Raw genomic sequence first — 89,011 nt, 5'->3', positions numbered from 1 at the left:
CTCATCCACGCTCTCCTCACGGAGCCTGAATCAGATCGCGCCTCTCACATCAATGGGTCCTGACCCTAAGCTAGACCGCCTACGTCCCAAAAACCCGAACGGCGCTAAAGACGAGCTTCCCCTTGCCGCCACTGCCTAAAACCTTTGCAAATTGGCAAGCTCCTTCCGAAGCCGGCACAGATGATGCCAGCTTAATCATCAGGCAGGCTTGCGTTCAGTTCCAACCGCATGGCTACCTAGCACCAAGGCCTATCTCAACTCGACCAGTTCTTTATTCCGATAAATGGCATTCTCGGAATAAAGGATCTGGGCACAATATCGCGGAATTGCTATGCGCGCTTGGTGCACACACCCGGTGCGACCCAAGCTGGAGCAATTGCGCATGAGCGACGACCTCGACGACACCGCGCTGACGCGGATCTCGTCGACACCGTTGATCCCGTTGTTGTTGGACGAAGAGATTGAAGCCGCACGGGCCTACGTTGCCGCAGCGCGTGCGCCAGCGACGCGGCGTGCGTATGAATCGGATTGGCGCATCTTTCTCGCGTGGTGTGCGGCGCACGCGATTGATCCGCTGCCGGCCGCGCCTGGCGCAGTGGCGATCTTCCTGTCAGGCGAGGCGCAGGACGGCGCACGGCCATCGACGATCGGGCGGCGTCTGGCGGCAATCGGCTACATGCATGCGCAGGCGGGGTTGGATCCACCGCAGCAACAGGCGGGTGCGATCGCGATCCGCAATGTTGTGGCCGGGATCCGGCGCACCCATGGCGTCAAGAAAGTGCAGAAGCGTGCCGCGGACGGCGACATGCTACGCGATATGTTGCGTGCCTGTGATGGTGACAGCATACGCGATGTGCGCGACCGGGCGCTGCTCGCGATCGGCATGGCTGCGGCGTTGCGGCGATCCGAACTGGTCGCTCTGGATATCGACGACGTCGCGATCACGCCTGATGGGTTGTTGATCACGATCCGCAAATCGAAGACCGACCAGGAAGGCGAAGGCGCGACGATCGCGGTGCCCGAGGGCCGTCGGATCCGACCAAAGGCGTTGCTGTTGGCGTGGATCGCCTGTGCTGGGTTCGGCGATGGCCCTGTATTCCGCAAGCTGACCCCCCAAGGGCGGATCACGGCCAAGCCGATGAGCGATCGCGGCGTGGCGCTGGTCGTCAAGGCGCGGGCCGCAGCCGCTGGCTATGATCCGGCGCACGTTGCAGGGCACTCACTGCGTGCCGGCTTTTTAACCGAGGCGGCGCGGCAAGGAGCGACGGTGTTCAAGATGAAGGAAGTCAGCCGGCACAAGTCGCTCGAGATCCTGTCCGACTATGTCCGTAACCACGAACTGTTCCGCGATCATGCCGGCGAACGCTTTTTATAGCGGCCAAGCGGGATCGGTCAGGCCTTATATATGCGACGCACAGTGCCCGGTTTCCCATAGCGGGAAAATACGTTGATTCCCACTACGGGAAACGCTAGCTCGACGGTATGAGGATCATTGCCAGGAACCGGCTGATCGCGTTCTGGGCAAGGCACCCGACTACCGAAGCCTCTTTGCGGCATTGGTATGAGGTCGCCAGCGCGGCGTCGTGGAAAAGTCCCCTAGATGTCGTCGCGGACTTTTCGAAAGCCAAGTCGCTCGACGGGGGGCGGGTTCGGTTCGAGGTTGCCGGCGGGGACTACCGCATGGTGGTGGCGTTCGACTGGAGGCGGTCGATCGCCTTCATCAAGTTCGCCGGGACGCATGCGGACTACGACAAGATCGATGCCCTGACGGTAAGCCTGTTTTGATCATGCATATTGGAGATGGTGCGATGCATATCCGTCCTATCCGGACCGACGAGGATCACGAAACGGCGCTGCGCGAGATCGAGGCTCTGTGGGGCGCGGAAGACGGCACGGAGGCGGGCGATCGGCTCGACGTGCTGGCAACCTTGGTCGAGACGTATGAAAGCCGGCGCTGGCCGATCGAACCGCTCGATCCGGTGCGCGCACTCGAGGCGGCGATGGAAATGAACGGTTACACCCGTGCCGAACTCGCCGCGCTGATCGGGCAGTCGCGCGCGACGGAGATATTGGCGCGGCATCGTGCCCTCACCCTCCCCATGATCCGCAAGATCGCCGGAGCGTGGCACGTCCCTGAAAAGGTGCTTGTGCAGGAATATGCGTTGGCGAAGGGGTAGAACATGGCATATTTCCCTAGATGCATCATGTCGCTGGCGTGCCTGATCGCTGTTGACCGGCTGCGATCAGACATCATCACCCCCATCTGCAAAAGCGAAGGCTGCTCAGGATCCAATCGCGATAGACATTGATCAGATTGAAGCGCGGGTACGAATTGCAGCCGCCATCAAGCGTATCGATGAATTGGAACGACAGGTCAGTGAGTTGCAAGCTACTCCGGAAAAGCTTGATCTCGATCTTTTAACCCGTCGTGTAGCAGCTTTGGAAGCTATGGGCTCTGGCGGCGCGTCTAGCCCGAAACCAAGCGAGTCTCGACAGGATAAACCACGTAAGGTTTCAAAAATACGCTCGACTGAACTGGAATCCAAGTCACGTGCGGTACAACCGACGAAACCCAAGCGTTCAATCGCGTCAAATAAGCTTGGCTGAACATAATAAATAAAATGGGCCGGGGTTGCCGGCCCATTTTACTCAGTTGCTGTCGGAGTTGTCGTCTTCGTGGTCGACGATAAGGTACGTTACACCCGCGATGATGCCGATACCGATAACGATCGGAACGATGCTCGAATCCTGAAGACCGGCCAGCTTGCTGGACTTCGACGTAGGCGTACCTGCGCGAACCGAAGAGAGCGAGAGCGACCCGGCAGGAGTTGCTGCGGCAGGGGCGGCGCTTGCTGCAACCGGCAGGGCGGTGAGGGCGAAAGCCGATGCGGCAAGGGTCAGTTTCTTAATCATAGGTCACTCCAGGTATCAGCCAGTTCGGCTGCTCCGGCCAAACGATCACAATCATCAAGGGTTGCTGCGACAGTACGGATTAAGGGCGTGCGTTATCGGAATCCGTCTGAATCCGGACTTCCAAGACATTCGATCGCTTATGTATTCGAGCAATCGGAGCAGATACGATTCTCGAACAATCTCGTGAAGTTATAGTACGTCAGTTCATTCGTTCTGCCGGCTATCTTTTTGTTTGCATAGTCTGCGTCGCTTCAACATTTTTGGGATGCGTTGCAAAGGGTGAAGTACGTACCAGAGGCGTGAGCGATTGGTACTCTCCTCGTCGGAGGCGGAGAACAGCAGCCGTATCGTCCAGCCGACGAGATCGCCGGCATTCGAGGTGACGAGCAGCTTGCCGGTCATCTCCGCCCACGTTCGGATGGTGGCCGGGAGGGTCTGGTAGCTGCGGCTGGCCGATCCGCACTCGGTCGCCAACGCCGGCACGACCACCCGCGTCCATCTGGTGATCGATGCGATCGTCGACCCGTGGCTCGAAGACCTGCTGGATCGGAGCAAGACCGTTGCATAAGGCTGCGCGCAACGTCCGTACTCCACACGATCGGGAGAGTAGTATGACCGGAATGACCACCGCCTGGGCGGCATGGACGCAATTTCATGCAGGCCATGGCTTCGCGATCGAGCATTTCCTGAACCCACCCGCGCCGGAGGCCGATCTCGCTGCGATCGAGACCGAGACGGGCTATCGCCTGCCCGATGATCTGCGCGCGTTGTGGCGCCGTGCGAATGGCCAGCCGGACAGCTATCGTATCGCGTCTCCAACCCCTGGTACCGTAATCAGCCCGGTCTTCGGTTCGTACGACTTCATGGCCTGTGCGACCGCGCTGGCGGCGTATCGCGACTGGACCGAAGTCCTCGAGGAGCAGGGCGATACGATGAACGACGGGATCACCCGGCGGGAGGGCGATCCCGTGCAGGCGGCGTATTGGATACCTGGCTGGCTGCCCTTCGCGATCGATGGAGGAGGCAATTTCTATGCGGTCGACATGGCACCGGACGAAGGCGGGACCTACGGGCAGGTCATCCTGATGGGTCCCGATGAGGACGAGCGGCGTGTCCTGGGGACCGGGATCGCCGCCTGGCTGACCGAAACCGTGCAGCATGCCCCTCCGCTCGACGACGAGGCCGAACCGCCGCTGGCCCATTTCGACATGGAATATCGCACGCCGCAATCGACGGTATGACGGGTCATAGGTGCATGGCTGGACCGCGTTGACGGCGACCGGTATGCCTTGGGCATGCGAATCGCGGGTCCGCCGGGATCGCCGGAGAAGGGCATGTCGTCGCTCCGCCGCAAGCTGCTTACCGCGTCGGGCATGACCCGTACCGATTGGGGCTGATCTTCGAGGCTAGTGCGGCGCTGCTGGTCGCACGGTTGCACAGCCTGTTGCCGTTCAGGGTCCTTGCCCGCCAGCTGGGTGGCATCCCCTCGCACCGCATAGCCGAGCGGGCGCCCCTGCCCCGCCCGCCCCTGCCCCGCCCACCCCGCAAGCTAAGGCGGACGTGATCTTCGCGATCTGCTGGGCGATCGGTGCGGTCGCGCCGTGGCTTCCATTCCGGACGCTGTGCCTCCAGCAGGCGATCGCCGCACGCGCGATGCTGGAACGTCGCGGGATCGACAGCGTCCTGCATCTCGGCGTGCGCGATCCGACCGGCACGGCACTCGAGGCGCACGCCTGGCCCGATGCCGGCGGGCTAAACGTCACCGGTTATCCGGTCAATCCGGCACTGACCAAGGTCGCGCGGTTCGTCTGAAACCCGGGCGCCTATGCTGGCGCACGGGTTTCGGGGAATGCTCAGCGCGCGGTCTTCACGTAGCGGTCATACCAGGCGATCGCGCGTTGGCGGACGTCCGCAGACTGGTCCGGCCCCGCCACGCAGTGCCCGGCGTCGGGGTAGATCACCAGGCTCACCGGCACGTTGCGATCCTTCAGCGCATGCCACCATTCGATCGACTGGGTCGGTGGGACCTCGATATCGCGCTCGCCGACATAGATGAAGGTCGGCGTCTTCGCGCGTTTGGCCTGGTAGATCGCCGACACGTCCTCATAGGCCTTCATGTCGTCGTACATCGACTTGCCGAAGAACGGCAGCATCCACTGGTCGATGCCGTTGGTGCCGTAATAGCTCACCCAGTTCGACAGACCGGCGCCCGCGACGATGCCCTTGAAGCGATCGGTCTGCGTATTCGCCCACATCGCCATGAAACCGCCATAGCTGCACCCGCCGAGGCCCAGACGTTTGTCGTCGATCGGCGCGATCCGCTCGACCGCGTCGATGCCGGCGAGGATGTCGCGCAGGTCGCCACCCCCGAAATCGCGCTTGTTGGCGGCGGTGAAAGCTTCGCCCTGCCCGTAGCTGCCGCGCGGATTGGGAAGAAAGACGTAATAGCCCGCCTTGAGCAGCGCGGCGTTCAACGAGCTCTCGGATAGATAGCCGGGCGTCGACGCCGCGGACGGCCCACCGTGGACGAGCGTGATCATCGGTGCCCTGCCCGCTGATGGGCCCGTGGGCGCAGTTCGCGGTGCGAGCAGCCAGCCCTGCACGTCGTATCCCTCGTTCTTCCAGCTGATGCTGCGCGCCGTCACGAGCGCGGGGGCCGCGTCGTTGTCGTGCGTGAGCTGACGCACCGCCCCGATCGGTCCCGCATAGATCGCGGGGGCATGCTCGTAATCCTGCACCACGGCCGCGGCGATGCGGCCATCGGCCGAGAATACCGCGCGACCGTCTCCTGCGCTGACGCTTGCCGGCTTGGCGAAACCGGGCACGACCGGCTGACCGGGCGNGGTCCAGTCGATCGTGGTCACGGTCGACTTCGCGCCCGCGGTGATATTGCGCGGGCTGCCGCCCGCCAGCGGCACGGTGAAGACGTCGCCGCCAATCGAGCCGAAATCGCTCATCAGCCCGCCGATATAGGCCACCGTCCGCCCATCGGGCGACACGCGCGGCTGGTTGAGCTGCGTCGCCGGCTTGGCGATCGAGCGCACCGCGCCGGTCCGCGCATCGATCGCGTCGAGCGTCGCCACCCACCAATTGTTGTCGCCATTGCCGAGCGCGGTCGTCGCAACGAACCCGCTACCGTCCGGCGTCCAGGCATATTCGTAGACATAGCGCCCTGCCGGCGACAGCGGCGTCACCGCCGTGGCTGGCTTCGCAATGTCGAACACCGCGAGGCGCTGCTCGTCGCTCTTCTCGCCGATCTCGCCGATCATCCGCACGCCGGCCTGCGTCGCGCCCGATTCCTTGGCGGCGCCCAGCGTGACCAGCAGCGCGATCCGCTTGCCGTCGGGGGAGACCCGCGGCGTCTGCGCGATGCCGGCGATCGTGGCGACGGTGCGCGTCGTCCTGGCATCGGCATAGGTCAGCCGCACGGTGCTCGCGGTGCCGTCACGCACCAGAAAGACCAGGTCGCCGCTCGGCGTGAAGGTCAGCCCCGAATAGCTGCACGTCGCGCAGGGATCGATCGTCCGCAGCACCCGCCCGTCGGCGACGCTGCGGATCGTCACCACGCCCCGCGCACCGCTGTTCTCGACCGTCGCGATCCGGTCGCCCCCAGGCGAAAGCGCGAGGGCGCCATATTGGTGAAGCGACTGGGCCGATGTCGGCGCCGCGGATGCAACGAGGAGAGCGGCAGCAAAGGTCAGGCGCATCGAAAGCTCCAATTAAGCGGCAATACCCATGACGCTTAACGTGTTGCCCAGTCGTCGCAAGCCAAGGCGAGGAATTGCAATCGTGAGACGGGCGTCGGGCCCGTCGATGTATTCCGAACTAGGGTTAGGGCCCATTGATGTAACAGGTACGATCCGAATCAGGCTCCGTGAGGAGACCTAGGATGAGCGACTGGTACTGGCTGACGGAGGAGCAGATGGCGCTAGACAATTGGACTAGGTGGATACGTCTAGTCCGGGCGCGATGAAATGGGCCGAGAAAAGGCCATGACCGCAGCACTCGATTCCCTTGGTTGGCATTGACAAATTTTGCCAGGCAATTTTTCGTCTGCCCGAGCCTCATTCGCGCGCAAAAGCCTTTGCTTCAGCTAGCATTTTTAATCGGGCACGTTATTAGCAAAGGCATCCAATTCCGTGCCATTTTGCCCGTCGAAACCGGTCGGGGCAACGCGGCGTATCCGCTGTTGGATAAGGCAGTATGCCGAACCCGCCGTTCCGGCATACTGCCGAAAAGTGCAACCGTCGTGCGTGCATGCGCGTCGACGCTCGGTTCGGCACGCTCCCTTACGCCACCATGCGCAATCCTGTTCTAATTGCATTGAAACTGATCTAATGCGCCAGCGACGGCCTATCGGGTAGTGTTTCGTGGGCTAATGGATTTTTGAAAGTCGATCGGTTGAGTATCGAACACTCGCAAGGCACGCCTGTCATGGCGCCCTCTCTGATACGCAAGGCCTGGCAACCCCGTGCAACGACGCTGCGAATGCGCATGGTGCTGGGGCTGTTGACGCTTGATATCGCGTGCATCGGCCTGAGCTTCGGGCTGGCGGCGTTCCTTCGGGATCGCGTTCTCGGCGCGTCGAACTGGTCTTTCATCCTGGTCGTTATGTTGCCGACCTACGTGATCGCGGCAGCCAATGCGCATGCCTACGCTCCAGCCAATACGCAGGATCCCTTCAGGGCGATAGCCAAGGGGTTGCAGGGGTTCCTGCTAGCGATCTGCGTCGTGATCTTCGCCGCCTTCACGATGAAGGCGACGGATACCTTTCCCCGGTTTATTGTGTCGGTCGGTTCGATTTTCACGATCGCGACGATTTCGATCGGTCGCTACCTCTTCACGCGGCATTTGAATGCCATCATCGGCGGAACGCCCTTCAGCGTCGTACTGTTGCGCGATGGCAACGCGCCGATCCCGGCCGGAAGCTTTTCTGTCATCATGGCGATGGACGGCATCTTCGATCCGGAAAGCCATGATCCGATCATGTACGATCGCTTGGCGACATCGCTCGCGCATGCCGACCGGGTCATTGTCGCCTGTACTGCAGAGCGGCGCATCGCTTGGGCCCACGCGTTGAAGGGGGCCAATATTCAGGGCGAGATATTCGTCCCCGAACTCGAGATACTAGCCCCACTAGGCATTGCCAGCTATGGAAACACCCCAACCCTGATCATCGCCAACGGCCCACTGGGATTGGTCGATCGCTGCGTGAAACGCGGCTTTGATATCGTGTTGGCGGGAGCTGCGCTCCTCATACTGCTGCCACTGTTCGTGATCGTCGCACTGCTGGTCAAGCGCGACTCCCCTGGCCCCATATTTTTCACCCAGACTCGGATTGGCCGGAGCAACCAGATGTTCCGGATGAAGAAATTTCGCAGCATGTACGTCGATGGCAGCGACGGCGCCGGCCATCGGTCGACCGGACGCGACGACGATCGGGTAACCAAAGTCGGCCGCTTCATCCGCAGGACCAGCATCGACGAACTACCTCAGATCCTGAACGTACTGAGCGGCGACATGAGTATCGTCGGGCCCCGGCCTCATGCGTTGGGCTCGCGTGCGGCTGACAAGCTGTTTTGGGAGGTCGACCAACGGTACTGGCACCGGCATGCGACCAAGCCCGGCCTTACCGGCCTAGCGCAGGTTCGAGGCTATCGCGGCGCGACGCTGGTGGAGGCTGATCTCGAAAACCGCCTACACGCGGATCTGGAATATCTCGAAAGCTGGTCAATTTGGCGCGACCTAAAGATCATCGTGATGACGTTCCGCGTGCTCCTCCACCGCAACGCATTCTAAGGCGGCCAAGGTTTGGTACGCCCTCGCCGCTAGGCGCAGGAATAGTCCGAGGCAAAGGGCGGTCAGTGGTCAACGGTTACCCGTTCGCGACTGATAGTCACCCTACCACCGGTCCGCCCAACGTCCATCGATCATAAGGACGCCTGATCGGCCGGATTCAAATCGACCAGGATCAGGTAATGCGTCGCCCATGACGGTACCCTGAAATCGGTGCGCCGTTGCCCGGCACCACCATGACATATCGGTCTGTGGGAGGCGTGACGACAAAGTCTCCGGACGACACGAACTTGCGCATGATCGGAATGCCGTACTGCTGCTCCATGCCGTCGAGGATCCCGAACCCGCCCTGCGCCATAATTAGTTAGACAAGCGCGTCCATACCCTGTTGCTCGGCGGAACACGGCCTGAACTCGAGATGCTCGCCCACTTGGCATTGCGAGCTATGGCGACGCACCGACCCTGATAATTGCCAACGGCCCGCCCGGATTGGTCGATCGCTGCGTCAAGCGTGCCTTCGACATCACGCTGGCAGGTGCTGCGCTACTTGTCCTGCTGCCGCTGTTCATCGTTATCGCCATTCTGGTGAAGCGCGACTCGACAGGCCCGATATTGTTTACGAAGACGTGGATTGGCCGGAGCAACCAGCTGTTCCGGATAAAGAAATTCCGCAGTATGTACGTAGAGGGCAGCGACGGTGCGGGACATCGATCGACCAGCCGCGACGATGACCGCGTCACTTGGGTCGGCCGGTTCATCCGCAGAACCAGCATCGACGAGCTTCCTCAAATTTTGAATGTTCTGAGTGGCGACATGAGCATCGTGGGGCCGCGACCGCATGCGCTGAGATCGCGCGCGGCCGATAAGCTGTTCTGGGAAGTCGAGCAGCGATACTGGCACCGCAATGCTGCCAAGCCAGGCCTTACCGGCTTGGCGCAAATGCGCGGTATCGCGGCGCAACGCTGGTCGAGGCCGATTTGGAAAGCAGGTTGCAGGCGAACTTCGAATTCCTCGAAAACTGGTCGATCTGGCGCGACCTGAAGATCATCGTGCTGACGTTCCACGTCCTGCTTCATCGGAACGCTTACTAAGACAGGGCTTCTCCCTGTTGACGTATCTATCTGCCGGCTCGCGATCAGAATGGCGCAAAGACTTACAATCGCGCGCTCTTAACGGCCGATGTGGATCGATCCACCTTCCGAACGGTGGGTCATAGCTGGCCCCGTCCATTCGGAGAGGCAAACGCTCAACCGTAGCTTGGCCCTTCCGCAACCGCGTTAAGGATCGCTCGGCCATAATTAGTCTTCCTGAACCTCTCGCCGGCTTCGCGCGCCTGATCGGCGGTGATGAAGCCCTGGAGGAACGCGATCTCCTCTAGGCAGGCGACCTGGATCCCCTGGCGGTGCTGAATCGTCCGCACAAACTCCGAGGCCTCGAGCAGGCTGTCATGTGTACCCGTATCGAGCCACGCATAGCCGCGGCCCATTTGTTCGACGAACAGGTCGCCGGCGTCCATGTAGAGCCGGTTGAGATCGGTGATCTCGAGTTCGCCGCGGGCCGACGGCTTCAGGTCGCGCGCGAGCTGCACGACGCGGTTGTCGTAGAAATACAGGCCGGTAACCGCGTGGTTCGACTTGGGCTTCCCGGGCTTTTCCTCGAGACTGATCGCCTTGCCGCCTTTGCCGAACTCGACCACGCCGTAGCGCTCGGGATCCTCGACGCGGTAGGAAAACACCGTTGCGCCGCTTTTTCGCTCGACTGCGCTGGCCAGCAGGTCGGTCAGATGGGCGCCGAAGAAGATGTTGTCGCCGAGCACCAGCGCGACATTGTCCTCGCCGATGAAATCCGCGCCGATCGTGAACGCCTGGGCAAGGCCCTCGGGCTTGGGCTGTTCGGCATAGGCGATGGTCAGGCCGAGCGCCGACCCGTCACCGAACAGGTTTTTGTAATTGCCGATATATTCGGGGCTGGAGATGATCAGGACGTCGCGGATGCCGGCGAGCATCAGGACCGACAGCGGGTAATAGATCATCGGCTTATCGTAGACCGGCAGCAGCTGCTTGTTGACCGCCAACGTTGCCGGATGGAGGCGCGTACCCGAACCGCCTGCGAGAATGATGCCCTTCACGCGCGTGTCTCCTTGTTGGACGCCCCGAGCAGTTCGTCGAGGATGTTGCCGAGCGCGGTCTGCCACGCTGGCGGATGGATGCCGTAGTCGCGGGCGATCGCGTCGTGGCTGAGGAGCGAGTTGGCCGGCCGCGTCGCCGGTGTCGGGTATTCGGCGGTAGTGATGCCCTGCACCTCGGCGCTGGCTCCGCCCCGCGCGGCGCTCTGTGCGAAGATTTCGCGGGCGAAGCCTGCCCAAGTGACCGCGCCGGCATTGCTAAAGTGATAGGTGCCAATCGGGGCTGCGGGATCCTCGACGAGACGCATCGTGATCTTCGCAAGCGCGGCTGCGAGGTCGGTGGCCGACGTCGGGCTGCCGTGCTGATCGTCGACCACCCGCAAAGTGGGGTTGGTCGCACCGACGCGGAGCATCGTCTTGATGAAGTTGTTGCCGTGGGCGCTGACCACCCACGCGGTGCGGACGATGGCGTGGCGTGCACCTGAGGTGCGAACCGCGAGTTCGCCGCCTAGTTTAGAGGCGCCGTACACGCCGAGCGGGGCGACAGGATCGGTCACCTCCCACGCGCCATCGCGGGCACCGTCGAAGACATAGTCCGTGGAGACCTGGACGATCGGGATACCGGCCTTGGCGCAGCCTTCCGCAAACGCCGCGGGTGCCATCGCGTTGACAGCCCAGGCGTTCACGATGTCGCTCTCGGCCTTATCGACGGCGGTATAGGCACCGGCCGAGATCACGGCTGCCCAGGGTTTCGACACGACCATCGCCGCAATCGCTGCGGTATCGCGCAGATCGAGCTCGTCGATGTCGATCGCAGTGACTGCCCAGCCCTCGGGCCACGCATACCGCTTCAGCTCGGTGCCGAGCTGGCCGTTACTGCCGGTGACGAGGATTCGCTTTACGTCGCTCATACGGAAAGCCCCCGGCGCTGGTCGGCCTTGTCCTCGGCGACGATGGCCTCCCACCAGCACTGGTTGTCGAGATACCAGGCAACGGTCCTCTCGATACCCGTCTCGAACGTCTCGGCCGGCTCCCAGCCGAGCTCGTTCTTGATCCGGCTCGCGTCGATCGCATAGCGCTTGTCGTGGCCGGGCCGGTCGGCGACATAGGTGATCTGCGTCGCGTAGGACTGGCCATCGGCGCGCGGGCGGAGACGATCGAGGATCGCGCAGACGGTCTTCACGACCTCGAGGTTCTGCTTCTCGTTGTTCCCGCCGACATTGTAGGTCCGGCCGGGCTCGCCCTTTTCGAACACTGCGTGCAGCGCGCGGACGTGATCCTCGACGAACAGCCAGTCGCGGACCTGATCGCCCTTGCCGTAGACCGGCAAGTCGGCACCGGCGAGCGCCTTGACGATCATCAGCGGAATCAGCTTTTCGGGAAAGTGATACGGCCCGTAATTGTTCGAACAGTTGGTGATCAGCACCGGCAGCCCGAAGGTGTGCCCCCACGCGCTGACGAGGTGGTCGGAGCCTGCCTTGGAGGCCGAGTAAGGCGACCGCGGATCGTACGGAGTCTCTTCGGTGAAGAGCCCGGTGTCGCCGAGCGAACCGTAGACTTCGTCGGTCGAGATATGATGGAAGCGGAACGCCGCCTTCGCGTCGTCATCGAGCCCGAGCCAGTAGGCGCGCGCCTCGCTCAACATCGTGAAGGTGCCGACGACGTTGGTCTGGACGAACGCGCCCGGCCCGTCGATCGAGCGGTCGACATGGCTTTCAGCGGCCAGATGCGTGACGATCTCCGGCTTGAACTCGGCGATCGCGGCCTTGACGGCGTCTGCATCACAGATGTCACCCTGAATGAAGCGGTATCGGTTCGAGTTCGCCACGTGCTCGACCGTCGACAGCGTGCCGGCATAGGTCAGCTTATCGAAGTTCAGGACCTCATGGTCGGTGTTCTCGATCAAGTGACGAACGAGGGCCGAGCCGATGAAGCCGGCCCCACCGGTGACGAAAATACGCATGGATCTGTCCTTTAGGCGAGTGGCGCCAGCGGGCGGCCGTCGTAGGAAAAGGGGCTGTCGAAGCTGGCGAGCAACGGCTGCACCGCATCTTTGGCCGAAAGTTCGGGATCGGCGCCGGCTGGCATCAGCCAATCGATATCGATCGTGGGATCGTCCCAGCGGATGCCGCCATCATTGGCGGGCGCGTAGGTGTCCGAGCATTTGTACGTGACCTCGCAATTGTCCTCGAGCGTCACAAAGCCGTGCGCGAAGCCGATCGGGATGAACAGCTGGTAGCCGTTCTCCGCCGACAGCTCGGCCCCGACCCACTGCCCGTAGGTCGGCGAACCCTTGCGGATGTCGACCGCGACATCGAAGATCGTGCCGCGAATACAGCGCACCAGCTTGTCCTGCCCATGTGGCGGCGTCTGGAAATGCAGCCCCCGCAGGGTGTGTTTCGGCACCGACAGCGAGTGATTGTCCTGCACGAAGCGACAATCGATGCCGAGCTTGGCGAACGCCGGCTCCGAATAGACTTCGGTGAACCACCCACGACTGTCGCCGAAGCGCTTGGGCTGGATCAGCTGTACGGGAGATAAGATTTCTGTCATGCCATGCCCGGTATAACGATTGTTCGACAACGACAATTGCGTAGTTCGTGCAAATCTATCGGGGCTCGTCGGGAATGCGATTTTTTCCGTTGCCTCCACTCCGGTCGCAATCGATCAGATTGACAATGAGCCCGATTTCTCTAGGAGGCCCGGCCACTCCCGCTGGCTTATCTGCGCCCTTTATCTCGGATTTTATGGTGACAAAGGTTGCTATCGTACACGACTGGCTGACGTTGAAAGGTGGCGCTGAAGCGTGTCTGCAGGCCTTTCTCGCGCTGTACCCACAGGCAGACCTATTCTGCATCGTAGATTATCTGCCTGAGAAGGAGCGCGGTTTCCTTACCGGCCACAAAATTACGACTAGTTTCATTCAACGAATGTGGGGGGCGGAGAAGCATTATCGCTCCTATCTGGCGCTGATGCCACTTGCGATTGAACAACTCGATGTTACGCAATATGACTTGGTTCTCAGCAGTTCGGCGGCAGTCGCCAAGGGCGTCATTACAGGCCCTGACCAAGTACATGTCGCCTATGTTCATAGCCCGATCCGTTATGCATGGGATCTTCAGCACCAATATATGCAAACAGCAGGACTGACCAAAGGATTTAAAAGCGCAGTCGCTCGTGCAATGCTGCACTATATTCGACTCTGGGACACTCGGACTGCCAGTGGCGTGGACTATTTTGTTGCCAACTCTGCCTTTATCGCACGTCGAATTCGTAAAGTGTATGGACGCAACTCCACGGTCATCTACCCCCCAGTCGACATCGATCGTTTTATCATTGAGCCCGAAAAGGACGATTATTACGTCACTATCTCGCGCATGGTGCCTTACAAGCAAATCCCCCTGATCGTCGAGGCGTTCGCTGCAATGCCACATCGTCGCTTGGTCGTGATCGGTGATGGGCCTGAGATGGCGGCAGTGCGTGAGGCAGCGGCTCCCAATATAACAATACTTGGCAAGCAACCCGATTCAGTCGTGACCACACATCTTCAGCGGGCGAAAGCGTTTGTATTCGCGGCCGAAGAAGATTTCGGTATCGCCCCGGTCGAAGCGCAATCGTGCGGTACGCCGGTCATAGCCTACGGCAAGGGTGGTGCGTTGGAAACCATTCGCGGCGAGGATGGGCCCGGCCAAACTGGGGTGTTTTTTGGCGAACAAAGTGTCTCTGCCATCATTGATGCGGTCAACCGTCTCGACGAGCGCAGTGCTTTCATTACGCCGCAAGCCTGTCGCGCAAATGCCGAACGCTTCGGCGTGGCGCGCTTTCGTACCGAAATCGCCAAATTCGTAGAAGCGGCGCTCAAACGACATTACCTCCTGCTGACATCGGACGCATCAGGACGACAGCTATACGACGCCACCGCCATAGGCCTGGCATCCGCGCGCCAAGGGCGTTGATCTCTAGCCGCCCTGTAGCAGGAAAGGTTTGTCTCGCATGAGCAAACGCCTCGATCATATTGACGGTCTGCACGGGATAGCGGCGATGCTCGTGGTAGTTGGGCATTGGGCGGAAATGATCGCACAGAGACCCGTGCCTTCTGAGTTCTCCATTAGTCTGAAAGCGATATTTCTTGAATATTTCAGCAGCGGCAGAACCGGGGTGTCCACCCTGTCTGCCTGGAAATGTCCATGATGCTGTGGCCGAGCTTCGCACGATGGCAAATAGCCTTTACCGTTCTGACGCCACTCTATATATCTTGCAGCATCCTCCTTTCATCCGTGGTGTATTATCTGGTTGAGCGGCCAGCGATTAAGGCCGGACGGCGCATGATCGGCTTGCTGCCCCCCGCACGAACGCCGCGGCGTCTTGTCAAAACAATAGCCGTTACGGATAAAACAGGATGATTCAGTCAACTGCGCCCCGGGCCAATCCTACGCGGAAGCGGGTCAAAGCAAAGCGTCAGCCGGTATCGTTTACACTGATCATAACAGCTGGTTATTTTCTGCTGCTAGCGATGCTTGGCGGCGGAGTGGTCGAATGGTCGCCAGCCTATATGACGCTGTCTGCCGCAACACTCATTGCAGCCTTTACTATCGCGTGGGTAGATGGAGGTCGAGCACTCTGCGATGTGCCACTGCTTGGTCGATTAGCGTTGGCCGGGATCGTCCTGTTACCTTTGTTGCAACTCGTCCCCTTACCCCCGGCGTTGTGGCACGCAGCCCCGGGCCAGGAAGTACGGATCCAGACGCTCGGGCTGGTGGGGCTTGCGGATACTTGGCAGGTGCTCTCGCTCTCGCCCTTTGACACCGCAACGGCCGCGCTAATGGCAGCCGGATTCGTCGTGTCGATGGCAGCGGTGATGCGGCTGGACGATGCAGGGTTCGTACGACTGCTGGACATTGCGGTAGGCGTCGTTGCCGTTGGTATGTTACTAGGCGTGCTGCAAGTCCTTAGCGATGGGCAGTTTCCGCGATTCCATGCGGTCAACACAGGTGCCACGTTGCTCGGTTTCTACGCAAACAAGAACCACATGGGGCTCATTATCGCCTGCATGATTGTTCTGTTTGGCCTTGTCGTCGGACGGCGCTATCTTGTGGCACGCGCACGCGGGCCGGTGATTGGTATTATCAGCCTGTTCGCCTTCATCTGCATTATTCCGACCAACAGCCGGGCAGGACTAGCGTTTGGCGCGATTGCGCTGCTCGTCGTTTTCGCCGACCTGACAAAGAGAGTCCCGTCACGCTACCGTATTGCAGCGCTCGTCGGAACGGGATTGCTCGCCGTATTGCTCATGTCCAGTACGAACGTCCAACTCGCGATGCAGCGCTTCAACGATGTAGACGACGACCTGCGCTGGCGCATACTCGAATGGTCCAAGCCACTTGCGGAACGTTATTATCTGTTGGGTGCAGGGGGTGGGACATTCGTGCCGATCTTCAACGCCAACGAACATCTGAGTTGGGTCAAGCCGACCTATGTTAACGCCGCTCACAATGATTATATGCAACTGGTGATCGAGTTCGGGATTCCCGGTCTCGTCGTTCTGGCGCTTTTGGCCCTGTCGGTACTGCAATGTATCCGCCCGATGCTATCGCTGCCACGCCACTCGCCTCATCGATGGGAAATGCGGTTCGGGATGATAGTGATCGCCATGTTCGCGATACACAGCCTGATCGACTATCCGCTTCGACGACCGGCAGGCTGGGCGTTCTTCGTATTGGCGCTGGCGGCTCTCTATCGTGGCCGCGCGTCGCAGGATAATGTGAGCTTGAAGTAGCAGTGCCCCTGCTGCTAGAGCGGCGCTTTAATTCCTACACTCTCGAGCATCTACCGTACCGCTGTTGAAGGGCTACACGTTTGCGTCTTATGTTCCTTTTGGTTGCTGCGCTCAGCGCAACGACCGCTGGCTGTGCCGGAAACTCAAACATCCCGGTCGGACAGACGACGTTGCCGACCGCTGTGCCGGGTGGAAATTTTATTTCTCCCGCAACTTTGCAGGAATATGCGCTCGGGCCGCTTGATGTGATCACCGTCAACGTGTTTCGCGAGCCGGATTTGACCGCATCTGAAGTCCCGATATCTCTCGGCGGCAACGTGACGCTGCCCTTGCTGGGTGAGGTGCCGGTAGTCGGCAAGACCACCCAGCAAGTGGCAGACCTGATCCGGGCCCGGCTCAATGCGCGCTATCTGCGAGATGCCAAGGTGTCGGTGTCAGTGGTGAGGACTGCCAACTACACGATCACCATCGACGGCGAAGTCAACAAGCCTGGCGTGTACCAGATCCCAACCGCCAATCTGACATTGCAGCGCGCAATTGCGCTGGGCGAAGGTCCGGCAGAATATGCGAAGCTGGATGAAGTCATCGTCATACGCGAAATCGACGGTCGCCGTTATGCGGCACGCTTCGACCTGCGGTCGATCCGCAGTGCGGAAGTACCGGATCCCAGGCTGCAGCAGTCCGACATCGTGATCGTAGGTTATTCACGCGCTGCTTCGCTGTTCCGCACGCTGATCCAGGTTCTGCCCGGCGCAGCTGGTATCTTTGTCGCGCTTCGGCAGTGAACGAGGCTAGTACAAGCATGCAATTTCCATTTTCCGCCACACCCACGCCGGTAGCATCAGCCAACGGCGCCGCTGTTCCACTTGCAACCGAAACGCAATCGTCAGGATCGTTGCGTGAAATCTGGGCCGCGCTGTATCGTTCGCGATTCTGGGTCATCGGGATTTTCGTCGGCTGCATACTGCTCGCGATTGCTGCGTCGCTACTCACGACCCGACTATATACTGCGACGGCAATGGTTGAGGTGCGCCAAGAAGCCGAAAAGGTTCTGGGTACCGAGCAAGACCGCGAAGGAGGTGCTTCGCGGCTTGATACTGATCGCTTCCTTCAGACCCAGCTTGATATCGTTCGCAGCCGTACCATCACCGATACCGTCGCGCAGAGTGCGGGTCTCTATAGAGGTACGACGTTCCTTGATGCGATGCATGTCACGCCGGAGAACGACGATGATCAGTCATCTGCTGGTCGCGACGCACGCCGTGAGCAGGTTCTGCGGGTCCTCCGCAAGAACATGTCCGTAAAATACAGCGGCACCACAAGAATTGCTGTCCTATCGTTCACCAGCCCCGATCCGCGCCTATCCGCCAAAATCGCCAACGCCTATGTGGAAGCGTTTATTCGTGGAAATCTTGCGCGGAAGGCAGGCAGTTCGGTCTACGCACTTGATTTCTTACGTGGACAGTTGCGCGAAGCACAAGAGCGGCTCGCCCGTTCCGAACAGGCGGTGGTTGATTACGCGCGGCGAACCCGGATCGTCGATGCTGGTGATGCTGCCGGATCAGGTGCGAGCGGCGAAAATGGCCGCCCCCAGTCGCTCATCACAGCGCAACTTGTTCAACTGAACCAAGCCTATTCGACGGCGATCGCAGACCGGATACAGGCAGAGCAGAAGTGGAGCCAGGTTTCCCGGCTGCCGGTGATTAATATTTCAGAAGTGCTGGCCAATCCTGCCATTCAAGCGCTCCTCGAACGCCGCGCCCAATTAGAGGCACAGTACAAGCAGCAGCTTTCTACACGGCAGGCTGACTATCCAGGCGTTTCGGAAGCACGCGCGCAGGTTCAGGAGACCACGCGTCAAATCAATACGCTGGCCGGTAACATCCGCGCCGGCATCAAGAACCAATACGATGTGGCGAACGCACGGGAACGCCAACTGAGCAATGAGATCGACAAGCTCAAGAGCGACACTCTGTCCGAGCAGAATCAAGGTATCGAACTGTCGATCCTGCGCCGCGAAGCGGATACCAACCGTCAGCAATATGAAGCGCTTCTACGACGCTTTAATGCTTTGAATGCCGAATCCGGCGTGCAGACGAATAATCTGTCAGTTATCGATCAAGCATCTATACCGGATCGTCCATCCTGGCCAATACTGCCACTTAACATTGCGGTCAGCTTGATCATGGCGATGGCACTCTCGGCATTCTTCGTCTTCTTGCGAGAACAGCTTTTCTATCGCTTGCGTACCCCCGACGAAATCACACACGCACTCGACCTCCAACTGCTCGGCGTCGTTCCTTCAGCCGACAGCGCGAAGGAAGATCTTAGTGACGTCAAATCAACACAAAGCGAAGCCTATGCCTCGGTTCGGACTAGCCTCTCGCTGTTGTCTCGCGACGGCGCTCCGCGCAGCATAATGGTCACCAGCTCGCAGCAAGGCGAGGGGAAATCGACTGCTTCCTATGCATTGGCGCTAGCTTTTGCCCGGCTCGGCAAGCGCGTATTGCTGGTGGACGTCGACCTACGGAGACCCAACGTTCACCGTTTCTTCGGCGTCAAAAACACCGTAGGCTTGAGCAACTATCTCAGCGGCCAAATATCTGTCGATCAATTGATCCGTTCTACCGATCAGTCTCAATTAGATATCGTCGTTGCTGGAGACATTCCCCCTAATCCGGCGGAATTGTTGAACAGTACCCGCATTGTCGATCTGTTTACCGATTTGCTCACCCGCTATGACATCGTCCTGCTTGATTCCGCGCCGGTGCTAGGATTGGCGGATGCGGTCGTTCTCTCCAACATAGTAGAGGCCACGGTCTTCGTCATCCAATCCGCTAAGAACTCACCACAGACCGTTCAAAATGCCGTGAAGCGCTTGCGCCAAGGCGGTGGGAGTATCGTTGGCGCAATTCTGGTTAAGTTCGATCCGGGCAGATCTGGTTACGGCACAAATACCGATTATGGATATTCTTATGAATATTCGGCGCGGGATGACTAAAGTTCAGCTTCACAAGAGGGTGTCCGCTACGCTCATTGCCGTTGTCCTTTTGTCGGTCGCCGGCTATCTTATAAAAAGTTCGGCTGCGATCGAAACGGTTAGGGCAGCGCAATCATCGGCATCACTCTATGCGGCGATTAATACGCCGACCGACGTTGCACCTGTCAAAGCGCTTTCGGAGACGGTAATACGTCAGGCAGTGGCTGCTCGCCCCCTGAACCCCGGCTTTGTCAACGTCGCAATGGTGCACGACGTCGTCACTCATGGCGAAGCCGCGGCTGATCGGTGGATCACCCCACTGTCGCGCCTGGGTTGGCGAAACACCGCTGCGTTGCAGAACCGTTTATTCGTCGCCGCAGTGCGATCCGATACAAAGCAGGTCCTCGACCTCTGCGACGCTTTAATGCGTAGACTGCAAATACAAGATACGCTGATACCACTGCTCAATACGGTCGAACTCGATCCAATGTTGCGAAAGGAGTTTGTCAAACGCCTTGCCAATGCGCCCGGTTGGCGGCCATTATATTTCTATGCCTCGTCCGGTCTTAAAAAGCCGGATCAGTTACGCGCACGCTATAGCATTCTGCAGATGCTGCGACAGCAAGGCGTGCAGGTCGACGCGACGCTGGTACGCTCCAGCGTGCAGGCAATGATTGACAACGGCATGCCTGAGCTTGGCTTTGCCCTATGGCGGCAGGTCCAATCCGGTGTCACAACACCTCTGAATGATTCCGGCTTCTTGCAGGCGAGCGCCGGAAAAACTGGAGATTCCCCCTTTGGTTGGGAAACCGCAACCGGAGACGGGTTTGACGTCGATACCTATCGCGAGGGTGCAAAGGCAGTTCTAGCGGTACAATGGAATGGTCGTGGCGTTCCGATGCTTGCTTGGCAGCGTACGTCAGCCCTTGCCGGCAGCTACGCCCTCGATGTCGATGTTTCTCCAGAAAAGATACGCGATCTCAATGCGTTTCGCTTCAGGTTGCTATGCGGCAAGGTGGCCACTGAACTGCAGCAGGATCCGCAGCGTTCCACGCGGTTTATCACGAGAGAAAAGGTTTCTTGCAGCTTTCCTGTTTTCGAAGTCTCGGGTGACATTGCTGCGCAAAACGCACCGCGAAGCGTGGAGTTTCGCCGTTTTACGCTAACCCGCATGGCCAGTGCCGAGGCACGACCGACATGAACGCCACGCCCATGCCTTCGCATTCTTCTAACGTTGTCCAGTCGCAGGCCGCGATAGATTCCTACGCTTGGATACCGCAAGGACGACTGATTGACCCCTATTTCAAACTACTACTTCTAGTAGCACCAATTCAGAGTATTCTCGTCACCCCAGTACAAGGCACGACCCCCGCCTTTGTCGTTATTGGCGGGGGGCTAGTTATATTGGCGGGAACTGGACGACGATACGGCAGGCTATGGTCAATGTTGCTGGCCTTCACTTTGCTCTATAGCATTTATATGGCGCTGAGTATGTCTGGCTACCTTATCGATCAACCCGACCTGAGCCAGCTAAACGTCGTTCGTGATGTATTTATTGTTGGATCCCTTCGTCAGACACATCTTACCCAGGGCATGTATTTGCTTGGACCAGTCCTTTTCTGTTATTTGACTTATAGTTTCTATCAGGAGGCCTTTCTAAAATACGCATATTACGGTATATTGATACTTGCGCTGTATGGCTTTTACGAATTCGTATTCTACGCTATTTTTCATACAAACGGTGACTTTCTTTCAAATCGAGATTTCGGAGATCTTGATAAAGTAAGTGCCGGATTGGGCGATAATAATGAAGCGGGATTCGTCAGCGGTAGCCTGGTTCAGCAGTCCAACCTTTTTGGCGCCGGCTTCATGCGACTGAAGAGTTTGGTCGGAGAACCTTCGATGTATGCACTGACAGTCACGCCATTTGCCGTCTATGCATTTGTTCGTCGCTGGCGGCTAATTTTCGGCATATTGCTGCTCTCGCTTTTCATGGGCGGTTCGACGACTGCGTTGTTGGGTTTGGCAACAGGCATTGGCTATGCCTATACGCGCCAACGGCAGGATGCGGTGTTATACATTATCGCTTTTCTTTTAGTTTTTACATTGCTGTACTTTACCACTCAGCCGGTTCACGACGCGCTGGATTCAGTATTGTTTGAGAAACTCAATTCTGTTTCTGGTAACCAGCGCTCCGATTTGTTCATGGCGCATGCGCATGTGGTGTTGGATGGTAATATCGTACGAACGTTATTTGGACTGGGGTTTGGCACGGTTCGTTCAACGGACATGTTGTCTACGATGCTAGCCAATGTCGGAATGGTCGGTTTCATATTATACTCGATTATACTGCTAGCCCCGTGTTTTTTGTTGCAGCGTAAAGGTGATACCGACGCGATCGTAGGCGCTTTGCTGGCCGTATACTTCATGGAAATGATCACTGTGCCAGAATATGCCTATTTGCCGCCATGGTTCATGGTTTCGCTGGGATTCGCTAGGGTGAGACAGCAACGCCGCGCACTAACGTGGAACGCGCCGTTATGAGCTTGCACATGACGCTCAACGGCCGCTTCCTGGGGCGACCTGTCACCGGGGTCGACCGCGTGGCGATCGAACTTACTCGCGCCATTGGCGATGTCCTTGCTGAACTCGGGTCTGCGAATGGATCGCTGACAGTTGCAATTCCACCGGGCGAGCCCGCGCGTATTGATCTGACGGCTGAATGTTTCGGTCGCCAGCTGCCAATCAAGGTCGAAGGCAGGCGCGGTGGCCATGCGTGGGAACAGCTCATTCTTGCCAGATATCGGCCGCGCGACTGGTTGCTCAACATGTGCAATACTGCGCCCATATTACGCAGACGGCAGATGGTGCTGATTCACGATGCGCAGTTCATCTCACACCCCGACTCCTATTCGCTCGCGTTTCGGACTTGGTATCGCATCCTGCTGTCTTTGCTTGGTCGACGGGCGGCAGCGATTTTCACAGTCTCGCACGCATCGCGAACGATGCTCGAGCAATACGGCGTAGTGCCGCAAGGCAAGGCACACGTCATCCGGTTGGGCGTTGATCACATCCGACGGCTCGAAGCCGATGCGACAATCAGCGAGCGGCTAGAGATAATGCCGCACAGCTATGTGCTCGCGATCGGGTCACTGGCTCGCCACAAGAATATTGCACGCCTAGTAAAAGCTTTTGTCGCAGCCGACTTGCCGGGAGTCCGTCTCATCATTGCAGGTGGCGGCAATCCAACGATCTTTCGTGCAGCCGGGCTGCCGACAGCGAGAAACGTAGAGTATATCGGCCGGGTCAGCGATGCCGAGCTCAAATGGCTATATGGCAATGCAATGGCTTTTGCATGCCCATCGTTGTCCGAAGGCTTCGGACTGCCACCACTCGAGGCAATGTCGACCGGCTGTCCGGTGATCGCAACCACTGGTGGGGCGGTGCCTGAGGTATGCGGCGATGCAGCATGCTATGCCGATCCACTTGACACTGTGGCATGGACCACAGCGTTGCGTCGCATCGCCCTAGATGAGAATTTTCGCACCGATCTTGCACGACGATCGCTGGAACGCGCAACTGCGTTTACTTGGGACCATGCCGCCCGTCAGGTGCTGGCGGAGCTGGCGGGGCGCGACGGAGCTACCGCACTGCAGGCTCGATTAATTGCAGATATCACTCCACCTTGTGATTCTGTGCTCCAGCGCTAGGATATGCGGATGGTTCGGATCTTTCTTGCCTTGCTGGCCCTGCCGGGAGTCTCTGTCGCACAGACGACGGTCGGCGCCCCAGAACGAACGCGGCAGGAGGCGACCGCGCCCGGGGTGACGTTGGATGAGGCAGCCCTCGACGATGGCCGATCCGGACCACCTGCGACCAGCACAACGCGCTCTGCTCCGATGAGTAAGAACGAGGCCTATAACCGCGCTCGGGCTGCGAAGGGCCGGATGGGTGTCCGCCTAGGCAACGACATGAGCTATCGCGTCGGCGATTAAAGTATGGTGATTGCTCGAAGATCACCCGCTCTGATTGCAAAAGACAAATGCGCATGCCACGCCAATCTCGCTCGTGACACAGGACCGATCTTCACGATGATACCAAAGATCGTGCATACTTTCTGGTTCGGCAGGCGCCCCAAGCCATCGCGGATACAATCCTGTATCGACAGCCAGCACGCCCTGCTGCCCGAATACCGCCATATCGAATGGAACGAGGATAACTTTTCCTTGGACCAGTATCCAGCGGTCGCCGAGGCGGTAGCGAACGGACGCTGGGCGCATGTGTCCGATTATGCGCGACTGCGCGTACTGAGCGATTACGGCGGCATCTATTTCGATACAGACGTAGAGGTCCGGAAGTCGTTCGATCCGTTACTTAACGAGCGAGCTTTCCTGGGCTATATGTGGGACTGTAACCTCGGCACTGCGGTTATCGGTGCAGAGCCCGGACATCCGATCATCAAGGGCATTTTGGCAATATACGAGGACCCGGTATACCGGATCAACTTCAACGCCCCCAACAATGACATTTTCACCCGTTATTTCATCGATCATGTTCCGGACTTCAAACTGAATGGCCGCAACTGGCGGTCGGACATGGTCACGGTGTTCGAAAAATATACTTTCGAACATCCTCGCTTCATCAACGATAATGGATTTTCGGTCCATCACTTCGATCAGTCGTGGAAGGCCGGCGGTACCAAGAAGCAATTGATATCGCTGATAAAGAAAACGCTCGGAATCCGGCTATATCGAAAATACGTCACCGCCAAATCATTGCGTATCTCGCCGTTTCGGGATGAGTTTCATCCCGGTTGACTCCGAATTCGACGCCGAGCCTGCTCAGCCGATATCACGCCATTTCAAGGAAACAGGTTCCATCGATAACGAGATCGACCGCCGTGTCGCAGTGACGGCCATGCTTGGCAGCCTGCTACCGCTATCGTCATCTGCCGGAGCCGGCACGCAGACAGCGTCGCGAAGCGACCCCGCCCTGCTGGCGCGGCTGGCGAATGCCGTGATCGATACCGGGCCCATCCTACACGACGGCATCCTGTGGCAATATGTTCGGGGCGACCTCGCCAACCAGGTTAACGGCATCAATATCGTCGCATCGCAACGTTCATCGGATGCGCAAGGAGCATGGGTCCGCTTGGACGATCGCCTGCTCATAACGCACCGGTCCGACTCCGCGGCATTAGCAACCCCGCTGGCGCAACTGACCGATGCCCTGCCCCGTCGGCCCGAAGAGTTTGGCGCGGTTGGCGACGGCGTACACGACGATGCTCCTGCCATCCAGCAAGCACTCGATGCCGTTCAAAGCGCTTCCCTCGCGCATCAGGACGGTTTTACCCGACCCGGCGTGGTGATGCTCACTCAAGGCAAGCGCTATCGTTGCAATTCCACGCTGACCCTTGATCGTCGGTTTCATACCTTGCTGGGGTACGCCACGCTGGATTTCTCGAGCTGGTCGGGCGTTTATGTGCGGGTCGGTGGCACCAATACCGAGTTCGGCAACGCCAACGGCTTCAATGGAGCGATAGAGGGCACCATTCTGATCGTCGGTTCGGGTGGCGGCGGTAGCGTGGGCATCCTGTACGATTCGCCGCTAAAGGCCAGCGCCACGGCTATCCGCACAGTCGGCATCACGGTCTGCCGTTGCGAAGTGGCATTCCGGTTCGCGTCGCGTGGCTATAATCAGGAGTTGGTCAACTGTAAGGCGTTCGAATGCAACGTCGTCTTCGACTGGATTATCGCGGACGATAATGATGAGCGCATTACCGTACTGGGCGGCACCTTCTTCAATAGTGACTTGTTCCTGCGTCATCGGCGTGGCGCTGGTGGTTTCTACTGTTTCGGTGCGTCGATCGATTATACTCGGGCAATCGCGCGCATCGATGGTGGGAAGGTACATTTTTTTGGCGTACATCTTGAAAGTAACCGCTGGGACGATCGTCCGATAGACGTGCAGGGCGATGGCGGATTGTTGACGATGACGGGAGGCTGGCTGCTGCCGATGGGCAAGAGCGCAACGCTCACTCATCTCATCGGCGCCGGCGCTGGCAGCGCAGTAAAGCTCCGCGATGTCATCACGCATAATGGCAACAGCCTACAAACCCCCGATACCCGCACCCCGACCACTTGGGCGACTGGGGAAGGACGGTTTGAGATGCAGGGAACCGAACCTGCTTTCGAATATGGTGGCTTTCCCGCAAGGCTACACGATCGCCACAGCGTCCTTGCGGACCCCGGCTTTGACGAGGCGGATGTTCAGCTCAACCCCATCTGGCGAATTGCCGACGTCAACCCGATCCGCTCACGCGATGGCAGCGATGCGCCCGGTACGGGCAATACAGGGCACAATATGCGCTTCGCCCGCGTGACACAGGGACAGATGGAGGGGACCGGCTGCCTACGGATCGACAAGGCCTATGGCCCCGGATCGCCATCGGCAATGACAATCATCGCTATCCCGGTACGCTACGGGGACAAGGCTAGGGGCGGCCTACGCGTCCGCACCGCGCCCGACCGCCCAGGGCTTAGCCGCCGCGTCGCTGTACGGGGTGGGTTTGCTATCCTCGATGGCATGGATCAATACGGTGTCCCAGTATTGCGAAAATTCGTCACCCCTGGTGACCTTATTCTAGAGCCGCCCACCAAAGATTACGTCTTGGCAGCGCCCGGCAATGGCGCCGGTGATTTCAAGGCGCCTGGCTGGGCTACCCATTATCTGATACAGGTCGATCTGCATTTGGCGGATCAGGCGTCGTTCCTGATCGACGGCCGGTGGGCTGATCGCTGGTAGCCCAATCGGCTACCCGCCGTGGGAAGCGCGCTCGATTTGCTTGTTGCAGTTTTTCCCAGTAAGCGGCGCCAGGAACGAAGGGCACTTCCCCTGCCCCTCTCATGAGATGCCTTAGTGAACAGGACGATTTTCTCCAACGGTTTGTGGAACGTCCTGGGGGGAATGTCGAGCGCGATCGTCGCGGTGCTCGTTCCCCCTTTTTTGACGCGCCTCCTACCACCCGAAGCCTATGGTGCATGGGCGATCGCGCTACAGATTGGTACTTACGTCAATCTTTTCGGCATGGGCGTGCAGATCGCTGTCGGTCGATACGTAGCTTTTCATCACCAGCCCGAGGCGACCGCCGAACGCGATGCAATCGTAGCCTCGGCATTCTGGTGCATTCTGATCGCAGCAATCATAGGTATCCTTATCATTGGCTGCGTCGCATTGAATACTGATCGGCTGTTCCCGCAATTGTCGCCGGTATGGCGCGCTGATTCCGCTCTTGCTACTGGGCTGCTTGGTCTGTCGTTTGGCATCGGACTACTGGGATCCGTGTTTGGATCGGTATTCCTGGGTCTGCAGAAAAGCCATGTGCCGGCCATGACGCAGATGGTCGGCAGAGTCGCGCAGGCGATCCTATTGATCGCCGCTGCGCAGACCCGCAGTTTGACGATCATGGCGATCGCGCATCTAATCGGTTCGATCGGCATATGCTCTGTGCTGATCTATCTCTGGTCCACGCGGACGGCCAAGCCGACGATCGCACCAAAGCTGGTCAGCCGGAAGAGTCTGAAGGCGCTAGCTGACTTCTGCGTCACGCTGACGGTCTGGAACCTTGCAATGCTCTTGGTGTCCGGTTTGGATCTTATCATCATCAGCCGCTATGATTTCGGCTCGGTTCCCTATTACGCCGTCAGCCTGACGTTGGTCAGTTTCATCACCGGCACGCTCCAATCAATGGCAGGGGCGTTGCCGCCAGCTGCAGCGACGATGCAGTCGACCGGCGACCAGCGGCAGCTGCACGACCTGTTTTTACGCTCGACGAGCCTGATGGCCGTCGCCGCGCTCTTGGTATCTGCACCGCTCATGTTCCTAGGCCAAGGAATTCTGCACCTGTGGGTGGGAGAGGTCTATGCCGACAACGCGTATTACATATTGGCCCTGCTGGCCGTGGCCAATGTCATTCGTACCTGCCTATTACCCTATGGCATGATTGCGATTGGTACGGGGCAACAGCGGCGAATGCTCTATACTCCATTGATCGAGGGCGTGGTCAGTCTGGCGCTGAGCCTGTGGTGGGGTAGCCTGTTCGGAGCGATCGGAGTTGCCGCCGCCAAGATCGTCAGTGCTGGTATCGGCATTGCTCTCCTACTAGCACAGCACGCACTATCCTATACCATGCCGGACTTGCACCGCCGCGAGGTCGCCTTTGTCGGCATGGTCCGACCAGCGATATTCTGGCTGTTTCTAGGAGGCACGGTCCTGCTGCTTGGCCCGTTCGCGGAAAACATGGTCGCTTACTACCCGGCTATCGCCATAGCGATACTTGCCGCAGCTATCGCAATGGGATGGCGCGAGTTGGTAGCAGCGATCGACTATATCCGAAGCCGGAAAACGACCCATGCCTAATCCGATCAGACGCATTCTGACGTTCATGCGCTGGATGCCACCCTATAGATTTCTACGCCAGCGGAAAGGTGTTCGCGTCGGCCATCCCTATACTTGGGAGCATCTAGACCGGATCCAAGTTGGCGAACGCACCATCGTGCGCGAGCATAGTTGGCTGTGCCCGATTACCGAATGGAATGGCGCGCCGCTTTCACCCCGTATCGTAATTGGCCGCAACGTTTATATTGGTCGGTTCTGCTGCATCTCCGCAATTGAGCTGGTTGAAATCGGCGATGACTGCGTGTTAAGCGAACAAGTCTATCTAGCCGATGCTGTTCACGAGGTCGATCCACGCGCGGGCCATATTTTGACCCAACCCATGGCAAGCAAGGGCGCCGTACGGGTTGGTCGCGGCACATTCCTGGGCTATGGCAGCCGCGTGCTTACCGGAGTGACGCTTGGCGAGCATTGCGTCGTTGGTGCCAATAGCGTCGTTAACCGTTCCTTTCCAGCTTACAGCATGGTTGCTGGTGCCCCTGCGCGTCTCATCAAGGTATTTGACCATGCAACCGGGCAATGGGTGGCTGCGTAGCTGATGCCCTATCCCCTACCCTTTACGGCCCGGCTGCTGCAGATTGGCGACGCACTTCACTTTCGGCTGCGCCGCCTGTGGTCGATGCTTGTGCTGAGGCTGGTTTTTGGGCGCCTTGGCAAGGGCACCGTGTTGTTCCGACAAAACATGATCCGTTATCCCCATCTGATCCGAATTGGGTCGCGAACTATCGTTCGTCACGGCGGGCGGATGGAAATTATCCTGCATGGTCAAGACTGGGAGCCTGAACTGACGATCGGCAACGATGTGAACATCGAACAGAATGTGCACATCGTTTGCCATGATCGCATTAGCATCGGCGACAATGTCTCGATTACCGGCAATTGCGCGATCGTCGATGTCCTGCATCCCGTCGATGCGATCGAACACGGTTCAAAGATCGGCGACAGTATTGATCCTGCACGTAGTTTCGTCGAGATCGGCGCAGGCAGCTTTTTGGGCTATGGCACCATAGTTCTGCCCAATGTCCGTATAGGTCGCAACTGCGTGATCGGTGCCGGATCGGTTGTAACTCGTGACATACCGGACGACAGCATCGCATCCGGCGCGCCTGCTAAGGTGATACGATCCCGGACAATCTCCAAGATCAGGAACTGACGCATGCCCCGCATATCCCTCGTGACCGTAACCTATAACGGTGTGTCGGTCTGGCCTGAATTTTATGCCAGCCTTGCGGCGCAGGAAGGCGTCGACTGGCATCTGGTTGTTATCGATAACGACAGCCGTGATGCCACAGTCGAAATGGTCCGGGAAGCGAACGATCCGCGCATCACGCTCATAGTAAATGAAGATAATCTCGGTGTCGCTGCCGCGAACAACCAAGGCATTCGATGGGCAATGGACCATGAATTTGAGCATATAGTGCTCATCAACAATGATACCGCCTTTGATTCAGGGATGTTGCGTCAATTGTCAGCGACCGCGCAGACGACCGACGCAGGCGCGGTATCGGCATTGATTCCCTATTACGACCGCCCCGATCTTTCATGGTACTCGGCGGGGCATTTCAGTGCCTTGCGTGGAATGCAAAGTCTGCATGACGGTTCCGAAAAGCCGATCGGGGCATTGAGCGAACCTTATAAGACGGATTATGCGCCGACGTGCTGCGTCCTGTTTAAGGCTGAAGTGTTCCGCAAGATCGGCCTGATGGACGAAACCTATTTCGTCTATTGGGACGACGTGGATTTCCTATGGCGAATGAAGAAGGCGAGAATCGGTATCGTCGTGGATCCGCGTGCCGTCATGCTGCACAAGGTCAGCGTATCGACCGGCGGTCGGTTGTCCGACTTCAGCATCCGCTATGGCCATCGCAATCAGATTTTCTTTGCTCGAAAGTTTTTCGGCGGCCTCTATGCCGCCTATGTGACGGCGTACACCACCCTGGTCGGAGTGGCACGAATGGTCCTGGTGGGCGATACCTGGCATAATTTTCGCGTCCGCATGAAGGCGGTGGGCGAAGGTTGGCAGATGAAGAAGATTTAGAAACGGAGTTTTCTGTGAAGGTTCTTATAACGGGTGGGGCAGGTTTTATCGGGCGGCGCACCGCAGCCGCACTTGCCGCAGGTGGTGATACCGTCACTATCCTCGATTCATTTTCGCCACAGATTCACGGGGACCCAACCGGTCACGATGCACTGAAAGCGGAACTAGCCCAGCATGCCGACGTCATCGTAGGCGATGTACGCGACGCCGCGCTTCTCAAGGAGTTAGCGCCCGGACATGATGCAGTTCTCCACCTCGCCGCGGAAACCGGCACCGGGCAGTCGATGTACGACATGATCCGCTATAACGACGTGAACGTGACCGGCACCGCTGCGCTGCTCGAAGCCGTAACGGCGGCAGGATCTAAGATCGGGAAGGTCGTGGTCGCATCGTCCCGCTCGATCTATGGCGAGGGTGCCTATCATTGTGCGCAGCACGGTATCGTTCACCCTGGCGATCGTTCACCTGCAGTAATGGACGCTGGCTCGTTCGATCCGACCTGCCCGATCTGCGGCGAAGCAATCACCGTGGCATCGACGTCGGAGCAGGCGCCGCTGACGCCCGCCTCGGTCTATGCCGTTACTAAACTGGCTCAAGAGCATCTGGTTTTAGCTGTCGCCAAAGCGCACGGCTTCGCGGGCTATGCTCTGCGTTACCAAAATGTGTTCGGTGCCGGTCAGTCGCTAAGCAATCCCTATACCGGCATCCTCTCCATCTTCTCGCGCGAAATGCTGTTCGGCCGTCCGATCGAGATCTTCGAGGATGGCCTGGAAAGTCGGGACTTCGTGCATGTCGACGATGTCGTCAAAGCCAATTGCGCCGCGCTGCTGCCCACCAATGGCGGCGTGCACTCGATTAACGTTGGAACCGGGATAGGTATTTCGGTTAACACGGTCGCCGCAGAACTTGCGCGCCTGCTAGATTACAAGGGAGAAATCCGAATTTCCGGCCGGTATCGTGCCGGCGATATCCGCCACAACATTGCCGATGTCCGCCTTCTCCAAGATACGCTTAATCTTGAATGCACAATTGACTTTAAAACTGGCCTTGAAAAGTTTGTTGCCTGGGCTCGTGAAGAACTGATCCGCGGCAGTGATAATGGGGGTGCCTATATTCATTCTCTGGCCGAACTTGCAGAGCGCGGCCTCATGAAGGGAGGCTGATTATACAGCGCTATACGGTGGCAGCTGTTAAACACTCTTCTTCCAACACTGCTTGCATCTCTGCGGGTATGGCGCAGAGATGCTCTGATCAGCCTGCATCGTAACCAGCGGCTGTGGAATAGTGCGAGCATTCTTGGGACGATAGAGGCCGATGATGCATCCGATGGCATCCCAAAGGCCGTGCATGGTCCGCTCGGCCGCTTTTCGGCATGCATTCGGTGAGCGCCCTCTAGTTTAGTGCGACTGATACTACGCGGCTTGCGCGACCGCTTTGGCGTGCTGCTGCCGAGCTTTCCACTCCCACGGCAATAGCTCGTGAAATCGTGTCTGCGGATAGTCGGAGATCTGCGCGATGGCGTCGCGGAGCCAGGCATGCATGCATGTCGACGTCATTTAGGCGGCAGGTCTGGATCAGCGTATACATGCGGCCGCACGGTCAGAGCCGCAGAATGTCCAGTTCCGGCGCTTGACGGCAACGGTTCTCACCCGGCGTTCGGCCGCATTGTTGGTCATGCAGATCCTGCCGTCGGACACGAAGCGGGCGAAGCTGTTCCAGCGTGCCAGCATGAAGTTGATGGCCTTGGCTAGATCGCCCTTGCGCGACAGGCGCCCATATTGCTGGCGCAGGAACTGCTCGAGCTCAACAACGAGCCAGGCGACATGGACTTGTCGCAAGCTGTCGCTGCGGATGGGCTCCTGAGCGGTCGCGGGTGTAGCAATAGCAGACGGCGGGCGGTTCGGTGCCGCCAAAGGGGCGGCCGTCGCGAACGGACGCCCAGATTTTGCCCGTTATGGTCTTGCCGGCTGCAATGACTGGCACGGTCGTATCGCCATGATGGATGCGCTCGCCGGCGAGGATGTGCGCCTCAATGAGATCGACCGGGCCGCGCAGCAGGACGATGCCGTGGCCGACATAGTCGGCAAGCGTCGACACGCTGATGCTCATGCCTTCGGTGGCACAGGTCTCGCTTTGACGGCTAAGCGGCTGATGCAGGCCAAACTTATTGAACCGGACCATCGCCAGTAGGTTGGGGCCAGCCGATGCACGCGGAATGGGGTGGAAGGGCGCTGGCGGCTGCGTGATGGTCACAGGCCTTGCAATTCACACCTAGATGTCCTTGCTAAGCTCAACCGCGTTGGCGTGATCGTAACCCGCAGCGTGGCCGCCCTCCGCTATCTCGGGTCGTTCGCCCGATTCTATGCGTTTGGCTAAGTCGCGGTGAAGGATGGTCAGCTCGGGTTGAACGGCGTTACCTGTGACGGCCTCTAGCCTGTTTTCCAAGGCGTCGAACAGGTCAATTGCGCCGGCCAATTCAGGCTCGGCGTAAAGTGCGGCGCTTTCTCCAGCCCTCCATAAGTCAGCGAGTTCCTGGGATCGTTCAAAGCAGGTCGCTGCCGATCGATCCGTCGCTCGTGTCGTGGTGGGCCGCGCAGGCGGCACCGCTCCACGCTCCTCAATCTTGGCTCGCGTGATCGCGGCAAGACGATACCGAAGGACGCGGGTCTGTGGGGTGTCAGTTGGCGATGGCATCTGCTGCTTCTGAAGAAGCGTGATGAGATCGGCCGCGCTGGCGGAGGCGACCGTGTTCCGCCAGTCGACCAAGGCGCGGTCGGTTGAAATAAGGTCGGCTGGCTGGGCGAGGATGAATCGCTCCAACATAGGATTGTCTTCTATATGGACTGGCAACGGTAGAGGCTGGCCCAAGACTGCCGCACGGGTGAAGCTAATTAGCTCGCCTGTTGTCGCGAAATCGGCGCTTTGCTTCCTGCGGCTCTCGCAGATGGCCGCGGTCACCTGCTCCGCGATACCCTCCAGCCCAGAGGCGATGCCAGCCGTGTGTCTCTGACCTGTGGCGGAAACCTCGTGGATCCGAGCGACCTCCCGATGGAGCGCGCTGATCGCGGCGCCGTGGTGATCGGACTGATCCACAATCTTGTCCAGAACCGGTGCAAGCAACCTGAGCCATCTATGCGTGGCGGCGTCACCCTCGACAGTACTGGAGAGGATTGCTTCCTGGAAAGGCAGGAGGTTCGCGATCGGCGCCATACCGATGTCGATCACGTCGAGGCGACGTTGCATCTCTAGTTGCGCTTCCTCCACGCGCGCGTTGCTCCTTGCGAGCGCTGCGACCTCGATCTCCGCGCGATGCTCGCGCAGCGTAGTCGCGCGAGCAGAATAGTCGGCGAAGTCGTCGGTTCGGCAACCGATCTGGTCGGCGAGCAGCGACAGCATGGCGGCAGGCACCGCCTCACCCGGCAGCAGCGCACGCCCCGGATGGCGCAGGTAGCAGAGCTGCACCGCATAGCCGAGCCGGTTCGGTCCGCGCCGGCGCCGCGACACCTGACCGAGGTCTTAGGGGCCGAGCGTATAGAGCCGTTCGATCGTAGCTCGGTCGGCAGGCGGATCGAAGATCGCGCTGCGCTGCGCGGGCGACAACATGGTCCTGGACGGCATCGGCTGCCTGTTCGTCACGCAACAGGGAAGCAGCCCTGTTCACGGAGCGTAGACCACAATACGGGTTATGTGACATTATGGCGATCAATTGACGGGCAATGCCGCTCCGTCACGCAGACGGACGTATATGTGACAACGCAGATCGGTTACGCGCGGGTGTCCAAGGCGGACGGCAGCTAGGTCCACGACCTTCAGAGCGATGCCCTGATCGCGGCCGGCGTCGATCCCGAGCAGCCAAACCGATGAGGTGCCCGACCTCGTCCAGGAAACCTTCGCCCGGCTGATCGCTGCCAAAGCGAGCGAAACATGTCGGCGTCCAGCTGCTTATCTGCAGCGCATGGCGCGTAACCTGCTGATCGATCAATCGCGGCGCCCGCACACACGCCTCGCGCGGTTCCACGTCTCGATCGACCACCAGTGCGAAGTCACCGGGCAGCCTGAACAAGGCCACGCGATCGAAGCCGACGACGCACTGCGTATGTACGGTCAGGTGCTGGCCGCCCTGCCCGACCGAACCCGGCATGTCTTCACTCTTCATCGGGTAGACGGGCTCGGCTACAAGGCCATCGGCGAACGGTTGGGGATCAGCGTGCCGACTGTGCAATCCCCGCTTCGGTACGACAGGCACGGATCGGACCGGCAAAACAATCTATATCCCGCCCCCCGTGCGCACTGTACAGCCCGAAGATCGTTCCGGACCCGTCGGCGGGCCGGTCAGCAATCCCCTTTCTAGCATTCAGACGCCCCCTTCCGGGGGGTGCTAACATCGCCCTTTAGGTTTTGGTGAGTCGAAGACAGCTAACGACTTAGCCCCCCCCTTAATTTTGGCATCGCGACGACGGATCTGAGAAGCCAATCCGCTGACACAGGGTACTTCGCGCGCCTAGGCAAGCGTGACGATAAGATTAGCCAGCGGCCGGAAGTACGCGCCCTTGCCTCTTCCACGTCCTCGACACCAGAGCGGTCGCGACACAGATTTACCCAGTACCAGGCAACCCTGGAAGATGAAGGACCTCGCAGCGGCCAGCGAAGCCCAGCGAGCGGCATGATACGCAATTTGTCGAGCTGTCGAGTACGCATCAGATAGAGGCCGCGGATTGACGGCTCGTGGAGCCGGTCTGGTACGTTAGTCCTTGTCGAGAAAGGCCTCGAAACCTTCTTCGGCCAGCGCGCTTTGGAAGGCTGCATCAGCGTCGCGATCGGTTTCGAACTTGGCGTCCCAGACGATCGAGGTGTTGTGATCGTTGACCACTTCGAGAGACTACCCTCGCTCGGTAGCTAGACGGACGATGTGGACTTCCAGTCGCCGGCTGCCTTGCTCGATCGACCGGTTCAGCGAAGATTCGATCACTTCGGGTTCAGGTTGGGAATCAGTCATCAGTTAGCCTCTTACACGAGCGGTGTTTTGCGAAGACTATCTATTCCCAGGGCAACAGCTCGTGAAGCCGGGACTGCGGCAGATCAGCGATGCGGGCAAGTACATCGGTAAGCCATGTGAGCGGATCGACGCCATTGAGCCTGGCGGTGCCGATCAGGCTGTACATCATCGCAGCGCGCTTACCGCCGCGATCCGAGCCGACGAACAACCAGGCTTTCCTGCCCCGCGCTATGCTGCGCAGCTCTCGCTCGTCCGCGATCCGCGCCGACCGCTCGATCAACGCCGGGTCGACGCGATGAAGTGGCTGCATGGTTCGAGCTATCGTACTCGTCGCCGGAGTAACCTTCGCCTTTGCCGAAGCCATCCGCGGTTCGGTCCGCGTCTGCGGACTTGACGCTGACGTTGTCGACGGGCTCGGGTGTGTTGCGCTCGGTCATCGGAATCCCCTTTTGTCCGGCAAGCTTAACGCACAAGCCGACACCCCGGGCGCGGATCCATCATCCGGCCAACAACCACTTCCTCGCTTCCGCGGGCTCCCCGCTGAAGTATTGAACGTCTCGGCGTCCTGCAGCTCGCTCGACCTGCATTCGTGCAAGCGTCTGGCTCGTGACGATCGCAATGCGCTTGGATTTGGTCGCGTGGTTGTTCAGGACCCGCTGGAACCCGCCGATCGCCTCTTGGGACTGGATCAGCATCTCACGCATGTCGACCAAGGTGAGGTGCTGGTTCGGACCGCACTGGAGCTCGCGATGAGCGATGTCGCGCGCCTGTTCGAACGCGTCGATGTCAGGCTGGGCGAAGAAGCCGCCTATGATGATTGTCACCAGGTTGCGTGTCGGGTCGGCGGTTATCGTGAAGCGTGGGGCCATTTCAGTTTAATATTAAGTGAGCGTTACCAAAGCGTTGCACCAACGCCTCGCACTTACAAAAGTTTGGTTCCGCCGGGCTCCACAGCGGTCGGATGTTGGCAGGAACTAACAATAGCTGACACGCAGGATGGGATTGAGACGATGGCGCGGGCGGGCAGGACAAGTACGAATGAGCGCCGCTCGGAAGACCGTGCAGTTCGGGGCTGACATTATCGCGATGAAGGAGCGGTTGTTCTAACTATTGACAGGTGTTGCCCTCTCGCAGGAAGCCCGGCGAGAGGGCGGATCGGCTACTTCTTTTCAGCAACGCCAGCACTCACTGCGACTGGCGCGGCGGGGGCAACGATCATCGGTGCCGAGGCCGGAACCACAGCAACCGATATGTCCTCGTCAACGAATGCGTTCACCGGTGCACCGAGCGGAATTTCGGCGCTGGTGCCGGTCATGAAGAAGCCAGCGATCGGGAGCAGGCCAGCGGCACCGACAACGCCAGCCGTGTCCGTTGTGCCCTTATCATCCAGCGAGCCTGTCATGCGAATCTGTCGACCGTTGGCGCGGACGTAAAGAACGCGAGCGTTGATACGGCCCGACTTGCCTCACATTCCCTTGTTACGGACCTCGGTGATCTCCCCGACGGCAGGGCTGCCTGCAGGAATGACCACGTTGCCATCGATGGTCACGTTCTCGGCCGTCTCAAGCTGAAAGCGCTGTCCGACCTTGAGCTTCTTGCCCTTGGTCGACAGCACCTCTGACATCTTGAGCGGGACCGACGTGCCGGCGCGGAGCGTGCCGGTCGTGGTCGCAGCGACTGCGGCCGGAGCGGTCTGCGCGTGAACGACAGGCGCAGCGAACGTGAGCGCGCAAGCCAGCGCGCCAATAGCGATTTTCATTGGTATCCCCTCTGAGTCGGCCTCCCCAGGCCGAGTGCAAGCAACGTGTTGGGATTAGCTCCGGAGGTCAATCGGATAGAACATCCATAATGAGTGTTTGTGAGAGGTAGACGCGATCATCTCGCAAACTACGCAAATGACCAGTTGTTAGAGCCGCGCCTGCGAGGGTTGCGGCTCTTGCTATATGTGGAGGTCTAGATGGCTGCTCCGCATTTGCGGCTCACCACTGGCGACCATGTCGAGGCTATCGGCATGCGCGTGCTGCGTATCGCCGAGGACATGGCCTCAGGGTCACGCCACCAGGGCCGCAGCGAGCGCCTGATCAAGCAGGCGGAGCAGGCGGCGACCGACCTGCGCGCCGCGGTGCGGGGTCGCTGACCTCACCGAGTATTCAAACCGTAAGGGCTAACCCTCTGATCCTGCTCGGTTTTCAAGCACGATTGTTGCGCACCGATGCACGATCACGAAACGGCCGAGGTGGCTCCTTTGGGTCCTTCCGGGCATTTCGGGTAATACGGGGGGCAAAGGCGTGAACGAACCCCAGCTACAACTTGCCAAAGGGGTCCGCACTTAGAATGTCCGCACCCTCCGATACTGTCAGCATTCGCGAGTTCTCCCGCCTTGATGGGTGCAGCGATACACTGGACCGGCGCGCGATAAGTGAAGGAAAACTGCGGGTTTCGGGCAACGGCAAGCTTGATCGCTCGCTTGCCGGAACTGGCTGGCGCCGCACCAATCGGCGCGCTGCGGAGGGTGCGGACAGTAGTGCGGACACCGCGCAAATGTCCGCACCTACTGTCCGCACTCCGAAACGCGGCGCGAAAGTGTCCGCACCCGCGGACCAGGCGCCTGATCCGCTCCACCTCGATGACGAGGACTTCATCGCTGAGGTGCTCGCCGGCAGGTTCGCCCTCACCGGCGAAGCCGAGCGGGTAAAGTAAAACGGTCTCGCTGCTCGCAGGCTCCTAGCCGCCCGGCGCGAAGCTGGCGACGTTGTGGATCTAGAAGTTGCCGAGACTGTCTTGTTCAACATGGCGCGGTCGCCGCGTGATGCCTGGCTCAACTGGCCGTCGCGCGTCTTGCCGCTGATCGCCGCCTCCTTAAAGATCGCCGTCGAGCCGCTGCTGGAGGTGCTGAACGAGCATGTCCAGCAGCACCTCGCCTCCTTCGGCAAGCCGGAAGCCGACTTCGCAAACGCAGAGTAAGGACGAACGGCTAGAACGATCGTGGCGGCGAGGGATCACCCCGCCGCGACGCATCAGCGTCCCCGAGTGGGCCGATCGCTTCCGCAAGCTGGCGCCTGAAGCCGGCTCGACGTCAGGCGATTGGTCGACACGGACCGTAGAGATTGCACGCGGGCCTACCGTCCATTTCGGATGGCGACGCTCGTCGCTGGCACCAGCCCATGATGGATGGGCTTCGGCGCCATGCGCTTTGTCCTCGTCCTCGCGAAATCGATTGCGGGCCAGCTTTCGGCGGCCAAGGTCGAGTGACGTAACGGCCCGCCCCCAGGGTCAGCCAAGAGCGGGCCGGCCATTCACTTTCCGGGTCGTGGCTGAGCATAAACGCCAAAGCAGCAGAGAGGTTCACCGGTAACGGCCCGCCCTGATAGCCAAGAGAGATACAGGACGGGCCGACTAGGGCCGGAGGACAGCCTTCGCCCATGGTTTATGGGTACTGGGAAAGAGAGCCGCAAGTTAGGCGCAGCGGCCAGCCTATCCGGAAAACTGCTGAGAAAAACGGATAGGCTGGCCGCCTCGGTAGCCCGCGTATCGAGCCTCGCAACGGATCAGCGTGGGAGCAAACCGCGCTGCGGGTAAACAGGTACGTAAACCTGTCCATTCCAGACGCAAAAAAATTTGAGCTTTAACGGCCCGCCTCAAGCGCCGTGTGAACGCGAGACGGGCCGGCCGGAGCTTTGGAGCAAACCCCAGCGAAGCCTGAACCGCTCGCCGAGAATATCGCCTCACCTTGGAAGGAATATACATGACGATGGCTAATGAGCCGGCGTGGCTTTGCCATGCCCGGTCCCTTAGTCCCAACATTCGAACATTTCCGGCGGCCGATATCGTAATTTCGATAATGGCTGACCGGGGGGGCGTGCGATGACCCGGCAACTGATGAGCTCATACCCTCACCTCCGGGTCACAGCCGTGACTACGGGTCAGCGTGGACGACGCACCGCTTGCCGCAATCTACCTCCTATTGGATCGCAGTCACGGTGAGCCCGACTTGCGCAGGGCAATCTAGAATGACAGCAATACTGACGGGTTCTAGCAAATGATCCGACGACGAGTCGAACCGCACCCTGCGGGAGCCAGATCCCAAACGTAAGAACGGAGTTGAAAAATGCACCGTAGAAACCGTTTTGCAGTACTTTCAGCAGTTGCGTTAATTTTCGCGGGAGGTGCGCCAGTTTCCGCACAAACCTACTCCTGCGGAACAGACGGCACGGAGTACGCTCTTGCCGCCGGTCCCGTAGGTTCCGAAGCATATGAGAATGCGCTCGAGCAGTATCGCGCATACTGTAGCGAATATGGCGGTGGTGGCGGTGGCAACTACGGCGGCGGCGGCGGCGGCGGTAGTGGCGGCGGTGGTGGTATTGGTCTGGGAGACCTATGCACCCAACACCAGTGCGTCAGTCCTCAATAAAGTACTATGACGCATCAGCTGCCAGGTCTGGTGGTCGAATGCTAACGAGCTGACATCTGAAGGCTCACTCGGGGGCTCGCTCATCGGCCGAGCCCCTGGAGCAACTGACCGCGCGGAAGGAGGCGGATGCGGCGATGGCTAAATCGAGGCCATCGCCGGTACGTCAACTATCTAATGCACCGCGGCAGGGAGGCGTTTTGGGAATGCTCTACCTGCCGCGACACCCCGTAGGTAACGGGAATTAGAGAAGGTGCAACCACTCATTCGTCACCACTTCGTTCAACGGCGGTGCTTGAATCAGGTTGATCGAGATCACCACCTTTTTTGGGGCAATCTACCTGTCCCGTTAACTTTCCAAACCCAAAACGGTTGAATGCTTTTCCCCCACAATTTCGATCTCATCGAGCTTGAGTCGGGCCGTCGGCGTCATGTCGTATTGGCGTCTCGAGCTATGACCGTGCCGCTCATCGAGATGCACTTGAACCTCGCGGCGTACTACGAGGAAAGCTTCAATGTGCTGTCTGGATTGGCTACGACCCGAGGCGAAGCTACCGATGCCGTCACGCGCATAGCCTGTAATAATGTGTCTGCTCTTGCCGTGCCGCAGAAGCCATGCTGCGAAACGCGGAGAGTGCGCCCCTGATCGGCAAGCGGATGAAGGAAGACGACGCGACTGCGGTCTTCCAGGCGATGTACGGTAGCGGGGCCTATATCCCGATCCGGTTCGGAGGCGGTTTACCTACCCTGCCGGACCCGGTCCCTGATGTTGCGAAGCCCGCCCCTCCCCGCCAGATGCGGCCGGCGCAGCGACCGGTGTACGAGCCCTACGCGTTCTATCCTGATCCCCACGGGCCAGAGTGGGATGCATAACCAAGCTCGATCCGTAGCGGACATATTCGAACAAACGGCTATCTTAGTCGTTCGACGTGCGTGGCAGGCAATGCCGCACTCCTGGAGAAGCTTTATGAACATCAAATTTTTGACGATGGCCACGGCTGGCTTGGCAATGATCGCCGCCCCTGTCGCAGCAAGCGCAGCCCCTGCGAATTCCGCATCGAGCCTCTCGGTTTCGAAGCCGGTTCGTGCCGGCACGGCAGCAAACGCCAAGAGCAAGCTGGCCGAAGGTTCGAGCATCGTTCCGCTCGTGATCGGCGCAGGTGTCATCGCCGGTGTCGCCTACCTCATAATCGATCATGAGGACAAAGACGACAACTCCGACAGCAACTAAAACAGGAGGTCCGGTGCTGCGGCATCGGACCTTACCGACTCATGACTCTCTATCCTGATGAGGAAGGGCTGGAGTTCGTGGCTCGGCCTGTTCGCGGCTTGGCCTAATGTCGCCTGCTACCCTTGGCCGCTAACGACACTCTCCCATCCGGTACTGACGCCAGTATCTATTCCACCGTACAGCCGCTCCGGAGGCGACCGCCGCACATGAAAGCGATCGGCCGTCGGGCAGCATGCATCGCGCGACGACACGACTGTAGCTCTTGCCGGTCGCCTCGCATCGCAACGTCCTGCTCAGCACAAGCCGTTCGACGATTTGTTGGCTGCGCTTGGCGGCGGCATTGTCGCACCGATAGTTCATCCGACGCGAATCTGCAGACCGGCAGGGCGAAGCATTTTCGAAGTCCGGCGCCTGCACCCCCGCGATCCGAACCTTGATGCCGTTCGAGCACCACAGGGGGCCGTCGCCATCGTGAACGCGCGTTACGGTACAAGCAAACGTAGTGGGAGCCGCGGCAAGAAGCACGATCAGCATTTGGCGAGATGCTCGAGGAAATTCGTTAGTTCGAGCCTGCGGCTCTCCTCATCCGCGAACTGGTGATCTACCCCTAGCGCCCAAAGAGCAGTTGTTCGGCCCGCGTCACCCTGCAGCACATCGAGTTGGTCGGCTCGGCGTTCGACATCTCCTACGGTCTCCGCCAGCCCAGCATCGACAATGTCTGATGCTTGGCGACGTAACGCTACCGCAATTTCACCTGGGGCCAGTTCTGGATGATACTGGACGCCCCAGAAAACTCCGCCATCATGCCGTATCTCGACGGCCTGCACATGGCTTACCGCGTTGCTTGCCAGCAGCGTTGCGTTAGCTGGCAGTGTCTCTACCTCATCGCCGTGGATCGCGGGAGCATCCCAGCAAAGACCCCGCCCGCTCAGTAAGGGGTGATGGCGGCCTTCGTCGGTAGGGGTAATCCGGCGCGAGATGCCCGCCTCCATTCGTTTCATCTTGCGGACAGTCCCTCCCGCGGCAGCGACTGCGAGTTGCAACCCGGCACACGAGCCGAACGATGGTGTTCCGGAGGCGAAGACGCTTGTCATGAAGGCCAACTGCCGGCGGACCTCGGCGCTATTGTCATAGACGTGCAGAGGGGCGCCGGTGACGAAGACGGCGTCGTATTGAGCCAAATCAGATGGCATGAGCGACGCCGCATCGGCGTCAGCTGGTGCAACGATCGTGACGTCAGCTTCAGGCCGCAATTGGCTGAGTGTGGCCGCGTAGGTTTCGCCTGAGCTTTTGCCGGCGTGCTTGCGCCGCTCATCACGTTCGGTTGCCGTTTCACTCTCGGCGACTAGGAATTTAGGCAAACGAAGTCCTTTTGCGGCGGGCCGGGGGAATAGCGGCTCGTCATTCGCTAACGATCTCGATGACCATATGGCACAACTCGGAACGATCATCTGCCTCGCGTCGTACTAGTGCTGATGCTCTACGACACTTGCCCTTGAAACGGTCCACGCCCGCTGTAACGCCAGACGGAAGGTACATCGTCGTCCGCGGACGCCTGTGGCGGCGAGCAAACCCGCACCTGCCCGATGACGAGCGTACGGCACTCGTTACGCAACTGATGAACGCGCGACGGGCGGTACGCGCAGCACTGGCATCCCCTAATGACCCAGCCTTGGCAGAAGCGCGCGCCAGCGTGAACGCTGCGAAAATCGGCTTAGGCGAACGCGGACCGGTGTGGTGGGACGATGACGTCGACCTGAACCGGCACCTGGCTCGCAACACGTCCTATGCCGAATGGTATGACACTCTCGTTTTCAGACATGATCAAAGCGCCGCGATGCGATGTAAAAAAGGGGGGTGCGTGCCGGTAAATTGTGACGCGCTAACGCGTTCCGACAAATAAGGCCTTCCCTCGGTAACTCCACACGGTACAGATCGAGAAGATGTCGGGACCGCGCTAAAAACATTGGATAAACTGCTGACCCTTAATCAGCGGGTCCTTGGTTCGAGCCCAAGTGCGTCCACCATCCTCCACTTTGAATACAAACGATTTTCTCGGTGGCGGAGCTTTGTTCTCCCGCCATGTTCCGACACGGTCTTCCGGCAATTTTGCCTGGAAGCTAAGCTTCAACCTCATGTCCGAGGCGTAATTTTGGCCATGTCATCAGAGCCATCGATGCACCCTATGGCTTTGCCCCGCCCTACCAATGCTAGCGGGACCGGCTTTCAGACGTGTTCGAGCAGGTTCCCCGCCGTCCCCACAAAGCGGAACTGGGCCGGCCTTTGTTGAGCAAGCCTTTCCGTGGCTCCGTTTTGATACCACGGTGATATCACTTTCTGCTTGCAATGCTGACAGTGCTGTCACTATATGCTTGCATGAAGGGCAGGCATTCCAAGACGCTCAAAGCGGTTTTTAAGAACCCAGTGTCAGGAACAATCAACTGGGACGACATTGAGTCCTTGCTGAAGGCTGCCGGGTGCAACGTAATCGAAGGCGACGGATCGCGCGTCCGGTTTGAGCGAGATGGCGTAATAGCCAGTTTCCACAGGCCGCACCCCGCCAAGGAGGCGAAGTTTTACCAAGTCCGTGACGCTCGTGACTATTTGACTAAGCTAGGAGTTGGGCCATGACCGACATTGTGTCTTATAAAGGCTTTTCGGCACGTATCGAGTTTGATGCCGATGACGGCATTCTTGTTGGCAGGATCGCCGGCATAAACGATGTAATCGGTTTTCACGCAGATGATTTGCGTGGCATCGTACCTGCGTTTCATGAGGCAGTTGACGATTATATCACTACATGTAAGCAAATCGGCAAGGAGCCTGAGCGGTCTTATTCTGGCAAAATAATGCTGCGTGTATCGCCCGAGCTTCATGCCAAGATTGCACTTAAAGCTGAGTTGACTGGAAGAAGCCTCAACCAGATCGGTGAGCAAGCACTCATGGCGGTTGCCGAATAAGAAGTTCGCGACACCTACTACAGGTGATGTATATAACGCGAGTAAGCCACGCTAGCCGCGCATAGCCAGTAACCTCGTCAGATCTCGCACGCTGGGGTAAATGCTGTTGGTACAAACTAGCTGCGCGAGGCCTAGGGCAACGCCGTTTCTACGGGGTAACTAAGTCAAGCAGGTGAGCTCGCCGTGCTGCGCCAATGCGCCGGGCCTTTTCAGCATTCGCCTTGTTATATATCCGAGTAACAGCCAGCGTCTTATGCCCTGAAACCGCTCGCACGTCGTCCTCACCCGCGTCGCCGATCTCCGTGATCCCCATGTCAAAACCCGGTAAACGTCATATCCTTGGGTAGGCCGGCTTCCACGCAGATTTGGCGATGGATCGACGACTTGCGCTGTTCCCTGTATTTTTCCCCGCTGCGCTCCTCAAGCACGATCATCTCGGCGTCAGCGGTGACCATCGTACGCGACCGAGCAAGCTCCTCTTCCAGTTCGGGATATAGCGACACCGTCTCTGGCTTCCCGTCTTTACCGGTCACGACGATCGACAGCGGCAACGTGACCGGGTTACCGGTCTTGGACTGCGCCAAGCTGATCTCTTCGCCTGGCCGATACCCTGCCCACTCGATGCCACGCCGCTCGACACCGTCCGGATCCCCAAATCCGAACGCGTCCCAGACGCGCTGACAGCATTCAAAGCACAGCGCGACGGCAGTCGCCATTGACTGGAAGCCCAGCTTACGCGTTGTCTCGCGGTAGAGGTTGTACTCTGCCCTGCTGGTCTCGCGATTGCCCTTAGCGGCCGTGCTGGACAGGCCCATGCCTTTGAACGGGTTCTCCTTCACACTGGTGACCGGTGATGACGAGCTGCCCAAGTCTAGAAGAGCCGGCAGACCTGCATGGCGTACGACGCCTGAGGGCCGCGCATGCAGAAGCGGACAGTCCCGCGCCGTTCCCACTCGCGTAGCTGAGCTTCAGCGACACCGGTGTAGGCGAGCGCCAACTCCCTATTCATTGCAACAGGCCAGTCAGGCAGCCGTTCTAGTGCAAGGCCCATCAGCTGCCGCTCCAGAGGGTTGGGGAGGTATAGGATGACGGCCGGGAGCCCGCAGACCGAAGTCGCGCGTTCAAACCCCTCCAGCAAAGGAGCAGACCATGACCGACGGCAATCCTACCGACCCGAGCGCAGCTGACTTCAAGGAAACGGCCAAGAAGAGCACCGAAGCCGGGATCGCCGATGAAAGCGCGGCGTACGAGCAGGCGATCGAAAGCGACGACGAGGACAACGACCAGGTCGCCGAGGGCAAATGGAAGTCGACCGACGACGGCAGCGGCACCAGCGAAACCGACTGAACGCGAAGACGCCGGCACGGTGCGTGAAAGCCTGACACCCGCACCGTGTCGGCCGGGCCGAAAAGTTGCCCACCAAGCTGATACAACCAAATCGAATCCATACTGCCCAGTATCAATATGGTTTCCCCGGCGGCGTGCTATGAATGCCGGGTCGAAAGAAAATAAGGGGGACATGCCATGAACATTCCTTGGAATGAACTGGCAACGCTGGTCCGTATCACGGACCGGTCTAACGGCGCGGAAGCTGACAGACAGATCCTGTTTGAGGGTCCGCTGTACCGCGTGATCGCGAAAGTTGCTGGTACCCCTAAAGATGGGCGCCGCGGCTTCTCGGTTTCGCTACCCGATCGCCGAGTCCGGCCGCACACGTTCGACGGGCATGCCCTTCTGGCTCTGATTGCGGATCCAACCCGTCCGCTATGAGGCGACGCCGCATCTCGCCTGTAAGAGCGGCACAGGGCAAGTTCGCCTGCCGGAGCTGATCGATGGATCGTCATGCAGCAACTTTGCGGAACGGCGTCACGGTAGTGTCGATCTCTTCGCCCTACCCTACTCGATCCCAACCATCAGGGCCGCCACCGGGGCCCGCCCAGCGCCCGCAATCGCGAGACGCGAAACGCGAGGGTCTCAGGAAAATAGCTTCCCTGCATCCCTGCGAGGCGGACAGCGACCTGCTCGATGCCAAGCGGCTGGCCGAGCGGTACGAGGACGAGGCGTTCGTCGGGATCAAGGATCTAGCGTGCGTGGCCAAGTTCACGATCGACAAGCGCGATCGCATTCTGGCCGAGTGGCCGCGCATCGTCCGGTTCGCCGCGGTCGAGTTCGCCGAGAAGCGCAACATGGCGTGCATCGCCGTACTGCACGTCCCTGCCCGCAGCGGCGTCCGGCGTGATGCGCATGTCCACCTGGTGGCGCCCGCTAGGGAGCTGGGGCCGGATGGGTACGGCGCCTTCCTGAGGCCGTTCGCCACGGACGCTGGCGGGCCGGAGATCGCGCGGGCTTGGGCCGCTCGGATGAAATAACACCTGTCCTTAACCCTTAGACTTGATGAAGATGTGTTCATGTCGCGAATCGCGTCAAAGGAGATGACTGATGACTGACGTGACGACGACGGCTGACAGCAACAGCAGACTGGCGCACCTGTTGAAGAGCTGGATGGTATCGCCCAAGACGATCGGCAATCGTACCTTTCGCGGCAGCTGCGTCGTCGCCGAGGTCATGCACGTCACCTATCAGCAGCAGTCGACGACGTTCGGCCGCACGGCTGGCGTCTTCGGTTTGAGCAAGGACGGCGACGGGTTCGTCACCGGGGGCGGCGGTTTCGTCGATACCGTGCACAAGGGCGTCGTGACGGCCGTCTTCCGGGATCAGGACGGCGCCGAGCAGACGCTGGAGCTGCCGGCTGGCGTCGCCGCGCGTGAAGGCGCAGTGACTCGCCTGGACATGATCGATTCGAAAGTGATCTCGGCAACGAACATCTCCGGCAAGGGCCGCTTGATCCGTGTCCTCGACGCCACGAGCTTCATCGACATGCCGCAAATCGGAAGGTTCGAGATCGCGCTCGCCATCATCGGAACGTTGATGGTCGTCATCGGCCTGCAGAAGGTCGACCTGTCGGTCGCATTTTGGGGATTGGTCGCCATAGGCGTAGGAGCTTTCAAGATCTGGCGCATCGCCAAGGCGAAGCGGGAACGACAAGAGCTTGAGGGATACATGGGTGAGGTCTGCGCTTAACGACGTGGGTCCAGCTTCTGGCTGGCTCGTACCGGACTGACAAACGCATAGGCTGGCGCTGGCCATCCACGCTCGCATCGGTAAAAATAGCCGATGAGATACTTCGACAATATGGTGACCAATGATCCGGCCGAGCCCCAGCTCGACATGTGGCTGGTCGATAAGTAGAGGCTCGGTCTAGACCCGTACCGGACTGGGCGCGGATGCCCCCGCCCCAATCCGCTGATCGATCTCTCACGATAATCGACATGCTCACCGATTCCAGCACAACCCTATCCAGTCGGAACCTCAGTCTAGAGGTGAGTAAATCTTACTGTAAGCACCATAGCTGTTCTTGGATATCACGAGGTTATAGAGATATGTTTCGCTTCCTCATCTCATCACAAGTTATCTGAAAAAGCGGGCTATCCGCTTGGGACTTAAATATATCGGCTAGATCGAGCAGGTCTTCATCTTGGAGCCCCGTAATCGATGCTTCAATTCGAGCAAGACGGATTGCCACACGAAAGCCTTCCTCGGCCCGCCGTTTAGTACGTATTTTTAACATGCCTGCTATTAACATGAACCAAGCAAGAATGGCAAAGTCCTAGGTGTTTGATCCCACGGTTTAAGGTGCGATCCTTTCGTTAGAATGGAAGGAAGCAGTATGGGACAGGTACGTCACGGGAGCGCCACGACCACGCACGCCGTCCGACCAGCAATACAGCGATCGCAAGCTTCGCTCTCGACGCTGAGCCGGGAGCTTGGGATCAACCCGAAGACGGTGGCGAAGTGGCGTAAGCGGGTCGCCCACGCAAATGACCGCTCGACGACCCAACTTCGCGGCACGGTAGCGGTTTGACGAGTAGCGGCATGAGGCCATTAACGTCGAGATCGAGGCGATCGGACCAGACATAATCGCCGTCCTTCCGCACAGCAGCTCGGAAGTGGGAGCAGGTCGCGTACATATCGATCAAACTGGCCAACAGTAATGGATACGCGTGGACACGCATCCGATAGAAAGATAATGCTTTCGTCATAAATATTGGGGGAATGCATGAAGGTCGGGTAAATGACGTCGCGCACGCGGCGTGTTCGTATGTGCGCGTTGCAGACGAGCGCGATGTTGGCAGCCGTGTTGGTTGCAGACCCGGCGTTGGCACAATGCTCACCCGATCCCACCGTCGCCAGCAGCACCACGACCTGCGCGGGCACCGACACAGACGGACTTTCGGTAACGACCTTCAATACGCGCATCATCGTGGCAAGCGGGGCGATCGTACGGCCAGGCAGTGCAGCGGCCGCAGTCACGAGCAACTCGAGCAGCGCCGTCTTTCAGGTCAACGGGCTGATCGATGGCGGGGCCGGAAAAGCAGGTTTGTTCGTGACCACTGCAGCGCCGTTCACGACTGTATGTGTCGACCCGTATGCGGGCGCCTCGGTCAACTATTGCACGCCCGGTTCCACCTACACGACCTATCCATCGTCCAGCGCCAACATCTCGGTCGCACAAGGCGGCAGGATCACCGGCGCGCAAGGTATCCTACTGCGACGTGATCCCAGCAACACCAACGGATATGTCTCCGCATCGATCGACAATGCAGGTACAATTACCGGCACGGCAGGTCCTGCCATACTTATGGACCCGTCGACGGGCATCGGGTCAATGTCCATCACCAACCGTGCAACCGGACTGATCGGCGGGATCAGCGGCGCCGTCTCTTACATCACGAACGCGGGGACAATCGATGGGGGCAATATTGCAGCCCTTGCATCGAGCGTACAGGGGACGAACGTTATCAACACTGGCCGGATCGTCTCGAACGGCCAAGCTACGACCTTGAGCAGCATCGGTTTTCTATACGTCAACAACGCAGCGGATGCGGTGATCGGAGCCAGTACAACCGCGATCAACACTAGCGGTGCGCTGTCGCTGGTCAACGCCGGCACGATCAACGGATCGGTCATCTCGACCGCAGGATCCGGATTCAGCAGCACGATCGATACGCGCCAGGGCGTGATCAACGGCGATCTTGTGCTGGGCGCGGGGAACGACACGCTGCGTGCGCGCTATGACGTCGCGACGGGCCGGATCGCCTCGATCACCGGAACGATCGACGGTGGAGCGGGGAGCGATACGCTGGCGATCGGCGTCGATGCCAATGCGGTGTTCACCCGCGCGCTGCTGCCGACCAATTTCGAACTGCTCGGCTTCGACCTGAGCAACAATGCGGTGGCGACGCTGGCCGCGGGCTTTACGTCCGGCACCGGCGTATCGGTCAGCGGTACCGGCGCGCTCGTCAACCAAGCCGCGCTCGTGACCAACGGGCAGGCCGTGGTCGCTGCATTCTCGTCCTATGGTCTCGACTTCACCAACCAGGGATCGATCACCGCAGCGCTCGGCGGCATCGGCCTGTTTGCCGTGGGTACGCCCGCGACAGTGACCAATTCGGGCACGATCACCGCCAATGGCGGCTCGGGCGTCCAAGCCTATACGACGCTGACCAACAGCGGCACGATCACCGCGACCGGAACCGGCGCTGCGGTCATCTATGGCACGCTGGCGAATAGCGGTACGATCCGTTCGACCGGGGGTATCGGCGCCACGATATCGGGCGGGAGTTTTAGCGCATCGACCAATGACGGGACGATCGTCGGCGCGACCACCGGCCTCTCACTGTCGAGCGGACGACTGGTCAACACCGGCGCTATAACGGGCGGCACCACGGGCGTTTCGCTGGGATATAGCAGCACGCTGATCAACGCCGCCTCAGGCACGATCACGGGCGGTACCGCGGCAGTCAGCGGCACCGGATCGCCCGTCGTTATCGTCAACGCCGGCCAGATAGTCGGTACGGTGAACCTGGTTTCGCCTTACAGCTTCGATTCGAGCAACGATGTGTTCGTCGACGCGGGCGGCACGGTAACCGCCGCGATCAGGCTGGGTGGCGGTGACGATATGCTCGTCCTCGACTTGGCAAACACAGGCACGCGACCGCTCGCAGGGGCGATCGGCGGGGTCGATGCGGGCGCCGGCTATGATACGCTGCGCTATCGGGTCAATGCCGATGCCAGCGCGGCACTGGCACTGACCAACGGGTTCGAGGGTCTCGCCTATGAACTAACCAACGCCGCGGCGCTGACGCTGACCGCCGCTACACCATTTGCCACCACGATCGGGCTGACCGGCAACGGATCGGTGACGCTGAACGGGACGGTCTCGGCAACCGATCGGACGCTGATCGATACCGGTATCCTGACGGTCGACCAGCTGACCATGGGCACGGCAGGGCCGGCACAAGCCCTGACGATCACCAACGCCGGCACGCTGGCGCTAACCACGACCACACAGTACAACTCCTATTCGACGCTGGCAGCGATCGCCGCAGGGACCGCCGACGTCACCAATAGCGGCACGATCACCGTCGCCAATGCGGCCGGCCGCTATTATCCGGCCGTCGCGATCAGCGGCGGGAAAACGGTCACCAACAGCGGCACGATCACCCTGACCGGGGGCGGCACGGCGATCAGCAATGCGCGCGATATCGTCAATTCGGGCACGATCACGGATATTTCCGGCACCGGTGCCGGCGCGATCGGCGTGACGTCCTTCAACACGCTGGCCAACAGCGGCACGATCAGGGTCGACGGCACCGCCGTGCAGGGCGGCTATTACAGCGCCGTGCAGATCACCAACAGCGGTACCATCGAGAGCCGCAAGGCGACTGCCGTCACGCTGAGCTATGGCAGTGCGCTAACCAACGAGACGACAGGGACGATCAGCGGGCTGACCGCAATCGACCTTTCGAACGGCGGGACGATCGTCAACCGCGGCTCGATCATCGGCGATGTCGCGGCGACGTCGCCCTACGCCTATGGGAGTGGCCTCTACATCGCGGATGGCGGTACGGTCGCCGGGAACGTGACCTTCGGGTCGGGCTCCGACATCTTCCTTCAGACCGGCACGACGACCGGGGTGAGCGGGATTATCGATGGTGGCGAGGGCTCGGACATCTTCGGCTGGTCGCGCAAAAACAGCGACAGCATCGCGCTCGACCAGCGGACGGGGATCAATTTCGAAGCCGATTACGTCGAGGCGCTCGGCACCGACACGCGCGTGACGTTGACCGCGACGAACCGTATCGCAAGCGACCTGTACCTTCGGGGCGATGGCACGATCGTCAACGACGCGACCATCGATGGCGCCGCGTGGACCTATCTTCCGATCGGCACGGCCGGACTGGCCCAGACCAACGGACTGGCCGCGTTCGTCAACTGGGGGACGATCTCAGGCGGCGTGAACGGGGCGGTCTACGCCTTCACCAATAGCGGCACGGTTGGCGCGGAATCGCTGCTGTCGAACGCCGTGTACCAAGGCGTTTCGTCGGGGACGCTGTCCTTCGACAACAGCGGGACAATCGCCTCGTCCAGCGGTTATTTCGCCGCAAGCCTGGATGGCTATGGCATCGACGCCCTCATCGCCACGAACAGCGGCACGATCACCGGCGGGCTCGCGGTATCGGCCACCACGCTTGTCGATCAGACGGCGCCCGCCACGATCGCGCTCGCCAATAGCGGTACGATCACGTCCACCAGGGGCACCGCGCTAGTCATCTCGGCCGGCAGCGATTACTATCCTACCGGGCCGAGCGCGGTCACGCTGACCAATGGCGGTACCGTCACCGCGAGCGGAGCAGGCGGCGTCGCCGTGGAACTCTCCATATACGACAGCCTCGGCTCGACTGGCAGTTCGACCTACGCGATCACCAATAGCGGGACCATCGAAGCGACCGGCAATGGCCTGACCCAGACCTATCAGTATTGGGACGGCACGACCTACACCTACACCAGTCCGGCGGTCGGTCTGCTGGTCAATGCTGGAACCAATGTGACCGGGACGATCGCCAACAGCGGGACGATCCAGGCGACCGGCACGTCCGCGGTCGCGCTGCTGGTATCCGGCACCGCGCTCGACCTGACCAACAGCGGCACGATCCGGGGCGGCACCGGCAGCGTGCTGGCGAACGGCGATCGGCTTGTCGGCACCAGCCTGGCGGGAGCGATCCAGAGCTCGGGCGACGCCGACGACCGTATCGTCAATACCGGCGCTATCTTCGGTTCGGTTGATCTCGGCGACGGTAACGACAGCATCGAGAACCGCGGCCGGATCGAGGGCAATGTCCTGCTTGGTGCGGGCGACGACAGCTTCCTCCAGCGCGCCGATGCGGTGCTGGTCGGCACTGTCGATGCCGGTGAGGGCAATGACGGCCTGATCATCGATGCGACCGTGGGCGGCGCGGTCAATGGTGACCAGTTCGTCAATTTCGAGCGCTTCACACAGATCGGCAGCGGCAACGTCACGTACGCCGGGACTTTCCGCTTCGACACGATCGGCGTGTCGGGCGGCGATGTGACGGTCGCGGCCGGACAGGTCCTCGCCAGCGCAGGTACGGTGACGATCACCGGCAGAGATGCGGCCGAAAGCGTGATCAATGCGGGCACGATCGCCGGCAGCGTCGATCTAGGCGGGGGCGACGACCGCGTCGTCAACACCGGCACGATCCAGGGCGCCGTCTTGCTGGGCGCCGGCAATGATCGCTTCGTCGAAGGCGTCGGCAGCAGCGTCGCGGGCGGCGTCGATGGTGGTGCGGGCGACGACCTGTACAGCGTCACGCTCGCCGGCAACCGCAGCGGTATCGGCCAGCGCAGCAATTTCGAGCGCTTGAGCGTCGAGGGCAGCGGTACGCTCGCGCTGACGCTCGACCAGGGCTTCCAGTCGATCGCGCTTGCCGGCACCGGCCTTGATGTTGCGCTGGGTGGCTTCACCATCGGCACCGTGACGGGCTCGGATGCAGCCGAGACGCTATCTGTTGACGGCGATGTAGGCGCGGTCTCGCTCGGCGCCGGCAATGACGAGCTGACACTCGGTACGATGCGCGCGACCGGCCTCTATATGGGCGGTACGGGCGCCGACCTGCTACGCTTCACCGCAAACGCGCCGGTCACGCTGGCGGGCACTGCAACGGGCTTCGAGCGCGTCGCGCTTGCAGGCGGCGCGCTGACCGTGGCGGGAACGCTCGGCACCAGCGGCACCGCGCTGACCTTCGGCGACGGTGCACAGAGCGTCGTCGTCGCGGCAGGCGGGACGCTCGCCGGCACGATCGATCTCGGCGCGGGCGATGACAGCTTCCGCCTGGCGGCAGGCGGTACGCTATCTGGCACCGTCTCGGGTGGAGCCGGGACCGACACCGCGACGCTCGAGCTGGCGGGCGACCGCACGCTCGGCGCGGACATGCTGCGCGACTTCGAGATTCTGAATGGCGAAGGCAGTGGCACGCTGACGCTGGCAAGCACTCAGACCTTTGAGCGCGTCAATGCTGCGACCAACCTGACGGTTGGCTCGGGGGCATCGCTCACGGCTGCGGTCGTGTTCGGCGCAGCCGATAACCGCTTCACGGTCGCAGGCTCGTTCGCAGGGTCGGTCGACGGCGGGGCTGGTCGCGACACCATCCTGGTATCGGGCGGCAGCGCCACGGCACCGGCCGCATTTGGCGCGATCACGAACGTTGAAGCGTTCGGCATGACATCAGGCTATGCGACGATTGCCGGCAATGCATCGCTGAACAGTGTCGACATGTCGGGTGGTCGACTTGTCGGCTTGGCGGGATCGACGATCCGTGCGGCGCAGATCACGGTACGCTCGGGCACGACCTTCGGGTCGGCCGGTTCAGTGATCGGCGACATCGCGGTTGCCGGCACGCTCAGCCCAGGGGCTTCGCCGGGCACAATGACCGTGACGGGCAACGTCTCGCTTGCGAGCGGGTCGGTGTCGCTGTTCGAGATCACGCCGACCGTAGCCGACAAGCTCGTGATCAGCGGTGGGCTTTCGATCGCGTCGGGTTCGACGCTCCGCATCGTGGCGGAAGGTGCGATCCGGCCGGGCACGTCCTACGACCTGATCGTCGCAAGCAACGGGATCACCGGCAGCTATACGACGATCGACAAGTCGGCGTCGCTGTTCGGGTTCGTCGTGCAGCGCGCCGACCGGATCCAGCTGCTCGGCCAATTCCTCGGCGATCCCGCGTTCAACCCACAGGTCACGCGCAGCATCGACTATGCCAATGCAGCGATCCAGGTGCAGCCGGCGACCAGTACGCTGTTCGCCGCCCTGCCCGCACTGCTAACTGCAAGCGGCGCATCGAACAGCCAAGCGTTCGCGCAATTGACGCCTGAAGCCTATGCATCGGCGACGCAGATGGGCGTCGACCAGACGCTGAGCCTGACCGACGTCGCACGCGGACCGGGCTTTGCGACCACTGACCGCGAGGATGTCGGCCTCTTCACCTTCGCGCAAGGGATCGCGCAGTGGCACACGCTCGGCGCCGATCGCGACGCGGGCACCGCGAAGGCCCGTAGCAGCGGCTACGGCTTCCTCGGCGGAATCGGCATCGGCAACCGTGACTGGTCGGTCGGTGCGTTTGCGGGCTATCTCGACAGCCGCCAGCGGATCGGCGCGCTCGGCGCCGCGACCAGCACCGATGGTGTCGTCGCAGGCGTTCACGGCCACTATGCGGCAGGCAATATCCGGATCGGCGCGTCGATCCTGTATGATGGCGGCGATGCCCGCACCACGCGCGCGCTACCGGGGACGAGCAGCGCAACCGGGCGCTACGGCCTGCACAGCTGGGCGAGCGACGTGTCGGTCGGCTATGCGCTGGCGATGGCGGACGACTGGACACTGACCCCCAAGGTCGGCGTGACCTATCTGCGCACCAGCCGAGACCGGGTGGGCGAGGCCGGCGGACCGTTCGCACTGACCGTGGCGCGCGATCGCCATGTCACGGGCTTTGCCGATGCCGGCGTGACGTTCGCGCGCAGCGAGGCGTCAGACGCCGCGTTCCGTCCCTATGTCGGGTTCGGCGCCCGCACCCGGATTGAAGGCAAGCGCGCCGATGCGGTTGCAGGCTATGCCGGTGCACCGCTGACGCTGACCGCGCTGGGCGCCCCGCGCGCGAAGGTGACCGGCACCGCATCGGCCGGCGTCGCATACCGCCTGCCGAGCGGCGTCGAGCTGTTCTCGACGGTCGAAGCGCAGACCGGCCAGGACGACCACCGCGAGAGCATCGCGACGGGTGTGCGGTTGCGGTTCTAAATAAAGAACGTGGCTACATGTCGATAATTCGACATGTAGCCATTTGCATGCTGCCGCCTGCTAATGCCGTGCATTACATGTTCTGTTTGCGCTGGTCTCGAATTCAAATCAGCACCCGCTCACCTTGCTGTCGAACGCGAGCAATATGGCCTTCCGTCGCACAAGCGCGATCAGGCGATGATCATCGGTTGCATGCTATCACGCCGGGCCAGCTTTGTTGGCTTTATGTCTGACGACCGGATTTGCATGCCGCCCATGCTGCCCTAAACGACATCGAGGGCAGCCAGAGAGCAACTCCGGAGCGTTGCCCTCGGGCTGCGTACTGGACCTGCTACGGTTCGGACCTCGGCGGTGAACGGGTAGCCGCCATATGTGCACGCTAATCCAGACCTACTGCCTCAACGACGTCGAACTGCACGCCCTGGTTCCACAAGGTCATCGCTCAGATCTCGAACTGTTCACAACCCCTGCTTGACGAGCTGTTGCCGTGGAAACGGAAGGCCAGGCAGGCACGACCGTACCCATTTTCCGTTGCTTGCATCAGAGGATACGGCGCACGGTAGTACTCATCCGTCAACGGGTAGGCCACAGAACCTGCAAGTCCATAACAGGCTGTTATATCGCAAGACACAACGAGGCTTTCCAGCAAGGTCGCCGTCGACAAACATGGCGCCTTCAGATGCCTGAACACGCGTCACCGCTCAGATACCTTTTTCCAGCCATTTTGGATAATCGCCTCACCAACCGTAAATACAGGATATGGCGCAAGCCTTTGATTCTTCCTCATACATTTTGCCATCCCGGTAGATCTTAAACCTTGAACAACAATTTGCTTGTAGTTTGTGTCGTAGCTTTCTTACAAATCGACACCGGACGGCCGGTTCGCGACCGTTCGATCTATAGAAAGCAGACGATTCAGCGCGCGAGCGCGAGCCGTCGAGCAATAACTAGGGGCGGCCACTGTAACCGTATCGCGTGTCTGCAGGGCCGAGTGTATCGCTATGCACCTGCAAACGATGGTTGCCGATTTTTACGATGTCATGGAATTGGTCGATACGCAGGAACGGCTTTCAGATCTTATTACCGGGTTCTGTACCACCGCTGGGATCCCGTACTTCGCGCTTACACATCACATAGAATTCAGTCAAAAACCCGTTGATGCAGTCCACCTCCATAATTACCCATCTGATTTCGCAGCCTATTACCATCATAACGGGTTAATGATCCGGGATCCTGTTCACCGCGTAAGCGAGCAGAGGAGTGCGGGCTTTGCATGGGCCGCACTACCCGCGTTGACGAACTTGACCGCAGGTGACGCAGAATTTCTCCAAATGGCTTGTAACGCCGGTCTCGGCACGGGGTACACGGTCCCGATTCACATGCCGGGCGAACATACGGGATCCTGCTCATTTGCCGTTGCGCCAGGAACAAAATTTCCTCGTGAATGCATCCCATTGCTAGAAGCTTTAGGACGCTTTGCGTTTGAAGTCGCACGTCGGCTGGTAGGCACGCCAGCTCTACTTAATAACTCTCGCGCGCATCTAACAGATCGTGAACGCGAGATCGTCATCCTACTAGGTCACGACAAATCTGAAAAGGAAATTGCACGAATACTCGGCATTAGCCCCGATACGGTAAACGACCATCTTAAACATGCGCGACAGCGGTTCGGTGTCCGCAAAAGTACCCTATTAGTCATCTGTGCTCTCATTACCGGAGCGATTACGTGGTCTGATCTTATTTATCGATCGCCAATTCCCGTATTCGCGGGATAGCGAAAATCCGATGACTGCTGCCTAAATATTCTTTGGCAACTAAAGGATATGGTTATGCAGCTGATAACATGCAGGAGAAACGACGCTAATAACCGCGATATCCTTAATATGATGTTCGCCGCACGTAAATCGGTTTTCGTTGATCTACTGGGGTGGGAACTAGCCCTACGCGATGACCGTTACGAAATTGATCAGTTCGATGATTTACAGGCGCGCTACTTGGTCATCACCTGTAACGGTCGTCATGCAGCGTCCACGCGTTTATTGCCAACGACACGTCCGCACATCCTAGACACGTTGTTTTCGCACTTATGCGAAGAACCGGTGCCGACAGGGCCGGCCGTGCTGGAAATTACGCGGTTCTGCCTGGATCGCGTGCAGCACAGCGTCAAACGCCGTGCTGCACGCGATTTCCTTGTCGCCGCGCTGGTCGATTACGCAATAGTTGAAGCGGTAAAGACCTTTACCGGCGTCGCCGAGGCTGGTTGGTTCGAGCAATTTTCTAAATTCGGTTGGCTCTGCCGCGCGTTGGCACAGCCGCAGCAGCTTGGACCGAAAACGTTGATCCCCTTTCGCATCGACGTCGACGCTAACATTGTCGAGCGTATGATGGCGACCGGAATCTATGCCCGAACCGCGCCTCGGCCCACTGGAATGGCAGCGTGATCGCCGCCGCGCCCGATAAAGGACAGACTGGGATCGTGAGCCACCGACGACGTTGCAGGTATGGGTTATGAACTCGGCGCCCACCTTCGACCGGGTCTATACTCGTATTCGAAGTCGTATTCTGACCGGATGGTGGCGTCCGAGCGCGCGGATTGACCTTACGCTTCTTGCTGACGATCTGAATGCCAGCATCACCCCGATCCGCGACGCATTATACAGGCTGGTCGGCGAGCGGCTCGTCGTACTCGGCGTGTCTGAAGGGTTCGCTGTGCCCAGCCTCACTGAGCCCGACCTTCACGACCGCTACCGTTGGAACGAAATGCTGATCCTGCTCGCCCTCGGATCGCTGACCAAGTCACCGTTGGGGTTGCCAGTATTTCTGCTTGAGCCTGAAAACCTGGAAACGCACCCCGCGCGCCTGTTCCAAGAAATTGCCAAACGGGCAGGCCAGAGCGAATTGGTCGCCGCTGTAAACATCGTAAGCGATCGGCTTGCTTACGCGCGTATCGTCGAGCTCAAACTAGGCATCGCCACGCTGGGGGAGACGACTGATCTCCTACAGGCGCTCGACGATGGAGCGCCTGGCGTTCGGCGAGCGGCCATAACTCGGTATCATCGCCGACGCTTGCAGCAGTGCGGTCGCATCGTAAATGCCATCCATCGCGATCCAAGACACGATTATATGTAATACATGTATTCATCATATTCAGTGGTTTGCGGGCAGAGACGGTCGGATCCTGATCCGTCTGCGGTAGAACGAGAGGCTCCGCATGCTGCATGAGCGCGCCAGATATCATTCGCCAAGGGTGTTGCGCGGACGCAGCACCGGTTAGGATAATAAGCATGCGAAACGATCTCGACCTTCTACCGCCTACCAAGCGTGACGAACTGGACCGTATAGTCGCGACACTGTTCGAAGAATTCGGCTTCGTAACCGACGCTGCAACCGGGCGCCGCAAGGGCGCGCGCATTCTCAAGATCATATTATTCGGATCCTATGCGCGTGGCGATTGGATCGACGCCCCCCTGTCGGCCAACCGTTACAAATCCGATTTCGATTTGCTCGTCATCGTCAACCAGAAGGAGCTTGCGGACCGAGCCGCCTATTGGTCGCAGGCTGAGGAACGGCTGGTCCGCGAATATCTGATCGAGAAAACGCTCACCACGCCCGTAAATTTTATCGTCCACTCGTTACAGCAAGTGAATGATGGGCTCGCCCACGGTCGGGCCTTCTTTCTCGAAATCGCTCGCGAGGGGCAGGTGCTCTACGAGTCCGACGACCGCGAACTGCATCAACCCAAACCCAAGACACCTGTTGAAGCCTATATGACGGCGCAAGAATATTTCGATGAGTGGTTCCCAGCGGCGATGAAGCGCTTCGATATTGCAGAGTTTGACGCCTCGAAAGGATACCTGAAGGATGCAGCGTTCGACCTGCAGCAAGCAACAGAACGTCTATACAATTGCTTACTCCTCACGCTGACCTTCTACACCCCCTACAATCACAACCTCGCCTTCCTACGAACGCAGGCGGAGCGGCTCGATCCGAGATTATTTGCAGTGTGGCCACGCGGAACGCGCAAAGAGCGGGCAATGTTTGAGAAGCTGAAGGACGCCTATGTAAAAGCGCGTTATTCAAAGCATTACCGCATTACCGACGACGAACTCGCATGGTTGAGCACCCGTATTGAAGCGCTCGGTCAAGCCGTTCACACGATTTGCACATCGCATATCGCCAAGCTGGAAGCCGCAGCTGCGTAGTTGCTCGCGCAGAAAACCCCAACCTTCTGCCACTGACGGGCACCATTTCTAATTCCGCGAGAATGTAATATCAGCAACCCGGTAGTCTCCTGCGTCATTAGCTTAGCATAAAAGCCCGTTCAGGGGGTCAATTGTAAAGATATGGGACCTGTCGGCCATCCCAGGATGGTTCAGCTGACACTGTTTCCTATTTGACGATAGCTGTCAGTGCGCACCGCGGTAGCGGTCGAGACGCGTCAATGCACTACTCAAGCGCTAAGCGTATTAACGCCTTGCTGTCGTCGCGCTTTGTCTGCATCATGGCCCACGCAGGGTAGATCAAGCTGGCAACCACCCTGTGGGATCTTCCCGCCGGGCATTATCACGTCCGTCCATAACGGTCGGGCGGTCCATGGGTCGCCCTGGTGCCATATGCGCATCAAGTCGCCTCAAGACTCACCTCGCTTAACATCGCGTCTTCTCAAGATGCGGTGATGCTGGCGCGTGAGGTGCGGTCATGCCGCTTCATCCGACTGCCCCCGATCATCGGTCTCGCCGACCGCGCGCCGGCGCGCGCGCATCATGAGCGGCAAGACCGCGCCGATAGCGAGAAATCGTAACCCGCTCTCCGCAGATCTAGCCTCTGATCTGTCCGGTTCGGGTGATCTTGATGCACTATACCGCGAGGAAGCCCCTCGTCTCGCCCGATATTTTCGTCGTCACGCGCGCCAAACCGATGAGGTGCCCGACCTCGTCCAGGAAACCTTCGCCCGGCTGATCGCTGCCAAAGCGAGCGAAACATGTCGGCGTCCAGCTGCTTATCTGCAGCGCATGGCGCGTAACCTGCTGATCGATCAATCGCGGCGCCCGCACACACGTCTCGCGCGGTTCCACGTCTCGATCGACGACCAGTGCGAAGTCAGCGGGCAGCCTGAACAAGGCCACGCGATCGAAGCCGACGACGCGCTGCGTATGTACGGTCAGGTACTGGCCGCCCTGCCCGACCGAACCCGGCATGTCTTCACTCTTCATCGGGTAGACGGGCTGGGCTACAAGGCCATCGGCGAACAGTTGGGGATCAGCGTGCCGACTGTGCAATATCATGTCGCCAGAGCACTCATGCAGCTGGACAAGGCCTTCGATCGCGGATGACAGGCGTAGATCGTTCAGATCGCAAAGGGGCGATGCGCGAGGTCGCCGCGACGTGGTTTGCCGTAATGCGGGGTCCCGATGCGGAAGTCCGCCGGGCAGAGTTCGAGGCATGGCTCGCGCAGGATTCGCTGCACCGTGAAACCTACTCGCGGATTGCGGAAATCTTCAGCCTCGGCAAAGGCCTCGCGACACCAGCATCACGGCAGCAACCCGCAGCGGCGGTCCCTGACCGCGGTCGTGCACGGTATCCAATCATTGCCCTGTCGCTTATCGTCGCGACACTTGGTGGCGGTGCGTGGATGATTGGTCTCGCGCAATCGGGTCTTCACACCAAGCCGCAATCCATACGGGCAGAAACGGGGCCTTTGGCCTTGAATGCGCGCTATGCGACGCGCCGGGGGCAGATCAGTCGGATCCGTCTTGCGGACGGATCAACGATCACGCTCGACACGAACAGTTCGATCGCCGTGGCTTTCGATAAGACGAGCCGGCTCCTGCGTCTGCGCTCTGGTCGCGCACGGTTCGATGTCGCCCATGAAGACCGCCCTTTCGTCGTCAGCGCTGGCACCGGTAGCGTGACGGCTCGTGGAACAGTATTCGATGTGGCCGTGCATTCGACGGGCACGGTCGCCGTCCGGCTGTTGCGTGGTGTGATTGACGTAGCGCTGCCTGGCAACACGGCAGAACGACTGACGCGCAAGCCGGTGGTAGAACGCCTGAGACCGGGCCAGCAGGTCGTCATGGCCGGTACGACGCTCACTGCAGCGAGAAGCCTCTCCAGCCCGATCGATGCAAATTGGCCCAACGGCGAGTTGGACTGTGATCGCGCGTCGCTGGCGACCGTCGCACGCGCCGCCAACCGCTACGGCAATATACGGATTGCCCTTGCTGACCCCGCCCTTGGTAATCTGCGCGTATCGGGCGCCATCCGCATCGACGATTCCCGTAAACTCGCCGACAGGCTCGCGCTGCTGTTCGATCTGCGTGTTGACCATAGTGATCCCACACGGCTCGTTTTACGCGCGCCGTAAATATTTCAGCCCTGTCTCATAATCCGTCGCTGCGATCCGTCGATGTCCTGATCGTCGCATCAATTGCGGCGGACACAAGGGGGCAGAATGGGACATCACGACCGACGCATCCGACGCGCCATGCTGGCAACAGCCATACTCGTAAGTGCAGTATGTTCGACACCTGCATTCGGCCTGACGAGCCCATCACAGGCCTATCATCTGCCCGCACAAGGCTTGGAAGCGGCGTTACGTGAAGCAGGGCGCATATCTGGCCGGCAGATCATGTTTCCGGCTCATAGCGTAGCCGGTAGGCAAGCGCCGCGCGTCGAGGGGGTCTACACAATCGAACAGGTCATCGACCAGCTCCTGGCTGAATCGGGGCTGACGGCGATCTATGACGGCGATGCGATCCTTATTCGCGCTGCCGATCACACCCCGCCCGTCGTCGGCGCAAGCGACGCGATACCAACCCCGCCGTCTGACATCGTCGTCACCGGTTCACGAATCCGCGGCACACCGATCGCGTCCCCTGTCATAACGCTTAGCCAGGAAGCGATCCGCAACACAGGACAGGCCACCCTTGGCGACGTGGTCCGCTCGCTGCCGCAAAGCTTTGGCGGGGGCCAGCAGCCCGGGATCGGTCTGAACGTTCCTGGGAGTAGCGGTGGCGATGTCGGGGGTGGATCTTCGATCAACCTGCGAGGGTTGGGCAGCGATGCGACGCTGACGCTGCTCAACGGACACCGCGTCTCCTATGGCGGTGCGCGGCAGAGTGTCGACGTGTCGGCGATCCCACTTAGCGCGGTCGACCGACTGGAGATCGTTCCGGACGGCGCCTCGGCGATCTACGGGTCCGATGCCGTTGCCGGGGTGGCCAACATCGTATTGAAGCGCGATTACCGCGGCATAGAGGCGCGGGCCGGTCTGGGCATTTCAGCGGACGGCGGAAACTTCACCCGGCAATATGGCGTGCTGAGCGGTACGACGTGGCGTTCGGGCGGCTTCGCACTTGCCTATGAGTTCAACCGCAACACGCAAATTACGGCGTCGCAGCGTGACTATGCAAAAAGTGTCACCCCCGGGCTGACCCTCTATCCGGCCATCAAGAGCCACAACGTCTTGTTTACCGGCCACCAGGCGATCGGCGACAACCTCACAGTGTCCCTCGATGCGCTGTACAATCGTCGAACCGAGGCGCTCGCCTACCCGCTTGATGAAAGCGGGGATCGTGCAATCGCGCATGGCGAGCGCACGGGTGGCGCCCGGTCCTTTGTCATTGCCCCTTCGGTCGAATGGCGGGTCGGACAAGACTGGCGCATCGCGCTTGCTGGATCGGTTGCGCAGGATCGCACCCGGTTCCTGACCCGGGAGTTCACCGGTACCCGGCTCGATTACACCAGCGCCGGATGCTATTGTAACGACCAGCAGTCGATTGAACTGAATGGCAACGGGGCGCTTGCCACCCTGCCCGCGGGCAATCTCAAGGTTGCACTGGGTGCTGGATATCGATCGAACGGGACGGCCTTTTCGGCAGGCTCAGGCAACACCCAGAATTTCACACGCGGCCAAGACAGCTCTTATGGTTACGCCGAGCTCAGTCTGCCGATCGCCTCACCGGACATGGCCGTGTCCGGCATTGCCCGGCTCAATCTCACTGCTGCCGCAAGGTACGAGCGCTATCCTGGGATTGGCGACGTAGCGACACCCAAGATCGGTTTGATCTACGCACCCGACGCGACCTTCGACATCAAGGCCAGCTGGGGTCAGTCGTTTCGCGCGCCGACCCTGCGTCAGGCGTTTCAACCAACCGGCGTGGTCCTGTACCGCGCCGCGCAGGTAGGCGGTACAGGGTATCCGGCAGGGTCGACCGTTGCCCTGGTCAGCGGCGGGAACGCCGACCTGCGCCCAGAACGCGCCACGAGTTGGTCGGCAACACTCGTCATCCATCCCCCCGCCCTCCGCGGTGCGCAGCTCGAGATCAGCTATTTCGATACCCGGTATCACGACCGCATCGTCACGCCGATCGACCGCGCGTCGCAGGCCCTTAGCAATCCGATCTATGCTGATTATGTCACCCGCAATCCCACGGCAGCCGAGATCGCCGCGCGGGTGACCGCGTCGCCGTCGTTCGTCAACGCAAGCGGTGCCCCCTATAACCCGGCCACGATCGTCGCGATCGCAGATGCAAGCAACGTCAATGCAGGCAGGCAACGGATCCACGGCGTGGATGCGTTGGCACGATACCATTTCCAGATCGGTGGACCCGACCAATCCATCGATCTGAGTGCGAATGCGACCTATCTGACGAGCAATCAGCAGATCACCCCTACACTGCCCGTCACCACGCTCGCCGGCACCATCTTCAACCCACCACATGTCCGGGCGCGTGGCGGCGCTAGCTGGCGTGATGGCGCACTCACCCTCACGACTACGCTGAGCTATATCGGCAGCGTCACAGATACGCGCGCCGTACCCAGCCAACGTGTTGCAGCGATGGCACCGCTCGACCTGACGGTTCGCTACAACACGAAAGGCCCCCAAACATCACGGGGGATCGATATCGCGCTGAGCGTGCAGAACGTGTTCAACGACACGCCTGCCTCGATTGCGGGCATTTTCTTCGAAGCGCCGTATGATTCCACGAACTACTCGCCTGTCGGTCGCTACGTCGGCCTATCGATCGCCAAATCATGGTGAGCCGCTCTTTTAGAGTGATGATCGGGATCATGACGACGGCTTGGCTGCTCGGCCCCATGCTCGCCGGAGCCGACTGCTTGCCTCCATCGATCGCGCCGGCGGCAAAGCGTGCTCACACCATCACTCCAGACGATCTGGTGCGCTTGCGCGATATCGGGACGCCGGACTCCTCGGCAGTAGATATGCCAAGCCCGCTCGCAATCTCGCCAGATGGCACCATGGTAGCATTCGTCCTCAGCCAGGGTGATCCGGATACCAACAGCTATTGCCGCATGCTGCTCGTCGCCGACATCAAGCCGGGCGCCGTACCGCGGGTCGTGGATCGGGGCGGCGCATTCATGATGGTCTCGGCCAATGTCCGCGGATTGATGGTCCCTTTTGGCTTGGCCGCAACGGTGACGCCGGCATGGTCTCCCGACGGTCGGTCGATTGGCTATCTGCGCCGGGACAACGGAACCACGCAAGTTTGGCAGGTCGATGTCGCGACTGGAACCGCGAAGCCCGTAACCCGCTCGCCGGTCGATATCGAGCAATGGATCTGGGCGTCGAACGGCACCATGGTCGTCTCAAGCCGTCCCGGACAGATAGCGATCCGCGCACAGGACACAGCGGAGGGACGAATGGGGTGGCGTTACGATGCCCGCTTCGCGCCGACCTATGGCCCCCACCCCCAGATGCGCGGGACTGTACCGGCCGTGATCGAAGCGATCGACTTGCGGGCAGGCACGATCCACAAAGCAAATTCCGTCCAGACCCTTCGCTTGGAAGCCAGAGAACGGGGCGGAAATGGGACCAGACTGGTCAGCGCGAAGGGCGCAACTGCCTGGTTGGATGCCGATAATGCTTCACCTGCTACTCCTCGTCGGCTCCACTTTACCGATGCGGACGGCATACAGTCACCATGTACAGCTAGCGCCTGCGTAGGGGGTATCGTCCGCCTTTTCTGGACCGCGACCGAACGCGGGGTTTTGTATCTGCGTCGCGAGGGGTGGGCAAAAAGCCAATTGGCGTTCTACCGATGGATACCAGGCACTGGCGCGCCCAAACGTTTGTGGGTCACCGACGACGTACTGCTTGGCTGTCTCACGCATGCATCGCGCCTGCTATGCTTGCGTGAGACGTCCACATCACCGCGGCAGATCGTCGATCTTGAGGCGAAAACAGGTGTCGCAGCGCCAATATACGATCCAAATCCCCAGGCCGCTCGGTGGCAGTTCGGTACCGTCGAACGGCTGACATGGACCAACGACTACGGACTACCGGCATGGGGCGATTTGGTTCTGCCCCCCGGCCACAAGACCGGTAAGGCACTGCCGCTGATCGTCGTCCAGTATCGCAGTCTGGGATTCCTGCGCGGTGGGACCGGTGACGAATATCCTATCTTCGCACTCGCTGCGCGCGGCTTTGCCGTTCTCAGCCTTGAAGTACCACAAACGATAGGCCTTGCTTTCCCGGGCCTCAAGGATTGGGACGCGGTCAATCGTGCCGGTCTTACCGACTGGGCCGACCGCCGCAGCCAGCTTTCGTCCATGGTGACAGGCATATCGCTGGTAGCGGCGCGGGGGCTGATCGACACCCATCACATCGGCATTACTGGTGTCAGCGATGGCGCGACCAGCGCGCGGTTCGCGCTGATCAACAGTCGTGTCTTCTCGGCCGCAGCCGTGAGTTCGAGCAGCCTCGAACCCAAGACAGCCATGACCTATGGCGGTCCCGCGTGGGCCGACTTTAATCGTATGCTTGGTTACCCCCGCGCAACCGACGAAGCGCCAGCTTTCTGGAAGCCTGCATCCCTTGCCCTCAATGCATCGACAATGGACGTTCCCCTGCTGATCCAGGCATCAGACGACGAATACCTGCTGGCACTCGAAACCTTCACAGCGCTGCGCGAACACGACAAGCCAGTCGATATGGTCGTCTTTCCCGACGAGCATCATATCAAGTGGCAGCCAGCGCATCGACTGGCGGCCTATACCCGGGCGATCGATTGGTTTGCTTTCTGGTTCCAAGGTGTAGTCGACCCTGATCCTGCGAAGGTTGCCGACTATCAACGCTGGTCGATGCTACGCGCTGAGCATTCCGATGTGTCAGCTGGGAACAGAAAGCCTGGTTAGCGATTGCGCTTGCAATAGCATCGATCGGACCCAGGCCTCGGTATCCACCAGTTGCATTACTCGAATATAGCCTGCGCCCTTAGCCAGCCGCGCCGGATGCAGCGTCTCTGCCAGCGCAGCCGTATCAATAAGACCTTCGGCAGCAAGGAGCCCGTCAAATAGCATACTCGATATTTGACGATGGTTGACCTCGATAAGCTCGATAAGAAAGCTGTCCGGCAAGCCTTTGTCGCGTCGGTCGCAAATGCCTGAGGGCAGGACATCCCGAAACGCGTTGCGGGCGACTGCCCGATTTTGGCCGTCTTGCGTCCACAGCCAGCTCGGGACGCGTAAACATGCCTCAGCGACAGGTTGCGTGATCAGGGGAGAACACAAGGGGATAGCGGTTTGGGGATCGCGCGATTGCACGACGCTCGAGGCTGCGACAAGAAGAGCAACGTGCGCTGCACTGCCGGGCAGGACGCCTTTAGGCGGTACAAGCCACGGATGGTCAGTCGCTCCCCGGGCCATTGCGCAGGCTTTGGACGATAACAAACGTAGATCGGTGTGCCACCGATAAGCAGGCCCCCGCGTTGCAGCACGCCAGATTGCGCGGCGTGCCACGTACGCGGTTCCGGTATCAGCCGCGATCCCTATCGATCGCGCCGTGCGCCAGAAATGCCCCCATCCTCCGGTTCGGTAAAGACAGTCGGCAACGGGCGCCGGGGATTGCAAGGCTGCGAACATGTTGTCGCCCCCGCCCCCATCGAAGATCGCGGTTGCGCCGTATTGGCGCGCGAGCGCACTTGCAACGTACAGGCTGGCTTGTGCGAAAGCGCGTGCCGTCGGGCGGGGCAAAGTGCGGGCCTCAGATACAGCGAGATCGACCAGGTCTGTACTTCGTATTACCTCGCTTAAGGGTATCCCCATATGCCTAGCAACGGACTGCGCGTGCCTACGCTCATCACCGCCTCGGTCTCGCGTCACCATTGTCACCGCTACACACGGCGTCTCAGTCTTGGCCAGGCTCGCCGCCACGATCGAGGAATCGAGACCGCCGGACAACCGCAGCAGTATCTTCGAATGAGATCGGGCCTGTGCGGCGACGCTGGCTTGAACGGCGTCGCGTACGCTGTCTGCGGCCTCGCCCGCATCGCGTATACGTACATCAGCATCGACAAAATCCCAGACGCGCCAAGGCTTATCTACGGTATACCGGCCCGCCCTATCGCTCAGTCGTTCGCCACCCAAAAGTTCGTTCAGGCCTTCGAGGCAAGTCTGCTGCGCATGAAGATCGCTGGCTACCAGATGTCGCACGACAGCGGACCATAGAACTTTGAGGCTATACCCACCGAAGCGACGCAGCAGATCGATGTCGGAGCCAACCAGAATGCCGAATGGCGATCGCGCCCAATAGCAGCCTAGGTCCCCGAACGGGCTGCGAAGAACGTGAACGCCGTCTTCAGCGGACGTTGCGATGAATGCGACATAGGAGCCCCAACAGGCACGCAGAAGCGATGCGCCCTGCGTGCGCACGGCCATGCGGGCTGCTTCGGCATCGAACGTATGCAGCGTTGTAGTGGATTGCCTTGCATGAAGCCGACCAACGACGGCACCTTGGTCGCCAATCGCGACAAGCCCATTCTGCTCGGCGATCACAACCACTCGCGGGCCAACGTTTTGTACGGCAAAAGTCCCGGCCTCGGCAATCACCCTGGCGTAAGCGGCTTCCCACGCCAACCGTGTAGCCGGATCGAACGCGAGCAGCGCAAAATAGCGGTGCGTCGTCATACAATCCGGATCGGCGTAAAGGGAGCAACGGTACCCGGGTCGTCGCTGATCAGTACATTGTCATGCTGGACCCAACAATGGGCTTCAAAGGGTCTTAGCTTCACGCCCAAGACAAGATCAGGTGCGACGCCGCGCGCAACCATGGTCCGTGTAATGGCGATCGATCGCACCAAGCAGTGTCCACGGAGGGTTATCAGGCGGTCGGCGGCCATGAAAGCGCAGGCAACCTCGGCTGGATCACGCCCCGACCGAACAGCGAGCACCCGTTTCTTGCATAGCCTGGAGCGAGCGATACCGTTCAAAACGCGATCCAACGACCGGCATTTCAGGTCCACGGCAGCAAAGGCATATTGCGCAAGTGCAGTGATTACCGAGGAGGATGTTGCTTCGATACCGCGATTTCTTCCGGTTGGGGTGTGACACGCTAACGGGGCGCAGAGCGTTGGACGGATTGCACCATCAATGCTGCGTACAATGTCACGATCAACCAACCGATGGATCGCAAGCTGGTCTGTTGGGTCGGTATCATGCCCCGAGCACAGACGAAGGCATGCCGTGTTGAGGCTGGGGGCCAACAGGAAATAGCGATCCGCGGGGAGATCGAGAAAGACAAGGCTTCCAGCGACATCGCAGGCGTGCAGACCAGGGCGAAATATGTATCCCATACAAGCGATACGGCGCGCGGAGTGCCCCGCGCGCCGCCTTTCGCTCAGTCGTCGGAGAGGCCGGCGAGTGCGCGCTGCAGAATTTCATCCTGCCCGGCACCGACCGAACCCTTGGTCTCGACGCTAGCTACGCCGAGTTCGATGAGATCGTCATTGCGCTCCATGATTAACTCCTTCGATTGCCGCGACATTGCAGCACGAAGAACCTGCGCGTGGAGGTGCAGGATACCAATCTTATACGAAGCTTATTTCTTGCGCTGCCGCGCCAAGCTCTGGATGAGCCGGACACTGGCAAACATACCCCTGACGCCGGCCCTCACTTCTGCGCGGTAAGCGACCCGGTCGGCGTTGAACGTCGGATCGACAAGCGAGGCAACACTGAGTCCTTGTGCTTACATCTTCGATGCCATTCACATCCGAGATATTCAATAGGGTATTCTTGAGGCGCGATAGGTGTTCACGGACGCCTCTATCTATAATAATCTGACATATCTGGGCCCAATGAACATTCATGCCTTTGCTACACTTATGCGGATAAAAGCATAATATCACGATCTCGCTTCGAATTGAGCAATGTCAGATTCAAAACGCGGTCAGCTGTGGCGGCATTGTAGGATTAAAGTTCGAGTGCAAGACGCGGGTCTCCACCATAGACGACGGACATGGCGCAGGTGCCGACATTACGAGCCTTGGCCGCGCCGAGCCGAGCCGACCCATATTGCATTTAGTTCACAGCGCCACGAGTAGGGCCCATGCCTCACGCCAGCAACATCGTCTATTGCGACGGCCCCGACAGCCCGCATGCGTTCGACATCGTTCCACTCCAGCCTCGCAAGGGTAGTCTGGATGCAATGTGCCCGGTCTGCCAAGGTAGAGGTCAGTGGAACACCGAGATCGATCTCGTCAGTTTCCGCTGCAAGCGCACTGCTTGCGATCGTTGTCACGGTGCTGGCTGGGTGGAGACCGGCGCCGATCCCGTCGGACTGCCCGATATCGAGATCGCACCAGGGGGCTACCCCCGGTGGACCCTGCGCTACGAACCTGCTGACGAAGTCTCCCAGATTGATCCGGAAACGCCAAACCTGTCGCAAGCCTGACCCGTTATCGGTTTGGGTCAGGCGCCCCAAGCTTCGCTGCGATCCGCGCAACTTCCTCGTCGCTAGGCTCGTCCGGCACTTCCTCACCAGGCAGGAGTGCGTCATCGGGGATGCCCGGTGCGGTACTGGCAATCGGCTCGTCGATGGCACGCTCGTTGGCACCGTCCGTGATCTTTTCTTTGTTCGCCATGTCTGTCTCCTTCGTTGCGCTAAAACGCACAGGCGACGTTATGGAGCCAAAGCGATCAGTGGCGAACCGTCCCTACTGCTTGGACGACGCGGCGATAAAATCTACCGCAACCGCTATCCGGCGCCAGTCTTCCGGATTGGCGGTATCGCGGAGGATATCGAAGAGCCTCGCTGCGAAATGCTCAGGCTCATCGTCCCCGAATTCTGCAGTGATCCTCGACGCCTTCTCCCAGACCTCCCGATCCGACAAGGCCGGCCGTTCAGACAAGAGGGGTACTTACGCGCGTCGGGAACACGGGACCTCGCACGGTCATACGATCGGTAAAATATGGGCGCTGCAACGCAAGCACGTCGTTATAGCTGCCGGTGAGCCAACGCTCGTGATCGTCCGGCTGCAGAATCGTAATCATCGCTTTCGGGTATATTGGCGCAACCAGTTCGTTCGCGTTGCATGTCATTATCGCGAAGTAGCGCTTATCGCCGACGGATCGCCAGAAACTGGCAATCGCGAATAATGGCTGATCGGTCACCCCAAACCGCATTTCCCCTTTGATCTGCCTCTTGCCGTCGCCAAGATCGGTAGGCTCGCGCCCATTCGCAGAACTCTGTCAGCGGTATCAGGCACCGGTTGGCGGGATCGCTGAGCAACGAACGCCATTGCGGGAGGTGAAGGGTGCGTACGATCCTGTTGCAACTAAAGGCGCCCCGCCAAGGCCCCAGCCGCTGCGGGAGTAATAGTGTATACCGCTTCGCGCTTTGCCCCACGATTATGATGGTCGACGCGGTAGCCTTGATAGTGTCTGCGGATGAGACCTGCCCGAACTAGGTCGGACACTGCGCGACTCACATTGCAACGCCCGGATTGCCGAACGCGAACCTTCACTTCTTCGTCGATCATGCGAGCAGCAGCCGTCGGGTCGGCGGGCAGCAACTGCTGCGCAACCAGCCCTGCCTTTACCTGCTCCACAATTGCCAACCGGCGGGGATCTCGCTTTGCGACGGGAATCAGGGCGTCGCAAAGCCAGTCCCGTAGCCGGATGCGCTGCTCCTGATCGATAACATAGGGTCCTGCGCTGCCGCTGTTCTTCCCTGCGACCTTCGCAATGAGGTTTAGAACCATGAAGGCGTAGCGCGGTCGCGCAGACACATCGGTGATCCTCTCAATCAGGGCCGGAAGGTTGAGACTCTCCGCGGTCCCCTTTGAGGGCGGCTCCGCGCAATCGAAAAGGTCAAGCTGCAGGAACATAATGTGAATCTTACCACGCCTAGCGGGAATGTGAATCCCGGACGTGGCGAACAAGAAATTTTTGCCACCTATGACACTCTGCCGTTCCCCGGCGCGAAGCCTGGCCCGGCTAAGTCCCACAATACTAGCCTAGCGGCGACCGACGCTCATCTCCCACCCATGCGAATTACATACTTATAATGCCGGTAATACATCTAATGTGGTTTGTTGTCTGAAAACTGCGCACGACAGTCGTACCAACGATGACACTTTGCCCGCTCGGGGTAAAGTGTCACGTATGACATGGCTGATGAGGCCGTATGATAAACTCCGGTTGTCGCAACGATCCATAAATCAACAACGAAATCCCACATTATGGGCACTCGCGACGATGCCGGGAAAACACGGCAGTCGTACGCAATATAACCACACCGTAAGCAGCAGCCACGGTATCACCGTATTTACGGTGGCTGCGCTTGATAGGTGAAAATCATACACCGCCAGCTTCAGACCATCTCAGTAGAGATGAGCGGGCTTGCTAGGAGTTTCACCTCGAATGGATATTGCAGGTGCCGATAAGACGCCCGGCATGTGCAGCCTGGTACCGCTCAACGGGGTCGGCGTACAGCAGGCCTATAAACTCAACGCCGCGGATATTATCAAGGCAGCTCAGTATAGAAATAGAGTTCCTGTATTTATACTGGGTCTTTCATACATTGGTATGCCGTTAATCTGCAGAAATGATGCCTTATGCCGCATCGGACCTGTCGGAACCTTACACTACCCGATTGATACCCACTACCGGCCGGTAGTCGATCAATGACCCAGACCGTCGTGGCAATTACCGCTCTTGCGCAGCAATGTGCGCCAGAGGTCGCGACCGAGGCGGTTGTTCCACTCGTCATGACAGAAAGCGGCGGGAACGACCTGTCGATCAACATCAACAAGGGCCCGCGCGTGCGTGTGCGCTCAGTCGCACAAGGGGTGGCGCTGGTACGTCGGTATATCGCGGCTGGCTATACGGTCGATGTGGGCTTGGCACAGCTGAACTCGGCCAATTTCGCACGGCTGGGCGTCACGGTCGAGCAGGTATTTGATCCGTGCACAAACCTGCAGCTTGCCTCCTCAATGCTCCAAGAAGCTTATCGTCTCGCCAGCCGTCACTATAACGGTCTGGACGCTATCTCAGCGACCTACTCGCTTTATAACACCGGCACGCTGACGCGCGGCTTCCGCAACGGCTATGTCGATCGGGTGTGGTCCGCCGCGCGCGAAATGGGCTCGATTCAAGCGCCGCGCCCGATCCAGACGACGCCGGGCAGAGCACCGACAGCGCCCCCTGCCAAACGCTATGCCGATGCCGATAGCTGGGTGGTCGGGCAGATCACCTCGAATGCTGTCGAGGTGTTCAAGTGAGTGCCGAGAACATGGTCGCGCGGGGCGATCGCACTATAGAGTCTACTGTCGAGGAGACGGCGACATATCAGATGCCGCCCGAACTGGCGTATCAGTATCAGATCCGCGTTATCGAACCGAGCGACGGCAGCGAGCGTCGTGTCGGCATGTTCCTGCCTAGGGATCGGGACATTCCGTCGATCGAAATCGTCGGAAACGGCGACCGGATTGTGGCGCGCAATGAAGACCCGGAGACGATCGCTGCCCTGATCAAGATCGCCAAGCACAATGATTGGAAAGGGATCGACGTCGAAGGCTCGCAGACGTTTCGTAAAGCCGTGTGGGCGGCTGCTTCCCGCGAAGGTTTGACCGTCCGGGGCTACGAACCGGAGTTCGGCGAGCAAGCGAAGATGGAAGAGATGCGCCGCGCCGATGCAACGCGCCCTCATCGGGGGACAACCGAGGCGCCGCCCCCTACCCCCGAGCAGGTCACGCCTATGTCCGCTGTCGAAGTGAACGTAGCGACGATCACACCAAGGACGGTTGATGCCGATCGCGATGCGGAAGCGCAGGATTGCCCGCCCGCAAGCAACGGCCCGGAGTTGTCAGACGCGGATCGCAGGTTGCTGCTGGGGCTAAGTAGTTTGATGCAAGACCGCAAAACGCTAGCCGAGACCGTGCACGAGGGCATGGATCCGGTAGAGCGCCAGTTGAAGAACGAGCGCCTCGGCCTGAACCGGGAAGTGCTGGACAACGCATTCGAGTGGGCGCTGGAAAGCCCAACGCTGGTCAGCGCCTTCGAGAAGGCCGGCTACGAGCCGGCCGAGCTGCGCCAGAAAGGCCGGGATGGGAAGTGGGACACAGAGATCGCCGACGCGATCTACGTCGTCCGGTCCGGACTCCACCGGGATGTGCTGACCGTCGAGCCCGACCCCGAGCGTGACGAGATCAAGGCGGACGTCGAGGATCGTTTGGTGGCGGAATCAACGATCGCGCGGGAACGGCAGCCCGAACCGGAACCACAGATCGTTCGTGAGGAACGCGAGCGTGACCGCGCCGAGCGTGATCACGAGAGCGAGGACCTGGCGGAGCTGTTTCTGCACGGCGGAACCGAGCAGATCGCGGCCGAACCGCGCCTCGTCGGCGCGCTCGAGGCACAAGCGGCGATGAAACTGCATATTGCCGCGGTTTTCGATGGTGACGTGGATCAGATGACAGCCGCGAACCTCGAAAGCCGCCAAATGATCTCGGACACGTTGCGGCGCGGCCTCGACGTCTCGGTCCGGGAGCCAACGCCAGTGCGGCAGATCGAACCGGTCGAACCCACTCACGACCTGGAGAGGTAACCTCAAGCCATGGAGACCGTCATGAAATTCAAACCCGAAATTTGCCGGATGATGTCCGATGCCCGCGCCCGGCAGCTCGTCGGCTTTGTCGGCGTGATGGCCCTCATTTCGATCGCGCAGCCGGCCTTTGCCGACGGAACCTCGATCGAGAGCGGCCTGAATACGATCAAGACCTGGATGACCACGGTAGCGTCCGTCGTCGGCGTCATCGCGGTGATGGCAGTGGGCTACGCCAAGCTGACCGGCCGGATGGATTGGGCCCGCGCCGTCACAGTGCTGATCGGGATCGGGATCATCTTCTCAGCAGCGACGATCGTCGGCTGGATGGGCGGATCGGCCTGAGATGGACGAGAGGCTCGCCGAGGATAAGGTGTTCCTGGCCCTGACCAGGCCATCGGTGTTCATGGGATTGCCGCTCGAGGCGATCCTGCCGATCATCATGGTCTGCATGGTGGTGTGGGGGATTTTCCACAATCCCTTCTACCCGTTTGGCCTGTTCGGGGCGCTCTACTTTTCGGCGCGTTGGATCTGTCACTACGACTTCAATGCTTTCCGGCTGTGGGGGCTATGGTTCCAGACGGGATTTCTCTCGAAGAACCGCAAGTTCTGGGGGGGCGGGAGCTATTCTCCCGTCCGCCTCGCCAAGGGCGTGAAGCGAAAGCATTTCGGCAATGATTGAGTTCAAGCTCAAGCATAAGAAGATCGCGCTGCGCGAGGCGGACGACGTCAGGTTCCTCCTCTATACGCGGCATGTCGACGAGACGCTAATCGCGCTCGAAGACGGCTCGCTTATGCGCATGTACCGCGTCGACGGGCGACCGTTCGAGACCAGCGACGTCTCCGACCTCAATACCTGGCACAACAAGCTCAACATCGCATGGCGCTCGATCGGCGACGATCGCGTCGCGCTCTGGACGCATCTGGTCAGGATGGCGACCGACCCGGTGATCGAGGGCGACTTCCATTCCGATTTCGCGCGCGCTTTGCAGGACAAATATACCGCAGCTCTGCGGGAGAAGGTCCTTTACCACAACGAATTCTACGTCACGATCCTCGTGCGGCCGTCGAACATGGCCGGCGACCAGATCGCGCGCATCTTCGGAAAGCGCACCCCGGGCGCCGAGATCGACGAGCGCGCGCTGACGATCATGGCGGACAAGTGCCGCGACTTTGAATCGCTCCTGGCCGATGTCGCACCCGAGCCGCTATCGCTCTACGAGCATGGTGGCGTGCTGTTCTCGCAGCCGATGGAGGTGCTCCACTTCATCCTCACCGGCGACCGCATCCGCGTCCCGATGCTCAACGGGCGGTTGGGCCAGGCGCTCTATACTTCGCGGATCGTATTCGGGCGCGAGGCGGCCGAGATCCGGCTGCCGCACAAGTCGCATTATCTCGGCATGTTCGGCGTGCGCGAATATGTCGCCAGCACGCGAACGGGTCAGTTCAACAGCCTGCTGACGCTCGATTTTCCGTTCGTGCTGACCCAGAGCTTCGCGCCGCTGGTCAAGTCGGACGCGAGCGACCGGTTCACGAAGAAGCACAAGCAGATGGTGTCGTCGGACGATGCCGGCGTGAGCCAGGCAGAGGAGTTGCTCGACGGCGTCGACGACCTCATGGCGAACCGCTTCGCCATGGGCGAGCATCACTTGTCGATCTCGGTCATCGACGAGAACCCGAAGCGCCTCCTGGAGCGGTTGTCGATCGCGCGGTCGGCCGCGGCCGACACCGGGATGGTAATGGCGCGCGAAGATGTCGCACTCGAGGCGGCGTTCTGGGCGCAGCTCCCCGGCAATTTCGCGATGCGCGCGCGTCCCGCGGTCATCAACACCCGCAATTTTGCGGCACTGAGCCCGTTCTACACCTTCCCCGCCGGTCGCAAGTCAGGGAACCACTGGGGCGAGGCGGTAACGCTGCTCAAGACGCGCGCGGGCTCGTCCTTCTGGTTCAACTTTCACCGCACTGATGTCGGCCACACCCTCATCATCGGACCGACCGGCTACGGCAAGACAGTGCTGCAGAACTTCCTGCAAGCGCAGCTCGAAAAGACCGGGGCGAAGCAGATCTTCTTCGACAAGGACCGCGGCGCGGAGATCTTCGTGCGGGCCTGTGGCGGCACCTACCTCACGCTGCGCAACGGCGAACCGACCGGCTTTGCTCCGCTCGAGGGTCTCGAGCCGACGTCCGCCAACATCGCCTTCCTGCGCCATCTGGTGCGGGTGCTGGTGCGCCGGGAGAACCGGCCGCTCTCGGTCGCCGAAGAGCGGTCGATCGACGAGGGGCTGGACGCGGTCATGCGGCTGCCGGCAGCGTCGCGCTCGTTCAGCGCGTTGCGCGAGATGCTCGGCTATGCCGATGCCGAAGGCATTGGTGCCCGGCTGGAGCGCTGGTGCCTGGGCGGCCCGCTCGGCTGGGCGTTCGACGGCCCGCAGGACGAGGTGTCGCTGTCGGCGCGGTTCATCGGCTTCGACATGACGGACTTTCTGGAAAATCCGGAGATCCGCACGCCGACGATGCTTTACCTGTTCCACCGCGTCGACGCACTGCTCAACGGCCAGCGCGTGGTGGTGGACATCGACGAATTCTGGAAGGCGTTGCAGGACGATGCCTTCCGGTCGTTCGCGCAGGACGGTCTCAAAACCTTCCGCAAGCGCAACGCCTTCCTGGTGTTCGGCACCCAGTCGCCGGCGGACGCGCTCGGTTCGCCCATCGCGCATTCGATCATCGAACAGACCGCGACCAAGATCCTCATGCCCAACCCCGACGCCAAGCGCGCCGACTATTGCGAGGGGCTTGGGCTGACCGATGCGGAATACCGCCTGATCCGGGAGGAGCTGACGCTCGAGAGCCGGTGCTTCCTCGTCAAGCAGAACCATACGTCGATCGTCGCGAAGCTCGACCTCCGCGGAATGCCCGACGAGCTCAAGGTGCTTTCGGGCCGCGAGGAGAATCTCGTCGCGATGGAGGAGGCCATTGCCCTGGCGGGCAACGATCCTGCGGCGTGGCTGCCGCATTTCTACGCAAACCAAAGGAGAAGCTGATATGTCACTTAGGCGCATCATCCTGTTTGCAGCCGTGCCGATCGCGCTGGCTTCAGCCGCATCACCGGCATCGGCGCAGGGCATCCCTGTGTTCGACACGACGACCTATATGCAGGCGCTGCAGACCGCCCGTCAGACGCTGAGCATGGTCGAGCAGGGCAAGCAGCAGTTGGCTACAGCCGCGAACCAGCTCAACTCGCTTCGCAAGCTGACGAACGTCAACAGCATTGCGCCGCAGCTGCTCAACCCGCAGGTCCGCAACATCCTGCCGAACACTACCATTGACGCCTCAACCCTGCTCAGCGGCGATCTGTCGAAGCTGGGCTCGCTCGGCTCGCTCGCATCGAATATCCAGTCCCGATACACGATGGCGCCATCCTCATCGTCAAGCGCCGATGCGGAATATGCTCAAGCGTTGAAGAACGCGACCGGCCATGCCGCAACGACTGCAGCGTTAGGTGATCACACGCTCAGCATTACCCAGACCCGGATGCAGGGCCTCGACCAGCTCCGCGAACAACTGTCAAACGCCAGAGACCCGAAGGACGTGATGGACCTGCAAACCCGCGTCGCGGTCGAGCAGGCGCAGCTTCAGAACGACATGCTCAAGATGCAGGCGATCCAGATGTCGCAAGATGGCCGCGCTGAACTGTCCTTGGCTGCAGCGCAGGCCGCGGCAGATCGCGATGCCGACGCGACGTTCGATAGCGCAATTCTGAGAAAATGATCGTGCTTAAACATACACTCATTGTCATTCTCTTGCTTATCACTGGCTGTTCTCAGCCTGTCCAAGTTCCAACCGAGGCTCAATTCGAACACAATCCGGAACTGCGCAAATCGTGGCTCGCCGATTGCAGAAGCGGTAAGTATAGTAATGTTGGCACCGAAGATAATTTGCACATGTGTGGGTCCGTCGAAGCTGCTTCAGATGCTATATTTCAAGAACAAGTGGCTAAGCAAGTTGACGACGTTTTCTCAAATGCAACATTAAGAAAATAATATCTTCTCTGATATCTATGCAAGGTCAGATTCATGAGCCTCATGCAACCATTCACAGCAATGTATTCGTACATTTCCTCTGCGATCGACACGTCCGTCGCAGGCTTTGGATCGGGCCTGGTTACTTTCGTGGCAGCTCCGCTTGCGCTCGCTGCGACGATCTATTTTCTCGTGCTCGGGTTCGCGGTGTTGCGCGGAGCGATCCAAGCGCCATTACGTGAGTTAGTGTTCCAAGCTGGTAAAGTAGGCTTCGTCATAGCTGCGGCGAGTTCAATTGGTTACACAACCTTTGTCGTCAATGTTGCAACCCACCTGCCCGAGGAGATCATATCGGCAGGCACTGGAACACCAGTCACAAACCCGGGATCGACATTTGATCTATATGTTTCAGACTCAAACAAACTAACCAGGGCACTTTGGAAAGCCAATGCGAAGGTTCAGCAACAGCGTGGCAGCATTTTAAATGTGTCCCTAGCGGTGGCCAAGCTAGAGTACTTCGCACTAACAGCGATCTCAATATTAGTCATTCACATTTTCGCTGCGACATCCGGAGCCATTGGCTTTTGTATCGTTATTTTTGCCAAGTTATCTGTCGCGATCTGTGTAGCGCTTGCACCACTCGCCCTCGCCTGCCTTCTCTTTGGATCATCTCGATGGTTGTTCGATGGCTGGCTAAAGCAGACGACCAACTACGTCCTTCTTATGGTCGTTGTGGCGGTAATGACGAGATTTATTACCGGTCTCCAAGAGACGGTAATGGACGACGTAATGCGCAGCGTTGGCGATGGCTCGATGTTCTTAGGTCTATCATCAGAAGGCCACGTTGCTCTCAACATAGCTGCGGTGCTTGTCGCGGTAACTTGGGTTGTCATAATCTATGTCGTTGGCACGATCTTCTTCTTCCAGTCGCCATCGATCGCCGTAGGCATCGCCGGTGGCGCATCGTCCGGCGGTCACGGCTTCCTGCAGACCGGCGCGAACATGATGGCGAACCGCCTCATGTTCAAACGCGCGACGCAGAACAACAAAGACAAGGTTGGGGGCGACCAGAAGGGCGGCTCCGCCACGCGTTCCTGAGTCCTGCCCCTCTTCAGATCATGCCCCTCAAAACCGCCAGCGCGGGAAAGATACGAACGGAGACGCTATGAAAAGCCTGATCATCGTCGTGCTAGGTGCGCTTGCGCTGAGCGGCTGCACCGGGACCCGTATCAAGCCCGCACCGGTGTGCGACGGCAAGCATCGGCGTCCCGCCAATTTGTACGGTTCGGTGCTGCCGAGCCTGCCGGTGCCACTGCCGGCGTCGCAGCAGCGCGGGGGGCAGTCGGCCGTCGCTTCGCCCTCTGGATCTGTAAAGGAGCCGGCTCCGACTTCGACGCCAGCTCCTGCTCCTGCTTCGTCGCCGGCATCCGCTTCGATGCCGGGGCCACCGCCGACCCCGCCCATGGATATGGATGGCGCGCTGGCCGAGCCTGCCGCCCCGGCCGCGCCGGCCGCGACGAATGTTTCACCAGCAGCGCCACGCCTATCCCAGCGCAGTGGCGCGCTGACCTACTCCCCCTGCTGAAGGAATCGCCGCCATGGGCGTGGTGAAGGCCGAAGACAAAGAGGCATATTTCGAGACCTCGAGGACGTGGGAATATGACCGGATGCGCGCGGCGATCCAGTCAAAGCGGCTCGCCTGGGGCGTGGCCGCCGGCGCCTGCACCCTGGCCGTCACCTCGGCCGGCGCGCTCGCGATGCTGGCCCCGCTGAAGACGGTCGTGCCCTATGTGATCCGGGTCGACAAGGCGTCGGGTGAGACGCAGATCGTGACGGCGCTCAAGGGGCCGCAGCCGCGCACCTATGAAGATGCAGTCAACCGCTACTTCATCGCCCAATATGTGCGGCTGCGCGAAGGCTGGCTCAACGATGCCGCGCGCGAGAACGCCTATACGGTGATGCTTATGAGCGACCAGGCGGAGGGCGCACGCTACCTGAACGGCGTCCAGTCGAACAACAAGAACGCGCCCTCCAACATCTACGGCGACAAGGGCTTCGTCTCGATCTCGATCCGGACGATCAGCTTCCTTAGCCCGACGGTCGCGCAGGTCCGCTTCAGCAAGATCATCACGTTCGGCCAGAACACGCCGATCGCGCAGAACTGGAATGCGATCCTGACCTTCAAATACACCACGGCGCCAGAACACGAGAAGGATCGCAACATCAATCCGCTCGGCTTCCAGGTCGTCAACTACCGCTCTGACCCGGAGGCGTGACATGAGCAATCACCCCAATACCTCAGACACCGCCGACCACACCATCGCCCCCTTACTGCCAGCACTGCACAAGGAACTGGCCGCTCGCCTGTCACCGCCCACCGGGCTGGTGGTGACGGAAAGCGGCGCGAAGAGCCGCCTCTGGCGCGCGGTTGGTGCGATCTGGCGTCGGTTTGTCGCGCTCTCGGTCGTCGGCGCAGTAGCGATCGCACTTGTGCCCCACCCCGCCTTTGCATCCGAGACGCCGGCGCCCGGCGCGAAGGACGCGCGCGTGCGCGATGTCAATTACGACCCCGACCAGGTGGTGAGGATCGTCGGCAGCTTCCGCCATGCGATCGAGATCCAGTTCGGCTCGGGCGAAACGGTCACCCAGGCCGCTCTAGGCGATACAGTCTCGTGGCAGATCGCACCGGTCGGCAATATCGTCTTCCTCAAACCCCGAGAGAAGGCGGGCGGCACGAACCTAATCGTGCTCACCAACGCGAACGGCTCGCCCCGGACTTATCACTTCAACCTGTCACTTGGGACCGGGGCGACGATGTACGGCATCCGCTTCCGCTATCCACGCGAGGAGCGCGCGATGGCAGCGCTGCAGGCGCAGCTCGCCCAGGCGCAGACCGCCAAAGCGATCGAGACCAGCATCACCCAGTCGGCGCTCGACCATGCCGTGATCGAGGGCACGCGGAACCTGAAATACACGGTCCAGGGCGACGCCTCGCTGCAGCCCGCCGAGATCTCCGACAATGGCGCGTTCACGGTGCTGCGCTACCCAGGCCATGCCGACATCCCCTCGATCTTCGCGGTCGACGTCGACGGCACCGAGACCATCGTGCCCTACGACGTTCGCGAGGACTTCGTCGTCATCCACGCGGTCTATCGCCAGATTCGCCTCCGGCGGGGAACGTCGGTGCTGTGCATCTACAACGAGGCACCGCTCAGCGACGATCGCAGCGATCGGACCGGCACCGTCTCCAATGTCGTGACTCGCAACGTGAAGGGGCAATAACATGGTCGGTACTGTCATTGACCGGGACGGCGACGTCGCTGCCGACACGGTGCCCGGCGACGAGCGCGACAGCCCCGTCACGCGCAGCGGTGGATGGGGCAATATCGCCTTTATGGGTGCCGGCATCGGTCTGATCGGCGCTATGGGCGGCATTGCGATCGGCTACGGCGCGTTTCACCACAGCGCCACAGCAACGACGGCCAAGCAGCCGGCCAAGGCCAGTGACCGGTCCGTCGACGACGTGATGGGCTCGCCAGACGCGCAGCGGGCGGCGCTGGCCGGCCAACTCGGCCAGCCGGGCGCAGTGCCGACCGATATTTTCGGGCGGCCGATCCCCGCGGGCCAGGGCACGCAGATGGCGGACGCCAACGACAACACCGTACAGACGACCGGGACGACGACGAACGGCCAGGAATCGCCCGCACAGCGTCGCGCCGAGCAGGCGCGCAGCTTGGCGGATGCGGCACGCCGATCGCCGATCATGGCCTTCGGCAACACCGGAACGTCATCAGCGGTGCCGGCTGCTGGATCGGAGGGGCAGCCACAACAACCCGATCCCTCAGGCGGGAAATCAACTGTCGCGCGCCAGGGCTTCGGCGCCAGTGGCTTCGGCCCCCCAAGCCAGGACGGGCAGGCCGCTGCCGAAATGGGTCCGACCGACTTCAGCAACCAGCTGAGCCATGCCGCCATTCAGTCCGTGCGGGCGACCATGGTCGCGGACCGCAATCTCCTTCTGAGTGCGGGTACGGTCATCCCTTGTACGCTTCAGACCGCGATCAACTCGACCCAGGCCGGGTTCGTGTCGTGCGTCATCAACCATGACGTCTATTCGGAAAACGGCCGCATCGTCCTGCTCGACAAGGGGACAAAGGTGCTCGGTCAATATTCGGGCGGCATCACGCAGGGGCAGGCCCGCCTGTTCGTGGTGTGGACCCGGGCACTGACCCCGCGCGGGGTCGCGATCGATCTCGGCTCGCCCGCGGCCGACAGCCTTGGCCGTGCGGGTATGCCGGGCGGCGTCGACACCCAGTTCTGGGCGCGGTTCGGCGTCGGGCTCGTCATCTCGGTGCTGGAGGATGCGTCGCAGATTGCGGGCCGGGCCGTTGCCAACGCTGGCAGCAACACGACGCAAGTTCCAGGACATACGGGGGAAACGATTCTTCAGAACACGATGGACATCAAGCCGATCCTGAAGAAGAACCAGGGCGATACCGCGGCGATCTTCGTTGCCAAGGATTTCGACTTCAGCTCGGTCTACGACGTGAGCCTGAGGCGTTAAGCGATGGCCTCGAACCCTACGTCGCTGATCTACGCGCACAACGCGGCACCGATCCAGCGGCACCTAGCGCGCGACGATGTGAGCGAACTGGTCATCAACGCGCCAGGCATGGTCGGGCTCGAGACACGCAGCGGCTGGGAATGGCATGAGGAGCCCGCGCTCGACAACGCCGCGCTCATGACGCTTGCCAAGCTGATCGCAGGCCTGACCAAGCAGGACATCAATTCTGAATATCCGATCTGCTCCTCGGTGCTGCCGGGCGGGGAGCGCGCGCAGGTCGTGGTGCCGCCCGCGGTCGAGCAGGGCTTCATCTCGATCACGATCCGCAAGGCGTCGGGCGTGACGATGACGATCGACGATTTCGAGCGCGCCGGCGTGTTCAGCGAGGTCCGCGCGCACGGCCTCCACGCCGACGTCGACGGCGAACTGCAGCGACACCGCGACGCCGGCGACTGGACGGCGTTCTTCAGGCGGGCCGTTGAGGCACGCAAGAATATCCTGATCTCGGGTGCGACCGGCTCGGGCAAGACGAGCTTCTCCAAGGGGCTCATCAAGCTGATCCCGGACGACGAGCGGATCCTGACCATCGAGGACACCCGCGAACTGGTCGTGCCCCAGCGCAACCACGTACACATGATGTACGCCAAGGACGGCAAGAGTTTGCAGAAAGCCGGTGCCAAGGAGTTGCTGGAGTCGGCGCTGCGGATGCGCCCCGATCGCATCCTCCTCCAGGAGCTGCGCGACGGTACCGCCTTCTTCTATCTGCGCAACGTCAACTCGGGTCATCCCGGCTCTATCACGACCGTCCACGCCAACACGGCCGAGGGCGCGTTCGAGCAGCTGACCCTGCTGGTTAAGGAATCCGAGGGCGGCAACGATCTCGATCGTCACGACATCCGGGCGCTGCTGCGCTCGCTCGTCGACATCGTCGTCCAGATGCACCGGCTGCCGCCGGGCGACGGACAGCCGGCGCGCTACCGGATGACGGAAGTGTGGTTCGACCCCGCGAGCAAGTCTCGCGAGGGAGGAGGGAAGTAGCGTGAGCGGTAAATGGGTGCGGAGCGACGGGGGGGCGCAACCAGGTGCGATCGCGTTCCTGGCTATCATCGGCCTAGCCGTCAGCGCGGCGATCGGCGCGGTGACGGTGCTATGGAGCGCACATCTCCTCACCATCCATACGCAGTGGGCGAAGGTGCCGACAGCACTCTGGGCGCTGAAGACCTATCCGATCGTCTACAAGCCGTTCGCGGTCGGCTTTGCCGTCGGTATCGTCCTGACGATCGTCACGATAATCTCATCGCTGTTCACTCGGCAGAAGCTGCACGGCGAGGCGCGCTGGGCGCGTATCGGCGAGGTACGCAAAGGCCAGATGCTCGCGCCAGCTGGAGTCGTACTCGGCAAGTTCAAGGGCAATGTGATGCGCTTCGGCGGATCCGAGCATGTCATGCTCGAAGCGCCGACCCGCGCCGGCAAGGGCGTCGGCATCATCATCCCGAACTTGCTCGACTGGCTGGGTTCTGTCGTCACGCTCGACATCAAGCAGGAGAATTACGCCAACACGGCCGGCTATCGCAAAGAGGTGCTTGGGCATCAGGTCCTGCTGTTCAACCCGCTTGATCCCCAAGGACATACGGTGCGCTGGAATCCGCTGAGCTATATCAACCGGCGTGATCCGGTCGAGGTCATCAACGAACTGCAGAAGATCGCGGCGATGCTCTACCCCGATCCGCTCACTGGCGAGAAATTCTGGGCCGAGGGCGCACGGACCGCGTTCCTCGGCATCACCGCCTATATCGCCGCGACTGTCGACGACGGCGAGGACGCTCTGCCCTTCACGCTCGGCGAGGTGTACCGCCAGTTCGCGGCTGGCAATGCCCAGAAGCGGTTCTCCAAGATCATCGCGCAGCGCGCAGCGGCCGAAAAGCCGCTCTCGACCGCGTGCGTTTCGGCCATTCAGGATTACACGGGCTCGTCGGCAAACACGTTTTCTGGCTTGCGCCAGTCGGTCACATCCAAGATCAATGCCTGGCTAAACCCCTATGTCGATGCGGCGACGTCGGAAAGCGATTTTGATCTGAGCGTGTTCCGCGACAGGCACATCTCGCTTTACCTGAGCGTGTCGCCGGACGATCTGGAGCGAATTGCTCCTATCTACGGCCTGCTCTTTCAGCAACTCATCGACCGAAATGTCCGCGAGCGGCCCAGCGGCGACAAGCATCAGGTCAAGGTCCTGCTGGCACTAGACGAGTTCGCGAGCCTCGGCAAATGTAGCGTCCTGGCAAGCGCCTTCAGCTATGTCGCCGGCTACGGGTTGCGGATGTTGCCGGCGTTTCAGTCGCTTGAGCAGATCCAGGGCGTCTACGGCGACAAGGTCGCGGCCGACATCGAGCGCAACTGCGCGGTACGGCTCGTCCTGCGGCCGGCCGGGCTGTCGGAGGCCAAGAAGATCTCCGAGCAGCTCGGCAGCTACACCTTCAAGGCGCGGTCGCGGTCGATGGGGACATGGGGCGGTGGTGGCGGCTCGACGTCGGTATCCGAGCAGCGCCGGCCGCTGATGCTGCCCCAAGAGGTCGAACTGCTGCCGGAAGACGATCTCATCGTGTTCCGGCGCGGCATGTACGCGACCTATGGTGTGAAGATCCGCTATTATAAGGAGAAGACGCTGGCCGAGCGGACGATGATACCGGCGCCGCAGATGCCCCAGATCCGTGTCGATCCGGCCGTCTCGGCCAACAGTCTTCGCGTCATCAGCGCAACCTCGACCGACGACGCTGGTGCAGCAGCCAGATCGCCTGGTTCGGAGACAGGAACGGGCAGGTACCGATTGAACAATGCCGCGATAACTGCGGCGAAGGCAGCTTCACCGAAGGATCGTGTCGCGGAGCTGTTCAGGGGTGTTGTCCTGGAAAAAACCAGAGCCGCGTGACCGCGACGTCGGCCGAAAGGTCGCCGAAAGGTCGGCGCTCGATATCGCCGTGGTCGATGTCGCGGATCGGGAATGCCGATAATTGCAGCTGCCGACGGCGCAATAATTGTTGTCTTGGAAGCGGTACAACAACTGAATCAATGGCAGCATAATTGGGTCACTTACCGCTCGACCTGCGAAGCACTTCGCCACGAGAAATATACCTACCTTGGTCGCGTTGGTCCCTACGATGATATTGACGACACGGCCGCTCGAAAGGTGCTGGTCGCGCGAGTGGAATCGTTGATTTCGACTGAGCATTCGAAGTGGGTTGGCCGGCTGCAGAACGAGAAAATGGAGAGCAACTGCTAGGCAGTACAAGCACGCCCCGAACTCCGACCCTGCCTTGTAAGGATTGAGCGCAGTCCATCAATCGTACTGAGCCAAAGCAATAGACCGGCCGATCATGTTGGGGGAACGTTACGAAGGGTATCGGAGAATACCAATGGCTGAAACACTTCTAGCTGACGCGTTCGAGGTCACAGCTTCCGAAGGGAGGGTGCTGATAGAAGCTCCTGGCTTTGCCGCCACACTTGACGTCGATGCGGCAGCGATCCTTTCGGATCAGCTGCTTGCCGCGTGTTCAGCGGCTCGACTCCAGCAGCACGCCGCCATCCACAAGCGCTAGAGCCGATTGTCGTAGCGAGCCGCCTGGTCGTGGTTGTGGATATTGCGCCGAGTCTCGGCGCACATTATCACAATTCCCATGGGAATACGGGATACCATGCGCGAGGCATTCGTGCATGCAGCACAACGCGGCGAGCACACCACCGGATGGCGGCTTCGCATAGGATCTGTAGAACAGCTTGCCGACGATACTAAGCGTGTCCTGGGTTACAGGCCAAAGAACATCGATTCCTTTCTTGGCCTGCCGATTGAAGTCCGCCCGTATGGTACGGCCAATGAGTTGGTGACATCGGCGGGGACTGTGATGCTGGTCTCGACAGCCAGTCTTGAAACGGTTGATCAGTAACGCGGCGAATAGTCGCTGGAATTGCAAACTATCAACGGAGAGCCGCGACGCGTTGGAGCATCAGGGGCTGGTTCGACGCCGCCCCTTTGGTGACGTATCCGCCCACCGTAAAATGCACCTCCGGCTTACCAAGGTCCGCCGCGATGATCTCCGCCCACTCGCACGCCAGCTCACGGCGCCGTGGCATATACGCCGCCCGGTTATAAGCTCGCTCGATCTTATCCTTCGGAACGTGCGCGAGCATAAGGTCGTTGATCGCTCGATCCGGCGACGCCCCCTTGTGCCCCGCCTCGCGCCATTGGCGAACGGCGCGCTCGTTCATGACCGTCGAGAACGCCGCCCGGCCGTCGTGCGGGACGTGGCGGGCGTGATACCCTGCCCGCATGAGCAGCGCATTCAGCGTGTTCTCTGACATCGGCCTGTGAGTGCGACGCTCGCCGGGGAAGAGGATCGGGTAATCGCCGGACAGCCGGCGTACGACGTGCAGCAGCTCTACCGCCTGCCATGCGAGCGGCACGAGGTGATCAAGGTGGGACGACCGCCGAGGCCTGCCGGCGGATCGCAGTCACCGAGCAAACCTACTACCGCTGGCGCAAGGAATATGGTGGCCTGAGGACGGACAAGGCTCGGCGGATGAAGGATCTGGAGAAGGAGAACCTGCGGTTACGGCGTGCGGCAAATGCTCATCCAATACTGGATGAATCAGCCCCGCTTCCAAGTCCATAACAGCCTCTAGTTGCGATATGCGAGGCTGTTCTTGCGTCTACCGCCTGAGACGGCAGCGAACGCACGTCTCCATACCCGGCCTGATGTAACTCGCCGTGAATCGGTGGCCTCCGGCCAATAGACACCTGAGTCGCTTGAGAATCCACATGAAACCGCTCCGCTTGAGGTTCGTGAGGACGGGGTACGATCAATACGTCGTTACTTGACCGGAATGACTATACCGCGGCGGAACATCGGTAGCCAGTACGCGGTCCAAAGATCATGTCGAAAAGGGCTTCTTAACATGAACACCAACAGCATCGCGACCCATGCGGTCGCGGGATAGGACGACGCATGACTGCGACAGCATCTCGTTACCACAATCATGGAGCCGGGGTTTGCGGCGCTGCCGGAGCCCCCGCTCCGGATCAGCACCGCTAAATACCCAATACGGTTCTTGAATTACGATTTCGTAAAACCTCTGAAGATCGTCATGATCAACAACAGCTTTGCGGCTCAGGCGGTCGCGAAATGACCCCGCTCGGCCATATCATAAGTGTCGTCGCAATCTGGACCATGATGCTCTTCGGACTTCGCTTTGCCGCAGGGGCATGGCTGATCCCGCTGGTGTTCGCCGGCTGGCATCTTGTCCGATGCCGCGAACCAGGCAAGCACGTTTGCCGGGCCCGGTTCCGCGCTGTCGTTGATCGGCTGCATGTCGACCTGATCAGTGCGATCACAACGCCCTAGAGCGGGACGCTTTCCTTGCGGATCTCGCGCAGCAGTGCGACTGCCTGGCGCGATAGCGGCACCAGGTGGCGCCGCGTTACGGTCGGCAATCCCGGACGATGGCCAGCCTTTCGCACAAGATCTTCTCGATCAGTTGAAGTGACAACTAGCTGGCCTCTGCGGGGGATAAATCCTCCGCCACAGGAACGGGTTTCCGCGGGCTTCAGCACGCGATGTCCCCCTCCTTGCGGCAGGTGATACCCCACCCGACTGCGCTTGAACTGGAGACGGAGTTTCCTCCACCCTGGGTGATCGGCAACGATACACAAACGGCGTTGTCGCTCATCCACGGCCATTTCGCGTTGCACTGCGGCAGATATGACTTTTGCCGCGATGGCATTCCCGTGCGGGCTAAAACGCTCGGCTTTACCCGTTGCTAGGACCGCGATGCCCGCCCGGATGCTAGTCGATGCACCCCGCCGAATAGATGATTTGCCGTTTGCGACTTTGAAGATGAGCATTGTAGAAAAACCGCATGAAAACAACGATTCGGCTCATCGCCGTTCTCGCCTTTTGGTTAGGCGTCGCACTTCCGGCTCAGGCCGCCGTGACAATAACCTTCTGGAGCCACGAGTTAGGTAATAGCTTTCCGCATGCCTTTTTCACTTTGCGGGGTGTGCCGGACGGCGGTGGTCCGGCTGTGGATGCGACGTTTGGATTCACCGCAAAGTCTGTAAGCCCTGCATTGCTGTTCGGGCCGGTCGCTGGAGAAATCGACATCCCTAAGCCGACCTACATCCGCGGCAGCGACGCCCAATTCTCTGTCACGATGACAGACCAACAATACGGTGACGTGCTCAAGCTCGTTGACGAATGGAGCGAGGGTAAACCGGACGGGATCTATCGCCTGGGTGATCACAACTGCGTATCATTCGTTAAGGAAGCGGGTCGTCGCGTCGGGCTTACCGGCCTCGACAAACCCGGCCTTATGAAGAAGCCTCGGTCGTACTTGAAAGCCATTGAGGCGGAAAATCCCGGTCGGGTCACGCACGTTGCAATGCATGGCAAAGCGTATCTGCTTGAGCTTCGGGCGGTGGAGATCGATCCGAAAGGATCGTCGCAGACCACGCCTTCAGTCGCCGCCCCACCGTTGCAATCGGGACGCTAGCCCGCCCCTGCGGCGGAGGAACCCTCCGCCGCATTGACGCTTTTCCGCGGGTTTCAGCGGGTCATGTACCCCGCTTTTGGGTAAGCGATACCTGTGGATCGGCGTGGAAAAAGGACCCCGGTAGCGGGGTGATCGGCGTCGAAAAAAGACCCCTCATTCCG

The 89,011-nt window shown here is 60.1% G+C and carries 86 protein-coding genes, 1 tRNA gene and 6 pseudogenes; 66 read left to right on the top strand and 27 right to left on the bottom strand.

The annotated features are described in order from the left end of the window. The first annotated feature begins 382 nt into the window (after window positions 1-382). From IFT67_RS19645 to IFT67_RS19630, 4 genes are all read left to right on the top strand, one after another. Window positions 383-1,375 carry a site-specific integrase gene (locus IFT67_RS19645; RefSeq protein WP_192239779.1) on the top strand — a complete coding sequence of 331 codons (993 nt, stop codon included), beginning with the start codon at window positions 383-385 and terminating at the stop codon, window positions 1,373-1,375. Between the two features lie 107 nt (window positions 1,376-1,482). Then, a complete protein-coding gene (locus IFT67_RS19640; RefSeq protein ID WP_192239778.1) occupies window positions 1,483-1,785 on the top strand; it encodes a type II toxin-antitoxin system HigB family toxin in 303 nt (100 codons plus the stop codon). A 23-nt stretch (window positions 1,786-1,808) separates the two neighbouring features. Continuing rightward, window positions 1,809-2,177, top strand: coding sequence for a helix-turn-helix domain-containing protein (locus tag IFT67_RS19635; protein WP_192239777.1), 369 nt, complete (start codon window positions 1,809-1,811; stop codon window positions 2,175-2,177). Window positions 2,178-2,229: 52 nt separating this feature from the next. Next, on the top strand, window positions 2,230-2,607 hold the full coding sequence (locus tag IFT67_RS19630) for a hypothetical protein (protein ID WP_192239776.1): 378 nt from the start codon (window positions 2,230-2,232) through the stop codon (window positions 2,605-2,607). A 42-nt stretch (window positions 2,608-2,649) separates the two neighbouring features. Here IFT67_RS19630 and IFT67_RS19625 read toward each other — a convergent pair whose 3' ends face one another. Then, a complete protein-coding gene (locus IFT67_RS19625) occupies window positions 2,650-2,913 on the bottom strand; it encodes a hypothetical protein (protein ID WP_192239775.1) in 264 nt (87 codons plus the stop codon). Between the two features lie 204 nt (window positions 2,914-3,117). Next, window positions 3,118-3,315, bottom strand: coding sequence for a hypothetical protein (locus IFT67_RS19620; protein WP_192239774.1), 198 nt, complete (start codon window positions 3,313-3,315; stop codon window positions 3,118-3,120). 209 nt (window positions 3,316-3,524) lie between these two features. Between IFT67_RS19620 and IFT67_RS19615 the strand changes: the two genes are divergently transcribed. Next, on the top strand, window positions 3,525-4,154 hold the full coding sequence (locus IFT67_RS19615) for an SMI1/KNR4 family protein (RefSeq protein WP_192239773.1): 630 nt from the start codon (window positions 3,525-3,527) through the stop codon (window positions 4,152-4,154). A 271-nt stretch (window positions 4,155-4,425) separates the two neighbouring features. Beyond that, window positions 4,426-4,725: pseudogene (locus tag IFT67_RS19610) on the top strand (lasso peptide biosynthesis B2 protein); the annotation flags it as partial. A 41-nt stretch (window positions 4,726-4,766) separates the two neighbouring features. Here the strand turns inward: IFT67_RS19610 and IFT67_RS20820 are convergent. Beyond that, the gene (locus tag IFT67_RS20820) at window positions 4,767-5,453 is read right to left on the bottom strand and encodes an alpha/beta hydrolase family protein (RefSeq protein ID WP_244647622.1); all 687 of its coding nucleotides are present in this window, start codon (window positions 5,451-5,453) and stop codon (window positions 4,767-4,769) included. A 303-nt stretch (window positions 5,454-5,756) separates the two neighbouring features. Beyond that, window positions 5,757-6,620: pseudogene (locus IFT67_RS20815) on the bottom strand (S9 family peptidase); the annotation flags it as partial. 694 nt (window positions 6,621-7,314) lie between these two features. Here IFT67_RS20815 and IFT67_RS20810 point away from each other — a divergent pair. Further along, window positions 7,315-8,712, top strand: a complete 1,398-nt coding sequence (locus IFT67_RS20810; protein WP_244647599.1) for a sugar transferase — start codon at window positions 7,315-7,317, stop codon at window positions 8,710-8,712. A gap of 172 nt (window positions 8,713-8,884) precedes the next feature. Here IFT67_RS20810 and IFT67_RS19595 read toward each other — a convergent pair whose 3' ends face one another. Continuing rightward, window positions 8,885-9,067, bottom strand: coding sequence for a hypothetical protein (locus tag IFT67_RS19595; protein ID WP_192239771.1), 183 nt, complete (start codon window positions 9,065-9,067; stop codon window positions 8,885-8,887). A 131-nt stretch (window positions 9,068-9,198) separates the two neighbouring features. Here IFT67_RS19595 and IFT67_RS19590 point away from each other — a divergent pair, with 131 nt between their 5' ends. Continuing rightward, the gene (locus IFT67_RS19590; protein ID WP_244647597.1) at window positions 9,199-9,750 is read left to right on the top strand and encodes a sugar transferase; all 552 of its coding nucleotides are present in this window, start codon (window positions 9,199-9,201) and stop codon (window positions 9,748-9,750) included. A 205-nt stretch (window positions 9,751-9,955) separates the two neighbouring features. Here the strand turns inward: IFT67_RS19590 and rfbA are convergent, their stop codons facing one another. From rfbA to rfbC, 4 genes are read right to left on the bottom strand one after another with little or no spacing between them, the layout of a single operon-like run. After that, window positions 9,956-10,837 carry a glucose-1-phosphate thymidylyltransferase RfbA gene (gene rfbA, locus IFT67_RS19585; protein WP_192239770.1) on the bottom strand — a complete coding sequence of 294 codons (882 nt, stop codon included), beginning with the start codon at window positions 10,835-10,837 and terminating at the stop codon, window positions 9,956-9,958. Next, on the bottom strand, window positions 10,834-11,745 hold the full coding sequence (rfbD, locus tag IFT67_RS19580) for a dTDP-4-dehydrorhamnose reductase (protein ID WP_192239769.1): 912 nt from the start codon (window positions 11,743-11,745) through the stop codon (window positions 10,834-10,836). Before rfbD ends, rfbA begins: the two co-directional genes overlap by 4 nt. Beyond that, on the bottom strand, window positions 11,742-12,797 hold the full coding sequence (gene rfbB / locus IFT67_RS19575; protein ID WP_192239768.1) for a dTDP-glucose 4,6-dehydratase: 1,056 nt from the start codon (window positions 12,795-12,797) through the stop codon (window positions 11,742-11,744). The genes rfbD and rfbB overlap by 4 nt, the downstream gene beginning before the upstream one ends. Window positions 12,798-12,808: 11 nt before the next feature. Then, on the bottom strand, window positions 12,809-13,387 hold the full coding sequence (rfbC, locus tag IFT67_RS19570) for a dTDP-4-dehydrorhamnose 3,5-epimerase (RefSeq protein ID WP_192239767.1): 579 nt from the start codon (window positions 13,385-13,387) through the stop codon (window positions 12,809-12,811). A 125-nt stretch (window positions 13,388-13,512) separates the two neighbouring features. Here rfbC and IFT67_RS19565 point away from each other — a divergent pair, with 125 nt between their 5' ends. The 16 genes from IFT67_RS19565 to IFT67_RS19490 all read left to right on the top strand — a co-directional run bounded on the left by IFT67_RS19565 (window position 13,513) and on the right by IFT67_RS19490 (window position 31,245). Then, entirely contained in the window at window positions 13,513-14,790 is a 1,278-nt protein-coding gene (locus tag IFT67_RS19565) for a glycosyltransferase family 4 protein (protein ID WP_197983175.1), read from the top strand. 37 nt (window positions 14,791-14,827) lie between these two features. Then, a complete protein-coding gene (locus IFT67_RS19560; protein WP_192239766.1) occupies window positions 14,828-15,025 on the top strand; it encodes a hypothetical protein in 198 nt (65 codons plus the stop codon). Window positions 15,026-15,233: 208 nt separating this feature from the next. Then, window positions 15,234-16,610, top strand: a complete 1,377-nt coding sequence (locus tag IFT67_RS19555; protein WP_192239765.1) for an O-antigen ligase family protein — start codon at window positions 15,234-15,236, stop codon at window positions 16,608-16,610. Window positions 16,611-16,699: 89 nt separating this feature from the next. Continuing rightward, on the top strand, window positions 16,700-17,395 hold the full coding sequence (locus IFT67_RS19550; RefSeq protein WP_192239764.1) for a polysaccharide biosynthesis/export family protein: 696 nt from the start codon (window positions 16,700-16,702) through the stop codon (window positions 17,393-17,395). Window positions 17,396-17,412: 17 nt separating this feature from the next. Next, a complete protein-coding gene (locus IFT67_RS19545; RefSeq protein WP_192239763.1) occupies window positions 17,413-19,611 on the top strand; it encodes a GumC family protein in 2,199 nt (732 codons plus the stop codon). Then, window positions 19,574-20,791, top strand: a complete 1,218-nt coding sequence (locus IFT67_RS19540; RefSeq protein ID WP_192239762.1) for a hypothetical protein — start codon at window positions 19,574-19,576, stop codon at window positions 20,789-20,791. Before IFT67_RS19545 ends, IFT67_RS19540 begins: the two co-directional genes overlap by 38 nt. Next, window positions 20,788-22,134 carry a hypothetical protein gene (locus IFT67_RS19535; RefSeq protein ID WP_192239761.1) on the top strand — a complete coding sequence of 449 codons (1,347 nt, stop codon included), beginning with the start codon at window positions 20,788-20,790 and terminating at the stop codon, window positions 22,132-22,134. The genes IFT67_RS19540 and IFT67_RS19535 overlap by 4 nt, the downstream gene beginning before the upstream one ends. 8 nt (window positions 22,135-22,142) lie before the next feature. Beyond that, complete coding sequence (locus tag IFT67_RS19530; protein WP_192239760.1) at window positions 22,143-23,300, top strand: glycosyltransferase family 4 protein; 1,158 nt, start codon at window positions 22,143-22,145, stop codon at window positions 23,298-23,300. Window positions 23,301-23,309: 9 nt separating this feature from the next. Next, window positions 23,310-23,585 (top strand): hypothetical protein, encoded by a 276-nt coding sequence (locus tag IFT67_RS19525; protein ID WP_192239759.1) that lies wholly within the window; start codon window positions 23,310-23,312, stop codon window positions 23,583-23,585. 96 nt (window positions 23,586-23,681) lie between these two features. Beyond that, entirely contained in the window at window positions 23,682-24,407 is a 726-nt protein-coding gene (locus IFT67_RS19520; RefSeq protein ID WP_192239758.1) for a glycosyltransferase family 32 protein, read from the top strand. Continuing rightward, window positions 24,388-26,394 (top strand): glycoside hydrolase family protein, encoded by a 2,007-nt coding sequence (locus tag IFT67_RS19515; protein ID WP_192239757.1) that lies wholly within the window; start codon window positions 24,388-24,390, stop codon window positions 26,392-26,394. Before IFT67_RS19520 ends, IFT67_RS19515 begins: the two co-directional genes overlap by 20 nt. A 114-nt stretch (window positions 26,395-26,508) precedes the next feature. Then, window positions 26,509-28,008: an MATE family efflux transporter gene (locus IFT67_RS19510; RefSeq protein WP_192239756.1), complete on the top strand. Its 1,500-nt coding sequence runs from the start codon at window positions 26,509-26,511 to the stop codon at window positions 28,006-28,008. Continuing rightward, a complete protein-coding gene (locus tag IFT67_RS19505) occupies window positions 28,001-28,579 on the top strand; it encodes an acyltransferase (protein ID WP_192239755.1) in 579 nt (192 codons plus the stop codon). The genes IFT67_RS19510 and IFT67_RS19505 overlap by 8 nt, the downstream gene beginning before the upstream one ends. 3 nt (window positions 28,580-28,582) lie before the next feature. Continuing rightward, a complete protein-coding gene (locus IFT67_RS19500) occupies window positions 28,583-29,197 on the top strand; it encodes an acyltransferase (protein ID WP_192239754.1) in 615 nt (204 codons plus the stop codon). Between the two features lie 3 nt (window positions 29,198-29,200). After that, window positions 29,201-30,082, top strand: coding sequence for a glycosyltransferase family 2 protein (locus IFT67_RS19495; RefSeq protein WP_192239753.1), 882 nt, complete (start codon window positions 29,201-29,203; stop codon window positions 30,080-30,082). Next, window positions 30,061-31,245, top strand: a complete 1,185-nt coding sequence (locus IFT67_RS19490; protein WP_192239752.1) for an NAD-dependent epimerase/dehydratase family protein — start codon at window positions 30,061-30,063, stop codon at window positions 31,243-31,245. Before IFT67_RS19495 ends, IFT67_RS19490 begins: the two co-directional genes overlap by 22 nt. Window positions 31,246-31,656: 411 nt before the next feature. On the opposite strand, the gene IFT67_RS19485 is transcribed toward IFT67_RS19490, so the two are convergent. The 3 genes and pseudogenes from IFT67_RS19485 to IFT67_RS20970 all read right to left on the bottom strand — a co-directional run. Then, window positions 31,657-31,995: an IS66 family transposase gene (locus IFT67_RS19485; RefSeq protein WP_244647594.1), complete on the bottom strand. Its 339-nt coding sequence runs from the start codon at window positions 31,993-31,995 to the stop codon at window positions 31,657-31,659. Beyond that, complete coding sequence (locus IFT67_RS21035) at window positions 31,886-32,263, bottom strand: IS66 family transposase (RefSeq protein WP_446740830.1); 378 nt, start codon at window positions 32,261-32,263, stop codon at window positions 31,886-31,888. The genes IFT67_RS19485 and IFT67_RS21035 overlap by 110 nt, the downstream gene beginning before the upstream one ends. 1,077 nt (window positions 32,264-33,340) lie before the next feature. Beyond that, a pseudogene (locus tag IFT67_RS20970) lies at window positions 33,341-33,700 on the bottom strand (DUF4158 domain-containing protein); the annotation flags it as partial. A 223-nt stretch (window positions 33,701-33,923) separates the two neighbouring features. Between IFT67_RS20970 and IFT67_RS19470 the strand changes: the two are divergent. Beyond that, window positions 33,924-34,433: an RNA polymerase sigma factor gene (locus IFT67_RS19470; RefSeq protein WP_342450655.1), complete on the top strand. Its 510-nt coding sequence runs from the start codon at window positions 33,924-33,926 to the stop codon at window positions 34,431-34,433. A gap of 393 nt (window positions 34,434-34,826) precedes the next feature. Here IFT67_RS19470 and IFT67_RS20905 read toward each other — a convergent pair whose 3' ends face one another. The 5 genes and pseudogenes from IFT67_RS20905 to IFT67_RS20790 all read right to left on the bottom strand — a co-directional run bounded on the left by IFT67_RS20905 (window position 34,827) and on the right by IFT67_RS20790 (window position 36,837). Continuing rightward, window positions 34,827-34,952, bottom strand: coding sequence for a hypothetical protein (locus IFT67_RS20905; RefSeq protein ID WP_274599187.1), 126 nt, complete (start codon window positions 34,950-34,952; stop codon window positions 34,827-34,829). Between the two features lie 166 nt (window positions 34,953-35,118). Further along, window positions 35,119-35,334 (bottom strand): annotated as a pseudogene (locus tag IFT67_RS19460) (transposase domain-containing protein); the annotation flags it as partial. Window positions 35,335-35,575: 241 nt separating this feature from the next. Then, entirely contained in the window at window positions 35,576-35,947 is a 372-nt protein-coding gene (locus tag IFT67_RS19455) for a SpoIIAA family protein (protein ID WP_192239748.1), read from the bottom strand. A gap of 290 nt (window positions 35,948-36,237) precedes the next feature. Further along, window positions 36,238-36,480 (bottom strand): hypothetical protein, encoded by a 243-nt coding sequence (locus IFT67_RS20795; protein ID WP_244647589.1) that lies wholly within the window; start codon window positions 36,478-36,480, stop codon window positions 36,238-36,240. A gap of 63 nt (window positions 36,481-36,543) precedes the next feature. After that, on the bottom strand, window positions 36,544-36,837 hold the full coding sequence (locus IFT67_RS20790; protein WP_244647588.1) for a hypothetical protein: 294 nt from the start codon (window positions 36,835-36,837) through the stop codon (window positions 36,544-36,546). Window positions 36,838-37,035: 198 nt separating this feature from the next. On the opposite strand from IFT67_RS20790, the gene IFT67_RS19445 reads away from it, so the two are divergent. The 5 genes from IFT67_RS19445 (at window position 37,036) to IFT67_RS19425 (ending at window position 40,717) form a co-directional block, all read left to right on the top strand. Then, window positions 37,036-37,215, top strand: coding sequence for a hypothetical protein (locus IFT67_RS19445; protein ID WP_192239747.1), 180 nt, complete (start codon window positions 37,036-37,038; stop codon window positions 37,213-37,215). A gap of 197 nt (window positions 37,216-37,412) precedes the next feature. Further along, window positions 37,413-37,778: a hypothetical protein gene (locus IFT67_RS20490; protein WP_206757946.1), complete on the top strand. Its 366-nt coding sequence runs from the start codon at window positions 37,413-37,415 to the stop codon at window positions 37,776-37,778. 54 nt (window positions 37,779-37,832) lie between these two features. Continuing rightward, a complete protein-coding gene (locus IFT67_RS19435) occupies window positions 37,833-38,042 on the top strand; it encodes a hypothetical protein (RefSeq protein WP_192239745.1) in 210 nt (69 codons plus the stop codon). A gap of 2,059 nt (window positions 38,043-40,101) precedes the next feature. Next, window positions 40,102-40,359, top strand: coding sequence for a hypothetical protein (locus tag IFT67_RS19430; protein ID WP_192239744.1), 258 nt, complete (start codon window positions 40,102-40,104; stop codon window positions 40,357-40,359). 94 nt (window positions 40,360-40,453) lie between these two features. Next, complete coding sequence (locus IFT67_RS19425; protein ID WP_192239743.1) at window positions 40,454-40,717, top strand: hypothetical protein; 264 nt, start codon at window positions 40,454-40,456, stop codon at window positions 40,715-40,717. 527 nt (window positions 40,718-41,244) lie between these two features. On the opposite strand, the gene IFT67_RS19420 is transcribed toward IFT67_RS19425, so the two are convergent. Next, window positions 41,245-42,078, bottom strand: a complete 834-nt coding sequence (locus IFT67_RS19420; RefSeq protein WP_192239742.1) for a type 1 glutamine amidotransferase — start codon at window positions 42,076-42,078, stop codon at window positions 41,245-41,247. Window positions 42,079-42,666: 588 nt separating this feature from the next. On the opposite strand from IFT67_RS19420, the gene IFT67_RS19415 reads away from it, so the two are divergent. The 3 genes from IFT67_RS19415 (at window position 42,667) to IFT67_RS19405 (ending at window position 43,677) form a co-directional block, all read left to right on the top strand. Beyond that, window positions 42,667-42,744: transfer RNA gene (locus IFT67_RS19415), tRNA-OTHER, on the top strand. Window positions 42,745-43,063: 319 nt separating this feature from the next. After that, on the top strand, window positions 43,064-43,348 hold the full coding sequence (locus tag IFT67_RS21030; RefSeq protein ID WP_197983174.1) for a type II toxin-antitoxin system HicA family toxin: 285 nt from the start codon (window positions 43,064-43,066) through the stop codon (window positions 43,346-43,348). Further along, entirely contained in the window at window positions 43,345-43,677 is a 333-nt protein-coding gene (locus IFT67_RS19405) for a type II toxin-antitoxin system HicB family antitoxin (protein ID WP_192239741.1), read from the top strand. The genes IFT67_RS21030 and IFT67_RS19405 overlap by 4 nt, the downstream gene beginning before the upstream one ends. 314 nt (window positions 43,678-43,991) lie before the next feature. Here IFT67_RS19405 and IFT67_RS19400 read toward each other — a convergent pair whose 3' ends face one another. Next, entirely contained in the window at window positions 43,992-44,516 is a 525-nt protein-coding gene (locus IFT67_RS19400) for a hypothetical protein (protein WP_192239740.1), read from the bottom strand. Between the two features lie 310 nt (window positions 44,517-44,826). Between IFT67_RS19400 and IFT67_RS19395 the strand changes: the two genes are divergently transcribed. The 13 genes and pseudogenes from IFT67_RS19395 (at window position 44,827) to IFT67_RS19335 (ending at window position 66,046) form a co-directional block, all read left to right on the top strand. Next, window positions 44,827-45,024 carry a hypothetical protein gene (locus tag IFT67_RS19395; RefSeq protein ID WP_192239739.1) on the top strand — a complete coding sequence of 66 codons (198 nt, stop codon included), beginning with the start codon at window positions 44,827-44,829 and terminating at the stop codon, window positions 45,022-45,024. A 485-nt stretch (window positions 45,025-45,509) separates the two neighbouring features. Continuing rightward, a complete protein-coding gene (locus tag IFT67_RS19390) occupies window positions 45,510-46,046 on the top strand; it encodes a hypothetical protein (RefSeq protein WP_192239738.1) in 537 nt (178 codons plus the stop codon). Between the two features lie 70 nt (window positions 46,047-46,116). Further along, window positions 46,117-46,758, top strand: a complete 642-nt coding sequence (locus tag IFT67_RS19385; RefSeq protein ID WP_192239737.1) for a hypothetical protein — start codon at window positions 46,117-46,119, stop codon at window positions 46,756-46,758. Window positions 46,759-47,404: 646 nt separating this feature from the next. Continuing rightward, window positions 47,405-47,542, top strand: a pseudogene (locus tag IFT67_RS19380) (IS481 family transposase); the annotation flags it as partial. A 267-nt stretch (window positions 47,543-47,809) separates the two neighbouring features. After that, window positions 47,810-54,889, top strand: a complete 7,080-nt coding sequence (locus tag IFT67_RS19375; protein WP_197983173.1) for an autotransporter outer membrane beta-barrel domain-containing protein — start codon at window positions 47,810-47,812, stop codon at window positions 54,887-54,889. Between the two features lie 1,001 nt (window positions 54,890-55,890). Continuing rightward, window positions 55,891-56,664, top strand: a complete 774-nt coding sequence (locus IFT67_RS20900) for a helix-turn-helix transcriptional regulator (RefSeq protein ID WP_274602719.1) — start codon at window positions 55,891-55,893, stop codon at window positions 56,662-56,664. 108 nt (window positions 56,665-56,772) lie between these two features. After that, on the top strand, window positions 56,773-57,330 hold the full coding sequence (locus IFT67_RS19365; RefSeq protein WP_192239736.1) for an acyl-homoserine-lactone synthase: 558 nt from the start codon (window positions 56,773-56,775) through the stop codon (window positions 57,328-57,330). 67 nt (window positions 57,331-57,397) lie between these two features. Next, a complete protein-coding gene (locus IFT67_RS19360) occupies window positions 57,398-58,018 on the top strand; it encodes a GntR family transcriptional regulator (protein ID WP_192239735.1) in 621 nt (206 codons plus the stop codon). Between the two features lie 155 nt (window positions 58,019-58,173). Next, complete coding sequence (locus IFT67_RS19355; protein WP_192239734.1) at window positions 58,174-59,091, top strand: nucleotidyltransferase and HEPN domain-containing protein; 918 nt, start codon at window positions 58,174-58,176, stop codon at window positions 59,089-59,091. A 561-nt stretch (window positions 59,092-59,652) separates the two neighbouring features. Next, complete coding sequence (locus IFT67_RS19350) at window positions 59,653-60,222, top strand: RNA polymerase sigma factor (protein ID WP_192239733.1); 570 nt, start codon at window positions 59,653-59,655, stop codon at window positions 60,220-60,222. Between the two features lie 32 nt (window positions 60,223-60,254). Further along, entirely contained in the window at window positions 60,255-61,253 is a 999-nt protein-coding gene (locus IFT67_RS19345) for a FecR family protein (protein WP_192239732.1), read from the top strand. Window positions 61,254-61,373: 120 nt separating this feature from the next. Continuing rightward, window positions 61,374-63,932: a TonB-dependent receptor gene (locus IFT67_RS19340; protein ID WP_192239731.1), complete on the top strand. Its 2,559-nt coding sequence runs from the start codon at window positions 61,374-61,376 to the stop codon at window positions 63,930-63,932. Further along, window positions 63,926-66,046 carry an Atxe2 family lasso peptide isopeptidase gene (locus tag IFT67_RS19335; protein ID WP_192239730.1) on the top strand — a complete coding sequence of 707 codons (2,121 nt, stop codon included), beginning with the start codon at window positions 63,926-63,928 and terminating at the stop codon, window positions 66,044-66,046. The genes IFT67_RS19340 and IFT67_RS19335 overlap by 7 nt, the downstream gene beginning before the upstream one ends. Here the strand turns inward: IFT67_RS19335 and IFT67_RS19330 are convergent. The 3 genes from IFT67_RS19330 to IFT67_RS19320 are packed head-to-tail and all read right to left on the bottom strand — an operon-like array spanning window position 66,020 to window position 68,645. Further along, window positions 66,020-67,816: an asparagine synthase-related protein gene (locus IFT67_RS19330; protein ID WP_192239729.1), complete on the bottom strand. Its 1,797-nt coding sequence runs from the start codon at window positions 67,814-67,816 to the stop codon at window positions 66,020-66,022. The genes IFT67_RS19335 and IFT67_RS19330 overlap by 27 nt on opposite strands. Continuing rightward, entirely contained in the window at window positions 67,813-68,481 is a 669-nt protein-coding gene (locus IFT67_RS21025) for a lasso peptide biosynthesis B2 protein (RefSeq protein ID WP_446740829.1), read from the bottom strand. Before IFT67_RS21025 ends, IFT67_RS19330 begins: the two co-directional genes overlap by 4 nt. 44 nt (window positions 68,482-68,525) lie before the next feature. Continuing rightward, entirely contained in the window at window positions 68,526-68,645 is a 120-nt protein-coding gene (locus IFT67_RS19320; protein ID WP_192239727.1) for a benenodin family lasso peptide, read from the bottom strand. Between the two features lie 588 nt (window positions 68,646-69,233). Here IFT67_RS19320 and IFT67_RS19315 point away from each other — a divergent pair. Continuing rightward, window positions 69,234-69,578 carry a hypothetical protein gene (locus IFT67_RS19315; RefSeq protein WP_192239726.1) on the top strand — a complete coding sequence of 115 codons (345 nt, stop codon included), beginning with the start codon at window positions 69,234-69,236 and terminating at the stop codon, window positions 69,576-69,578. Between the two features lie 4 nt (window positions 69,579-69,582). On the opposite strand, the gene IFT67_RS19310 is transcribed toward IFT67_RS19315, so the two are convergent. The 3 genes from IFT67_RS19310 to IFT67_RS19300 form a co-directional block, all read right to left on the bottom strand. Beyond that, window positions 69,583-69,768 carry a hypothetical protein gene (locus tag IFT67_RS19310; protein WP_192239725.1) on the bottom strand — a complete coding sequence of 62 codons (186 nt, stop codon included), beginning with the start codon at window positions 69,766-69,768 and terminating at the stop codon, window positions 69,583-69,585. 259 nt (window positions 69,769-70,027) lie between these two features. Further along, the gene (locus tag IFT67_RS20965) at window positions 70,028-70,297 is read right to left on the bottom strand and encodes an SOS response-associated peptidase family protein (protein WP_192239724.1); all 270 of its coding nucleotides are present in this window, start codon (window positions 70,295-70,297) and stop codon (window positions 70,028-70,030) included. Window positions 70,298-70,461: 164 nt separating this feature from the next. Further along, window positions 70,462-71,013 (bottom strand): hypothetical protein, encoded by a 552-nt coding sequence (locus IFT67_RS19300; protein ID WP_192239723.1) that lies wholly within the window; start codon window positions 71,011-71,013, stop codon window positions 70,462-70,464. 535 nt (window positions 71,014-71,548) lie between these two features. On the opposite strand from IFT67_RS19300, the gene IFT67_RS19295 reads away from it, so the two are divergent. From IFT67_RS19295 to IFT67_RS19215, 17 genes are all read left to right on the top strand, one after another. After that, entirely contained in the window at window positions 71,549-71,815 is a 267-nt protein-coding gene (locus tag IFT67_RS19295; RefSeq protein ID WP_192239722.1) for a hypothetical protein, read from the top strand. Next, complete coding sequence (locus IFT67_RS19290; protein ID WP_192239721.1) at window positions 71,812-72,408, top strand: lytic transglycosylase domain-containing protein; 597 nt, start codon at window positions 71,812-71,814, stop codon at window positions 72,406-72,408. The genes IFT67_RS19295 and IFT67_RS19290 overlap by 4 nt, the downstream gene beginning before the upstream one ends. Beyond that, window positions 72,405-73,733 (top strand): LPD7 domain-containing protein, encoded by a 1,329-nt coding sequence (locus IFT67_RS19285; RefSeq protein WP_192239720.1) that lies wholly within the window; start codon window positions 72,405-72,407, stop codon window positions 73,731-73,733. Before IFT67_RS19290 ends, IFT67_RS19285 begins: the two co-directional genes overlap by 4 nt. Window positions 73,734-73,754: 21 nt before the next feature. Then, complete coding sequence (locus tag IFT67_RS19280; RefSeq protein WP_192239719.1) at window positions 73,755-74,075, top strand: TrbC/VirB2 family protein; 321 nt, start codon at window positions 73,755-73,757, stop codon at window positions 74,073-74,075. A 1-nt stretch (window position 74,076) separates the two neighbouring features. Continuing rightward, window positions 74,077-74,412 carry a VirB3 family type IV secretion system protein gene (locus tag IFT67_RS19275; protein WP_192239718.1) on the top strand — a complete coding sequence of 112 codons (336 nt, stop codon included), beginning with the start codon at window positions 74,077-74,079 and terminating at the stop codon, window positions 74,410-74,412. Next, window positions 74,405-76,771, top strand: coding sequence for a VirB4 family type IV secretion/conjugal transfer ATPase (locus IFT67_RS19270; RefSeq protein WP_192239717.1), 2,367 nt, complete (start codon window positions 74,405-74,407; stop codon window positions 76,769-76,771). The genes IFT67_RS19275 and IFT67_RS19270 overlap by 8 nt, the downstream gene beginning before the upstream one ends. Then, on the top strand, window positions 76,704-77,498 hold the full coding sequence (locus IFT67_RS19265) for a TrbJ/VirB5 family protein (protein ID WP_244647586.1): 795 nt from the start codon (window positions 76,704-76,706) through the stop codon (window positions 77,496-77,498). Before IFT67_RS19270 ends, IFT67_RS19265 begins: the two co-directional genes overlap by 68 nt. Window positions 77,499-77,803: 305 nt before the next feature. Beyond that, window positions 77,804-78,847, top strand: coding sequence for a type IV secretion system protein (locus IFT67_RS19260; RefSeq protein ID WP_244647584.1), 1,044 nt, complete (start codon window positions 77,804-77,806; stop codon window positions 78,845-78,847). 67 nt (window positions 78,848-78,914) lie between these two features. Then, on the top strand, window positions 78,915-79,334 hold the full coding sequence (locus IFT67_RS19255; protein WP_192239716.1) for a hypothetical protein: 420 nt from the start codon (window positions 78,915-78,917) through the stop codon (window positions 79,332-79,334). A 13-nt stretch (window positions 79,335-79,347) separates the two neighbouring features. Then, entirely contained in the window at window positions 79,348-80,025 is a 678-nt protein-coding gene (locus IFT67_RS19250; protein ID WP_192239715.1) for a VirB8 family type IV secretion system protein, read from the top strand. A 1-nt stretch (window position 80,026) separates the two neighbouring features. Further along, window positions 80,027-81,031 carry a TrbG/VirB9 family P-type conjugative transfer protein gene (locus IFT67_RS19245; RefSeq protein ID WP_192239714.1) on the top strand — a complete coding sequence of 335 codons (1,005 nt, stop codon included), beginning with the start codon at window positions 80,027-80,029 and terminating at the stop codon, window positions 81,029-81,031. Between the two features lies 1 nt (window position 81,032). After that, the gene (virB10, locus tag IFT67_RS19240; RefSeq protein ID WP_192239713.1) at window positions 81,033-82,310 is read left to right on the top strand and encodes a type IV secretion system protein VirB10; all 1,278 of its coding nucleotides are present in this window, start codon (window positions 81,033-81,035) and stop codon (window positions 82,308-82,310) included. 3 nt (window positions 82,311-82,313) lie between these two features. After that, entirely contained in the window at window positions 82,314-83,348 is a 1,035-nt protein-coding gene (virB11, locus tag IFT67_RS19235) for a P-type DNA transfer ATPase VirB11 (protein ID WP_192239712.1), read from the top strand. A gap of 1 nt (window position 83,349) precedes the next feature. Further along, window positions 83,350-85,236 (top strand): type IV secretory system conjugative DNA transfer family protein, encoded by a 1,887-nt coding sequence (locus IFT67_RS19230; protein WP_192239711.1) that lies wholly within the window; start codon window positions 83,350-83,352, stop codon window positions 85,234-85,236. 72 nt (window positions 85,237-85,308) lie between these two features. Continuing rightward, window positions 85,309-85,587, top strand: coding sequence for a DUF4231 domain-containing protein (locus IFT67_RS19225; protein ID WP_192239710.1), 279 nt, complete (start codon window positions 85,309-85,311; stop codon window positions 85,585-85,587). 133 nt (window positions 85,588-85,720) lie between these two features. Next, complete coding sequence (locus tag IFT67_RS19220) at window positions 85,721-85,903, top strand: hypothetical protein (RefSeq protein ID WP_192239709.1); 183 nt, start codon at window positions 85,721-85,723, stop codon at window positions 85,901-85,903. A gap of 96 nt (window positions 85,904-85,999) precedes the next feature. Next, the gene (locus IFT67_RS19215) at window positions 86,000-86,248 is read left to right on the top strand and encodes a hypothetical protein (RefSeq protein ID WP_192239708.1); all 249 of its coding nucleotides are present in this window, start codon (window positions 86,000-86,002) and stop codon (window positions 86,246-86,248) included. A gap of 31 nt (window positions 86,249-86,279) precedes the next feature. Here the strand turns inward: IFT67_RS19215 and IFT67_RS19210 are convergent, their stop codons facing one another. Continuing rightward, complete coding sequence (locus tag IFT67_RS19210) at window positions 86,280-86,765, bottom strand: tyrosine-type recombinase/integrase (protein ID WP_192239707.1); 486 nt, start codon at window positions 86,763-86,765, stop codon at window positions 86,280-86,282. A gap of 8 nt (window positions 86,766-86,773) precedes the next feature. On the opposite strand from IFT67_RS19210, the pseudogene IFT67_RS19205 reads away from it, so the two are divergent. Next, a pseudogene (locus IFT67_RS19205) lies at window positions 86,774-86,923 on the top strand (transposase); the annotation flags it as partial. Window positions 86,924-87,469: 546 nt separating this feature from the next. On the opposite strand, the gene IFT67_RS19200 reads toward IFT67_RS19205, so the two are convergent. Further along, a complete protein-coding gene (locus IFT67_RS19200; protein WP_192239706.1) occupies window positions 87,470-87,670 on the bottom strand; it encodes a hypothetical protein in 201 nt (66 codons plus the stop codon). A gap of 547 nt (window positions 87,671-88,217) precedes the next feature. Between IFT67_RS19200 and IFT67_RS19195 the strand changes: the two genes are divergently transcribed. Further along, window positions 88,218-88,850: a hypothetical protein gene (locus IFT67_RS19195; RefSeq protein WP_192239705.1), complete on the top strand. Its 633-nt coding sequence runs from the start codon at window positions 88,218-88,220 to the stop codon at window positions 88,848-88,850. Window positions 88,851-89,011: the final 161 nt, after the last annotated feature.

Source organism: Sphingomonas sp. CFBP 13728 (genome assembly GCF_014841895.1).
Classification (GTDB): Bacteria; Pseudomonadota; Alphaproteobacteria; order Sphingomonadales; family Sphingomonadaceae; genus Sphingomonas.
The sequence above is the reverse complement of the archived record's forward strand: the minus strand, read 5'-3'. Positions and strand labels throughout refer to the sequence as shown.

What these genes read in the sequence shown, in the direction of transcription:
- IFT67_RS19645 (WP_192239779.1), top strand. Translation starts at nt 383, where the DNA reads ATGAGCGACGACCTCGACGACACCGCGCTGACGCGGATCTCGTCGACA.
- IFT67_RS19640 (WP_192239778.1), top strand. Translation starts at nt 1,483, where the DNA reads ATGAGGATCATTGCCAGGAACCGGCTGATCGCGTTCTGGGCAAGGCAC.
- IFT67_RS19635 (WP_192239777.1), top strand. Translation starts at nt 1,809, where the DNA reads ATGCATATCCGTCCTATCCGGACCGACGAGGATCACGAAACGGCGCTG.
- IFT67_RS19625 (WP_192239775.1), bottom strand. Translation starts at nt 2,913, where the DNA reads ATGATTAAGAAACTGACCCTTGCCGCATCGGCTTTCGCCCTCACCGCC.
- IFT67_RS19620 (WP_192239774.1), bottom strand. Translation starts at nt 3,315, where the DNA reads ATGACCGGCAAGCTGCTCGTCACCTCGAATGCCGGCGATCTCGTCGGC.
- IFT67_RS19615 (WP_192239773.1), top strand. Translation starts at nt 3,525, where the DNA reads ATGACCGGAATGACCACCGCCTGGGCGGCATGGACGCAATTTCATGCA.
- IFT67_RS20820 (WP_244647622.1), bottom strand. Translation starts at nt 5,453, where the DNA reads ATGATCACGCTCGTCCACGGTGGGCCGTCCGCGGCGTCGACGCCCGGC.
- IFT67_RS19595 (WP_192239771.1), bottom strand. Translation starts at nt 9,067, where the DNA reads ATGGCGCAGGGCGGGTTCGGGATCCTCGACGGCATGGAGCAGCAGTAC.
- rfbD (WP_192239769.1), bottom strand. Translation starts at nt 11,745, where the DNA reads ATGAGCGACGTAAAGCGAATCCTCGTCACCGGCAGTAACGGCCAGCTC.
- rfbB (WP_192239768.1), bottom strand. Translation starts at nt 12,797, where the DNA reads ATGCGTATTTTCGTCACCGGTGGGGCCGGCTTCATCGGCTCGGCCCTC.
- rfbC (WP_192239767.1), bottom strand. Translation starts at nt 13,387, where the DNA reads ATGACAGAAATCTTATCTCCCGTACAGCTGATCCAGCCCAAGCGCTTC.
- IFT67_RS19565 (WP_197983175.1), top strand. Translation starts at nt 13,513, where the DNA reads ATGAGCCCGATTTCTCTAGGAGGCCCGGCCACTCCCGCTGGCTTATCT.
- IFT67_RS19560 (WP_192239766.1), top strand. Translation starts at nt 14,828, where the DNA reads ATGAGCAAACGCCTCGATCATATTGACGGTCTGCACGGGATAGCGGCG.
- IFT67_RS19555 (WP_192239765.1), top strand. Translation starts at nt 15,234, where the DNA reads ATGATTCAGTCAACTGCGCCCCGGGCCAATCCTACGCGGAAGCGGGTC.
- IFT67_RS19550 (WP_192239764.1), top strand. Translation starts at nt 16,700, where the DNA reads ATGTTCCTTTTGGTTGCTGCGCTCAGCGCAACGACCGCTGGCTGTGCC.
- IFT67_RS19545 (WP_192239763.1), top strand. Translation starts at nt 17,413, where the DNA reads ATGCAATTTCCATTTTCCGCCACACCCACGCCGGTAGCATCAGCCAAC.
- IFT67_RS19540 (WP_192239762.1), top strand. Translation starts at nt 19,574, where the DNA reads ATGGATATTCTTATGAATATTCGGCGCGGGATGACTAAAGTTCAGCTT.
- IFT67_RS19535 (WP_192239761.1), top strand. Translation starts at nt 20,788, where the DNA reads ATGAACGCCACGCCCATGCCTTCGCATTCTTCTAACGTTGTCCAGTCG.
- IFT67_RS19530 (WP_192239760.1), top strand. Translation starts at nt 22,143, where the DNA reads ATGACGCTCAACGGCCGCTTCCTGGGGCGACCTGTCACCGGGGTCGAC.
- IFT67_RS19525 (WP_192239759.1), top strand. Translation starts at nt 23,310, where the DNA reads ATGGTTCGGATCTTTCTTGCCTTGCTGGCCCTGCCGGGAGTCTCTGTC.
- IFT67_RS19520 (WP_192239758.1), top strand. Translation starts at nt 23,682, where the DNA reads ATGATACCAAAGATCGTGCATACTTTCTGGTTCGGCAGGCGCCCCAAG.
- IFT67_RS19515 (WP_192239757.1), top strand. Translation starts at nt 24,388, where the DNA reads ATGAGTTTCATCCCGGTTGACTCCGAATTCGACGCCGAGCCTGCTCAG.
- IFT67_RS19505 (WP_192239755.1), top strand. Translation starts at nt 28,001, where the DNA reads ATGCCTAATCCGATCAGACGCATTCTGACGTTCATGCGCTGGATGCCA.
- IFT67_RS19500 (WP_192239754.1), top strand. Translation starts at nt 28,583, where the DNA reads ATGCCCTATCCCCTACCCTTTACGGCCCGGCTGCTGCAGATTGGCGAC.
- IFT67_RS19495 (WP_192239753.1), top strand. Translation starts at nt 29,201, where the DNA reads ATGCCCCGCATATCCCTCGTGACCGTAACCTATAACGGTGTGTCGGTC.
- IFT67_RS21035 (WP_446740830.1), bottom strand. Translation starts at nt 32,263, where the DNA reads ATGGTCCGGTTCAATAAGTTTGGCCTGCATCAGCCGCTTAGCCGTCAA.
- IFT67_RS19455 (WP_192239748.1), bottom strand. Translation starts at nt 35,947, where the DNA reads ATGGCCCCACGCTTCACGATAACCGCCGACCCGACACGCAACCTGGTG.
- IFT67_RS20795 (WP_244647589.1), bottom strand. Translation starts at nt 36,480, where the DNA reads ATGACAGGCTCGCTGGATGATAAGGGCACAACGGACACGGCTGGCGTT.
- IFT67_RS20790 (WP_244647588.1), bottom strand. Translation starts at nt 36,837, where the DNA reads ATGAAAATCGCTATTGGCGCGCTGGCTTGCGCGCTCACGTTCGCTGCG.
- IFT67_RS19445 (WP_192239747.1), top strand. Translation starts at nt 37,036, where the DNA reads ATGGCTGCTCCGCATTTGCGGCTCACCACTGGCGACCATGTCGAGGCT.
- IFT67_RS20490 (WP_206757946.1), top strand. Translation starts at nt 37,413, where the DNA reads ATGTCCGCACCCTCCGATACTGTCAGCATTCGCGAGTTCTCCCGCCTT.
- IFT67_RS19430 (WP_192239744.1), top strand. Translation starts at nt 40,102, where the DNA reads ATGCTGCGAAACGCGGAGAGTGCGCCCCTGATCGGCAAGCGGATGAAG.
- IFT67_RS19425 (WP_192239743.1), top strand. Translation starts at nt 40,454, where the DNA reads ATGAACATCAAATTTTTGACGATGGCCACGGCTGGCTTGGCAATGATC.
- IFT67_RS21030 (WP_197983174.1), top strand. Translation starts at nt 43,064, where the DNA reads ATGCTGACAGTGCTGTCACTATATGCTTGCATGAAGGGCAGGCATTCC.
- IFT67_RS19405 (WP_192239741.1), top strand. Translation starts at nt 43,345, where the DNA reads ATGACCGACATTGTGTCTTATAAAGGCTTTTCGGCACGTATCGAGTTT.
- IFT67_RS19395 (WP_192239739.1), top strand. Translation starts at nt 44,827, where the DNA reads ATGACCGACGGCAATCCTACCGACCCGAGCGCAGCTGACTTCAAGGAA.
- IFT67_RS19390 (WP_192239738.1), top strand. Translation starts at nt 45,510, where the DNA reads ATGGATCGTCATGCAGCAACTTTGCGGAACGGCGTCACGGTAGTGTCG.
- IFT67_RS19385 (WP_192239737.1), top strand. Translation starts at nt 46,117, where the DNA reads ATGACTGACGTGACGACGACGGCTGACAGCAACAGCAGACTGGCGCAC.
- IFT67_RS19375 (WP_197983173.1), top strand. Translation starts at nt 47,810, where the DNA reads ATGACGTCGCGCACGCGGCGTGTTCGTATGTGCGCGTTGCAGACGAGC.
- IFT67_RS20900 (WP_274602719.1), top strand. Translation starts at nt 55,891, where the DNA reads ATGCACCTGCAAACGATGGTTGCCGATTTTTACGATGTCATGGAATTG.
- IFT67_RS19365 (WP_192239736.1), top strand. Translation starts at nt 56,773, where the DNA reads ATGATGTTCGCCGCACGTAAATCGGTTTTCGTTGATCTACTGGGGTGG.
- IFT67_RS19360 (WP_192239735.1), top strand. Translation starts at nt 57,398, where the DNA reads ATGAACTCGGCGCCCACCTTCGACCGGGTCTATACTCGTATTCGAAGT.
- IFT67_RS19355 (WP_192239734.1), top strand. Translation starts at nt 58,174, where the DNA reads ATGCGAAACGATCTCGACCTTCTACCGCCTACCAAGCGTGACGAACTG.
- IFT67_RS19350 (WP_192239733.1), top strand. Translation starts at nt 59,653, where the DNA reads ATGAGCGGCAAGACCGCGCCGATAGCGAGAAATCGTAACCCGCTCTCC.
- IFT67_RS19345 (WP_192239732.1), top strand. Translation starts at nt 60,255, where the DNA reads ATGCGCGAGGTCGCCGCGACGTGGTTTGCCGTAATGCGGGGTCCCGAT.
- IFT67_RS19340 (WP_192239731.1), top strand. Translation starts at nt 61,374, where the DNA reads ATGCTGGCAACAGCCATACTCGTAAGTGCAGTATGTTCGACACCTGCA.
- IFT67_RS19335 (WP_192239730.1), top strand. Translation starts at nt 63,926, where the DNA reads ATGGTGAGCCGCTCTTTTAGAGTGATGATCGGGATCATGACGACGGCT.
- IFT67_RS19330 (WP_192239729.1), bottom strand. Translation starts at nt 67,816, where the DNA reads ATGACGACGCACCGCTATTTTGCGCTGCTCGCGTTCGATCCGGCTACA.
- IFT67_RS21025 (WP_446740829.1), bottom strand. Translation starts at nt 68,481, where the DNA reads ATGGGATACATATTTCGCCCTGGTCTGCACGCCTGCGATGTCGCTGGA.
- IFT67_RS19320 (WP_192239727.1), bottom strand. Translation starts at nt 68,645, where the DNA reads ATGGAGCGCAATGACGATCTCATCGAACTCGGCGTAGCTAGCGTCGAG.
- IFT67_RS19315 (WP_192239726.1), top strand. Translation starts at nt 69,234, where the DNA reads ATGCCTCACGCCAGCAACATCGTCTATTGCGACGGCCCCGACAGCCCG.
- IFT67_RS19310 (WP_192239725.1), bottom strand. Translation starts at nt 69,768, where the DNA reads ATGGCGAACAAAGAAAAGATCACGGACGGTGCCAACGAGCGTGCCATC.
- IFT67_RS19300 (WP_192239723.1), bottom strand. Translation starts at nt 71,013, where the DNA reads ATGTTCCTGCAGCTTGACCTTTTCGATTGCGCGGAGCCGCCCTCAAAG.
- IFT67_RS19295 (WP_192239722.1), top strand. Translation starts at nt 71,549, where the DNA reads ATGGATATTGCAGGTGCCGATAAGACGCCCGGCATGTGCAGCCTGGTA.
- IFT67_RS19290 (WP_192239721.1), top strand. Translation starts at nt 71,812, where the DNA reads ATGACCCAGACCGTCGTGGCAATTACCGCTCTTGCGCAGCAATGTGCG.
- IFT67_RS19280 (WP_192239719.1), top strand. Translation starts at nt 73,755, where the DNA reads ATGAAATTCAAACCCGAAATTTGCCGGATGATGTCCGATGCCCGCGCC.
- IFT67_RS19275 (WP_192239718.1), top strand. Translation starts at nt 74,077, where the DNA reads ATGGACGAGAGGCTCGCCGAGGATAAGGTGTTCCTGGCCCTGACCAGG.
- IFT67_RS19270 (WP_192239717.1), top strand. Translation starts at nt 74,405, where the DNA reads ATGATTGAGTTCAAGCTCAAGCATAAGAAGATCGCGCTGCGCGAGGCG.
- IFT67_RS19260 (WP_244647584.1), top strand. Translation starts at nt 77,804, where the DNA reads ATGAGCCTCATGCAACCATTCACAGCAATGTATTCGTACATTTCCTCT.
- IFT67_RS19255 (WP_192239716.1), top strand. Translation starts at nt 78,915, where the DNA reads ATGAAAAGCCTGATCATCGTCGTGCTAGGTGCGCTTGCGCTGAGCGGC.
- IFT67_RS19250 (WP_192239715.1), top strand. Translation starts at nt 79,348, where the DNA reads ATGGGCGTGGTGAAGGCCGAAGACAAAGAGGCATATTTCGAGACCTCG.
- IFT67_RS19245 (WP_192239714.1), top strand. Translation starts at nt 80,027, where the DNA reads ATGAGCAATCACCCCAATACCTCAGACACCGCCGACCACACCATCGCC.
- virB10 (WP_192239713.1), top strand. Translation starts at nt 81,033, where the DNA reads ATGGTCGGTACTGTCATTGACCGGGACGGCGACGTCGCTGCCGACACG.
- virB11 (WP_192239712.1), top strand. Translation starts at nt 82,314, where the DNA reads ATGGCCTCGAACCCTACGTCGCTGATCTACGCGCACAACGCGGCACCG.
- IFT67_RS19225 (WP_192239710.1), top strand. Translation starts at nt 85,309, where the DNA reads ATGCCGATAATTGCAGCTGCCGACGGCGCAATAATTGTTGTCTTGGAA.
- IFT67_RS19220 (WP_192239709.1), top strand. Translation starts at nt 85,721, where the DNA reads ATGGCTGAAACACTTCTAGCTGACGCGTTCGAGGTCACAGCTTCCGAA.
- IFT67_RS19215 (WP_192239708.1), top strand. Translation starts at nt 86,000, where the DNA reads ATGCGCGAGGCATTCGTGCATGCAGCACAACGCGGCGAGCACACCACC.
- IFT67_RS19200 (WP_192239706.1), bottom strand. Translation starts at nt 87,670, where the DNA reads ATGCAGCCGATCAACGACAGCGCGGAACCGGGCCCGGCAAACGTGCTT.
- IFT67_RS19195 (WP_192239705.1), top strand. Translation starts at nt 88,218, where the DNA reads ATGAAAACAACGATTCGGCTCATCGCCGTTCTCGCCTTTTGGTTAGGC.